This window comes from Prosthecobacter sp. SYSU 5D2 (genome assembly GCF_039655865.1).
GTDB lineage: Bacteria > Verrucomicrobiota > Verrucomicrobiia > Verrucomicrobiales > Verrucomicrobiaceae > Prosthecobacter.
Window position 1 is genome coordinate 1 of the sequence record NZ_JBBYXL010000003.1, and the last position, 113626, is coordinate 113626.

A 113626-nucleotide genomic window follows, 5' to 3' on the forward strand; every position below is an offset into this window, starting at 1 on the left:
CACTGCCTGCTCTCTGAAATCATTGCTGTATCGTTTGCGGATCACGGTTCTCATAGTGCTTGTCCCTTATTTTGTGGTCCAGGATTTTAGCGCACCTCAGATGGAGAGAAGGCGGGCCCAGGGTTGCCCTCGATTGACTCGCGCTAACCCTTCGCTGTGATACGATAGCCCGTTGGGCTTTGGGATGCGGCCGGGTGCTTGTCATTCGATCTGTGGACAAGCTGAGGCTCAGCGGGAGGCAGCGGCACTCCACTCGTCGAGCTTCTGCTTCAGCAGTTCCTTGGAGGGCAGGTAGAGCTGATACTCTTTGGCGTGGATGTTGGTGTCTTTCGGCAGGGTAAGCTCGACGACGGTCTTTTTGGCGGATTTGCAGAGCAGGAGGCCGATGGTGGGGTTTTCGTCGGGGAGCTTCACCTCGCGGTCGTAGTAGTTCACATACATTTGCATCTGGCCGAGGTCCTGATGCGAGAGCTTGTCCAGCTTGAGATCAATGATGACGTAGCAGCGGAGAAGACGGTTGTAGAAGACGAGGTCCACAAAGTAGTGGTCCTCATCAAAGGTGAAGCGCTTCTGGCGGGCCTCAAAGAGGAAGCCTTTGCCGAGTTCGAGGAGGAAGTGCTCCAGACGATTGATGATGGCCTGCTCGAGGTCGCTCTCGGAGTAGCTGGCTTTTTCATCCAGTCCGAGGAACTCGAGTACGAGCGGCTCCTTCAGCAAATCCTCCGGCCTGACAATGACCTGGCCTTCTTTGGCGAGCTTGCGGATGCCTGCCTTGTCCCGGCTGAGGGCGAGGCGCTCGTAGAGGCAGGAGGCTTTTTGGCGTTTGAGTTCGCGAACATCCCAGTCCGCCTGCCGGGATTCAATTTCGTAAAAGCTGCGTTCGTCCGGATCTTTGATGGTCATGAGCACGACGTAGTGCGACCAACTGAGGGTGAATGGAGATTTCCCAGACCGTGTCTGGCAAATTGGAGCGGGTAGTAATTTCCCAGACACTGTCTGGGAAATCTCGGACGGTTCGGATTTTTCAGACAGTGTCTGAAGAATCTCGGGACTGCCCAATTTTTCAGACACTGTCTGAAAAATCTGAGTACGGTCCTGCCAAGTGAGAAAGAACCGCCTCATGTGAGACAGATTCACGGCTGAGAACCCTCTCCCGAACTCCTCCGTGAGCCTAGCGGACAGCTCCTTCAGCAACTCAGTGCCATACGCCGCGCTTCGCTCCTTTTTGCTCGTGCTCGACAATGCGGCGGCCGATTTCGAAGTTGGTCATCACCTGGAAGGTGTCCACGACGGTGGACACACCGCGCCGTGCACTCTGGATGAGCTGCCGGACCTCGGTGAGAAGGGGAGTGAGGCCGTCCGGTTTGGTTTTAACCGGGGTGGTCGCTTTTTTGGAGCCGGACGGCTTTTTCATGGATCACGCAGGCTGATAGACCTCGGCACCGGATTCCACAAACTCCTTGGATTTTTCGGCCATGCCTTTGGCCAGCGCTTCGTCTTCGGAGATTTGGAGTTCGGCGGCGTATTTGCGGACGTCCTCCGTAATTTTCATGGAGCAGAAGTGGGGGCCGCACATGGAGCAGAAGTGGGCGGATTTGGCTCCGTCCTGGGGGAGGGTTTCGTCGTGGTATTCTCTGGCGGTGACGGGGTCGAGGGACAGGTTGAACTGGTCTTCCCAGCGGAACTCGAATCTTGCTTTGGAGAGGGCGTTGTCGCGGTATTGGGCGCCGGGGTGGCCTTTGGCGAGGTCGGCGGCGTGGGCGGCGAGTTTGTAGGTGATGACGCCGGTTTTGACGTCTTCTTTGTTAGGCAGGCCGAGGTGCTCCTTGGGCGTGACGTAGCAGAGCATGGCGCAGCCGTACCAGCCGATCATGGCGGCACCGATGCCGCTGGTGATGTGGTCGTAACCGGGGGCGATGTCGGTGGTGAGAGGCCCGAGGGTGTAGAAGGGGGCTTCGTGGCACCACTCGAGCTGCTTGGCCATGTTTTCCTCGATCATATGCATGGGGACGTGGCCGGGGCCTTCGTTCATGACCTGGACGCCTTTGGCCCAGGCGCGCTTGGTGAGCTCGCCCTGGACTTCGAGTTCGCCGAACTGGGCTTTGTCGTTGGCATCGGCGATGGAGCCGGGGCGGAGGCCGTCGCCAATGGAGAAGGAGACGTCGTAGGCGGCCATGATGTCGCAGATGTCATCCCAATGGGTGTAGAGGAAGCTTTCCTTGTGGTGGGCGAGGCACCACTTGGCCATGATGGAGCCGCCGCGGCTGACGATGCCGGTCATGCGGGAGGCGGTCATGGGGACGAAACGGAGGAGGACGCCGGCGTGGATGGTGAAGTAATCCACGCCCTGCTCGGCCTGCTCGATGAGGGTATCACGGAAGAGCTCCCAGGTGAGGTCTTCGGCCTTGCCGTTCACTTTTTCCAGGGCCTGGTAAATGGGCACAGTGCCGATGGGCACGGGAGAGTTCCGCAGGATCCACTCGCGGGTGGCGTGAATGTTTTTGCCGGTGGAGAGGTCCATGACGGTATCGCCGCCCCACTTGGTGGCCCAGCGCATTTTTTCGACCTCTTCCTCGATGGAGGAAGCGACGGCGCTGTTGCCGATGTTGGCATTGATTTTGACGAGGAAGTTGCGCCCGATGATCATGGGCTCAAGCTCGGGGTGATTGATGTTGGCCGGGATGATGGCGCGGCCTGCGGCGACTTCGCTGCGGACGAACTCTGGAGTGATCTCGTCTGGAATACGCTGGGGGAAGCGCTTGAAGATGCCGGGGGTGTATTCGTTCTGGATCTGGGTGGAGCCGGCGTGCTGCTTGTCCAGATCGGCGCGGAGGATGTCCTGGCTGTGGTCGGCAATGTTGGCCCGGCGCATGTTCTCCCGGATGGCGATGAACTCCATCTCCGGGGTGATGATGCCCTGCTTGGCATACCAGAGCTGGGTGACTGGGTGGCCCTTGCTGGCCTTCAGCGGCTGGCGCTGGGCATTGATGGGGGCCTTCAGGGGACTAAGGAGGCCTTCGCGCTTGGCAGCGGCGTATTCGGCGTGGTTTTCGGTAAGGTAGCCGTTGTCGCGGGGCTCGACGGCGCGGCCTTCATAGGGGGCGACGTCGCCGCGGCCTTCGATCCAGGATTTGCGAAGGGCGGGGAGGCCGGTCTCGACGGTGCCCTGGTAGTCCGGGTCGCCCCAGGGGCCGGAGGTGTCATAGACACGGACGGGGGCGTTTTCCTCGATCTTGCCGTTGAAGCTCTTGGTGGGGCTCAATTTGATCTCGCGCATGGGGACTTTTACATCCGGGTGCAGGCTGCCCTGGACATAGACGCGGGAGGAGGCGGGGAGCTGCTCGCTGGAGTGGGCTTCGAAAGAGTCTTTGGTGGCGATCATGAGAGGAGGGGGAGGGTCAAGGGCAGTTTGGGCTTGCTGCGCAAGCGTTGGCCGTGGTTGGCGATTGTTGGCAGTTGTTGAAGAAGGAGAAAAGGGGGACGTGGGCTTCCTGGCCAAGCACTGAGATTCCTCCGAGCGACTCCCTTCGGCGGCATGACCCGCAATCAGGTTCGGAGGGTTTCTCGCGCTGGCGAGATCTCAGCCCCTGCGGTGGGACGCCCCTGTCGTAACAGAAGAGGATATACGGGACCGGGCGCGGTTTCGTCAAAGCGTATTTCAGAAAGGATCGGTTAAGTTTATGAAAATTATAGTTTGCTCTTGAAATAAAGTGGTTATGAAGGCAAAATTATACACCTTTATGAACAAGCTGCTGACACGATTCCTCCGCCGGGGCTCACTGGTGGCGATGGGAATGCTGTGTCTTAGCTCCGGGGCGAGGGCGGATTTGATCGGTGACTGGAACAGCCAGGTGCTGGGTGCGATCCAGGCTGAGTCCGATCTGGGGCCGGAGGCGGCGCGCAGTCTGGCGATGCTGCATACGGCAATTTACAATGCCGTGGAGGGCATCGCGGGAGATCACCATGTTTTCACCAGTGGCACTTACACGGGGCCGTCTTCATCGGCAGCCGCGGGGGCGTCACTGGATGCGGCGGCGGCATCGGCTGCTTTTACGCTTTTGCAGGGGCTTTACCCCAGCCTGACGGGAGACTTTGCGACGCTCTATTCGGCGCAGCTCTCAGGCATCGCCGACAGCCAGTCGAAGCTGGACGGCATTAACTTTGGGACGGTCGTGGCGAATGACATCCTCAACTGGCGCTCCAATGACGGGGCCAGCAATGCGGCGGATCCGGGACTTTATACGGAAGTAGGATCGGTGGGCTACTGGCAGCCGCCAGGCCCGGGAGAGCCTGCGGTGCCGGGCTGGCGCAATGTGACGACTTTTGGCATCAGCGGCCTGGCTGGATATACGGGCAGCCTGCCGGCGACGATTGAGACCTACATCCAGTCGGCACAGTATGCGGCGGACTACAACCAGGTGAAGGAGCTAGGCTCCGGGACGAGCGGGACACGCACGCCAGACCAGCTCAGCGCGGCCTACTTTTGGTCCGGCACCGCAGGGTCCAATGGCACGGCGGGGATGTGGAACCAGATCGCCCAGACGGTGGCGGCCAGTGAAGGGCTGGGCCTGCAGGATACCGCGCGGCTGTATGCAGCCCTGAATGTGGCCATGGCGGATGCGGCGATTGTAGCCTGGGAGACGAAGTATGATGTGGACTTCTGGAGCCCGCTGCTGGCCATCGTGAATGGCGAGGCGGACGGAAACGGGCTGACGCTCGGAGATGAAACCTGGACGGCGCTTCTGGAGCAGTTGAACTCCCCGGCGTATTTCTCTGAGCAAAGCGCGCTAAGTGCGGCCGCTGCGGAAGTTCTGGCGTCGTTCTTTGGTGATGAGGTGGCCTTCAGCCTGATGGTGAATGTGGATGGCAATGACATCACGCGGTTCTTTGATTCCTTCAGCGAAGCGGCAGAGGAGGCAGGCCAGAGCCAAATCTGGGGTGGCGTGAGCTATGGCACCGGCCATACCGATGCGGCAGCGTCTGGAGCAGCGGTGGGCAATGCGATTCTCGACAGCCACTTTGCGCCGGTGCCGGAGCCTTCCGGTATGATGCTGGTGCTGCTGGGAGCGGGCTTTTTCATCGGGAGACGCCGGAGGTAGGCAGCTCCAGCGGGCCGTCGAAACCTTGAGGCCGCGCTGCTTCTTTAACCCCTCGTTCCCGCGCTGGGACATGGCGGGCCGCTATGGCGTCACCCCGTATTCGCGACTTGTCGAATACGGGGTGAGTCTCCGGGAGGTTTGTGTCAGATTATCCGCCAATCAGGCGAGGTCGTAGCGGTCCAGGTTCATGACTTTGTTCCAGGCGGCGACGAAGTCGTGGATGAACTTGGACTGGGAATCGGAGGTGGCATAAACTTCGGCGAGAGCGCGAAGCACGGCATTGGAGCCAAAGACGAGGTCCACGCGGGTGGCGGTCCATTTGAGGGCTCCGGTTTTGCGGTCGCGGCCTTCAAAGGCATCGTCGTCTTTGGAGAGTGGTTTCCACTCGGTGGCCATGTCGAGCAGGTTGACGAAGAAGTCGTTGGTCAGCACTTCAGGCTTGTCCGTGAAGACGCCTGACTGACCAGAACCGACGTTGGTTTTCAAGACGCGCATACCGCCGATGAGGACGGTCATTTCCGGGGCGGTGAGGGTGAGGAGCTGGGCTTTATCAATAAGCAGCTCCTCGGCGGAGACACTGTATTTGGTGCGCTGGTAGTTGCGGAAGCCATCGGCGAGAGGCTCGAGGTGTCCGAAGGATTCGACATCGGTCTGGTCCTGGGTGGCATCCATGCGGCCGGGGGTGAAGGGCACGGTGACTTCATGACCCGCGTTCCTGGCGGCCTGCTCGACCCCGGCGCAGCCGCCGAGGACGATAAGGTCAGCCAGGGAGACTTTTTTGCCACCGGTCTGGGCGCGGTTGAACAAGGTCTGGATGCTTTCCAGCTTTTCAAGCACCTTGGTGAGCTGGGCAGGCTGGTTGGCCTCCCAATCTTTCTGCGGGGCGAGGCGGATGCGGGCACCATTGGCACCACCGCGTTTGTCGGAACCGCGGAAAGTGGATGCGGAGGCCCAGGCGGTGCTGACCAGTTCAGAAACGGTGAGACCAGAGGCAAGGATCTGGCCTTTGAGGGAGGCGACATCCTGGGCATTGATCAGCGGATGATCCACAGCGGGGATGGGGTCCTGCCAGAGGAGGATTTCCTCTGGCACTTCAGGGCCGAGGTAGCGGTCACGCGGACCCATGTCGCGATGGGTGAGCTTAAACCAGGCGCGGGCGAAGGCATCGGCGAACTGGTCCGGATTCTCCAGGAAGCGGCGGGAGATTTTTTCATACTCGGGATCCACGCGGAGGGCGATGTCGGTGGTGAGCATGTTCGGTGCGATGCGCTTGGAGGCATCGTGGGCGTGAGGGACGGTGCCCTCCCCTGCCCCGTCTTTAGGCCGCCACTGCTGGGCACCGGCGGGGCTTTTGGTGAGCTCCCACTCGTAGCCAAAAAGGTTCTCAAAGTAATTGTTGCTCCACTTGGTGGGAGTCGTGGTCCAGGTGACTTCCAGACCGCTGGTGATGGTATCGGCACCTTTACCGGTGCCGAAGCTGTTTTTCCAGCCAAAGCCCTGCTCGGCGAGGCCTGCGGCTTCCGGCTCATCGCCGACATGAGAAGCGGGGGCGGCACCGTGAGTCTTGCCGAAGGTGTGACCGCCTGCGATGAGCGCGACGGTTTCTTCATCGTTCATGGCCATGCGGCCGAAGGTATCGCGGATGTCGAAGGCGGACTTGAGCGGATCAGGATTACCGTCCGGGCCTTCGGGGTTCACGTAGATGAGGCCCATCTGCACGGCGGCGAGAGGGTTTTCCAGATTGCGGGAGTGAACGTCGCCGTCCGCGTTGTCATCGGACACGACGACGCCGCCGTCCTTGGGGACACCTTCGGAACCATGGGCATAACGTTTGTCACCGCCCAGCCAGGTGGTCTCACGGCCCCAATAGACATCATGATCTGGCTCCCAGGTGTCCTCGCGACCACCGGCGAAGCCGAAGGTTTTGAATCCCATGGTTTCCAGCGCAACATTGCCGGTGAGGATCATCAAATCGGCCCAGGAAATTTTGCGGCCATACTTCTGCTTGATGGGCCAGAGAAGGCGGCGCGCCTTGTCCAGGCTGACGTTGTCCGGCCAGCTATTGAGCGGGGCGAAACGCTGCTGACCACGACCACCGCCGCCACGGCCATCGCCTGTCCGGTAGGTGCCCGCACTGTGCCAGGCCATGCGGATGAACAAAGGGCCGTAATGGCCGAAGTCAGCGGGCCACCAGTCCTGCGAATCAGTCATGAGCGCGGCCAGGTCCTGCTTCAGGGCGGCGAGATCGAGGCTCTTGAATTCCTCAGCGTAGTTGAAGTCACCGTCCATGGGATTGGACTTGGAGGAATGCTGGTTCAGAAGGTCAATCTTGAGCAGCTTCGGCCACCAGTCTCGGTTGGAAGTGCCGGTGCTAGGAGCATGATGAAAGGGGCACTTGGATGGCGCGGCTACAGCGGAGTGGTCAACAGGGCAGGATTTGGCTTCGTCTGACATAAGGGGAGTCGAGTAATGGATGGACAGAAGGCGATGAGCCGTGGCTTCACCAATACGCGCCAGGGCACGTATCAATGACAATTAATACCTGGAAAATTTCGTTTCGTCCATAAGTGCGTAACGGAAGAACCTGGTGAACTGCCAGGAGAAGCCGGGATCTCTGCCTGTTATTTGAGATCGTCCAGTCCAGCACCCGCGTCCCTGTCTCCCGGCAGATTTCCTTTCGCATCGCAGGGCCGAACGCTGACGACCACCCCTCTGCTTGCGCGGATCCAACCGGCGAATTCGCCTCCGATGGCGGAGTCAAACCGGACTTCAAAGGCATTGCCGGGCGTGCACTGATCTGTAGGCGTGAAAAAAAGCTCAAAGAGAATATTCGTTCCGCAGACTCTCTCGCACGCTTCCAATCCGCTGAGGTCTGCTTCAAGAACGCCGAAAAACCGGAAGGTGACGCGATGATTCCGGTCACATTTGAAATACCCTTGTTCATCAACCTCTCGAGTCATGTTCCAGCCGTGGATCTCACATTCAAACACCCCGTTGGTCAGCGCAAATGAGAGCAGATAAGCATCATGGAACATTGGCCAGCGGCCGAAGGCCTGAAGGACAAGTTCATGGTTGGCCAGGTAAGCTGGAACAGGAAGCGACACTGCTCATACCTGAGAGTGAGACATGGCTTGAGTCAAGTCATGGAAACATGCACCTGACCAAGATCGGCAATGGCAATGAAAAAGTCCTGGCTCTCCCCCCTCTTTTCTGGACATACTCAGGAGCATCAGTCTCCGCCCTTTCACTCCATGAAGTCTCTTTCCCTTTTCTTGTCTTCCGCTCTCTTGCTTTGCACCTCAGGCTGCCAGACGGCTCCTGAGAAAGAGGCCGCTACCAAGCCCCTCCCGCAGCCAGCGGAACGTGTGGCGGATGTGGCGGCTGAGAGCACCAAACCGATGGTGTCTGCCTCTGGCGTGGTGACGACGGCGAGCGGGCTGCAATACCGGGTGCTGAAGTCTGGACCTGCTGGGGGGCGCTCACCCACTTTCTTTGACTCCGTGATGGTTCACTACCACGGCACGCTCACGAATGGCACGGTGTTCGACAGTTCCATGGAACGGGGGCAACCTGCGACGTTTGGAGTGGGCCAGGTGATCGCCGGCTGGACGGAGGCGCTCAAGCTCATGAAGCCGGGTGATAAGTGGCAGCTTTACATCCCTTCTCAGCTGGCCTACGGCAGTCAGGCGGTGGGCGGCAAGATTCCTGCAAACAGCGATTTGATCTTCCAGGTGGAGCTACTGCAGATTGTGGGAGGAATGTAAGTTTTTGGCTGCTGGAAAAGGAGCGTTGGATTCGTTTACATGTCAGTGACTGTCATGAAAACCATCCTGCCCCTGCTTCTCGCCTCTCTCATTTTCAGCGCCAATGCGGCGGATGAGGGTTTTGTTTCCTTGTTCAACGGGAAGGACCTGACGCACTGGACGGTGCCGGAGGGTGACAATGGTCACTGGAAGGTGTTGGACGGTGTGATTGACTATGATGCTTGCAGCGAAGCACCGGCGAAGGACAAGAACCTCTGGACGGTGAAGGAGTATGGGGACTTCACGCTGAAGATTGACTGGCGGCTGAAGGAGACGACGGGGCTTTATCCGATGCCGGTGGTGCTGCCGGATGGGACGCACAAGCTGGATGATGAGGGCAAGGAGATCAAAATCCCGACGCCAAATGCGGACTCCGGCATCTACCTGCGCGGGGTGGGCAAATCGCAGATTAACATCTGGTGCTGGCCGATCGGTTCAGGGGAAGTGTATGGCTACCGGATGGACAAGACGATGCCACCAGAAGTGCGTGCGGGGGTGACGCCGAAGGTGAGGGCGGACAAGCCGGTCGGTGAGTGGAACACCTTTGAGATCACGATGAAGGGCGACCGGCTGACGGTCGTGCTGAACGGACAGACGGTGATTGACCAGGCGCAGTTGCCCGGTGTTCCTGCCCAAGGGAAGCTGGGCTTGCAGCATCACGGTGGCAAGAACGCGACGACCGGGGAGCTTTCACCAGCATCGAGTTTGATCCAGTTTCGGAATATTTCGATTCGGGAATATTGATTAGGCGGCTGCACCGCGATGAAATGAAGGCGTGCCGGAGTGCTTGCGGTCCTTTAAAATGATGCGGGCACTCCTGCCTGCAGAGCTAGGGCCTGTTAAGCTACGGGAGCAGATGGAAGCGCCCTCTTTGGCCTGACAGGAACACGGGGGCAGGTAACCTTCGAAGAATCGCGGGCAGGAGTGCCCGCAGTACTTTTAGTCAGGCTTCGTCGAGGCCAACTTCGTGGCAGGCGAGGATGAATTCGGCGGCGGACCAGGCCTGGTAGGCTTTGCCCATGGGGTTGCCGGTGCGGGCGTGGGCCCATTCGTTGAATTCCCACTCGGCCTGGACACCGCGCTGGTTGATGCGGGCGAGCTTGAGAAGCTCCTGGAGGGCCAGGGGGCGCATGCCGAGACGGGTGATGTATTGCACCCACTTTGCACCGATGAAGGGCCAGATGCCGCCGTTGTGGTAATGGTGGGGGAGGTTGAGCAAATTGACGGCGTAGTAGGGCTTCCAGTCGGGATCGCCGGGGGCCACCACAGGGTAGAGATTGGTGACGGGGAAAGGTTCATTAACCCCGACACCCCACATGAAACGGAAGGAATGGCGTGCGCGCTCGACATCCAAAACGTTGAAGAGGAAGGCGAGGAGGTTGCCATAGACATCGCAGCGCCAGTTGAAGTCAAAGGGGGTGACCTGGGCGAGGAGGTAAGCGGTATCGCCAAGGCTGAACTGCATGTCCGCAAAGGTCCGGGTGCTGTTGGGACTGAGGGCGGTGGTGGGCCAGAAACGCTGGAGGATGGCCATCTTGATACTCTGCGACCAGCGGAGGTATTCACCGGCGCGTTTGCCCTGGCCAAGCGCTTCAAGCAGGCGGCCAAAGGCGATGTTGGCGCGGTACCATATGACCTGGTCAACGAGGACGTTATACGAGCGCCCAAAGAGATCCGTCCAGTCGCCCGCTTCGGGAATTTCAATCAGGGCATCGTAATTGGAATCATGCGCAGTGAGCCAGTCCATGGCCTTCTGGAGGGCGGGGAGATGCTCGCGAATGAAGGAGGTCTCTTTGGTGACGCGGAAGTATTCATACGCGGCGATGATGACCCAGAGGCCGCCATCAATGGAGCAGATGCCGCCGACGCCGGAGTAATCTGGTACGCCGTCTTCAATGCGTACATTGGCCGGGATCTGACCATGAGGGGAGGCGTGACTGAGAAGAGTGCGGAGGGTCTCGCGCTGACAGTCGCGGATGGCAACGTCATCCAGGCTGAGGGAGGCAATGACGGTGATCGCACCGTCGCGGGCCCAGACGCTGCGGTAGTTGGCATCGGTGCCGCGGGTCTCGTTGTCTTCCAGCGAACAGGCGGAGAAACCCAGAGGGGTGATGTTCTTTTTGAGAGCCTCCACGGCTTTGCGCTGGGCGAGCTGGAGATAGGCGCGGTCCTCCGGGGTAAGGGCCTCAGGTGAGGCCTCATTGAGGATCTGACGCATCTCCGGCTCGAAGTGTTTTTCCCGGGGATCTTCGGCGGCTTCAAGACTGCAAACGGAAGGAACGATGCCGTAGTGAAGGAGACCCTCCAGGACACCATCTGCGCAGATACTTTGGGCACGGTAGCAGGGAAGTCCGAGCGTGGCCTCCACCAGCTCAGGCTGCGAGTTTTCCACCACGATGCCCCGGACGCCGGGGATCTGGAACATGGCGCTATCATTACCCGAGTCTCCAGCAACGAGGGCTTCGTAGCTGGGGATCTGGAGGTGCTTGAGTAGCCATTCCAGCGCATTGCCTTTGTTAGCGTATTTGGGAAGGACGTCGAGATCGCGGCTGCTGGAATACACGACCATGGTTTCGAGTCCGGCCTCGGAAAGTGCGCTTTCGAGGGCGGTGATCTGCTCAGGCGTGGCCTGATGGAGATACCAGCTTGATTTGAAGGCATTTTGATACTGGCTGGGCTGTTTGACGGCACTGGTCATGCTGAGGACGACTTGCTCAGCCCGGGCACGGTCCCAGTTTTCGCTCATGATCTCGGCGAACTCGCGCATGACGGCGCGGCGGTGCATGTCATAGATCATGGTGCCGACACCGCAGATAAGGTACTGAGGGGTGGGGAGATCCGAACGTTGGATGGTGCGGAGGGCGTCCTGGAGGAGGCGTCCGGTGTTATAAACGAGGGTGGGGCGTCGGTCTTCAGGCATGGTTTCCCAGACCTGCTTGAAAAGCATGGTGGAGTCCGGTTTGCCGAGGAGGGTGCCATCAAGGTCGGAGCAGAGGAGCTTGAGATTGGGGCTCATGGAGGAATGAGGGAACGAAAACTAATGACGAATTTCGAATGACTGGAATTTGATCAAATATCCACGCTTTGGCGCCAGATAGAACTCACGTCGGGGGTTTCGGCGGCATCCACGCCGGTGTGGAGACGGTCTTCGACGGCACGGAGGAGTTGCTGCGCGATGCCGCTCCAGGCAAAGAGGGCACGCACGCGAAGACTGCCCTGCTGGCTGATGCGGTTGCGAAGACGCTGATATTTGAGAGCCTGGAGAAGGCAGATGCCGAATTCCTCAATATCTTCGGTATCGGTGTAGAGAGCATGGACACCGAAATCCAGAGCACGATACAGGCCACCGCGAGTAGTGACGACAGTGGGGGTACCGGAGGCGAGGGCCTCAATGGCGGTCATGCCAAAAGGCTCATAGCGGCTGGACAGGGCAAAGACATCGGCGGCGCGATAATAATCGGCCATCTGTTCATCCGGGAGGGAATCGGTGATGAGGACTTTATTCTGGAGGTTGTGCTCCACAACAAGCTCTTGCAGCTCTTCGAGCATGCGGGAATCCCCAGGATCTGAGGACTGCATGCTGACGGCGAGGCGGAGCTTGGCCTCCGGGATGCGGGTGGCGACGATGGCGAAGGCGCGGATGAGGAGGTCGAACCCTTTGTTACGGGCGAGGCGGCCGATGGAGGCGATGACAGGCCCATGATAATTCATTTCAGTTCGTATGCCCTGACGGCTGGCCTCACTGACCGGGAAGAAGCGGTTGTCATCGTAGCCGGGGGGGATCATGCGGATCTTGGCCGGGGCGACTCCGTAGTCTGAAGCGATGAGGTCCGACTGCGGCGGGGTGGTGGCGATGACCATGTCACACTCCTGGAAGAGGCGCTGCTCATGACGGACACGAGCGGTGAAATTAAACTGATCTTCGAGCTTTTCCGTATCCTCCGGGGCGGCGTCTTCCATCTGGCTCTTTTTCCAGGAGCCGAGGGAGTGCGGGGTGTGCAGGTGAGGGATGTTAAGCGCATTGGAAAGGGACTGTCCGGCGAGGCCGGCATCCCAGTAATGACTGTTGATGAAGTAATAAGAGAGGTTCTGTTTTTTGATCAACCGGAGGGCATTTTCGACCCACTCGGGGATGTTTTTATAAAGCTGCTCCTTCGGGATGAACTCGTTGCTGCCGCAGGGGACACGGAGGATGGTGACGTTTTCATCCACCATCTCAGTCTCAGGCTGGTTGTCAAAACGGCGGGTCCAGATGTCCACTTTGTAGCCTAAGCGGGCTAGCTGCTTGGAGAGCTCGATGACAAAGACGACCTGGCCGCCGGTATCGGGTGCGCCGAGCGGAGGCTGGGCGGCGACGTAACCGTGGGTGGAGATCATGGCGATGCGGCGACGCATGCGCCTGCGGGCGGTGGGGGGAAGTTTCGCTGGAGGGGTGCTCATATTTTGGATTCTGAGTTCACACCGCGCGGAGCCAGAAGACGGGCCTCCTCAGAGAACCCTGGCATATCGCAAATGCGGATACCTTTTTGCTACGGGCGGCATTTCACATGGCCAACCGAAAAGACCCGCCAGGGATGTCGCTTAGCCACATCTTTACATCGGCACGGACCATCGCTTTAGCCGTACAAACAGGCATTCTTTTAATCAAGCCCCGAGATGGGTCCAGATGCAACGTCACAAACCAAATCAGGGAGCGGCTGTGGCAGGCTGAATGAGGGCAGCTTTGTTTTTAGCCCAGTCTGGATTTGGCTGTGCTTGCCAAACCTGGAGATTCCGTACGCTGCCTTCGGTGGCCATGACGAACATGAGGCTGTGCTTGTCCGTGGCGATAAGAGGATGACTGCCGGTGAGGCTTTGGCCATTGACGGTGCCGACCATCTCATCTCCAAGGATTTCAAAAACGACGGTATGCCATTCGTCAAGCTTGAGGGGCGTTTTGAGAGCGCCTAGCGGGACGGATTTATCAGGCCCGCCGTGGTCGTTGTCATCCTTGCTGATACGGAAACCGGTTTCATTGAGATGGATGCTGCAGACGTAGTCTTTGGCATCCACGGTGCGGATGCTGATGCTGCGGCTTTTGCGGCCATTCATCGGCACGTTGTTCATGCGCACCTGGCATTGGATGATGACGTCTTTGAAAAGGAATCCGTAAGAGGCCGTGGCAGGATGCTGGACCTCCGGAGTTTCGCGACCGGTGAATACACCGTCCTCGACCGCCCACTTGCCGCCACGGGGGACAGCATTCCAGCGCCAACCGGAGAAGCCGCTGGCGAAGCCTTTGGAGATGCCATCAAAAGGCTTTAAGGGGGCGGAAAAGTCCTGGGTGACGAGGAGCTTTCCACGCTTTGTCATGAGGGTGGGCTCCTCTGCGGCAGACAGAGAGAGAACACCCAGGATGGTGAGGGAAAGGAGCAGCCAGACTTTCATGACACAAGATTACTTCAGCAGGTTCAGGGAAGACAGGAAAGCATCGCTACGGGCGAGGGTTTCATCGAAGAGTTTCTGGTCGCTCATAAGGTAGCCGTGGACGCCGCCTTCGTGGATGACGAGCTCACTTTTGTTACCGGCTTTGAGCATGGCCTCGTGGAAGTTTTTGGCGCCGATGAAAGGGGTCACGGTATCGCCGGTGCCGTGGAAGGTGATGGTGGGCGGCAGGCCGGAGCGGACGTGATGGACCGGAGACAGTTCCTGCCAGGTGTCGCCAATTTTGGCCTGGCCATAGCCTTCCTTGGAAGTGTCAATCACAGGAAACAGAAGCACAAGGGCATTGGGTGTGGTGGAGATGCTGAGGTCTTCTCCGTCTTCGTTGACCTTGTCAAACAGGGCGGTGGCAGCGGCGAGGTGGCCCCCGGCGGAGCCGCCGCTGACGATGATCTTTTCCGGATCAATGCCCATCTCCTTGGCATGAGCGCGGACATAACGAACGGCACTGCGGGCATCCTTGACACAGTCATAGACGCTGACACCTGCCTTTGCGTTATTCAGACGGTACTGAACACTGATGCCGACGAGGCCCTGCTGGGTGTAATGATCTGCGAAAGGGAACATGCGCTGCGGATTCCCGCCGGTCCAGCCGCCGCCGTGGATCGTGATGAAGCAGGCGCGGGAGTCGGTAGCTTTGTGACCGGCAGGCTCGAAGATATGCATGGCAAGCTCCTTATCCCCTGCCCTTTTATAAACCACAGTGCGAGTGGGGGTGAGCTTGGCCGCCATCTGGTCAACGGCGTCCGGCTTTTTGACTTTAGTCTGGGCGCTGAGGGTGGATGTGGCCAGGGCAGCCAGAAGGAGGAGGCGTGGAAAAAGGGTCATGGCGAGTGGATGAAACGTGGGTAGTGAGGGTAAGTTTGCGACAAGATGCTACCGCGATCACGCACGGGGGTGGGCAGAGTTATACACCTCCTTCATGCGCTGGGTGGAAACATGAGTGTAAATCTGGGTGGTGCTGAGGCTGGCGTGACCGAGCAGTTCCTGCACGCTGCGAAGATCCGCCCCGTTATTCAAGAGGTGTGTGGCGAAGCTGTGGCGGAGCTTGTGCGGGGTGACGTGGATGGGCAGGCCGGACTTTTTCCAGTATTTGTCCACGACATCGGCAATGGCCTGGTTGGTGATGCGTTTGCGCAGCTTGCTGAGGAAGAGGGGGCCGCTGTGGACACCTGCTTTGACGCGATAACGCTGGATGGCCTCCATGGCGGGAGTGCCGATGGGGAGCAGGCGCTCTTTGCGGCCCTTGCCAATGACACGGACGGTATCGCTGTAAGAATCTACGTCCTCGACATTGATGCTGGCGAGCTCACTGAGGCGCATGCCGGTGGAGTAGAAAAGCTCCAGGATGGCTGAATCACGCTCACGGGCCCAAAGCGGTGCAGCGCGCTCTTTTTCCAGCTTCATGGGCAGATCCAGCATGTCGGTGATCTGCGTGAGGGTTAGTACGACAGGCAGTTTTTTTTCCTGCTTGGGAAGCTGGACATCCAGGAGGGGATTTTGTTGCAGCCCTTGGCGGCGGGTGAGCCATTTGAAAAAGGAACGCAGGGCGGAGAAGTGCAGGCGGATGGTGGCGCGGGCCATCTCGCGCTTCATCTGGCCAAAGAGATACTTCCGGAAATCGTCGGCGGTGAGGGCTTCCCAGGTGGTGAATTTTTTCTGCGCAGCGCGGAAGGTGTTTAGAGCGTGCGCATAGTTTTCCAGGGTGCGCGGGGACGAGCGCCGCTCCACCTCCATGAACTGGAGGAAGGCCTCGCCAAGGGAATCGGGCGGCAGCGGGGTGGACATGATTTCCCCGCTAGATAGCGCTACTGGCCACGGATGCAATAGACGGCCTGCTCACTGCGCAGAATGAGCCTGTCACCGACCACAGCGGGTGTGGCGTGGAACTGGGTATCATCTCCGGCGATGACATTGTGGGCGAGTTTTTCAAAGGTGGGTTTGGCGGCAATGACATAAGTACCGCCACGACGGGAGACGCAGTAGAGGCGGTCGCCAATGAGGACGGGGGAGGCATAGAAGGGCTTGCCACGGCCACGGCCTCCGCCGGATTCGATGGCGCGCTCACGATAGACATCCTTACCAGTGGCAGCTTCCATGCAAAGGGCAAATCCCTGGTCATTGATGACATACAGGTGCCCATTGTGAAGGATGGGGGTGGGGACATAGGAACTGCTTTTGCTGGTCCAGAGAATGTGGCTGGAAGTAACGTCACCCTGGCCACCGAGCTTGATGGCGGCACTGCCCTGCGTGGGGTAACCGCCATAGAGATAAAAGCGGTCTTTGTCCTGAATGAGGCAGGGGGAGATGTTACCGGGGAGATTATGCGTGGCGAACCAGCGCATCTTGCCCGTGTCCGGGTTCAGGCCCCAGACTTCCTCCGCGATGGCGAAGACAAGGTCGGTGCGGCCGCCGGATTCCATGAGTGAGGGGGTGCCATAGGCGAGATCAATTTTGTCACCACCGGCTTTCCAGAGCTGCTTACCGGTCTTTTTATCCAGGGCAAAGAGGGCTTTGCTTTCATCGGTGGCATTGAAGATGACGGTATCCTTGTAAAGGATAGGGCTTCCGCCGGATCCCCAACGGCGACTGCCGGAGCCGGTGCCGAGGGACGTCCGCCAAATCTGCTTACCCTCCATATCGAAGGCATAGGCACCGCTTTTGCCAAAAAAGGCATAGATGCGCTCTCCATCACTGACAGGGGTGTGGGTGGCATAACCGTGCTCGGTGATAAAACCCTCAAACGGGTCCTCACTAGCGGCTGAGGGAACGACGGTCTCCCAGAGCTTTTTGCCATCGGCGAGGTTCAGACAAATCAAGTGACGTTGAAGCTTCGTGGGGTCTTTGGCAGATTCTTTATCCCCATAGCCGGACCAGCAGGTGAAGATGACCTTTGCTCCGATGACGATGGGGCTGGACGAGCCGGGTCCGGGAGCCTGGAATTTCCAGGCGAGGTTCTCTTTTTCTGACCAGGTGAGCGGAATGTAGGCTTCCTTCACCACCGCTGCGCCGGTGGGGCCGAGAAAGCCGGGCCAGTCGGCAGCAAGGATGGGAGCGGACAACGTGAGGGCGGTGGCCAAAAAAAGCGGGAGTTTCATGGAGCGGAGTGAAACAGGTAACGCGAAGGGAAGTTGCGCAGGACGCAAGAAACTCCAAGATACCGCTTCGCTCATTGCCCTTCCCACAGCTTGATGTGATCAATCTGGCAGGTGCCTAAATCCACGGCTTTGAAGTCAATCTGCTGCTGACCGGCCATGTCTATGTGGGGGCTGGTGAAGAGGTGCTTTTTGCCGTTGATACTGAGAAGGAGGGTGCCTTTTTTCAGTTCGATGGCGATGTCCACCCATTCGTTCAGCGGCAGCAACGGCTCTTCGATCTCGACGGTTTCGACATTTTTCTTGATCGTCAGCGTGGTCTTCTTTTCGCCGAAGACCAGGGTGTGGACGTGGTGGCCGAGATCGAGGAGAGGAAACTTGGGGTGGTAGGCTTCGGCGTTGTAACGCATGCGCAGGGTGCAGACGAAGTTTTCCGGGACCTTATGGAGCCAGATGACGGGCTTGAACCCGGCGTGGGCTTTGTCGCCTTTGGCGATCATTTTTTCCTGGAACTCCTTCGAGGACTGGCTGCCGGTGAGGATGCCGTCCTTGACCTCCCAGGTGCTGCTTTGGCGGACTTCCCAGAAGTCAGTATTGAGGGGGCCGTCGAAGGTGTCTTCATAGACCAGCTTGGTGCTTTTGAAGAGCTCCGGCTGATAGTCCGGGGTGGCGGCGGGGAGATTGGAGGTCAGAAAGCCGAGGGACAGGGACAGCAGGAGGCAGGGCAGTTTCATGGATAGGCCCGATAACGCGGCAGGCGACACGGTCTTGCAGCCCCCGTCCCCTGCCCTTTGCCCACCCGGGTCAGCCTGCCTTCAGGATTTCATCAAAGAAGGCGATGGTCCTGTCCCAGGCAAGTTTGGCGGCGGCCTCGTCATAGCGGGGTGTGGTGTCGTTATGAAACCCGTGGTTGGCACCGGGATACATGTGGGCGGTATAGCGCACGCCGGCCTTTTTGAGGGCGGCTTCATAGGCGGGCCAGCCTTCGTTGACTTTGGCATCGTGCTCGGCGTTGTGGATGAGAAGGGAGGCCTTGATCTTTGGCACATCTTCAGCGGCAGGCTGGCGACCGTAGAAGGGCACGGCAGCGCGGATGACATCGGGCAGCCTAACGGCAAGTGTGTTAGCCATGCCGCCGCCGTAGCAGAAACCGACGACGCCCACCTGGCCGTTGCAATCGGTGTGAGTGGCCAGCCATTTGGCAGCAGCGACGAAATCCTCGGTCATCTGGGCGGGATCGCGCTTGGCCTGCATCTCGCGGCCTTTGTCGTCATTGCCTGGATAACCACCCAGCGGGAAAAGGGCATCAGGACCAAAGGCGAGGTATCCTGCGAGGGCGACGCGGCGGGTGACGTCTTCAATGTAGGGATTGAGACCGCGATTTTCATGAATGACGAGCACACCGGGGAGCTTGTCTGTGGCTTTGGCAGGTTTGGCCAGAAGCCCGCGCATTTTTCCGGCTCCCTGGGGAGAGTCATAATCTGCAAAGGCGGACTGCACGCGGGGATCGTCCTTTTTCACCTGCTCGGCCAGTGCATAGTTGGGGCTGAGCAGATCCAGCAGAGCTGCCGCCGTGAGGCCGCCTGCGGCGAAGCGTGAGGCGCGCTCCAGGAAGCCGCGCCGGTCCACGCGCCCATGGGCATAATCATCATACAGATTGAGGAGGTCTTGGGGGAAATCGGCGGCGGTCTGGCGTTTCATAGGTTGGAGAATAAGGAAATGCGGCTGGCAAAGGAAGCCTGAAGTGAATCGGGGTGATTGGAATGAATGCGCTTGTGAAGAAAGATCCTGCCAAAGCATTCCGCTGGCATTTGGCCCGATCCTGACGGATGGCAGGGCATGTTAAAACCCTTTAGAGAGCTTGGTGTGCGTGAGGATCTGATCCGTGGACTGGAAGAACTGGGGATTGTCGCGCCCACGCAGGTTCAGCAGCGGGTGATTCCTTTTTTGTTAAAAGAGGGTGCGGATCTGGTGGCGCAGGCGCAGACGGGGACAGGCAAGACGGCGGCTTTTGGCCTACCGCTGCTGATGAAGATGGACCCGAAGAAACCGCAGGTGCAGGGCCTGGTGATTGCGCCGACGCGGGAGCTGGCGAAGCAGATCGGCAAGCAGCTTTTTAAATTTACCAAGCAGGTGCAGGACCGGATCTTTGTGGAGGTGATCACGGGCGGGGACAACATTGACCGGCAGGTGGAAGCGCTGAAACGGCCGACACACATCGTGGTAGGGACACCCGGGCGGATCATGGACATGATCGAGAGGCGGGCGCTGTCGCTGGACACGGTGAAGCAGGTGGTGCTGGACGAGGCCGACGAGATGCTGAGCATGGGCTTCAAAAAGGAGCTGCAGGCGATCCTAAAACTGACGACGCAGCGGCAGAGCACGTGGCTTTTTTCAGCGACTTTTCCTGAGGCTATCCACACGCTAATCAAGGGCTGCATGGCGCCGAATCCACACACGATTCAAATTGACCAGGGGCATGTGGTGAACCGGGACATTGACCACCGGTTTGTGATCATCAAGCCAGAGGAAAAGACGGAGTACATCAGCGACTTCCTCAAGCGCCAGAAAGAGGGCCGGGGACTGATCTTCTGCCGGACAAAGGCGGACGCCAACACTCTATGCCGGGAGCTGACGGCGCTGGGCCTGCCGGTGGATGTGCTGCAGGGAGACCTGATGCAGAAGGAGCGGGACAAGGTGATGCGGGCGTTTAAAAAGGAGCGGGTGCAGTTTCTGGTGGCCACGGATGTCGCGGCGCGCGGAATTGATGTGGCGGACCTGGCGTTTGTGATTCATCACCAGCTTCCGGACCAGTTGGAATACTACACGCACCGCAGCGGCCGGACGGCACGGGCAGGCAAAAAAGGGATGTCGCTGTGCCTGATCCACCCAAAGGAGAAGTGGAAACTGCCTCAGTTGGAAAAGGCGCTGCATGTGACCTTTCGCGAGCTGAGGTAGGTGGCAGCGGTGGGCGCGCCATTCCGCCACACGCAGGCCAATTGGCTGGAGCGATGCATGGTTATAGGAAGCCTGCCCCAGCCATGAGCCGCGCATTCGTCAAAGAGGACATTGATATCCCGGAACGCATCACGCGCCGGAGATCTGTTTCCGGACTGCCGCCGGGGGCGCTCAATCTGATCACGGCGAGGGGTGCGAAGCAGTTGAAAGCGCGCTTTGCGGCGCTCAGCAAGGCGGACCAGGATCCTGAGGCCCATGCTCACTTGAGGGAAACTTTGGAATCCATGACGGTCGTGGAGCCACAGGTTTCCTCTGGGGCCATCGTCTTCGGCAGTCGTGTGACGCTGCGCAATGCTGCTGGCCAGGTGGTTCAGTACCGCATTGCAGGCGTGGACGAGGTGGATCTGGAGCCGGAAAATGTGAGCTGGGTCTCCCCGCTGGGGAAGACTCTGCTGGCCGCCAATGTGGGGCAAGGCCTCCGCCTAACCAAAGATGACAAAACACTTTGGACCGTGGTCCAGGCAGACTGAGCGATGATACCGAGACACTACTTTTTGCCCAGCCACTCGACACTGAGGATCTGGGACACTTCCGTCTTGCCGCCTGCCTCGGGGATGGTTTCCATGGATTTTTTCCACGTGACCCGGCACTTTTTGCCCGCAAAGGCTTGTGGATTTTCGAGAACCTTTTCGACCGATGCATCGGGCGTCAAGATAAAGAAAGACAGGTCTGCCCCGGATGACGTGCGCATGTTCCAGTGGAAGTAATCACCCTGTTCAATGCCCGTAAAAACTCCTTCTGCCACCTGGGCGGCTTTTGCCTTCCCCTTCCCTGCACCTTTGTTTTTGAGAGCCTTCAGGAAGGCGGCAGCATTGGATGTCAGGCGTTCTCCTTCGGAGACATAATCCTCGGCATGGAGGATCCCGCCATCTTTATCATTGGTCAGCCATTTGAAGATGGCACCGTCTTTAAAATAGAGGCGGTTTTCGATGATTTTCGGAGACTTGCTGAGGTGGTCCTTTTTATAAGTGCTGAACACGAAGAGCGGCTTTCCATCTTCTAGATAATATTCCTCCACACCGTCGCCGTCTTCGTTGGAGACCGCGATGATCTTGAGGACCTCACCTCCCTGCATCCAGCCAGTCAGCGAGAAGACCAGCGGGTCGTCTTTATAGGTGGCTGACACCTTCTGGAAGGACTTCTCACTGTCATTGATGCGGGAATACACTGCGCGGTGGTGCGCGGTGTCATTTTGGGCATGCGCAGCGGGTGACAAAGCCAGGATGGCAATAACGTGAAGAAGTGAGAAGGTTTTCATCGGCTAGGTCTGTTGCAGGAATGTGGTGAGAAATGACTGAAAGCGTTTGAACCTTTTTTATGGATAAGAATTTGGAGCCCGGAATCAGTCCTCCCCGCTCACTTTCCCTCGGTTCTTTTTTACGCCAGAGCGATTTTTTTTGGTTTTGAGTATGCGGTTCTTTAAGCCGCGCGGGCGGGGGCGGTTTTGACGGCGGGTTTTCTCGCGCTCGTTTTGCAGGGCCATCCTGGCTTCTTCCCGTGCGGATTCCAGGCGGTCGCAGAGTTCCATGCGGGCCCAGTAGCGGTTCATGACCTGGGATCGCTCGCGCTGGCAGCGGACTTCCAGACCGCTGGGGACATGGCGAAGAACAACGGTGGAGGAGGTTTTGTTGATCTTCTGCCCACCGGGGCCGCTGCCGCGCACAAACTCCTCCTGCAAGTCTTCCTCGCGAACGCGGAGCTTGGTCAGGCGTTTTTGAAGAACTTCTTCATTTGGCAGCGACATGAGGTCAGTTTGCCTCCGGTGTTCTAAAAAGAAAGGGCCTGAATCGGTTACTTTCGGGGTCAACCCTCCCCTCGCATCCCAAAAGAGCCTGAAGACAGGATAATGACACCGTTTCGCAATATAAGATGTAACGAAAATTTGATGTGCGGCTTGCACGAATGGCTCGTATTGCCAAAGTGAAATCACACCACCCATGAGCGCCGTTTTTGACACATTATCCCGATTTTACAGCTCCTCCATTGGCAAGAAGATCCTTGTCGCCCTGACCGGGCTCGTTCTTGTCGCCTTTATTCTGGGGCACATGATCGGGAACCTGCTCGTTTTTGCCGGACCGGAGGCTATCAATGAATATGGCCACATGCTCCAGTCCTCCCTGCACGGCGCAGGGGTGTGGATCGCCCGTATCGGACTGCTGTTGGCCGTAGGGGTACACATTCTGGCCACCGTCCAGCTCACGATCGCCAACCGCGCTGCTCGTCGGGAAGCTTATGGACAGCAAAAATTCCAGGTTTCCAGCACCGCTTCCCGCACGATGATCTGGAGCGGGCTGACCATTCTGGCTTTCATTGTCTATCACCTGATGCACTTCACCGTCCGCGTGGGGAATGAATACAACAACCCCGCGCTCTACAGCTATGACCTGCATGGTGTGGAAGTGCACAATGTTTACAAGATGGTCATTGATGGATTCTCCTGGTGGCCGGCATCGGTCTTTTACATCATCGCCATGGTGCTGCTGTGCAGCCACCTGAGCCACGGTGTGGCCAGCATTTTCCAGACGCTGGGCCTGACCACCCACCGCACCTGGCCGCTGATCCAGAAGGCTGGCTGGGCCTTCGCCCTCCTCGTCCTCGTTGGGAACTGCTCCATCCCCATCGCCATCCTCGTCTTCGGATACGGCAGATAACCTCTCTGGCATCACTCACTCGCGCACCCGTCCAATTTACCTTCCCCGCCATGCCTCTCGACTCCAAGATCCCCTCCGGCCCGATGGCTGAAAAATGGTCCAAGCACAAGCAGGACTCCAAGCTCATCAACCCGAAGAACAAGCGGAAGTACACCGTGCTCGTCGTGGGCAGCGGCCTGGCCGGGGCCTCCGCCGCCGCGACGCTTTCTGAGCTGGGCTATCAGGTGAAGTGCTTCTGCTTCCAGGACAGCCCGCGCCGTGCGCACTCCATCGCAGCGCAGGGCGGGATCAATGCAGCCAAGAACTACCAGAACGACGGCGACAGTGTGCACCGTCTGTTTTACGACACTGTCAAAGGCGGTGACTTCCGCGCCCGTGAGGCCAACGTGCATCGCCTGGCCGAAGAGAGCGTCAACATCATTGACCAGTGCGCGGCTCAGGGTGTGCCCTTCGCCCGTGAATACGGTGGCGGCCTAGCCAACCGCTCCTTTGGCGGTGCTCAGGTGAGCCGTACGTTTTATGCCCGAGGCCAAACCGGGCAGCAGCTCCTGCTGGGTGCTTATTCCGCCTTGAACAAAGAGATCGCCCGTGGCGGTGTGAAGATGTACTCCCGCATGGAGATGCTGGAGCTGGTGGTCGTGGACGGCCACGCCAAGGGCATCATCACCCGTGACCTGGTGACTGGAAAAATCGAGGCGTTTTCCGGAGACACCGTGCTTCTTTGCACCGGGGGTTATGGCAATGTCTTTTATCTGTCCACGAATGCGATGGGCTGCAATGTCACGTCCACCTGGCGTGCGCACAAGAAGGGGGCTTACTTCGCCAACCCTTGTTATACCCAGATCCACCCGACCTGCATTCCGGTCAGTGGCGATTATCAGAGCAAGCTGACCCTGATGTCGGAATCCCTCCGCAACGACGGCCGTGTGTGGGTGCCTAAGAATGTGGCAGACATTGGCAAGCCTGCAGACAAAATCCCCGAGGCGGACCGCGATTATTATCTGGAGCGCAAGTATCCCAGCTTCGGCAACCTGGCCCCGCGTGACATCTCCAGCCGCGCGGCCAAGGAAGCCTGTGATGAAGGTCGCGGCGTCGGCCCGGGCGGTCGTGGTGTGTATTTGGATTTTGCCGAGGCCATCGGCCAGTTCGGCCAGAAGACGATTGCTGAGCGTTATGGCAACCTTTTTGAAATGTACCAGCGCATCACCGGTGAAAGCGCCTACACCCAGCCGATGCGCATCTACCCCGCTGTGCACTACACCATGGGCGGCCTGTGGGTGGACTATAACCTGATGAGCAACCTGCCCGGTCTGCATGTGCTGGGCGAGGCGAACTTCTCCGACCACGGTGCCAACCGCCTGGGCGCCAGCGCCCTCATGCAGGGCCTCGCCGACGGTTACTTCGTCATCCCCACGACCATTGCTCCGTATCTGGTGACGCAGAGCCCCGGCTCCGTCACCACCAGCCATCCGGAATTCAAGAAGGCTCTCGAAAACTGCCAGAACACAACGAACAAGTTCCTTAACAGCAAAGGCAAGCGCAGCGTGGACAGCTTCCACCGCGAGCTGGGCCTGCTGGTCTGGGACAAGTGCGGCATGGCGCGCGACAAGGCCGGGCTGGCCGAGGCCCTGAAAAAAATCCCCGAACTTCGCGAAGAATTCTGGGCCAACGTCACAGTCCCCGGGTCCGGCGCTGCCGCCAACCCCGAGTTGGAAAAAGCCGGACGTGTGGCCGACTTCATGGAATTCGCCGAGCTCCTCTGCCTGGACGCCAGCCACCGCGAAGAAAGCTGCGGCGGCCACTTCCGCACCGAATACCAATACCCGGATGGCGAGGCCAAGCGCGATGACGAAAACTTCTGCTACGCAGCCGCCTGGGAATACACTGGCGACTTCGCCAAACCCATCCTGAACAAGGAGCCGCTCACCTTCGAAGAAGTTCATCTTTCTGTGCGCAGCTATAAGTAAGTTTTATTCACATCACACTGTCATGTCCCTCCTCAATCTTCACCTCAAAGTCTGGCGTCAGAACCAGGGCAAGCCTGGACACTTCCAGGACATCGAAGCCCATGAAATCCCGGATCATGCCTCCTTCCTGGAGATGCTGGACATCGTCAATGAGCGCCTCATTGCCAAGGGGGAAGAGCCGGTCGCCTTTGACCATGACTGCCGCGAAGGCATCTGCGGCTCCTGCTCCATGACTATTAATGGCATGCCTCATGGCCCGGAAAAGGCCACCACGACCTGCCAGCTGCACATGCGCAAATTCCGCACCGAGGACACCATTTGGATCGAACCCTTCCGTGCCCACGCCTTCCCGGTCATCAAGGATCTCATTGTGGACCGCACGCCATTCGACCGGATCCAGCAGGCGGGCGGCTACATCAGCGTGCGCACTGGTGCCGCCCCGGATGCCAACAGCATCCTCATCGGCAAGGAAGTGGCCGATGCGGCCATGGATGCTGCGGAGTGCATCGGCTGCGGTGCCTGTGTGGCAGCCTGTAAAAACGCCAGTGCTATGCTCTTCGTTTCCGCCAAGGCCGGACAGCTCAATTCCCTGCCCCAGGGCCAGCCGGAAAAAAACCGCCGCACCCTGGCCATGGTCCGCCAGATGGACAAAGAAGGTTTCGGCGCCTGCACCAACCAATATGAGTGCGAGGCCGCCTGCCCAAAGGAAATCAGCGTGCGCTGGATCACCAAACTGAACCGGGACTATGCTCTGGCAGCCACCAAGGAAGCCTTTGGCGGCAGCATCGAGCGTGCAGGTGGCGGGGATTGATTCCTCCGTCCGCTGACGTCCTGTTGAAACCCCGTTCATTGCCAAGAAGAATCAATGCCCCGCGCATTGTGGTTTAGATTCCCAGTGCTGGCAGCACTGGTCTTCTGCCAGTCATCCGCGCCAGGGGCTTCGGCCCCATGGCTTCTGTCGGATGCCATGGGTCTGCCCTTCTGGTTCAGCCTCAAGGGTGAAATTCGTGCCCGTTATGAAACCCTGGATGAGCAATTTCGGGCTCGACTTGAAGGCAGCGACCAGGTGCTCGCCCTCCGCTCCAGTCTTCTCATGGAGGCAGATCTGGCCCCGGTTCAGGTCACGGCGGAAATCCTCGACGCACGCCAGCTCCTTGCAGATTCCGGCTCCGCGCTGGACACCACCACGGTCAATACCCTGGAGTTGCTGCAAGCACACCTGGAATGGGACCTTGGGACACTGGGCAAAGGCCGGCAGCACCTGCGGCTGGGCCGGGAAACCGTCAACCTCGGCAGCCGCCGCCTCATGGCGCGCAATGCCTTTCGGAATACCATCAATGCCTACACCGGAGCTGACTGGCGGTGGGAAACGAAAGCCGGCCACTCAGTGCGTGCGATGTGGCTTCTTCCAAACCAGCGACAGCCCGATGACCTGACCTCCCTTCAGGACAACGACAGCGCTTTTGATGATCAGGATTTTGATCTCCAGTTTTGGGCGCTATACGCCACCCTTCCCCTCCCCCCGGTCCGGGCAGAGCTGGAACTGTACGCCTTCGGGCTTCATGAAAGCGGATCCGGCACCCGCCATCGGCAGCTATATACCCCTGGGTTCCGTCTCGTCCGCAAACCCGAAACGGGCCAGGTGGACTTTGAAGCAGAATCCGCCCTTCAGCTTGGCACTTCCAGCAGTTCCGTGAATGGCTCCGCAATAAGCCACCAAGCCCTTTTTCTGCACCTGTCGGTTGGTTACAGCGCCAACCTGCCCTGGCGGCCCCGGCTCGGCCTGGCCTATGATTATGCAAGCGGTGACAGAAAGCCAGATGATGGAGATAACAACCGGTTCGACACTCTCTATGGAGCCCGGCGCTTCGAATACGGACCCACGGGCAGCTATGGCGCAATCGCCCGCAGCAATCTCAGTTCCCCAGAACTGCGCCTTGATTTCACACCGGCAGTGAACACAGAGTTCATGATCGCCCATCGTGGTGTTTGGCTGGCCTCAGGCAAGGATGCCTGGACTGCTGCCGGAGTGCGTGATGCCAGCGGCAGGTCAGGAAAATTCGTCGGCCAGCAACTGGAAGCCCGCCTCCGCTGGGACGCTATCCCTGGAAACCTCCGCGTGGAAACAGGCATCGCCCAAATTTTCCCCGGACGCTTCCAGGAGTCTGCCCCAAATGGCAAACCATCTGATACCACCTACGCCTATTTTGAAATGACCTGGTGGTTTTGAGCCAGAATGTCAGGCGGGCACGGAACTGGGCGACGAACGCGTTGGCAAAATGGCCGATTTTGATCTAGCATAAAAATCTCATGCTCCGCGCCAGCCGATACTTTTTTTTTCTGCAGACCCTTTGCTGGGCCTGGGCTCTGCCTTTGCGGGGTGAAGAACTTCAGGAAAATGGGGACTTCAGACTCGCGCGCCAGGCTCTCATTGAAGGCCTGCCAGGAGTGGCCGCGGTTAAAGCCGGCCGGCTGCTGCAAGAAAACCGTTGGAATACAAAAGACCGTCAGACTTTGACCGCATTGACAGTAGAAGCATGGGTCAGGGCGAAAAACGGTGGCGCTGCACTGGCTCTTTTGGGTGAAGTTTCCATTCCCGATGAATCTTTCTGGAAAGCACAGTCACTGGTGCTGAATAGCGAGCTGGATGCTGCCCGCCAGTTGCTGGAGGACAGGTTCCTCGCCGGTGAGTCTTCACAGCAGGAGCAGATGTTGCTGGCCCAGGTCTGGCTGTCCACCCGGCAAACTTCCCAGGCCCGGAATTTGCTGGCTTCATTGCGCGAATCTTCCCCGCCAGCCATGGCAAGACAGGCGCGCGTGATGCTTGATGAACTGGACATTGACAGCGGCAGGACACAGGCCGCCCTTGAGGACCTTAACCATCTTCCCAAGCTTCTGGAAGACCCGGTCGCGCGGCTGATCCGGGCAAGGGCCTTGCTGGCGCTGGCGCGGTACCCGCAGGCGGAGAAAGCCTTTCGCAACATCCTGTCTGCTACTGGTGGTGGTGAACGTGTTCATCACCACGCCGCCGTGCTGCTGGCTGAAACATTTCTACGCCAGGACAAAATCGCCGAGTGCCTGGAAGCTTTGGTCCAGTTTCTGGACAACACTCCGGAAAGCGACCTCTGGACGGAAGCATTCGGTTTACTGTACGAGGCATTGCAAAAGGAGCCATCCACCACGCTGCCTCCCAATGCCGCCCTGCGCTGGATTACTGAGGGGAATTCAACACAACGTCAGGCAATCCAGGTAAAACCCTCCATGCAGGAATTTCAAGGTCATGCCATGCTGTTGCTTTCCCGCTGGTTGCTGAGCCAGAAACGTATCATGGAAGGAGTGGGGTTGCTGGAGGCCATGATCCAGGTCTATCCAGATCATTCCCAAGGGGCGGAAGCCATGCGGCTGGCTCTTGAAACCTATGGCAGCCTCAAGGTGGACGGCCGCGTGACCACGCTTGCCAACCAATGGCGTCTCCGTTATGGCGGAGGCCAGTCGGCGATGGTGGACTTCGTCACCGGCGGAACAGCCTACACCCGCCGCGAATTTAACCAGGCGGCGACACTTTTCCAAGCTGCGGCCAATGTCGCAGCCACTCTTGCTGAACGCCGCTCATCTCTTTACAATGCCGGCGTAGCCGCCCTTCGTGCCGGAGAAACGGCCTTGTACCAAAGCATCCTGGGGCAGCTTGAAATTGTCAGCGCAGGCGCTCCGGACGCCGTTACCACGGAAGATGCCGCAGCAGATCTGGAACTGGATGACGCTCTGGACAAAGCCTCACGCAACGAAGCCAGCGCCAGCGCTGAACTACGCTCCTTTATCCAGAAACATGCAGGTCACCGCCGGCTAGCCGAAGCTCATCTGGCTTTGGCTGAAACCTTGCTGGCGCAGATTCCAACTGAGTTTGTGGCCATTGAAACCGCCCTCCGTACAGCTTCCGCCCTGCCGGGGCTTACCGAACCCCAACGCCAGCAGATCGCCATTGTCCGCCTGTGGGCTTTGGACAAGCAGGGACAGCTCAAGGCGGTGACTGCTGCCGGCAGCGAATTTCTCAAAACCTGGCCGGAGGCTGTCCAGGCACCGGGCGTCCGCATGAAGATCGCGGATGCCTACTACCGTCTGGAAAATTTCGCCAGCGCCCGGACGGAGTTTGAACTGGTGGCCCAGGAAAATGCCGACTCTCCTTTTGCCGAGACCGCGCTCTACTTCGCCGGAATGGCCGCCATTTCCACCATGAGTGATGAAGGACGTGAAGCCGCCATCAACCGTTGGCAGGAACTGGCCGAGCGTGGCGGACCCTTGAGCATCCCTGCCCGCCAGCAGCAGGCCCTGGCCAAACGCCGTGCAGGCCAGGAATCCGAAGCCTTGAATCTGCTGGACAGCCTCCTCACAGAAAAAAACCTACCCGAAGACATGCGCCGCTCCCTCATTTGCGAACGTGCGGAGATTCTGATGCTCATTGGCAAAACGGATACCTCCCAACTGGACAAGGCCGTCACTGCCCTTCGCGACCTGATCCGGGAAAGCAATCTCAACTATCTGTGGAGCGCCCGCGCTGGCTACACCCTGGCCGCCGTGCTGAATGCTGCCGGACGTAACGTGGAAGCCCTGGAGGCCTGCTACGACGTGGTCCAGGCCAGTGGCTTCACGGGCCCGGCCAACCCGGCAGAATACCGCTGGTTTTACCGCGCCGGATTCTTCGGCATTGAGCTTCTGGAAGCCAGCAAGCAGTGGGATGCAGCGGCCCTTCTGGCTGAAAAAATTTCCCTGTCCACAGGAGAACGCGCCAATGAGGCCAAGGAACTCGCCACCCGCATCCGGCTGGAGCATTTTTTGTGGGACGCCGGGCAGTAGGTTTGCCCGCCTCCTGACATCCGGTTAAAAAAAACTTTCCGGAAAACTGGCTTGCCTATAATCACATCACCACACATCATTTTGCAATGGCACTCACAACAAAAGACCAGGCATGCATTACCGTGGACAAGAAGCTGATGAAGGAGGGCAAAAAGCTCGCCAAGCTGGACCGCCGGTCTTTCTCCTCCTATGTGGAGCATCTCATCGCCAAGGATATTCAGCGCCATGAACGCGCCCAGGCCAAAAAAACCTCGGAGTAGCTTCGCGATACCAGTCCAAGAGGGGATGCTTCCGCCGATTTTTTCATTGGATGACTTCACGGGACACCGTTCCCATGACAGTTCGACAATCAGGCAATGATAAAATCTGCCCATAGTTCTAATGGGCAAACGCTCATTTTGCTGTTGAGAGCCGTATTTGATGGCGGCTTTCCATTTCTATGTTTGAAAATTCCCTCAACGCATTCAGGGCCATTACCACGCTCGATGTGCTCGCCTTTCTGGTGCCATTTGTCGTGGCGGTGGCCATTGACCTGCTGACCCACAAGAAGGGCCAAAAGATCACCATGGGCAATGCACTCAAGTGGTCCCTGATCTGGGTCGCCTGTGCAGCCGTCTTCTCGGGTTATGTCTGGTGGACTTTTGAAAACAACCCTCGCCAGGAACAGTTTGGAGGCATGGTCCGCATGCTTGACGGCTCCGGGGCCATCAGCCTCTACGCCACCGGCTATGTCCTGGAAAAGGCGCTTGCTCTGGACAACCTATTCGCTTTCTACCTCATCTTCAAGTCCTTCGGTCTCACCCTGGATAAGAACCAGCACTACCAGCATCGCATTCTGTATTGGGGTATTCTTGGGGCCATCGTGTTCCGGGTTTTCTTCCTGGGCCTGGGAGCTTTCATGGCCAATGCCAGTCCGTATGTCCTGATTGCGTTTGCTCTCATTGTGCTCTGGACGGTCTGGAAAATGTGGAAAAGCTCAGGCCACGCAGTGGAGGTTAACTATACCAACCATTGGTCCGTCAACCTCATGCGCAGGGTTATGAAGACCAATCCCTCCATTGAAAGCGGACGCTTTTTTTCCCATGGCGTCACCCCGCTGTTCCTATGCCTTTTCTGCATTGAGGTTTGCGATGTCGTCTTCGCCTTTGATTCCATGCCCGTTATTGTGGCAGTGGTGAGGGACCCTTATTTGATGATCACTTCCAGCCTGTGGGCCACAGCAGGACTGCGCAGCCTCTACTTCCTGCTTGTCGCTGCCCAAAGCCGCCTTTGGGCGCTGGACAAGGCCATCATGATTCTGCTCATTTTCGTTTCCTTCAAGCTTATCGCCAGCGCTTTTGGATACCATCTGGACCCCGGCGTCAGCGTTTCGATTGTCGCCTTTATCCTGACCGCTGGCGTCATCATGTCCATGGCCGTACCTGACCCAAAAATCCTCAAGGAGGATTAATCTGACAGGGGAGTGCTTTGGCGGTTAACCCGCCTCCTACCCCACCTGGCCCGTAGCATTGACCAGGGTGCCCATTGGCTCACCCACGAGTGCGCGGCGGATATTATCATCTTCATTCATGCTGAAGACGATGATGGGCATGTTGTTTTCCATGCACAGGGAAAAGGCCGTCGCATCCATGACCTTGAGCTGCTGGGTCAGGCAGTCATGGAAGCTGATGTTGTCATACCTGACGGCGTCAGGATTTTTGTTCGGGTCGGAGCAGTAGATGCCGTCCACCTTTGTAGCCTTGAACACACAATCTGCACCGATCTCGCTGGCACGCAGCGCAGCCGTGGTATCTGTGGAAAAGAAAGGGTTGCCGGTGCCCGCTGCGAAAATGACCACTCGTCCCAGCTCCAGGTGGCGCATGGCCACCCGGCGGATGAAGGGCTCGGCGACGTTTTTCATTTCAATGGCGCTCTGAACGCGGGTGGGCACGTCCATGGCTTCAAGCATGGACTGTAGCGCCAGGGAGTTCATCACCGTGGCCAGCATGCCCATGTAGTCGGCCGTGGCACGCTCCATGCCTTTGTTGCTGGCGCTCACGCCCCGCCAAAAGTTGCCCCCGCCGACGACCACGGCAATCTCCAGCCCGGTCTGGTGCGCGGCTTTGATCTGGGCCGCAATGTCCTCCACAATCGGAGGTGAAATATTGTCAGTGCTGCCGGGCTCCCGCAGAGCCTCACCACTGAGTTTGAGAAGAACGCGCCTGAATTTCCGAGTGCCTGTATGATCGCCCATGTACGTTTAGATTTCACACGTCATACATGAACCGCCGGATGATGCAAAGGAGGAAGTTGGCATTTGTTTCGCTGGCAGGGACCAAATACGATACTTCCCTGATAGTCAGACCTCGATGGCTTCGCACTTCTCCCGCCAGCCGGGGAAGTTCCACACATTGGGAAAGCCCGCACACTGGACGGGCTTCACCTTTTGGATGCGGCAGGAGTTCACCCCCTCCAGGAACAGGCACTCGCCGTTGGGCTTGTCGATGATGGACAGCCCCGTGCGGTTTGCATTCAGACGGGTGCAGTCGCGGATGAAGTCCTCCTCAGGCATCCCGACATACGCAGCGATGGTGGTCACCTCCTCAGCGGTCACATTCACATCTCCTGGCCAGCGGCAGCAGTTTCCGCAGCGCTGGCACTGATAGTAGGGCTTCGTTTTGTCAAGGGATGGGTGGGCATTCATGAAAACTTTAACACTCGCACGGTTCGTGCGGCGTTATACATAGTTCATCGAATGATACGTCTCTTGCAACGCATGGATGACACCCAGCCCCGGCACGCCGAGGGCGGGGCGACTGGCGCAGGCCCCACCCTGCGGCCTGTGACTTTGCTTGCAGATGCCGGTGAAACGGCTGAAACGGCCCTGGAAGACTGGTCAAGGGGTCTGGACTGGGTGCACTGGCTGTTTTCCAGCATCCGCCAGCGGCAGGCTGGCATCCACTTTCACGCGGCCGACTTGCCGCAGCCTGGCCTGTATCCTCGCTCACCCGTCACCCGCCAGGCGCTGGCCGCGCGGTGGGAAAACTTTGCCCAAAAAGACCTGCGCGGTCCGCTGGGGCTCGCCCTCGTCCAGGCCTGGCAGGTGGCCCGCGATCTGGATCTGGTCCGTTTGCAGGAACTGGATGCGGAACTGGATGCTGCGCTCACCGGGCGTGCCCGTGCGGACAGCCGCGAGGCGGGTGCGAGACTGCTCCAGGGAACGCGCGGTGCCCGTTATCAAGGGCTTCTCGGACGCTACCGGACACTCCAGGAGGAAAGCCGCACACCGGGGCACTTTTTCATCGTCTGGCCCGCTGCGGCGCACTTTTTCCAGCTCAGCCTGGCCAGCACCATTGCGGAATACATCCGGCTGGAGTGGGATCTGGCCACCCGCCACCTGCCTGCCCCGGCCGCTCCGTTGAGCCTGCAGAGCATTACCACCCTGACCGGTCATCTCATGCATGCCCGGGTCAGCGGCCTCACCTTGCTGGGGCAGAGTGAAGACGAGGAGTCCTCCCAGCCGCAGAAAACGGGCAGTTTATAGCCTCTCTTTGACAAGCCCGCCAACCCGCGCTCCTTGCTCCACCCTCCTCTTCTGTGGACGCACCCACCAGCCGCCGCAAACTCGCCCTTCTTTTTTTCTGCACCGCCATGCCCATGGGCATGTGGAACGTGCCGCTGGCCAATATTTACGCGGCCTATGGAAGGGAGCACCTGGTCCCCTGGGTGCTGGCCACCACGGCTGTCGCTGCCTTCATCTCCCCTTTGTTCGTCGGCGCACTGGCAGACCAGAAAATGTCCCCCACCCTGCTGCTACGCTGGCTGGCGCTGGCCACAGGACTGGCCTTGACGCTCAGTTGCACCGCCCTGGCCTACGGCTGGAATGACGGGCTGGTGCTGGTTTGCGCCCAAATTCAGGCCCTGGTGGCCACACCTGTCTGGAGCATCACCAGCAGCATTGTCTTTTCCCAGCTGCAGACGCCCACCAAGCAGTTTGGCCCCCTTCGCGCCTGCGCCACTTTTGGCTGGATGGCAGGCTGCTGGATTGTCAGTTTTGTGCTTCATGCCGATGCATCCCTCGTCGCCGGATACACGGCGGCAGGACTCTGGATGCTGGTCATGGGCCTGTCCTGGATGCTGCCCATGATCCAGCCGGGGGACATTCAGGGCAAACGCAGTTTCCGGCAAATCCTGGGGCTGGATGCGCTAGACCTCCTGAAAAACCGCGATCACCGCGTGGTCTTCATCACGGCCGCCCTTTACAGCATCCCGCTGGCCGCTTTTTATCCCTATACGGCCCGGCATTTGAAGGACCTCGGGGTGGAAAACGTCTCTGCCGTCATCTCCCTGGCGCAGACGACGGAGGTCTTGACCATGCTGCTGCTGGCAGGAGTACTGGCCCGTTTCAGGCTGAAGTGGGTCTTCATGTCCGGCATCGCCATCTGCGTACTGCGTTATGCCTTCAATGCCCAGGACACCCGGACCTGGATCATGATCGGCACGACCCTGCACGGCTTTGCCTTCACTCTCTATTTCATCACTACCCAGATTTATCTGGAGGAGCGCATTGACCGCAAATGGCGTGTCCGCGCCCAGGCCCTGCTTTACCTGCTGATGAGCGGCGTGGGAAACCTCATCGGCTACCTGGGCGGCGGCTGGTGGCATGCGTCCTGCACCCAGGCTGGCATTACTGACTGGACACGATTTTGGCTGGGAGAATCCGCGCTCACGGCCTGCGTATGTCTGTTTTTCGTCTTTGCCTACCGGGGCATCCGGGCGGCGAAATGAACCCGCCTGACACTTTCCTGCCGCTTGCCTCGGTGCCCGCCACCGTGTAAGTCCCTGTCCTCCATGAAATTCAACCACCTCGCCTCACTTGCCTTTATCCTGGCCCTGACTGCTTGCAACCCGGCCGAAGTCAAATCCAATGATGCGGCTCCTGCTTCAGCAGCCACCGCCCCAACCGAAACGGATGGCTGGGTATCCATGTTCAATGGCAAGGACCTCTCCGGCTGGAAGTCCAACGAAGAAACGCCCGGCAGTTTCTCCATTGAAGACGGCGCTCTGAAGGTCAGCAATGGCCGCGCCCACCTATTTTATGTCGGCCCCAATGGCGACGCCAAGTTCACGGACTTTGAATTCAAAGGCAAGGTGAAGCACATGCCCGGCTCCAACTCCGGCCTCTACATCCATACGGAATACCAGGACAAAGGCTGGCCGGAAAAAGGCTACGAATGCCAGGTGAACAGCACCTCCCACAAGGACCCCAAAAAGACCGGCGGCCTCTATGCGGTCAAAGACGTGCTCGATACCGCCCCAGTGGGTGATGACGAGTGGTTCGACTACAGCATCAAGGTGGAAGGCAAGCGCATCATCATCAGCATCAATGGCAAGGTCACCTCTGACTTCACCGAGCCTGATGGCTGGGATCCGGCCACGGCTTTGAAAAACATGGCAGGCCGCAAGCTCAGCTCCGGCACCATGGCCATCCAGGCCCATGATCCGAAGAGCGTTGTGTATTTTAAAGACCTTTACATCAAGGCTCTGTAAAGCCTCCGCCAGAAGGCAGACGTATCATATGGGCAGGGGATACCCGTCCCCTGCCCTTTTCCTCTTCAAGCTCATGAGCCAGATGCTCAATCCAGATCTCTCCGCCACCGAAATCCGCTGCTACTTTGTCCGCAAGCGCAACTGCCTGCTTGTACGCGGACGGTTCGGCCCGGTGTACATGGATTATTACCTGCACCTCATGCAGCACAGCATCAAGCATCCCGACCGCCTGGATGAAATGCTCAAAGACGCCATTGCGGGAGTGACTTTGCATTTGTCCTCCAGACCGCATGATGAAGGATGCGCCTGGACCATTAATCTCAACGACCCGCTGCTGAACCTTTTCGTCACAGGAGCGACGATCCCCGGCCGGGTGACAGGTCGGCTCTTCACGGAAGATGTGAAAGACACGGGCAAGTCCATCTTCATCGCCCAGACCACTCGCAATCACATGCAGCCGCGCCAGAGTATGATCGAGTTCACCGGAACCGACATTCTTTCTGCCGTGGAGCAATTTTACACGCAGAGCGAACAGCGGCTCACGCGCATCTTCCGCCTGGAGGATGAAGACTTTGTCCAAATTTCCGCCGAGCCCGATGCGGATGAAGAATGGCTGGCCGGGCTCACGGATGCGGACATCCCCAAGCTGGACGAGACGGAGCATCTGACGCTGCTGGAAACGCGCACCTACGTCTTCGACTGCGGCTGCACCCCGGACCGCATGTTCCCCATGCTCAGCCGCCTGAACAACGAAGATCTGGACTTCATCTTCGAAGACGGCTCCGCCACCATCACCTGCCCGCGATGTGCTGCTGTTTTCCGCACCCCGAAAGCCGATTTCGACGAATGGAAAGCACGCCAGACTGCGTGATCCGCATCTCTTTTTTGAACCATGACCGCAACCGCCCCTCACGCAGCACCTAACTACAAGCTCGGCAATGAGAAGCTCATCAAAGTGCTTCCCAATGCCGCACGCAAGCTGAACGGCCTGCTGACCAAACAGGGCCGCTCAGAAAACGGCGCCCTGCGCATTGCTGTCGTCGGTGGCGGCTGCTCCGGCCTGCAATACAAAATGGATCTTGTGGACGGTCCGGCCAACCGCGACATCATGGTCGTCTCAGGTGATGTGCGGGTGCTCATTGATCCGAAAAGCGCCCTCTTCGTCAGCGGTTCTGAACTCGATTTTAGCGATGATCTTCAACAAGGCGGCTTCAAAGTCACCAACCCCAATGCGGTCGTCACCTGTTCCTGTGGCGAAAGCTTTGCCGCCTGACCTGCCGCCATGTCAGCCGATGCCTTCAGCCTCCTGGGCCTGCCTCCGCGCGCAGCTCTGGATGAGGAAACCCTGCAAGCCGCCTATCTCCAGGCGACCCGCCTGGTGCATCCCGACCAAACAGGTGGCGACACCTTGCAGAGTGCTGAATTAAATGCCGCGAAGGAGATCCTCAAATCTCCTGTCACGCGGCTGAAGCACCTGATTGAAAACCACTCAGACACGCCCTGGCGTGCTGTGCCGCTAGATGCCGCTTTGATGGGCCTGTTTGAAAAGCTCGGCCCGCTGCTGCAAGCCAGTGCCAGCTTCCTCAAAAAGAAGCAGTCCGCGAGCACTGCGCTGGCCAAGGCGCTACTCGCCAATGAGGAGATGCGCCTGCGCGAATCGCTGGAAGATCTCGGCCTGCGCATTGAGGAACTCTGGCAGCAGATCGAGGCCCAGCTTGACGTTTATGATTCCCGCATTGCCGAATCGGATGCCAGTGTCTGGCCTGAGCTGCAAGGCATCCAGGCCCGCCTCGCCTACCTGTCCAAATGGCGCTCACAGATCCGTGAGGTCCTGCTTGGTCTTATGCTTTAAGAGCAAAAACCCGTCCTTTCTAACCATGCCTGCACACGCCGAAAGTTTCCGCCTCAGCACCCGTGGCAAAGGCACGTATGAGATCACTGAGCAATGCCAGCGGATCATTGCCAGCAGCGGCATCCGCACTGGTACTGCAACTATTTTTGTCCAGCACACAAGCTGTTCCCTGGTCATCTATGAAAACGCCGATCCCTCCGCGCGGACCGATCTGCACAGCTTCTTTGACCACCTCGTGCCGGAAGACACGCCTTACTTCGTTCACACTCATGAAGGCCCGGATGACATGCCCAGCCACCTGCGCATGGCGCTCACGCGCACCAGTGAGGTCATCCCCGTGATGAACGCCCGCCTGGCACTTGGCACCTGGCAGGGCATCTTTCTCTTTGAGCACCGTCGAGCATCCCACACCCGCAGCATCGTCGTCAGCGTTGTTGGGGAGGCGTGAAGGCAACAGTCATACCCGCACCAGTCCCCGGCGAATGGCCTCTGCCGTCGCCTGCGCCCGGTCATTGACCTTGAGCTTCATCAAGATGCGGCTGACGTGCTGTTTCACGGTGTCCTCGCCAATGCCAAGTGTCGCGGCGATTTCTTTGTTGGCATTGCCCTGAGTGACGAGGGTCAGGATCTCACGCTCACGGGGGGTGATTTCGGGCTCTGCCGTGCGCTCCCGAAGACGGGCTTCCAGATCCGCAGGCAGCCATCGCTCCCCGCGTGCGACTGTGCGGATGGCGCTCAAAAGATCTTCACGTGAGGATGACTTCTGCAAGTAACCCAGCGCACCGGCTTTAAGTGCGGCCTGCACTTCTTCATCCCGGGCAAAGGTGGAAAACATCAGCACGCGCGCCTCTGAATGAGCAGCGATGAGACGAGCAGTTGCCTCGATTCCGGAGATGCCGGGCAACTGTAAGTCCATCAATACGACCTGCGGTTTCAGTTTTCCAAAAGCCTCAAGGGCCAGCTCACCCCGGTCCACCTCGCCGATGACTCGCAGGTCATCTTCAAGTTCAAGAGATGCCGCCAGGCCGCTGCGCACCACGAAGTGGTCATCCACGAGAAGAAGAGTGAGAATCGTATCCGCCATGATGAGTTCGAATTTAAAGGGGCAGGGTGACGCGCACTTCAGTGCCATGTGGGGTGACATTCAACCATTCTGCCTCAGCGCCGATGCGCAGGCAGCGTTCACGAATGCCCATGCAGCCAAAGTGACCCGACTGCCCATGGGTGGCCGAAGTGTCCAGGCCCTGACCATCGTCACTTATGATTAGGCTTAGCTGTCCAGCCTCCACCCTCAGAGCCAGGCTGACGGAGGAAGCCTGCGCATGCTTGAGCACGTTCGTCACTGCCTCCTGCGCAATCATGCGCAAATGATGAGCCACATGCACCAGCAGCGTTGGCAGGGGCGGTTCTACATGGACTGTCACAGACAGCTCTTCACTCCGGGTCCGGTCAGCCAGCTCTTGCAGTGCTGCGGGGAGGTCAGTTACGCTGTCGGGGTCCGCACGCAGATCGGCCACCAGGTTGCGCGCCTCCGTCTGGATGCGAGAGACAAGATGGCGAGAGGTGTCCATGAGCTGTTTTGCTTTCGGCTCCAACGGGCGTGTCACCGCTGCATCCAGGCGCAGAGACAGGCCGGCCAGCTCCTGCTCCAGCGTGTCATGAAACTCACGGGCAATGCGCTGCCGCTCCTCCAGCGCTGCTTCATGCGAGATCCTGTGCCGCAGGGCCTCCCCTTGTTTAGAAACCTGCCGCCTAAGCAGAGTGATCCATAACAGGCCGCCGGCCACGACTGCCAGCAGCAGCCCGATCACCCCCAGTAGCCGCTCAGCCGTCCACCACGATGGCGCACGTAAAACTTTCAGATCATCCGCGTTGCGCAAAAGCAGCACCGCGCTCTCCGGCCGCGAGCGAAACCCCTTGTCGGTGGAGGAGTCCACCCGACAGATGCCCGTCAGCCGTAGCAGCGAGCCCTGCCTGGGCACATCCATCTCGCCCACATCCGGCACCAATGCCCGCAGCGGCATGTCTGCGGAAGCGAGCCGCAATTCCCAGCCTGATCCGGTGCGGAAAACATCCACCAGTTCCGTCTCCAGCCTCACCAGATCCGCATCCAGAGCGCCCTCGCGAATGTCGGCCAGAGAGACTTCCACGGGCGATGCATCGTGTGCTTCATCCACTGGATTACCCACAACCACGGCATCCGTGAGGCTGGCGCTAAAACCCTCCATGTTGGGAAATCCGGCCACATCCAGCCGCTGGCCGGATCTTAGCGGCAGGGGCCGCACCAGCCGCACCGCCAAAGCCGCAGGCCGTGTATTCACCGCCGTTTCCGGCTCAGGCGATGAAGGCACCATGGCTTCAGCCGCCAGATCCCGGATAAAAACCTGCCCGTCAGGAAACGATGCCAGGACGATGCCCTCCGTCCTCACCCGATGGCCGAAATCCTGAATGCGCCCCGGATCAAAGCGCAGCAGCCGGGCCGCCGGAATCGTCGCCAGAGCCTCCACTGCAGGTGCATCCTTCAGTATCTTCACGTCACTCCAGTCGCTGACGCGGAGATAAGGAAACACGAGCTGCCTGCGGTCATTGATGCCGCCCGCCGCCAGCCCGGTGACTTGCAGCCGTGCATCCACCCAGGGCTCCAGATTGTCCGGTAAGGGAGCATCCACCCGCACCTCCACCACCCGGCTGCCTAACGAAAGATGCAGTACGGACCGGTTCTCCTCCGGCACAGAAAGCCGCCGGCCTATGCCCTCCACCTGCACCCTTTGATAATGAAAGCGCCCGGTGGCCAGATCCTCGTAGCCTGCCACCGCAGGCACAGGCGGTTCCCCTGCCCCCAGCACCTCATAGGAGTCCGCCACAATCCCGGCCAGATACAGCCCCGGCAGACTTTGTCCTTTTACATGCACCCGGTCGCCAACTCTCAGCGGGATGGTGCGTGGACTGGCCCTGAAAAACGTTCCCCCGGTCTCGTCCTGGATGAATATCGTTCCGCTGACCGGAGCCTCAATAAAACCCACTACCGCCTGGAGATCCACCGGCACCCCGGTGAGTGCCCGGTCAGGTGACAAGGCCCGCACCTCCGCCGCACGCGTCAGCACCTCCTGGGCCTGGCCGCCAAGCGCCAGCCCCAAAAAAAGAAATGCCAGAAATCCCCCTACCCTCATAACCTCAATGGACTCCTGCCAGCCACGAAATGCAACCCGCGCCGCACCTCCCTTTCGTGGGGTTTACTCCCGCCTCTTCCCCAGCAGCTTCATTGCTACCAGGATCGTCACCAGCAGGACTCCGAGCGATATCACGCCGGATATAAGCGCATTTTTTCCAGGAGACGCGACTTCCTCTACCACGGGTTCGGTCATCACCGTCACTGGGGCGGCTTCTTCGGCCAGATGGGCCAGGCTGGGCAGCTCGCGCTCCAACAAAGGGGATGCTTTGGCCATGGCGGTCCAGTTGGCTGTCAGCAGCAGGTCAGTGCCGGGGTTTTGATCCTTCACCTGGCAGGAGCATTTGCCGATCAGGAATGTCGCGGCCTGCTCGATGGTCTCCGCCCGGATGCCCTGGCCGACCAGGGCATACAGCGCCCGGCCACGCCCAAAGATGGGAAACACCATCGGCTCGTCCACTTCATCCAGGCCGGGTTCTGTCGCCAGCAGCATCTGGACGAAGACCTTCTCTTTCACGTCTTCACGCGACACCCGGACGACGGAAAACTCCAACCTCAAATCATCCTGCCCCACGGACACCAGCCCGTTGGCGATGTCCTGCGCCTCCAGTTCGGGCAGCGTCAATACGCCCGTCAGATATTCCAAGCGTTCCTCCAGCACTTTGGCGGCAGCTTCATCCGCCGCCTCATCACCGGATTCCACCATGACCCACACGGCGCTCTGCCCTTGGGCAAAACGTTCGGCCACTTCCTGCCTCGCAGGGGAATCGGCCACATGCGCCAGCTCATCCAGCCGAGCCGTCAGAAAAGGCTCGGTCAGTCCGGTGCTGCAGGGAAAACGCAGCGCCACCTGCGGCATCGGTGCGTCCTTTGGCAGCTGGTTCCAGAGTTCTTTAAATTCGGCTCCAGGCTCCTGATCCACATTCACGGCGACCACATTCAGGTTGGCCCGCCGGCCATCGGCTCCATCCGGAACCAGCGCCTCCATCCGCACTTTTTGTTCGGCAGTCAGTTCCCCCTGATGAAAGACGACGGCCTGAAACGGATCCGCCTCCCAGTGCTCCAGCGCATACCGGAAGACCGGCACGGAGCAGGCCCAGACCGTCACCGCCATCATCCCGAATATGACAAGGAAAGAGCAGACTGGGGAAAGGGAAAAAGGGGGGAATCTCATGAGAAAGGATAGTGGCGGACAGATGGTTACGTATGGACTGCGCGCCTCTTTGCATCGCAAGCATTTTGGCCACCTTCCCAACCAGTCATGAAAGCGCTCCCCTGCCTCCTGTTATCTGTCTCCTTGCTGACCGCCGCCAGGGCAGACTGGCCCACTTATCAGCATGATAACAGCCGCGTCGGCCACACGGATGAAGCCCTCAAGGCCCCACTGACCCCGCGTTGGGAATACGCTTCCCCTGCCCCGCCGCAGATGGCCTGGGCCGGTGAAGATGGACGCGTGATTGAAGGCCTGGAACTGCGCAACCGCGTACGTTTTGACGATGCCTTCCAGGTCGCCATTGCCGACGGCCGCGTTTACTTCGGCTCCACGGTGGATGGCCGCCTGACCTGCCAGGATCTGGCGACAGGCAAAGAACTTTGGTCCCATTTTACTGATGGTCCCGTGCGCCTCGCCCCGGCAGTTCACGATGGCAAAATCTACTTTGGCTCCGATGACGGCCATGCCCGCTGCCTGGATGCTAAAACCGGCACCGTCATTTGGGATCTGCGAGCCGGGCCCAATGACGAGCGCATCCTGGCCCGTGGCCGAATGATCTCCCGCTGGCCCGTCCGCACCGGCATTCTGGTGGATAATGGCATCGCCTACTTCGGCGCGGGTGTCTTCCCCCACGAAAATATTTACCTCTACGCTGTTGAGGCCGCCACGGGCAAAGTCGTCTGGGTGAATGACACCCTAAGCCAGGAAGACGCCGGCCGTAACGACCTCTCTCCCCAGGGCTATCTCCTGGCCACCAAAGACCTCCTTTTTGTGCCCTCCGGCCGCGCCCTTTCTGTCGCCTTTGACCGCAAGACCGGCCAGCAGGTGAACAAACCCACCCCCGGCTGGCGCGGCGATGCCGGTGGCCAGATCGGCGGTTCCCAGGCCATGTTGGTGGACGACCAGATCCTTGCCGTCGGTGAGCATCAGATCCTGGCGCTCGACCAAAAAACCGGCAAGACTGGCTACGCGTGGTTCCACGGCCGCCAGATCACCATGACCGGCAAAACAGGCTTCATGTCCACAGGCAAGGCCATCATCGCCATTGACCGCGAAGCCCACGCCCAGGGCACCCGCGAGCGTCACGAACATGAAATGGCCGTGAGCAAAATCACCAAGGACCTGCGCGGCCACCCAGCCCTGGCCGACTTGAAAAAGGTGGACAAGATCACCGCCGAACTCAAAGCCGCCGAGAAGGCAGACAAGCAGACCGAAGTGGACAAACTCAAAGCCGAACTGGCTGTGGCAGCCAAGGCGTATGAGCCCAAACGCATTGATTACACGACCAAGAAGGACAAGCTGGCCATGCACAAGGAGGCCCTGGCCGATATGAAGGACAGCGGTGTTCTCTGGACCTACCCCACCACGCTGGAATCCTCGCTCATCCATGCCGGAGGCACCGTCATTGCAGGCGGGCTAAATGAAGTCGTCTGCCTGGATGCAACCAGCGGCAAAGTTCTCTGGCAGACCGCAGTCGAAGGAGATGCACGCGGCCTCGCCGTCGCCGATGGCCACCTCGTCGTCAGCACCACCAGCGGCCACGTTTATACCTTTGCCGATGCCACCCGCACCAGTCTTCCGGCGCTGGCGAAAACACCCGCCGTCGAAACCAACCCTTTCCCCAAGGACGATCTCACTGCACTCTATGAACAGGCCGCTGAATCCATCCTCAAGGAAACCGGCATTCAGGATGGCTTCTGCCTCGTCCTGGGCAGCGGTGAGGGCCGTCTGGCTTATGAACTGGCCAAGCGCAGCCGCCTTTCCATCTTTGGTGTCGAGGCAGATAAAACCAAGGTCAACAGCGCACGTGAAACGCTGCTGCGCACCGGCCTCTACGGCTCACGAATAGTCATTGACCACCTGGACCTGTCCATGGTCCCCTACTCCAGCTACTTCGCCAACCTCATCGTGTCTGATGAGCTCCTGCTGACCGGCAAAATGCCAGGTCTCCCGGTCGAAGTGGCCCGCACCCTCAAACCCATTGGCGGCATGCTTTGCCTCGGCGTACCGGCTACCGCCACAGATGCTGTCAAACAGGCAGCCGCCAAAAGCGTTACCGAATGGCTTACAGCCACCAAGCTGGCGGAAGAGAAGGCCACCCAAAAGACTTCCGGCACCTGGTCCATGCTCACCCGTGCCGCTCTGCCCGGCGCAGACTCCTGGTCCCATCAGTATGGCAATGCTGCTAACACCAGCAGCAACAACGACCAGCGCGTGAAAGATGGTCTCAGCATCCTCTGGTATGGCGATCCCGGCCCGGGCGAAGCCGTCAACCGACACGACGGTGCCGTCGGCCCGCTTTCCGTCAATGGCCGCCTGTTCATCCAGGGGCATGAGAGCATCAAAGCTCACGATGCCTTCAATGGTCAGTTCCTTTGGGAAGTGAAGAATCCAGGAGCCATGCGCACTGGCGTTTATAAAGCCCGCGAGCCTGGCAATATGGCCGCCAGCGATGACCATCTTTATACCATCATCGCCGACCGCTGCCTGCAGTTTGATGCCGCCACCGGCAAGCTCGTCCGCGAGTTCACCATCCCTAATGCAGGCAGCCAGCCGGACTTAGAATGGGGTTACATCGCTTATCACGAAGGTCTGCTCTATGGGACCTCCACGTTACGCATTGCAAATGCCGCCGAGCAGGCCCGCCGGGGCAAAGATGTTTCCATTTCCACCGACACCCTCTTCGCCTTTGATGTGAAAACCGGCGACCTCGCTTGGAAGCACACTGGCAAGCACATCGCCCACACCACCGTCGCCATTGGCGATGGCCACCTCTTTTTCATTGATGCCTCCCTCACTCCTGCCCAGCGCGAGGAAATGCTGCGCCAGGACAAGACGGAGTTGTCCAAGCTGAGCGGTAAAGAACGTGAACTCGCCGAAGAACGCCTCAAGGAAGCCGACCTCCGCATGGCCGTCTCTCTCGATGCCAAAACCGGTGCCCAGCTTTGGGCGCAGCCTGTGGACGTGACGGATTGCAGCGAGATCGGCATCGGCGGCGGCGGGCTCACTCTCATGTATCACAACGGCCACATTGTGCTCGGTGGAGCCAATGCCAACGGCCATTATTGGGAGCAGTTCCTCGCTGGCGAATTCGCCCGCAGGCGCATCGTTGTGCTGGATGCGGTCAAAGGCGGGAAAGTCTGGGCGAAGGATGCCAACTACCGACACCGCCCGGTCGTCATCGGCAATGAAGTCGTCGCCGAACCCTGGTCCTATGACCTCTACACGGGCGACCAAAAGATGCGCAAGCATCCGCTTACCGGTGAGGAATCCCCGTGGATGTTCGCCCGCCCCGGTCATCATTGTGGTGGCATCTCTGCAACGGCCAGCATGATGTTCTTCCGCTCCAAATCCACTGCCTATTACAACATGGAAGAGGATGAAGGCACCGGTCACTTCGCCGGTCAGCGCCTCGGCTGCTGGATCAATACCATCCCTGCCAACGGCCTCGTCATGATCCCCGAGGCCAGCGCCGGTTGCGTCTGCCTCTTTTCCATCGCCGCCACCGTCGTTTTTGAGCCTCGTGATGACCGTATGCGCTGGGGAGTTTACAGCGCCAGCGGCTCTTCCACCCCAGTGCAGCACATGGCGCTGAACCTGGGCGCCCCCGGCGACCGCCGCGATGCCCATGGCAAGCTCTGGCTCGGCTATCCCCGCCCCTCCTCCCGCGCCGGCATTGACCTGCCTTTGAATCTGAAGCCGGATTTCCTCAAGGAAGGCAGCTTTTTTGCCCTCAATGAAGACAAGGTACAGACCGCCGGGGCCGACACTCCCTGGCTCCACGCCTCCGGTGCCCGCGGACTCCAGGCCATCACCGTCCCGCTCATTGGCAAAGGCCAGCCTGAGCAGACCTACACCGTGCGCCTCCACTTCTCCGCCCCCGAAGGTGACCAGCCCGGCCAGCGTGTCTTTGATGTCTCGCTCCAGGGTAAGACCGTTCTCAAAGGCTTCGACATCGCCTCCAAAGCCGGTGGGCCAAACCGCGCTCTTGTTGAGATCCTCGAAAACATCTCCGTGACTGACACGCTGCATCTTGAACTGAAGCCAACCACGGAGCAGCCGCCCCTCCTACACGCCATCGAGATCCTCCGCACCGATGCCGAAGAAATCAAAGCTGGCGTCGCCGGGCGGCTTTAACACCGAACTGCGGTCCAATTGGCAGACGCCAAATCCACATAAGGCATTGCCCCACAAGCTAAAATCTCGAGTTATTCGAATTGGCAGAATTAGCTTCTTAGCCGATTGAAAAGGACAAAAAGAGATCCATTAAGGCTCCCTTTTTACTGTTTTCAGTCTGCGGAATCCGACCTGCATGGATAAAAAACCATCCATCCTGCCATTCGAGCCAGGAACGGCATCCAAGCCGCCCGGAGTTTTTGACCGTCTGCTTGCTGACCACTCGGCCTCCATCCGCCTATATGTCAGGTCCCTGATGCCTGGTTATGAAGGGGCGGATGACCTGGCCCAGGAAACTCTCCTGAAGCTCTGGGAAAAGCGCGACCAGTATGCAGAAGGCACCTATTTCAAGGCCTGGGCTTTTCAATTCGCCAAGTTCCTGGTGATGAACCAGCGGCGCAAGCTGGCCCGCTCTCCCGTGGTGCTGCTGGATGACGAAATGGTGGAGCAGATTGACCGGCGGTGGATGGAAATGGAGGAGCCGCCGATGGATGATCAGCATTCGGCGCTGAACCAGTGCCTGGAACTGCTGAAAACGGAAGACCGGCAGCTTTTGCATGCCAGATATGCAACCGGCATGTCCCTGGAAACATATGCTGTGCAAGAAGGGACCCGGCCAGGAACTTTGAAAGCCCGTTTGTTCCGTCTTCGGGACGCCCTTCGTGATTGTATTGACAGACGCCTTGGAAATTCATGACCCCCACTCCTCCAGAAGATCCTTTTCAACTGAATCGCAGGCTTGATCGGCTGATCGAAGGCAGTTTGACGGCGGAAGAAGCAGAGGAGGTCCAGGCCTGGATGAAGGCAGATCCGAAGATTCTCAGCCTGTATCTGGACAAGATGCGCACGGAATCCCTGCTGCGGGACCATGCTTGGCCGGAGAATCAAAAGGCTGTCCGGTGGCACCTGTTGTCCAGCCGTCCTCTAGCCTGGGCGGCTGCGGCTGTTATTCTTGTTTCAGCCATCGGCCTCCTGCTGCGTTTCCAACTTGGCCAGGGGACGTCTTCCGTCTCCAATGCCTCCAGCCTGCCGGCCATTGAATTTTCTGCCGCATCCGTTTTCGAGACCACATTGGCTCAGTTGCCGGAAGATGGCAGGCTGCAGTTTGGGGACGGCGTCATCATGAATGACGGAGCCGTCTCCATCCGCCTGCCCAGCGGTGTGGAGGCGGCACTCAAAAGTCCCTCCCGCTTCGCCATTACCGGGCCTAACCGGCTGAAACTGGATGAAGGAGCGGGCTGGTTTCGTGTGCCTCCTGCGGCGAAGGGCTTTGCCGTGGATCTCCCGGAAATGGAGGTGGTGGATCTGGGCACGGTTTTCACGGTCAGTGTGGATAAAAACGAACATCAGGTCCAGGTGGAGCAAGGTCTGGTGGAGGTCCGGCAGCGACAGAGGGAAATTCCCACTCAACAATTGAAGGCGGGGGAAAAACTGGTGCGGCGTGCGAATCAGCAGACGGTGCAGGTGATTACGGGAACTTCGTTGATGGACCCTCCCTCCATGACGGAAAAGCCGGAGATCGTTTTCCAGGAATCACTGACTTCGGTGCCTGACCAGCCGTTCACAGAAAGGCAGCCTTTGAAGGGAACCTGGAAAGTGCTGGAAGGTGATCCGCAGGTGAGCAATGGACGCTTTGCGGCGAAGTCGAGCTTCACTCATCTGATGGGCCGCTTTACCCGTCCGGTGGAGCCATCGGAAAATGCAGTCATCATGGTCAGCTTCAAGTCGGCCTCGCCCATGTCTTTATTCCACTCCAGAGGCTTTGCCGGAGTCAGTCTGTTTGATGGAGATGGTGAGATGTTCTTCCTTGGGGATAAATACACCGACTCCTATTCATGGGAGCTGGTGGCCTATGGCAGGAACTTTTGGAAGCCTGGCGAGGGCCAGAAAAAGCCGGCTTACAATCTGGCCATCCAGGGCAGTGAGGAGACTTTCACGCTGCGTTACCGGCAGCGCACTGGTGCCTTTGAGGTTTACCGCGGGTGGGGCGTGCAGGGGCTGCCGGTCGTCCGTGGAATGACAGATCCGGGGCTGCGATTTGATGGAGTGCGCGTGGCCAATGGTCAAGGTGGTGACTTCTCATTCGAGGACCTTCAGGTCTCCGTGGTTAAAGATAAGACGGAGTAACTGGACGGAGGATTTGGGGTCGTCCGCTGCCGTCACCCTGTTTTTTTGGAAACAGTGCAACCGGACGGAGGGTCAGGACATTTGCAGGCAGCCCAATCCGTTATGAGATCCCTTTGCACCGCCATCTTTGGCCTCCTCTTCCTTTCGCCCGCCATTGCTGCCCCATCGGGACAGGAGCTCACGGCCCGTCAGGACCGGCGGCGCATTCTTTATTTGGCAGACAATGCACTAAAAATGGAGCCGGTGAGCATTGTTCAGAATCAGTCCCCTTTGAGCGAGGGCAGGCCTAACGAGTTCTTCTCCATGAGCGACTACTACTGGCCTGATCCCGCGAAACCGGATGGCAAGCCCTACATCATGCGGGATGGCCAGTCGAATCCTGGCAATTTCAACAAACATCGCGAAACACTAATGGCGATGCGGGATGCCGTCTCTGCCCTGGCCGCAGCTTTTATCCTCACTCAGGATGAGCGTTATGTCGAAAAGGCGGTCGCGATGCTGAAGGTCTTTTTCCTGGATGAAGAAACGCGCATGCATCCCAGTCTGGACCATGCCCAGGCCATCGTTGGCAAGCCGACACCGGACCGTGGCACGGGGCTCATTGATACGTTGCACCTGGTGGAAATCCCCCTGGCTGTGATGAGCTTGAAAAAATCAAAAGCGATGACGCCAGAACTGTACAAAGGCCTGAGTCAATGGTTTTCAGATTACACCCGGTGGTTCATCACCAGCGGCAAGGGAAAGAACGAGGCCAAGGCGCGGAACAACCATGCTGTCGCCTACTGGCTTCAGGTGGCCGCCTTTGCCACCCTTACAGAAGACACCGGCCTGCTGGAAGAATGCCGGCGACAATTTAAAGAGGTCTTTGTCACTGTGCAGATGGCTGCTGACGGCAGCTTCCCTTTGGAACTGGGCCGCACCAAACCTTATGCCTATTCCATTTTCCAGCTCGATAACATGACGGCGCTCTGCCAGTTGCTGTCCACGGAAGAGGATAACCTGTGGGCCTTCACCACAGCGGACGGCAAGTGCATGGCCAAAGCGGTGGCTTATCTTTACCCTTATCTGGCTGACAAATCATCCTGGCCGCTGCCTCCGGACATCCACGCCTGGGAAGGCTGGCCCGTCCGTCAGCCCGCCCTGCTTTTTGGCGGTATCGCATTTCACGAGGACAAGTATCTGCGCCTGTGGCGTCAGTTGCCGCCTGATTCCGCCGATTTTGAAATCCGACGTAACAATGCCATCACCCAGCCCTTGTTATGGACGTCCCTTTTTGACCACTCGACTGCTGCCCGCCGCCCCTGACCGTTCACCATCTCAATCAGCCCCTGATATATCCATGAACACAACCGCCACCTATCTCAACACTCGCCGTCAATTTCTCCAAAAAGCCAGTGCCAGCCTCTTTGCGGCCCCTTTCATCACCAGCGGACTTCGCGCCGCATCACCTAACAGCAAGCTTCGTCACGCTGCCTTTGGCGCAGGCGGCATGTCGTGGCGGGACATCGTCTCCCTGGCGGACCACCCCATGCTGGAGCTGGCCGCCGTCTGTGATGTGGATACGCGCCAGTTTGCGAAAGTCAAAAAGCAGTTCCCCAAGGCCAGGCTGTATCAGGACTGGCGGGAGATGTTGGAGAAAGAAGGCGACCGCATTGATTCTGTGAACGTCTCCACACCCGACCACATGCATGCCCCGATGGGGCTTCAGGCCATGGAAATGGGCAAGCATGTTTATGGACAGAAGCCCCTGGCCCAGACCCTGCATGAATGCCGCAAACTAATGCTCAAAGCCCGCGAGAAAGGGGTGATGACCCAGATGGGCATCCAGGCATCCTCAGACTTTACCGAGCGTTACGCCGTGGAGCTGGTTCACCTCGGCCTCATCGGCAGGGTGAAGGAAGTCCATACCTTCTCCCACAAAAAATGGGGTGACATGCAGCCTGTGCCCGCGATCTCCAGTCCCGTTCCTGCGGAATTGAACTGGGATCTCTGGCTGGGATCCGTCACGGACCGCCCTTTCATTGACGGCTATTATCATCCCAAGGAATGGCGCAAGCGCCGTGACTTCGGCACTGGCACTCTGGGAGACATGGGCTGCCACATGTTCAGCGGCTGGTTTCGCGCATTGGATCTCGCCGCTCCCATTGCCGTCAAATCCATCGGCACGGCGCCCGTCAATGCGGTAAGCTGGTCCACCGACTGCATTGTGGAATACACCTTTAAAGGCACCTCCCGCACCGAAGGCGACAGCATCAAAGTCACCTGGTATGATGGCGATGCACGGCCGCCTGCAGAAATCATGGCCCACGTTCCTGCTGGCAAATTTCCTGAGCAGGGCAGCATCTACATCGGCACAGATGGCGTGCTCCTCCACCAGCACACCAGCACCCCCATGCTGTACCCCCGCGAAAAATTCACCGGCATCCGTTATCCCAAGCTGGAGCCACGCAACCACTGGTTCGATTACATTGACTGCTGTCTGAAAGGAGGCAGCACAAGGCCCACCGCCAATTTTGATTATGCGGCACCTCTCACCGAGGCCGTTTTGCTAGGCTGCATCGCCACTGTTTTTCCCCAGGAAAAGCTGACCTGGGATGCTGCGGCCCTGCAGATCGGCGGCAATGAAACCGCCGCAAAAATGGTTACCCGCGAGTATCGTGCTGGTTGGGAGATCTGATTTCTGATTTCATCGCTTCCATGCCTTGCCTTTTTTAGACTTCACTCATGACCGCCTCCCGTTTTATCCGCCACTGCACTGTCGCCACCCTGGGGTGTCTGCTTGCCGTCCATCCACACGCCGTGGCAAAGGAGACACCCGCTCATCCGAATGTCCTCTTCATTGCTGTGGATGATCTCAATGACTGGATCGGCTGCATGAAAGGACATCCGCAGGCCAGGACACCTAATATGGACCGGCTGGCTCAGCGAGGGGTGCTCTTTACCAATGCCCACTGCGCAGCACCGGTATGCCTCGCGTCCCGCACCGCCTTGTTCAGCGGCCGTTATCCGGACCAGACAGGCGTATTCAGCAACTGGGGCGAGACCAAAGGCAAGCCGCCTGCCGAGTCGCTTCAAATGCCGCTGCATTTCTCAGCCTCAGGCTATGAAACTCTGGGTGCCGGCAAGCTCTATCACTCGGCATCTCCTCAGTTCTTCGATGATTATTACGATACAGAAAACCGCTGGAGCCCCTTCACACGCGAGCAGGCCAAATACACAGATGCGGAGTTGCCCAGCAAAGGCAGCCCAAAACCGGAACACCGGATTCAAAACGGACCCGGCGGGCGCGATTGGATACTGCCTCTCAACGGCCTGCCGAGCGAGCGCAATCCGGACAGCAAAGAAGGCGAATCCTTTGACTGGGGACCTGTGGATGTATCTGACGACGAAATGGGCGACACACGGGTGACCAACTGGGCCATCCAAAAACTCGGTGAACCGCGCGCCAAACCGTTTTTCCTCGGCACAGGTTTCTACCGTCCTCACATCCCCCTCTTTGCACCCCAGCAGGACTTTGATGCATTACCACCAGCAGAAGCCATTGAGCTTCCTGCCAGCATTCCGGATGACCTGGATGACCTCGGGGAGGCCGGAAAAAGGTTTGCCCTAGATCCCATCACCGCTGGCACTCACAAGCTGGTAACAAACTACGATCAATGGAAACCCGCCGTCCGCGCCTATCTGGCCTGTATCACCTATGTGGACCGCCAGATTGGAAGACTGATGGAGGAGTTGGAAAAGAGCCCCCACACCGGCAATACCTGGATCATCCTCTTTAGCGACCACGGCTGGCAGTTAGGCGAAAAGCAGCACTGGGGGAAATGGACTGGCTGGAGAACCTCCACACGCGTTCCGTTGATCATCGTTCCGCCCACCGGCTTTGGAGACGCCGCACGCGGAAAGGCTTGTACTGAACCGGTGAGCCTCATGGACCTGTATCCCACCTTGATCGAAGTCTGTCATCTTGCCAAAAAAGAAGGCATCTCCGGCCAGTCATTGGTCCCGCTGTTAAAGAACCCGTCGCTAGAAACCGGACGCGCTGTCGTCACCGCCTTTGATCCTGGAAACCATTCACTCTCCACGCGAGAGTGGCGTTACATGCGGTATGCCAATGGTGAGGAAGAACTGTACGACATCCAAGCGGATCCCCATGAATGGCATAACCTGGCCCATTTCCCCGCCCATCAAGCCAGGCTTGCCGGACTCCGCCAAAAGTTGGATGAAGAACTGAAAATCATTCGTTAAAATATGATGCCCCGACTCCTGATCCTATTGTTGTGTGTCCTTCCGCATCTGGCCGGGCAGGCCGCGCCGCCAGCCCGCCAGCCAAACATCCTCTGGCTAATCGGAGAGAACCTTTCCCATGATCTGGGCTGCTACGGAGCCAAAGATGTCCATACGCCCAACCTGGACCGTCTTGCAGAGGAGGGAGTCCGGTACACACGCGTGTTCGCCACCAATCCAGCCTGTGCCCCCAGCCGCTCAGCCTTCTTTGCAGGCATGTACCAGACCACCACGGATACCCACCCCATGCGGTCCCACCGTGACGATGCCTTCAAGCTGCCCGAAGGCGTACGCCCCGTGACTCACCGGCTCAAGGATGCCGGTTACTACACGGCCAACATCAAAACGGTAGGAAAGGAAACCGTCGGCACCGGGAAGCTGGACCTGAACTATGTCAACGAGGGTCCCATTTATCATGAACAGTCCGGCGAATGGGAGGCCGTCAAATCCCGCCAGCCTTTTTTCGCCGTCGTCAATGCAGAAGAAAACGAGTACGATATCTATGACCGCAAAAGTGCGGAGAAAGACCGCGTCGAGTGGGTGGGTGAGCGCATCCATGTCCAGCATGCCAAGCCTGATACCGTCACCCCGCCGCCATATTATCCGGATCATCCCGTGGTGCGACAGGAGTGGGCGCGATATTTGAACTCAGTCTCAGGCATGGACCTCCGCTTTGGCAAAGTGCTGGCCCAATTGCGCGCCGACGGGCTGGAGGATGACACCATCATCATCTTCTTCGGTGATAACGGCCAGCTGGAGCCTCGGGGCATTCACTGGTGTTATGACAACGGTTTGCGAGTGCCTATGATCATCAAATGGCCCAAAAACTTCCCCGTCCCGGCCCAGATCAAACCGGGGACGGTGGATGACCGCATCCTCAGTCTGATTGATGTGACCGCAACAACCCTGGCCCTGGCCGGGCAGCCCAAACCTCCGCTCATGCAGGGCCGCGTCTTCCTGGGAGATAAGGCTGAACCTCCGCGCACCTTTGCCTTCGCCGCCCGTGACCGCATTGACGAGACCCAGCAGCGGATCCGTTCCGTTCATGATCAACGCTATCATTACATCCGCACCATCTCCAGCGGACCCACATTTGCATCGCTGAACCGCTACAAGGAAAAATGCTTCGCCATTATGCCCGTCATGCGTGAGCTGCATGCCCAGGGGAAGCTCATCGGTCCGGCCCTGGATCTCATGAAGCGCACCGGCCCCTGTGAGGAGCTTTACGATACCCAGGCAGACCCTCACGAGATCAAAAATCTCGCCACCTCCCAGGATCCCTCTCATCGCGAAACCCTCCTTCGCCTACGCGCCGCCCTCGATACCTGGATGGTCGAAACTGGTGACCGTGGAGCCATCCCCGAGCCCCCTGAAGTCGTCTCCCCCTTTACGGGAGAGATGCACCAGTGGTTCGGAACCCCCGCTTGGGCACTGCCCAACAAGAAATAAACAAACCATTAAAAACAGCCCCCGGTGTACCTTCAGCGGAGTGCTCTTTTAGAAGCATTGACGACGACAGGGGATCCAAAACCATCCAGGTCACCTTTGTCCCAGGTGACACCATGGGTCAGGCAAAACAGGGTTGGCACCGTTTTCGCGTTGGCCTCTCAAATCCGGCAGATGAGCAGCTCGCGCTCATAGATCAGCTCTTTGGGCAGGTGATTCTTCAGATCAATGAACAGTTCTTCGTGGGAGAGAATCTCCTGCCTCCACGCCGCGCGATCAAACCGTTGCAATTCGTTGAATCTCTCTTCGGAGAAATCCAGCCCTGTCCAGTCAATATCCTCGTAGCTAGGGACCCAGCCAATAGGGCTTTCTTTCGCCATGCCGTGACCGTTGGCGCGCGCCGTGATCCATTGCAGCACGCGCATGTTTTCGCTGAAGCCAGGCCAGAGGAACTTGCCCTCGGCATCTTTGCGGAACCAGTTCACATGGAACACGCGCGGCGTAGCGCTGAGGCTGCGCTGCATGGATATCCAGTGGCGGAAGTAATCGCCCATATTATAACCACAGAAGGGCAGCATCGCCATAGGGTCACGGCGCACCTTGCCGATGGTACCTGCGGCGGCAGCGGTCATCTCGCTGCCCATCGTCGCTCCTATGTAAACGCCGCTGCTCCAGTTGAAGGACTGATACACAAGGGGCATCGTGGTGGCGCGGCGTCCGCCAAAGATGATGGCGCTGATGGGCACACCCTCCGGTTTTTCCCAATCGGGATCAATGGTCGGGCACTGTGCGGCCGGGGCGGTGAAGCGTGAGTTCGGGTGGGCGGCTTTGATGCCCTTTTCCTTCGCGATCTCCGGAGTCCAGGGATTGCCCTGCCAGTCAATGCACTGTGCAGGCGGCTCATCCGTCATGCCTTCCCACCACACACCGCCATCGGGTGTTAGCGCTACATTGGTAAAGATCGTTTTTTCCCTCAGCGAAGCCATGGCGTTGGGATTCGTCTGTGCGCCGGTGCCGGGGGCGACTCCGAAGAAACCCGCTTCGGGATTGATCGCATGCAGCCGGCCATCCGGGCCGGGCTTGATCCACGCAATGTCATCGCCCACCGTCCACACCTTCCAGCCTTGCTTCTGAAAATGCGCCGGTGGGATGAGCATCGCAAAGTTCGTCTTGCCGCAGGCACTGGGGAAGGCTGCGGCGACATACGTTTTCTTACCTTGAGGATCTTCCACCCCCAGAATGAGCATGTGCTCGGCCATCCAGCCTTCATCGCGTGCCATGGCGGAGGCGATGCGTAGGGCAAAGCATTTTTTGCCTAACAAAGCATTGCCACCGTAGCCGCTGCCGTAGCTCCAGATCTCGCGCGTCTCAGGAAAGTGAACGATGTATTTCTCCTGGTTGCAGGGCCAGGGCACATCCTTCTCGCCATGTTGCAAGGGCGCGCCGACAGTATGCATGCACGGCACCACGCGTTTTTCTGATTTGTCGATCAACTCAAATACCGGCTTCCCGATGCGGGCCATGATGCGCATGTTCACGACGGCATACGGCGAATCCGTGAGCTGCACACCGATCTGGGACATCGGCGAATCCAGCGGCCCCATGCTGAAGGCCAGCACATACATCGTGCGGCCCTTCATGCAGCCATTGAACAGCTCGCGCAGTTTTTTCTTCATCTCGAAGGGATTGACCCAGTTGTTCGTCTCTCCCGCTCCATCTTTTGAAGCACTGCAAATGAACGTGCGATCCTCAACACGCGCCACGTCACTGGAGTCCGAGCGGGCCAGGAAACAGCCAGGCCACTTTTCTTCATTCAGCCGGATGAGGGTGCCACCGGCGACCATCTCATCGGTCAGGCGGTCATATTCCTCCTGTGATCCATCCACCCAGTGGATGCAGTCAGGCTTGCAGAGCGTGACCATCTTTTTCACCCAGCGCAGCAGGTGGACGTTATTGCTTAGGGGGGTGGAGCTGTTGGATTGAATCATGACAGGCGGTTTGTGGAAGTTCTCAATAGATCGCCCAGGCCTCATTGACAACCTTAAGCCTTGCCTCATCCCGCCTTGGGGACAAGGCGGCGAAGTTGGCCGGTTTGATGCCTTTTGACCTGTTCAGCCGTGATTGGCACACAAGGTGGAACAAGCACGGGTTTGCGCTGCTCATCCACGGCAACCATCGTGAAGATGCAACTGTTGACGTGTCGCTTCACCTGTGTCCGCAGGTTCTCCGCCACGACCTTAATACCGATCTCCATCGAGGTGTTGCCTGTGCTGTTCACGCTGGCGAGAAAGGTCACCAACTCACCTACATGAATCGGCTGGCGGAACATGACTTGATCCACCGAAACAGTCACCGCATAGCGTCGCAGTAGCGGCTTGCGCAGGCATAGGCCACCTGATCCAGGAGTTTTGCGCGGATTGCAGGCGCCCCCCCCCCCTTGGCACCTCCATATGGCAGGCCGGTGAGCGCGCACTTCCAGCTTATCCACATCGCCAGCTCGGCGACTTCGCCAAGGGCCACGTCTTGATGAAATCGCATCCCGCCTTCGGTCGGCCCAAGTGAAAGATGATGCTGCACCCGGTAGCCAGGGAAGACTTTCACTTCACCGCTATCCATGCGCACAGGCACGGCGACGGTGAGTGAGCGCTTCGGATACTTGACGCGTTCACGTTCAGATTGCGGCATCTGCAAAAGATCGGCCACGAGGTCGAACTGCTCGCAGGCCATGTCGAAGGTAGGATGCTTGCAGACGTCCATGAGTTGGCGTGATGAGTTTCAACCACGGCGGGCCGTCGCTGGGTCGGGTAATTGGCCGTAACGGTGACGCGTCTCGCTCACGGCTTGCTCGCGCAACCAGCGTGTCAGCTCGATTCGTCCTGATGCGAGCAATGGGGCGTTGATCCAGTTCAGTCCGGCCTCATAGGCGGCACTCAAAACTTCGCCGCTAGGGGTAGAGATCGTGCGGATGAATTCAGCATCTTTTGCCAGTGTGGGCAGTCGTGCGATGAATTGAGAGTCATTCTCTTCCTCACGCAGGCTCAGAGTCAAAGGGGTGCCAGTAATTTGTGCGGCGAGTTTGGCACGTTGGATAGTTTTTTCATCGCGCCCATCCAGCCGCAAGATTACACCCCGGCTCGGACGGTAGCGAAACACATTCGACTCGCAGCGCAGCGCGGAAGGATCATGCTCGATAGTGAAGTGCGTGCTCCACGCGGCACGGTAGTCGTCATCCCGTACGTCTGCATCGCTCAGGTGGCAAAAGCTCAGAACATAATTCGGCCCGCCCGCTTTAGCACCAGGGCCGATGCATGACTTTTTCCATCCGCCAAAGGGCTGCCGCTGCACGATGGCCCCGGTGATGGGGCGATTGATATACAAATTTCCTGCCTGGGCCCGGTCTCGCCACCATGCAACTTCTTCGGGGTCAAGAGAGTGAATTCCGGCAGTGAGGCCAAAGTCGGTGGCGTTCTGCCATTCGGTAGCCTCAGCAAGGGAAGCGGCCCGCATGAGGCCGAGCACGGGTCCAAAACACTCGGTAAGATGGAACCAAGAACGAGGCTTCACACCAAGCTTGATGCCAGGCGTCCATGCGCAGGGATCGTCGCCGAATTGGCGTGGTTCGAGCAACCATTCTTCACCTTCATCAAGAGTGGTTAGTGCACGTTGCAAGTCATCACCAGGTTTGACCACAAGCGGCGTGACAATGCTGCTTGGATCAGTCGCGGGGCCAGCGTGGAGGCTGGCGGCAGCATCACGGAGCTGGCGGCGAAAGGCGGGGTCATCATACACTTCAGCCTCAAGAATAGCGAGGCTCGCGGCACTGCACTTTTGGCCGGAGTGCCCAAAGGCAGAGCGCACTAGGTCCTTGATGGCAAGTTCGCGGTCGGCTTGAGCCGTGATGATGAGAGAGTTTTTACCGCTCGTCTCAGCATAGAGCGGTAACGACGGACGCCAGCTTTGAAACATACGTGCGGTTTCATATCCTCCAGTGAGGATGACGCCTGCGATGCGTGAGTCTGTAAGCATGGTTCTGCCCGTCTTGCCATCGCAGGGGAAGAAATGCAGCACCCCGCGTGGCACGCCAGCGGCCCAGAGCTGTTTCACCATCAGCCATGCGATTTGGGAGGTGGCACGTGCGGGTTTGAATACCACGCTGTTGCCCGCCATCAGCGCCGCGAGCACGCCCCCCGCAGGAATCGCATACGGAAAATTCCACGGTGATACCACTGCGACGATGCCCAACGCCTCGGCTTTGACTCCAGCAGGCGCTTCAGCGGTGCGGGCGTAATAGCGCGCAAAGTCAATGGCCTCGGACACCTCTCCATCGGCATCATTGATGGCTTTCTTGCCGTCCACACGAAGACAGGCGAGGCTTTCAAATCGCTGCGCCGACATCAGGTCAGCGACACGGTTGAGGATACCGGCGCGACCTGATATCCCGAGCCCCTCCCAACCTTGTTGAGCCTCGGCTGCTGACTGGAGCATCACTTCGAGATCTGGCAGCGAGGGCAGCGCCTCTGGCGTCCAGGCGCGAATGGCCGTATCCAAGGCGGTGCGAGTCGCAGGCTGCGTCCAGTCAGAGTCTGGCTCGTTTTCGAACGTTTGCGTCGTGCCGGGATCAACCGCCGGCCGGTCGCGACGCGACTCGGCAGAGACCGTCATCCGTTCGTTCCAGCCCTGGATGAAGCGCTGCTTCTGGGCCTCCCACTCCACCGAGCCTGGGCGCATGGCAAACATGTCTCGCAAGAAATTCTCAGGGGCAGTATTCTCATCAAGCCGACGCACGAGATAAGCCATTGCACTCAAGAAGTCGTGGGTCTGCACCGCAGGCGCGTAGAGCAGCAGCCCACCTGCCGCATCCCGCACGGCACGGGCTTGGTGGTTTGCCATACCCTCCAGCATCTCAATTTCCACCTGCTGCGTGACTCCATTCCGTTTGCGAAGCGTGAGCGCGAGAGCGACATCGAAAAGGTTGTGGCTCGCCACACCGAGTCGCACAGCTTTGGCATTCAGCGGATCACAACCGAACTCAAGCAACCGACGGAAGTTTGCATCCGTTTCAGCTTTGGTCTGATATGGGGCTCGATGCCAGCCATGCATCTCCGCCTCGACATTTTCCATGGCAAGGTTGGCACCTTTCACGATACGGATCTTGATGGGAGAGCCTCCCTCCGCGACACGACGTCCAGCCCAGGCAGAGAGAGACTGCATCGCAGAAAAAGAATCAGGAAGGTAAGCCTGCAAAACAATGCCTGCGGAGAGCTGATGAAACTCCCCTTCATCCAGCACCTCTTGAAAAGCCGCCATTGTCAGTGCGAGGTCGCGGTATTCTTCCATGTCGAGATTTACAAATTTCCCACCCTGCTTCGCGGCGCGAAACAGCAAGCGCAGGCGGTCCTTAATCGCCGTCAGCGTCTGGTCCCAGGCAACCAGATTGATCTGGCTGAAGATGGCCGAGATCTTTACTGAAATGTAATTCACCGCCGGGTCTGCGAGATGACCCAGAACGGCCTCGAGACGATGCTTTGCCTCTTCCTCGCCGAGCACGGCCTCACCGAGATGATTCAAGTTGATGCGGAAGCCTTCACTTGAGCGGGAAATCAGGTAGCGATGCAGCGGCTCCTTCTCACCGGGCAGGATCACCCGTGCACTGTCCATTCTCATGCGCGCCGCCACAGCCTTCATAACCGCCTTCGGCAAAAACAGGCTGCCTAGAGCACCAAGCTTTATCAACAGGCGATCCAGCAAGGGAAGGAAATGGGGAATGCCAAACACTCTGATGAGCCCACGCCACCGGCGCGCGGACGTAGCGGCATCGTGGCTGCGGAAGACTTCATCCACCATCGCAAAGGTGAACGCCTTGCCTCGAGGGTCATTCATAAGCCTGCCGAGCTTGGCAGCTTCGGAATGTTCGGAGGACGTTTGCTGCCGCAACGCAGATGTCAGCAATACCTCCGCACACTGGACCACAGTATGGCATAATTCATCATTAACAGAGATCTCGTTCGTCGGCAGGAGGCTACTGGGCGGCGTGGAAGCGAGTGATGAAATGGTCATGGCTTGCATGATACCATCGTGCCGCAATGGGATAACCTGGTCGTGGAAGTATTCCCTTCCCGGCTAGACGAAAAAATACAAATTCAACCACAAAGATTGCATATAGTTGGCCAGCCCCCCATCTTCCCACCATGGCCTCCAAAGCATCAGCATCACGTTCGCCAACTCAGCGCGACGTAATCTTCTTGAAAGCCCCAGGCTTGGAGGCTTCCGAGGTGCTTTTCGACTCCATCAGCGACGTGCTTTTCTGTGTGAAGGATCGCAACCGTCGCTACGTCGCGGCCAACGAAGCCTTCATCCGCCGTGCAGGCCTTCAGAACAGGAACGAACTGCTCGGTCGCACCGCACGCGAAGTCTTTCCGACCATCCTGGCAGCCGGCTACGAGCAGCAGGATGAAGAGGTTTTCACAAAGGGGGTGACCGTGCGTGACCGGCTGGAGATGATCACTCAAGGAGGCGGCTCCGTCGGCTGGTTTGTTTCACAGAAGGTGGCCGTAAAATCAGCAGGTGGTGAAATCATCGCACTGGCAGGCATCTCCCGGGATCTTGACACGCCAGCAAAGCATGGCCGCGAGCTGGGTGTGCTGGCCGAGGTCCTGGACATTCTCCATCGGGACTGTGCGAAACCCTTGCGTATCGAGAAACTGGCGAAGAAATCGGGTCTTTCCTGGAGCCAGTTCCAACGTCGCGTCCGTGGCATCACCGGACTGACCCCGCGCCAGTTGTTGACGAAATCCCGGATTGAACTTGCCGCCGAGGCGTTGCGCAACGGCAGCGACGCGCTGAGCATGGTCGCCTTCGACTGCGGCTTCTATGATCAGGCCGCCTTCAGCCGCCAGTTCCGTTCCGCCACCGGCCTGACTCCAGGTGAATATCGGCGGGCTTTCAAGGAATGAACTTCATTCCAATTTTCAAATAGATAAGCCTTATCGTTCATTTCATTCAGGACGATTATCTGAAGACACCCATCCCTTTTCGATTCCTCACCATAATCCGGCTCCAGTTTCAAAGCTCGTCATCCGAGCATAGTTTGATTCTTGGTATCCCCCGTTATCAAGAGGTTCCATGCCGGAAATGCGATTCTCCCCAAGATTCTGTTCTGGGCCGTCTTGTGGTTCAGTGCCGGAATGTCCATACCCCGAAGATATCCTCGGAGTGCCTTGTGTTTTCCCCTCCGGTCAGCCACCACCTTAATTCGTTGAAAATCAAGGTGGTGGAGGCGAGGGGAATCGAATCCTTACTGGAGAGTGTTGCCGAATTTCCAATACCGTTGATATCCAACGTTTTACGCATCATTTACCGTTAGGGCCATTTAATGAAATACCGGGAAAAATAGGCTTTTACCCTGTATTCCCGTGTGTAAAAGTGTGTCATGGCAGAGACTCAGGAGATTACTTTCGGCAATGTATCCGTGTATATCCGGCCCCGTGCAGATAGCCGATGGGTCATCTACTGGCGCGAGGCTGGGAGCGGCAAACAGACCACCGCAAAGAATGAAACGCGGGCCAAAGCCAAGGCCATGAAGGAAGCCCGGCGTATCTCTTCCACTCAGGGAGGCCGGATCCTGACCATTGAGGATGCGCAGATTGTCGAGCTGGTGAAGAAGCTGGCAGGCGAGAGGCCTGCCTTTTCCTGGCTCCGAGAGATTGAGGACTGCCAGGCCCAATTGAAAGGTGCCACCATCCCGGATGCCGTCAGACATTACCTCGCCTCTGGCACCCTCGCCATTGAGCGCGTGGTTTTCAGCGCAGCCAAGACGCGCTTCCTTCTCCAGCACAATGCCGGCAAGTCCCGCTACACGCTGGCCGGACTGCGCAAAGAGCTGGACGGCTTCGATAAGGCTTTTCCAGGGGTGATGTTGACCGAAATCAGCCAGGCTGAAATCCTGAGCTGGATTGGACGCGGCTCCCCTGCCCCGCGGTTCCGCAACAACCGGCTCCACACGTGGAAGAACTTCTTCAACCGGTGCAAAGAATGGAATTTCTGGCCCAAAGGCAATCCTCATCCTGCAGATGGAATCAAACCTCTGCAGGAGCCGCGGTATGCAGTGCCCATCTGGGAACCCGCCACCGCTCATGCCATCCTGGAAATCCTTCCGGACGAACGACGGCCGTATCTCATCATTGGCTGCTGGCTGGGTCTGAGGCCTTTCGAGCTCACACGCCTGGAGTGGAAGCATTTCGAATGGGACCGGGGCTATTTGAACGTCACTGCTGCGGTTGCACAGAAGACGATGGAGGAAAGGTTTGTGCCGCTGAACCCGAAAGCCAAGGCCCTTCTGGCTCCGTGGAGAAATGCCACTGGTAAATGCTGCTTCACCCATGATCGGGAGGAAATCAGTAAGGCCGCCCGCAACGCCAAGCTCATCGAGACCTGGCCCCAGGATGTCATGCGGCACAGCTACATCTCCTACCGCATCGCCAGCGGGGTTTCAAAGCACCAGGTGGCAGAGGAGGCCGGTAACTCGGAGACGGTCATCAGGAGGCGCTACCGCAGGCCGCTGAGGAAAGAGGACGGGGCAGAGTGGTTCCAAGTAAAATAAGCGGGCCGAATATTGGATCAAACGTCACTTGCCATTGACTTGAACACCTGACCGCATGAATACATGCTGCATCAGCCAAAACATTTTCTCTCAAAATACCGTCTGAAAGCGTCAATTCTTGCGTATATAGTCCATACCCAGCAACCATGACCTATTCGCAAACACACCCTTGGATCAAGTTTGACACTTCCAGCGTCAAGATGAATGATCCACGTCTCTGCCTTCAGTTGGGAGAAATTGCTTCAAAATGTGAGCATCTTGCAGGCGCTCCGCTTAAGCCGACAATTGCCGACCAACTCCACAAAGTCTTTCTCGCAAAGGGTGCCCTGGCAACTACCGCGATTGAAGGGAACACTTTGAGTGAGGAGCAGGCTATTCAACAGGTTGAAGGCACGCTTAATCTTCCACCTTCGCAACAATATCTACAGCAAGAAATTCAGAATATCATTGATGTCTGCAATGAGGAAGTAGCAGCGCAAACGAGCCTATACGGAGAAAAAATGTCCCTCTGCACCAGCCTGATAAAGAACTATAACAGGCGTGTTCTGGAGAAACTTACCTGTGAGGATGGTGTTGTTCCTGGCGAATTTCGGTCTCACTCCGTGACAGTAGGAAATGTCTACCGCGGGGCACCGGCTCAAGACTGCGAGTATTTGGTGGAACGAATGTGCGAATGGCTCAATAAGGAGTTTATTCCCACCGAAGATGATTTTCGGGTTCCTTACGCCCTAGTTAAAGCGGTGCTTGCCCATGTGTATCTTGCGTGGATTCACCCCTTCGGCGACGGGAACGGGCGAACAGCAAGACTCGTCGAGTTTCACATTTTATTCACAAGTGGGGTGCCCCTGCCAGCTGCCCACCTGCTGAGTGACCACTACAATAAAACGAGGAGCCAATATTACCGTGAGTTGGACAAGGCCAGCAAGAGCGGAGGAGACCTGATGCCATTCATCAAATACGCAACGCAGGGTTTTTTAGATGGCCTTCGGGAGCAGCTAAAGCTTGTCCGAAGCCAACACATGATTGTTGCATGGGAAAACTACGTCCATGAAATGTTTCTCCCGAACAAGAACTCACCCACTCAAAAGAGGCGGAGAGATCTCGTTTTGGAGCTTCCCACTGAGCTAATCCACCTTTCAGAGCTTGAAAGCAAGTATCCCCGTATTGCCTTGATGTATGCAAAGGAGGGCGAACGAACACTCCAACGAGACCTCAATGCCATTCAGACCATGGGGCTTGTTGACCGATACTATGGTTCGGTTCGTGCCAAACGAGAAATCATCAATGCATTCCTACCGCGGCAGGTCCGCCCAAAGCGAAAGCCCAGAGAAAGAAAGGCATAATTTCGCCCACACACCCCCGGCAGCCGCAAGGCTCCGGGGTTTATTTTTGATTGACGAGGATGGTGGGGGAAATGATAGGGGTGGCGAATGCGCCTAATTCTTATCCTTGCCGCCGCTATTCTTTGTTCTTGTGTTACCGTAAATACAAACGTCACCAGGTTTCATACATTGCCCCCGAAAGGAAATGGAGAGACATTTTATGTTGAGGCTCCTCCTCATGTGGGACCGCTGGAGTCTGCCTCACATGCGGCGCAAATTTCCGCAGGGTTTCAGCAATACGGTTGGAGGCCATCGGGCACCGAATCAGATTACAAAGTGATGTTCGATTATTCCATTGGGGAAGGCCAGACCACATCGGGAGTGGTGCCTATCATTGGGCAAACCGGAGGCGGAACAACATTTCACACAGGAACATTCAATTCATATGGGTCGGGGGGATCAAGTTTCGGTTCAGTTTCGGGCACTTCATATTCTGCCCCCACATACGGGACGGTTGGGGCAATCCCATACACGACAACCACCTACACCCGAAATCTGGCGATGGTTGTGATTAATAAATCGGGCCAAAACGTTCTCGAGGCCAAGGCTAAAAGCGTGGGCACAATCGGTGATATCAACGGAGTCTTGCCCATCATGATTAAATCTGTCTTTTCAGAATTTCCTGGTGTTTCTGGAAAGACTAAAATGTATTCAAAACCCCTTCGTTAAAGCGCCCTTTCTACATGCGATGAAGCTGCCCACCCCTTGACACGTCGGGTATGATGCGGGCATGAGCAAAACACCTCAATTGCCAACGCAGCGAAATGGAAAATCCACTCTCTTTCGAGATGGAGAGCCATTTATGGTAGGAAAATTCCATTTTGAAATTGAGAAGATGTATGGCGACTTTGCAACGGGAGAGATTCCCATGCCTCCCCTGCCAGATGGCGAATTTGCTATGGAGTTTGAAGGGTTTGAGGGCCGTCATGGATTGAATCGCATCTACATATGTTCCGCACCCCCGCATGGTCACTATCACTTTGGAGTGCAGCCCTCTTGACACGTCGGGTATGATGCGGGCATGAAATTATTAGTTGTCATGGCCGGGTGTTTCCTCGGAGGTATCGTTGCATTTGCGGCGGTTGACCTCCTGGGTATCCGCATGGACCCAACATTAAATTCTCATGGGGATGTGATTGCGGGAGACCGTTATTATCTAGTTCCTTTGGCGGGGCTTGTTGGCGCAGTCATCGCCGCCGCTCTCTGGTCACAACGCCAGTCCCGCCTGGATGCCAAACTGCCCTGGAACCAGAAACGCCAAGGAGGGCCGATCCTCCCCGGCGCTTCGCCTGAGTTCATGGAGCAGGTCAATGAGCGGACCGGCAGCCAGTAGGCCTCACTTCCTATCCTTTCCCTGGAGGTTGTCCGCAGTGTCGAAGAGCTGATCCAGGATATTGCCCGCAGATCCAAGCCAACTGAATGCCTGGCCCGCCGGGTGGAATGCAGAAGCGGCAGCGGCAAGGTTCAGTGCGGCCTTCGCAGCGGTAACACCCTTTTCAACAGGCTCCTGTTCGCCATCCTTGAAAGCTCCACGGCTGGCGCTGATCGTCTTCGAGAACAGTTCACCGACCGGATTCGTTGGATCGCTGTCCCAAGATGGCTGGCCAGTAGCAGCAGACAGGACGCTATTCACTGCACCGGACAAAAGAGGCACGCCAGACAGCGGCCCCATCAGCATGGCCTTCACGTAACGCAGTGGTGACCAGCTCTCCATGTCGAAGATTTCATCATCGTCATCGTTCCGCCAGTCAGCCAGCATGTTCGTAATCGTCTGAAGCATGAGGGGAGCGACCACATGGGAAATGACCATCACCCGGAAGTCTCCTGCATTCCCCTGCCCGGTGAGTATCCTGCCAAGCGACATGCCGTAGATGGCGGCCTTCTGCCGCGCCTCACTGGCGAACATGAACAGCCAGCGCTGGTTGGGATTTGCCGCCGCCTTTGCTTCATACAGGCTGCGGTCCATGAGTTCCACCGGCTGAGCCGTGCGGGCAACCATGGCCTCAGTCCTGCGCAACGCTTCCGCCTTTGCCTGAACATCCGGCATCCCTGCTGACTTCGCCTCTCCCAGTGCATAGTCATAATAAATGGCGGCACTTGCGGCCGTAAAGAATGCGTCGGCTTCCCCGAGGAGCTCCATTCCCTGCATGACGAACTGGCGTGGTGCGCGTGTCCACTTTCCGGGGTGCGCCCCCATCATGCCGGCCATCACCTGCCGCAGCTCTGGTGAAGCTCCGGCCTCCACGCGCCGGCGGATGGTGTCGCTGGTGAGCATGGCCCCGAACTCCAACTCGCCGGAGACGAGGCGCTTGAACCCTCGGGCATAGGCCATCGCGGGCATTTCATAAGCAGCTCCCAGCGTGGCCAGACTCTGCTTTGCCAGCGTGCCCACATTCCACGCCAGGACGGACATGGAGAACACATTTTGCAGGCGCGAGCTGAACTGCTCATCCTTGCCCAGCGCGGCGGCCCGGCGGAGACCGTCATTCTCGAAAATCTTGATCCAGGTTTCCACTGAATCCAGGGCCGTCTTGCCGCCCTTTTCCTGAATGCTGGCCCGAACCTCTGGACGCAACATGACGCCCCGCGCTTCACGCACGACTTCAGCAAATGCCTTGAAGTGCTCCATCTGCCCCGTGTGCTGCCAGTAGGTCACCAGGGCATCGGCCAGACGCGGCGCGGCGCGGTGAACCCGGCGCGTTTTAAGCGGACCCGGGGAGATGCCGCCCATCCCCATGACTCCGCCTTCTGGCGTCATGTCCTTTCCAGGCATCAGGCTTTCCCATGTGCCGGGCGAATAGTTCTCAATGGAGGGCAAGGGCGCGCCAAACATGCGTTGGAATACCTCATTGATGGAGGCGTAACCCTGCCGGTATTGAGTGGTCAGCCAGTCCCGAATAGCCTTGGATTCGGGCGTGAGCTTGCCTTCCATCTCCGCTATGACATCGGGCGTCCACCCGTGGTAAGTGAGGGTGTCCTGATAGTCGCGCTGGCGGGCCAGCATCGTCAGATTCACCGCCTGCAGTTGTGAGAGCGGGGTTGCGGTCGAGGTGCCAGGAGACAGCCGGGTGATTTCCAGATTTTCCTGCTGTTCATTGCCGGGCTTGGTGTCGTTTTCCTCGATGAGAGTTTCCAGAACGTTCACCTCCGCCGCCTTGAATCCAAGGGACTTGGCCTGGGAGGGATCCGCCACGGCCCGCAGTGCGATTTCCATCGGCACCTGAACCTTACTTTCCTTCCGGCCTGCCATGCGGCCCACGGACATTGCCAGCGAGGAATCAACCTGTGAATGCTCCCAAAGAGCCTCCTGCACTTCCCCCCAAGTCTTGCCCTTCCAGATGTCGGACATGGCCACCTGCCAAGCCTGACGCTTCGCCCTGATAGCATCGGTGCGCTGATAGGTTGCCGCCCTCGCCATGGTAACCAGTCGCTGGCCTACCGCAGAGTCTGCGCCAAAGAGGGCGGTGATGGTCTGTTCGTAGCTGATGAGCCCATATCCCCAGCCGGACGCCTCGCGTTTGATGGTCTTTTCATCGGCAATGCCCTTTTGCAGATCAGCAATATCACCGGCCTTTCCTGTGTCTTTGGCCAGCGTTTCTGCCAATGCCTTTTGGTCCAGCAGCCGCATTTCTTGAAGCAGTCTCCACATGTTTTTCCCGGTTTTCACGATACCGGAAAGCCATTTTGCAGCCGCCTCAAGAGATGCGGCATTGGCTTTGTCCATGCCCCCAAAGAGTTCCAGGACCTGCATGCGCTCCGAGATCTCCGCGAAGTCGGCATCCGGCTCAAGCAAGGCATCTTCCAACTTTTTCCGCTCCCCGTTCATGTCCGCCTCCGGCACCTTCGAGAAAGTTTCTGCCATGGCTGCCAGCCGGTGAGCCTCTGCCGTCATGTTGCCTTTTGGCTTCTTGCCTGCCTTGGTGTCAGGCCGTGCTTTGTCGAGGAGTTTGCCGATATGATCCCGCAGTTCTTTCTGAAGGTGCTTCTCCAAAAGGATATCAAGCCGTTCAATGCGCCGCTGAATCTCTTCCAGCCTGCTCTTCTCGCTGCCGAGCTGGGCAAGACGCACAAAGCCGCCGACCTTGCCACGGACTTCCGCAGGCATGGCTGAAAGCATGGCATCAAGGGTCTGCATATCACGCACCAAAGAAGCGCGGGGAGACCAGTCCTTTGCCTGCATGGCGTCTTGTTCATCCCGCCATGTCTGGGTTTCCTTCCGGGCCTGCTCGGTGGCCTGGCGCTCGACATCGCGGACGGCAGCAGCAGCCTTTTCAAACTCCGCCCGTGCTGTCCGGTGAGATTTGATAACCTCCCCCAGGGCATTCCAAAGTGCATCCGTTGAGGGATCATTGATAAGCCCCTGCTCAAAGAGGTTCTGCGCCATCACGTCCGGCATGAGGCCAGCCCCCCGGCCATACCACGCAGGAGGAATCCACACAGCGCCGTCGTAGTCACCGCCAATATCCTTGCCCTGGCTGAGAGCCGTTGTTTTGGACATGAGCCGGCCGTTATGGTGCAGCATGGCAAACACAAGAGGCTGCTGCTCCAGAGCACCGACGCCCACATGATAGGCGTGGATGGTCTCAGGTGTCAGCGCCGCCATGCCAGCATCCATCAGCTCAGCTTCACGGACCGCCTGCCGGAAAGCCTGCTCATGATCCAGGATGCGGGCCGTCGTCTTGTCCACCAGCGGACGGATGCGGTCCCCCTTCCAGGTCCAGCGCTCAGTCTCCCAGCGTTCTTTGAGCGCCTGAAGACGCTGCTTCGCATCCAGAGCCATCTTCCTCCGGGCTTCCGGGTCTTTCGCCAGACGGGCGTCAATCTGCGCCTGGACCTCGGCAATGCGAGCGCCTGGGGAAATGGAGAACCTTAGTTCTACTTCGCCAGACGCTTGCGGCGAGCTTCCTGTGCTTCGGCCCGAATCCGCCTGGCTTCCGCTCGCAGGAATTCGACTTCTGAGCCATTCGATTCCACGACCTCTGTCGAGGTTGGCGAGCCGGTAGGCTTCGGAGCCGGTGAAGGCTTGGATGGAGTAACCGAATTCACGAAGAAAGGATGCTTCATCCAGCCCCACCTTGTCAAGAAGCTTCGCTACATCCTCGGGCCGGGTTTTCAGGTAGTTTTGACTTTGGCTGTGCGCAAGTGCTGTTGCCGCAATGACCTCTCCGCCGCCAGCTTGGATGTGATCAATCAGAGAAGCCAACGTATCGCCGCTGGTGTGGTTGTCATCCACCACCACATAAAATGCTCCACGATCCACAGGCCCGGAAAAACTTTGTTCATTCGCAAAACGATCTTGAACGGCTGCCCCTGTATTGGCAGCGCCGGATGCTTTTACAATGTCTTCAGAAACCTCACCCCCGAGTCGGTAAGACAGCTCCTCAGCATACACCATTGGCAAAGCGTTAGCCCGCCTGCCGGTGTCGCGGTGCATAACAGGCACCCAGGTGACAGCCCGCCCCGCGATCAGCGAGCGCAGTTCTTCAACCTTGGCAGGCTTTAGCGTGTCATTCACAACAGCATCGGCTGCCGCCCCATCGCCGCCCTTTTTTGCGTCCTGATAACGGGGATGTTTTGTCAGTGCTCCGACGCTGGTGGAGGTGATCGTCTTGGCCAGGCTTTCTGGATAGTCACCAGGAAGGAACTTGCGGGATGAAAGACTGAACGACGTCTGCCCCTGCTGAAACTCGGCAGGAGGAACGCGTGCAGCTCGTGTGAGACGGCTCTCTGAATCGAAGTAAGCTCCATGGCCCTGCTCGAAATCAAACCAGAACCCACGCCCTCGCGGCTGTTTGGCCGTAATAACCCCCAACCCGGCGAGTGCATCCCCCACCTTCACGGACGCGGCCTTTACTCCTGGCCGGCGTTTCCTCCCGTATGTTATTCCGCCTTCTTCGGCTGTCTTGGGCTGGAGGAGATAATCTCGCGGGACGCTTGCTTGACGCGGTAGTTCATCCGGAGCGGTTTCAGCCGGTTCTTGATAACGGAGGCCTTCAAGGGCTTCCCTTTCACGATGTATGGAGCCTGATCTTCCATCGCCTTCATGATACCTAGCCGCCCGCCGGGGGTCAACAGGCTTCGGAAGCTCTGAAAAGTAGGAGAACTTCTTGGCGAATCCGTCTTTGAAAACCACCCATAGTCCACCTGGGACATGGTCCACTGAGTGAATTTCGGCAACCGGATGGCTGGTTGCATTTGGTATCATAACCACATCGCCGGGCTTTATTTGCAAACTGAACGCCATACCCGCATCCAAGTCGGCTTCTGTCGGTTGCCATGCCGTCGCAGTGTCCTGACCAGCAATCGCCTCCAGCTCTGCGGCAAGTTCCCTGTCATATCGAACTTGCTCATCAATGCCGAGCATCTTGTCCACGAAGGTTTCCCAATCTTCGCCCAGATTTCCAGCATCCTTGGCTTTCTTCAAAGTCCGGACTGTGCCCATGACTCCGGCCAGCCAGGCACGCACAGAGCGGAAGAACGCCCTGATTTTGGCGAACGCCTTCGCGTCCCCTGAATTTGTGGCCCCGACAATGGCCGCATCCAGGGCACGGGTAATGCTTCCGGCCCGCATGCCGGTGCGACGGCCAGACCGGTCACGTTCCAGCACGTCGCGCACGGCCAGCTCCACCATCGTTTCCCGCATCTCGGTTTCTGTGGCCAGTCCTTCGGCGATTTTTGCAACGCGCTCATACAGCGCCTTTTCCTCGGCGCTCCGTGCCTTTCGAGGGTTCAGCACCGGCACAACTACCCGTGCGGCCCGCTGGGTCATCTCCAGGCTGAATACGCCCGTCTGCATACCGGTGCGCCATGTGGATTCCAGGCCTTCATGCAGGAAGGTCATCACCTGCGGAACGCTGGACTGGTTCATATCCATCCGCTGGACGATGCCCTTCACGGTATCGCCTACCCGTTCGACGAATACGGAGTTGCTGCCGTTGACCAAAACAGACACGTCTTCATTGCCACCGGCCTGCGCTTCCATCGCCGCTTCCTGGCGCAAAGTCTCCAGCGTGCGCCCGTCTGTGATTTCCCGTGTGATACGGCCGTCACGCTGCCAGATGATGCTTTGCCCGTCACTGGTCACGGTTTCACCGGTGAGAGTCGTGGAACTGTCCACTCCTGCCCCCCTGGATTCGTGCCAGTCATCCATTGCCTGAACCAGAGCCTCCGCTTCTTCCTGGGTGGCCACCTGCTTCAGATCCTCGCGGATACGCCGGGCAGCTTCCGGGCTGTCCACCTTGACCACAGTGCCGTCTCCAGCCTTCACCTGCCAGCCCTGATCGTTGCGTGTGACGTTTACGGTGTATGCGGCTGCCTCAGCAGCAGATGCGCCCTCATGGCTCGCCTGGAGAGATTGCAGTTCACTCTGGAGTTTCAAGCGTGCCAGCCTGTCTTCCTTGCTCTGGCTGTCCCAGGTTTCACGGATGAGCGAAACACGGCGCTCCCCGTCTGGTTCAGCCGCGATCCGAACCGCTTCCGTATCCCCAAACACTCGTGCCAGTTCTGCCGTATCCCTGGTAAGAGCATCCACCTTTGCCCGGCCAATCTCCTGGCGGGAGGAAATACCAGCCCCCAAAGCGGCCAAAGGCAGGGCGATCAAGATCACATCCGGCAGGGAATGGGTTTTCCATTCCTCCCACTCTTCTGCGAAACTCTTGTCTCTCTTTGCCACCACGTCGAATGCTGACAGCACCGACTGCACTGCCGGGGCGGCCATGTCCTGGAATGCTTCTTCCGTGATTTCCACCGGTGCCCGGCCCATCGTTTGCAGCACAAATTGTGAAGCCCACCGGCTGCCAGGTTTCGCTCCCACTGCGGCCAGACCCTGCGCTACGCCGGGGATTTTTCCAAGCAGTTCAGAAGCGTATTCCACCGCCGTGGAGAACACACCCACGCTCAAGGCGGCTGCTTCCGCGCCCGGGCCCGTCCAACCGTTATCAGCGAAGTTGCCGGATGCCTCAGCGCCATAACTGCCTGCTAGCAGGAGCCTTCCTGCGGGATGCATGGCGCCAACCATCGTTGGTCCGCTTTCGAGAATACCGAACACTCCGCGATCAATTATGTCCCTGCGCTCAATTGGATCTACTGCGCCGTGAGCAATGTTGCGCAGATCCCGAGCCACAGTAACGCCTGCCCGAATGATTTTTGCATCTTGCTCGTTTCCGAGTGCACTACTCAGAACCGATCCGCCGATCTGTGTTCCCTCCAAAGCTCCATCCGCTATGTTCTCAATGCCCCTCCCAAAGCTTTCCCCCGCTCTCTGCAGCCAGCCAAAAAGGCCGTTTTTGTCATCCTTCGGGCCGCGCTTGGCCAGCTCAATGATGAGCTGCTTGGCATGGCGGTAGGCCTTAGGGTCGTTCGCAGCCAGGTCGCTCAAATACCTTTCAGGGCGCATCCAATATGCAACATCAGACGTGAAGGATGGATCTTCTACGCCCATGTTCACGGCCATGTTTTTTACAGCCGCCCTGATGATAGCCCCATTGCCGCCCATCTCCTCATCCACCTTTGTGCGGGTCTGGTTCCAGGCGTTAAGGTAATCCCCCTCCTTGCTGGCATCATAGCCGGGATGTTTTCGCGCTGATTCCAGCCAGGTTTGAAAGCCTGCCTTGTCCGCAGTGAGCGCGGAGACATAAGCCGCTCCAATCAGCCCTTCGTCGCCTTCATCCTGAGCGGCACCATACACCAGCTCATGTGATGCCTTCTCCTTGAGGACTTCCACTTTCGCACGCTCGAAGAACTGCTTTGGCTCCAGGACTTTAGGCTCCTTCCAGTTATCTGCGCCGTAGTCCACGGCAAACAGATCCGGTTGTTTGCGAACCTCTTCAATCGGGCGGCCATACTTCTTGGCCAGGAATTTGATTTGAAGTTCCTTATACCTCAGCTTCTCACCCAGGCCGGGAGAAAGGCGGTCAGCCTCCATGTAGGTTCCTTCAACCTCGTCAAGCAGGCGCGGATTCTCAAACTCAGCCCAGAACCGGCTTTGCTGCTCGCGCTGGCGTTTCAGTCCCTCCGGCCACAGCGGTTTGCCGGCGTTATCCTGCTGGGTGCGGTAGTCCGCCAGCAGCTTGGCAGCACGCGGCTTCATTTCCTCCGGCATGGTATCCATGGCGTGGAAAATTTCGAGAGCGTCAGGTTCGTTAATAACCATATTTTTCGATCTTTGATTCTATACTTTTGATGGAAGGCAGGAGCGGGCTGGGGGGCATGGCCCCTCCATTGCCGGGCGGTAGCTCGCCTGTTGTTTGCGGTGCTGGTGCTCCATCATCTAGCTGTGCCTGGGGTGGCACAGTTCCACCGGCTTCTTTGAACAGGACAATACCTCGGGCGGCGATATCTTCCTGAGTCTTCAACTTCGAATCAGGAGCCTTGATTTCAGCCACAAGCTTCTTTCGGATAGCCTCCTGTTTGGCGGCAATCTTGGCAGACTCCACCTTGTCTATTTCTTCCATTGCCACCGGCTGCCCATCGTTCTCCATCACGTCAACCGTGCCGGTGACAGTCTCTCCGGTTGGTTCCTGATCGCCCATTAGGAAGCCCCACGGCACAGCATCCAAAAGCACGCGGTCCCATCCGTAAACAGGACGGACATCCTCGGTAAATCCTACCTTCTTCGCATCTCTCTTGACGGCTTGTCCGTCTTTGGTCACAGGCTTTTTATAGCTCCCCAAAGCGCCGCCTTGAACCCACTCCTCAATCAGTGCCATGGTTGGCCCTTCGGACAGTTCAGAGTCTGCGCCAGGCTTGGTGCGCGTGTCCAAACGCTTAGTGAGCTCCTCCAGATAAGCCCCATTAAAGTTCATGCCCAGGACGGTTTTCATTTGGGCCATCTGGAAGCCGTTCGGATCTTTGGAGGCGTCATACATGGAGACGGCGGCAAAGGCAGTTTCATAATCTTTTGGATCGTTTGACGGACCCTTCACAGCATATTCCGCCAGGGCTGCTTTATGCCTCTGGGACAAGCGGCGAGCTGCATTCAACTCCTCCACGGATGGCGGGTCTTTATCGTCAATACGCGCTTTGAATCCCGTGAACTCCTCTGTGGTGAGCTGACTTGCCCGCCTTTCTCCGAACTGGATAATGGCCACCATGTCCGGGCCGTCGATCTTACCTTGCTCCGCCTTCGCCCGAGCGAGTTCCATGGCGCGTTCAGGCTCATCTATGCCCAGAGACAGAAGGTTGTCACGTTCCTGCTGCTTCTCGAACTTATGTGTGATTTTGCCGATCCGAACCTTTTTTTCATCCTCCTTAAAGAATTGAGATTGCTCGATGAATACCTTGGCCTCGTCGAGCTTCCCTTCATCAATAGCGGCATCGCTTAGATTCAATGCCTCTTCCCTACCTCGCTGCTCCTGCGTGTTCTTCAAATCAATCTCCATGTTCGCTCCCACATCCGCGCCCACATAGCCGCCCTGAGTCAGCGCGTTTACAGCTTCAGCGGCTGCAACATAGTTCCCTGAGTCTTTGGCGCGGTAGTAAGCCGCCTTCAAAGTCTGCGCAGTAAGCTGGAACTGCTGCCTGGCGCTGGAAATCTTCACCTCTCCCTGCGTGCGCGTGGACCACTTCAAATGCCGGATGGCGATGGCGTCCCTGGCATCGGGTGACAGATCATCCGTCATCACGATCTTCTCCATGGCCGCCGTGCGTTTGGCGGTGATCTCCCCCCACTTGGCAGGATCCGGCTCTGCTGCCAGCTCAGCCGCAATGTCCGACTGCGCGGCATCCATAGCCATCTCTGCCTCAGCAATCCGCCGGGTGTTGATGGCCTCGGCCATTTTCGAGGAGATGGCATCCAAGGCCCCGCCCAAATGCTGCGCGCCCTGGCCGATGTCGCCGATGCTCGCAGCCTCAGCCACAAAGCCACGGGAGTTGATCTGCACAGGCCGCTGGGCATCCATCATGCTGCCGAGGTCTGCACGGAAGCCTCTGGCGTTCTCCATCACTGGAGCGCCTCCAGGGGATATCTTGATCGTTGGGCGGTCGAGGATGGTAGTCATGCGATTGCGAAGGCTGAGCCGCGGGGTGTGCGGCGATACATGTCATAGGCCTGGCCAGTGAGCCCACCGACCGAAGAGAACAGGCCGCCGATGGCTTGGTTACGCATGCCGTTGGATGCGGCGTTGGCGCTCATGAGGTCCAGACGGGACTGGGCAAGGGCGGTGGATGCCGCCTGCCTTGCCGCTCCAGCCTGGATCTGGTAGCCGGTAATCTGCATCTTGGCCATGTCGCCAGCAATGCGCTGGTTATCGGCCTCTCGGAATAGGCTCCTGCGCTGGCCTTCGTCCTGGAAACGGATCTCATCGGCGGCCCGCTGCTCTTCCTCGGCAGTGGCAGACAGCAGGGAAAGCGGAGAGCCGGTGGCGTCTGAAACTCCAGACGCCCCAATCTGCGCCCGTTGCGTGGCCAGGAAGCGTTGGTAATCCTGCCGCGTTCGCCTGGTATTCTCCCGGTTGGCTGCACTGACGGCTTCGGCCTGATCTTCCAACGCAACGGCATTCCGCTCCAGCGCGGCCCGCTCATTGGCGGCCATCTGCTGGTTGATCCGGGACTGCATCCCGGCCGTCTCCCGCTGCTGGTTGATGGCCAGCACCTGGTTGGCTGCATTGACACCCGCGATCTTGTCTTGCGTCTTGGCCGCCGAGACGCTGGACGCATAGGACAGCCCGGTGCCAACGGCCCCGATAAGGAGAGAAGCGATGCCGAGGATAGAGGCCATAAGTCAGTCGCGCCGGAGCGCCATGTGAACCTGTTTGGTTGTGCCCGCCCGGGTGAAGCCGCACCGCTCCATGACATAGGCCAGCGGCCCGTTATCGGGATAGGCACGGAAAAGGCTGTAATCGCCGTGGGACTTTGCGCCCCTGACCAGCGCTTCCACAGCCAGCATCATGATGGCCGCCGAATCTAACAAGCTTGTCTTTGGCCGGGTGATGGGGAACTCGAAGAACGCCACACCCACGCCAAAGCACTCATAGCACCAGAGAGCGCCCACTGGTTCACCAGCATTCTCTACGATGACACCGAGGGGCGGCAGGATCGTTTCGGCCAGGTCGGAGTGATGACGGGCAGACCACCAGGCATTGACGGTCTGATAGTCTCCCAGCTTCTCGCCGTAGATCCTCACAGAGAGTTCGTCCATGTCGTTAAGCTCCATAGATACCGACGCTGGGAATCAAACTTTGGACATTCAAGGACAAAGGAGAGTCCGTCGAAATGATGATGTCCACGGTCTCTTTATGGTCCGCCATCGCGTCCAGCTTCTTGATGCCGGTGAAAGGCGGGGGCGCGGCATCCTGATCATCAGTGACGGCCCGGAAGGCGATGGGATAGACTTTCCCGTTTTCTCCCACCTGATAGGATGCGGCCTGGGTGCGGTAGAACCCTGCAGATAGCCCTTTGACGTGGTGCATCCTGCCCTGGGCCGTCCCGTCCTGCAAAGGCGTCTCGAAGTGCATTGGCATCATCCGACAGGGAGCGGCCAGACCAACAACCGCATGTGCAGTGCCGGCCGGAACCGCCACCACGCCGTCATGCACCACAGCGTCTGGCCGGGCTGCCCCATCCGCAACGACTGAGACCTCACGGCCTTCGAGATGCGTTAGGCCGGTGACAGAAGACATGTCGCCAGTGGCCACCACGGCGGCGTCCAGGTGCACGATTGGGCTGGATCCTGATTCCAGGTTCTGCCAGTGCTCGGCATCCATACGCTCGATGCGACGGGTGCCAAAGCGGTTGACCACCATCCACACCTCATCCCCGCTGGCATCATCCCCAAACACGCAGGATATGGCCTCCACAGTCCCATTGGTCGGATGCTGAGCCCAGGCGATGACCTTCTCTTCACGCTTATAGGTGCAGCTCAGAAGCCGGCCGTCATTGGTCACCACCCACAGCACGCGGTCAGGAGCCTTGGCAAAAGAAAAGTCGCGGATACCGGTGGCCGTCATGTGATTGACGAGCTGAGTCACATAGGGCGAAATGTAGTTCTGGGTCTCCCAGGAAAAGACGTATTCCCGCAGGTGCAGCCCGCCCTTCTGGACAAACAACACCACCGATCCGACCAGTTTGGCCTGGATGGATGCAGACCCTTCGGAACTCTGGATCTTGGCGCGGACGTTGGAAGGCGTGATAGGCTTCCCGTCGCCGTCCATGAGCCATTCGTCACCCTCCGTGCCGATGATCAGCCCGTCCTGCGATGCAAGCCAAACGATGGGGTGACTCTCCTTGGCCACGATCTGATAGGAGAAGGAGCTGTCATCCAGCCCGCTCTGCTCAAAATTGCGGAAGTCGCCCGTCACGCTGCCCCAGATCGTCTGCGGCTGCTTGCGGGTGGCGGCGAAAATCAGCCGCTGCTCATGCAGTGCCACGGCCCGCGGATAGCCTCTTACTGCTGACCATGCTCCTTCGGACCAATACGGCGTTTCCGCCGTGCTCCACAAGGGGCGGATGACCTCAGCCGTTACCTGGGTGGCGGAGACATAGCCGGTGATCTTGACCAGGCCATAAACGGCGGAATTCGATGATTCGAGGACAAATCGCGGCTTGGCTGCATCACTTGCCGCCGCCCCGGTCATCTGAAGGCAGCGCACTCGCATGGACACCTCTCCGTCCACGGTGCCTGATGCGGAGATGTTGCGGTCGAAGTCGCCCTTCCACTGGCGGACGATATCCCATCCGGTTGCGCCTTTTCTTTCCAGCCTCACGTCTCCGGCCCAGCGTCCATAAGTGTAAAACTCCCACCCTCCATTTATCCTCAGCCCTCCACCTGGAGTATAGTGACTGGTTTTCAGTGGCGCAGTGATATCGAAATAAGGAGTGATGCCAGACCCAGCTGCAGAGTCAATGAGCCTGAAATTAGGGCCGGGATAAACTGTCAAATTCGCTACCCTGAACCTTCCATGCTGCCCGGCTGGAGAAGTGGTCCGCTTAAAACTCACTGATGTGTGGACCTGATTGCCAAGGGTATTTTCCCATTGGTCAACGATGTCGTAATCATCATCGGCTGTATTGAACTTCTCGAAGAAGAGCGTGCCAGTCCATAGCCCCTCCGTCTTGAAATACACCGTCACGGGAGTTCCGTTGCTTGTAATCTGCCGGCTGATGGCGTTCTGCTTCTCGGGAGGAGGCACGCTTGTTTCATGGACTGATTCATCTCGATAATGCCCGATCTGCCAGTAAGACCCCACGTGCCCAGGCTGGAACAACGGAGCGCTGGCCGTGAGTGTGATGTAGGTATTAATCCCCGATGGAGTGATACGGATCAGTGACAGATTCTCATCCATCATCGGCGGGTAAAGACCCTGAGATTCAAGGGTGCTGGCCAGGCTGAAAGAGCCGAACGGCATTGCCTCCAGGGTCCAATCATCCTCCGCCCGCCTGATCATCTCATGGATCGGCACATCGGGATGCGTCATCCACATCACATCATTGACCTGGACGAACTGCACAACGTCAAGCTGGGCGGCAGTCCACGGGGATGCGGCGGGACCGAACACGACCGATTTCGTTTCCACGTTGAAGACACGGAAATAGGAATCTCCCAGCTCGATCATGTAGCGCGCAGAGGATGAGACGCCGAATGGAATCAGCCGCACATGCGTGGCCGGTGCGTGCGTCATCGCCACGTGCAGCAGCGACGGCCGGCGGAATGCGCCGCCAAACACGCGAGGAATGAAGTTGCGCAAATACCGGCACGCCCGGCGGAGATCCTCGATATCCACCCGGCCCCAAAGAAGCGGCGTAATTTCTCCGGCGTTGAAACTGTTGATCAGCGTCTTCACCAGTTATTGGCCCCCTCTCTTGCTGCCAGCCAGGCGCTCCCCGTCTGAGCCAGGACAGCGCGGGGCCGGGATTCCAAGTTGTCTGGACCAAAGGCGCGCAGCATGAACTGCTCGCCGCGTGAGAGCAGCGTATCCGCCACACCTTGAGCCGATGTCATGGCCGGGGCAATACGTGCAGCCAGGAAGTAGCCGAATGCCTCGCAGAACGACGCATCCCACCCGCTGACATCCTCATGGCGACGGATGTATTTCAGCTCCGCTGTGACCTCGTTGGTCAGAAGGTGAGAGCCTTCGATTTCATGCAGGGCTTCACCGGTGCCCGCCTGTCTGCCGTTGAACTCGATGGCCAGGATGTAATCAGCCGGGAGCTGGTAAGCCTTCGTCCAGCCGAACAATGGCGCATCGTCCAGTTCGGAGAGGTCCGCCCGCTTGATGGCAAAGTTCCAATGCCGTTGCCGGAGCAGAGCGTCACGAGTGATGTCCCAGAACCTGCGGCAATGCTCAGCAGCAGCAGAGTTCTCGGTAATGGCCATGATGACCGATGAGCCGAGATGCCCAAGAGCCACGTTTGCCAGATCAGTCTGAGTCATAAGCTTCAAAGAAAAGCCCGGTGCAGAGATTTGACCTCCACACCGGGCAGCGCAACCATCACAACATGAGAGCCACCCAGCTCCCAAAGGGTTATTCGACGTCGTAAACGACTTCGACGATCACAGAAGCCGTGGTCGGGACCACTGCATCAGAGCCCGCGCCATCGGTGACGTAGAGCCGCAGCATGTCATCGGTGGCCAGCTCGACGGTATCGAGAGTGCCAGACGGCTTGGCCAGGCTCACAGCAGCCGTAAGAGCCGCGATGGTGGAGGTCGCGGCGGACAGGTCAACAACGGCATCGCCGTCCGCATTCACCTTTTTCAGGGTGAACTTGGCGTCAATGGTGCCCGTGCCGGTGAAGCGCAGGCGGCATTCTTCGGGAACCACACGGCAGCCGGGGATGGCCAGCGAGCCAAGGTCGAAGTAATGCTCAAGCAGGCCACCGATGCCAACGCACTCAAAGCGAGCGCGGCGGCGGGTGGCATGAAGAACGCCTTTGTTAGGCGAGAAGGTGCGGCCAGCGGCAGCAGCCAGGAGGGAAGTTTGATAAGTGGAAGCAGGCATGTCAGTAGAATTTAAAGATTGAATTTCTGTTCAGGATTCAGCGGGGGTTATGGAGTCGGATCGCAGGGGATTTGCAGAACCATCTCGTCAAACACCCGGAAGCAACCCCAGTCAGCGTATGCCGCCACCTGGATGGTGTGCCTGTCGGTGGGCAGGATGTCGATCTTGGTTTCGACGCCAGACATCGGCGCAGAACAGAATGCCTTTTTCGTGTAGGCCACACAGGTGCGGACACCCGTGGTTTCATCCTCATTCAGGCGGTTGCTGGTGATGACCTTGAAGCCCATGAGCTTGGCCTCACGGTTTCCACCTTCATACACTTCAAACCACTTAAGGACGATCTTGGCCCACGCGCTGTTTGAAGCAGCCTCTGCATCCAGAAGGAGCTGAGTCTTTTCGTCTGGCGAGATGCCAAGGATCAGCTCTTCGCGGTCCAGGTCAATCTCCTGTTGCTCGAAGTGTGTCTTAGCCTTCATGAGCTTCCAAACGGTGAGACCGGAATTGGCACCGAGGCCGACGCCAGGCTTCACGTAGTTCACCGGAATGATGTTCTCAGTCGGGAACGGCGAAGGCGTGACGTAGGGGTCTGCGCCGCCCAGGGATGGAGCCACGGCAGCAGCCAGGAACATGTCGTCGCGCATCCGGTTAAGGCCGCTCATCATGTCCTGGATGACGGAACCGGTCGGCACCGGGATGGTATCCAGCAGCTTCTGATCGGCGCGGTCGAACTTGATGGCCTCAGCCTCCAGCAGCTGCCAGAAACCAGAGCGGAAACCCGCCTCGAATTCACGGGCGTTGGTTTTGCCGAAACGGGCATTGTTGATGCGCCATTGGATCGTGTCGCGCATGCGCTTCACATACTGTTTGGCGGTCCATTGAGACTCCACGTTAGTGGTGTTGGCGAACTTGGCTTCATTCTGCTGAATGGCAGCCATGAACGTATCTTGAAACTGAATCCGGGTATGAGCCGGGATCTTGAAATTAGGGTCGAATGACATGAGAATCGGGATTGCCCGAGAGGGCGGTTCTGGATTCGCCGTGACATTCGGTAAGCCGATTGGGCCGAGCGTCTGCTGCGGTGCTTTGGCGGGGTAGGCTGCTTGGCAGGCCCCTGGCACGCAAAAAGGGAGAGGAATTACCCTCTCCCTTTGCAAGCGGATTTTCGGATTATTTTACACTGTCAGGAAAGCAGCACGTCAGCCAAAGCTTCACACGCCTTCCGTCGCAGCTCTGGATTTAGCATCCGCTCCCGATCCCCTGCGTGATCAATGAAACCCAGTTCGATCAGGAAGCAGGGTTGAAACTCCATGATGGCCAGCCGCGTATGCTGGCTAGAAGCCTCCGTCTTTATTCCACGGTCCCGGGTGCCCAGGGCGGTCACAACGGCATCGTTCAGCATCCTGGCCACCGGGGCTTGTGCTATGCCCCGGTAAAACGTTTCCGTCCCGTTCGCCACTCCGTTGGCAGCATTGCAATGCAGACTGATCATGATGTCTCCGCCGTATTGGCGGGCGATGGCTGCCCTCCGCCCCACTGGAGCCGGGTCTTTCGCATCCACCCGCGTGCGGATGACACGCTGACCAGCCGCCAGCAGCAGCCCGCGCAGCTCATTGCCCCAGTCCATCACAATCCCCGCCTCAGTCACGCCCGCTGCACAGGCCCCCGGATCATACACCCCGGATCGCCGGTTCCCCATCCCATGGCCACAGTCAACAATGATCGTTTTCATAATTAGTCAGGTTCCCCGGCTCCCGTCATTAGTGCCCATTCGCTGGGCATTAGTGGTTTCAAAACTTCCCCCTCACAGTCCCAGCAGCGACATCCCCCACCCCAGCCAGCCCGTTCCCTGGGCCTTCACCGGCTCAGGCTCCACCACCAGCACCCCCTTCGCATTCGTCACCAGCACCGGGCGGCGATACTCATCCAGCCAGGCCGATCCCGTCTCCACCCCCACCCCCTTCCACTGCCGCGCATCCAGTCCGCCGAACGTCTTCGTCCCGTCCGGCCGCGTCGCGCAGCACGGCATCAGCAGCAGGCACAGCCCGGCCAGCAGCAGCAGTGGCACATGCTTCGGGATCTTGTAGCTCCCGTTCACCACCCCGTCATCCCACCAGTCCAGAAACACATAGATCGCATTCTTCAGCGCCAGCACCACGATCAGTCCCAGCGGCACATACTTCAGCCAGCTCTCCGGCAGCACCCCGATGTCCGGCATCGTCAGCACCCCCCCCAGCCCCGTCAGGCACAGCAGGATCAATGTCAGGATCTCAACAAGTCGATTTTTCATAATATCAGTTTCTAACGTTTTTCTTTGTTTTCCGATGCGCCCGTGCGCGAAAGTCATTTTCCTGCCCGGTGCGCTGCCGCCGCATCCCGCCTCAGCTCGTCAATCGAGTTCCCCAGCCGGCTCAGCGTCAGCGTCATCTCCGCATCCACACGGGCGCGAGCTTCCAGGATGCTCATCAGCTGCCGTGTCTGCATCGCATGGTCATCATACACCCGCATCAGCGCCCACGAGCACGCCGCCGCCAGCAGGATTCCAGAGCCAAACCGGCCCACCGCCCAGATCAGCAGCCCGCGCCATTCCTTCGGCACCTCCACACTGGCAGGGGTGTCTTGCTTGGCAATGTTGTGGATTTGAGTCGTGCTCATTCTTCTGCACCTCCTTCGTTAGGCTTCACCCAGGAGCCGTCTAGCTTGCGCACCCACAGCTCCCCGGTCAGGATGTTGATCCAGAGCCGTGCACCAAGGCACTGACAGTCTGGTGTAGGGGCAGCCTCAGCAATCACTGAGCGGATATGTTGGACGTTAGGATCGTTCATAATATTTTAAAGCAGGCTGTTATCCACATAGGGTATCTCATTGATGATCGCCAAACGGACCGTGATGTCTCCAACAGCCACAGCCGTGATGGGTGGCACATCCACTCCACGGGCCAAAAGCACCGTCCCGTCTTCATTCACATCGGCCCCTCCCTCAATGCTGTTCACGACTTGGAAAGGACCGATCAACTCCACCGATCCAGCGCTACCGTAGGCTTCAGTCGCTGTGTCATACCCGCCTGTGAACTGGACCGAGGCCACCGTAAGTCCGGCACCACCCTTGATGATCACCTGTCCACCATTAGGGTTGCCATCAATCCCTGACACGATGACATGACCGATCTCCATAGCACCCTCGGCGGTGATGTGGAGATTCCGACCATAGTTGGTCAGCGTGCCCACCGTTGAATGATGGCCCCGGATGTAAATGGAAGCATTCGCATCGAAGTTCACGTTGCCAAATGATCCCACGCCCAGATCAAACCGCGTAAATCCCTCATTCACCGCCTTCTGCAACGTCAGAAACGGAGCCCCCGGACTCCCGTCCCCCGTCGTGTCATTCCCATCCGTGCGGACATAGGCCACATTCGGGTCCGTGATAGGGTCGCCCCCCCCACCACCACCGCCGCCACCGGAGCCGAATCCTGCAAATTTGGGATTGATCACAGTTCGACCTCCACGCTGCTAAGGGTTACCGGGGTGGCGCTTTCGTCAGCCCTCTTTACCAGGAGTTGATTGGCGTTGTTCAGTCCCCGAAATGTCCAAGCCGTATTGGCGGGCAACACAAAGGTGCCTTCATCCGTCGAATATTTGAAGGCCAGATCTTCGCCAGTGTTGTTCAGCACGTGGACGAAATGCGCCTGTGCGGAAGGCAATGCAGTGAAGCTCGTGCCATCTACGGCCGTGGTTACAGTGATGAATTTGGATGAGATCATATCAAGGGCAAAGGCGGGTTTTGAAGACGGCTGTGTTGTCCCGAATTTCGACCAGCTCACAAAGCGGAAGCAGAAGCCGCTGATAGTTCAGCCGGCAGAAGTCATGCAGGAGGATGACTCCTCCAGGAGAGAGAACGTGCAGGGCGGCCATCACACATTCCACGCGGCGACGGCCATCCACAAAGACGAGATCAAAAGGGCCTTCATCCAGCGCGAAGGTGGCATAGCTGGAATTTGCAATGTCCGCCCGCAGATGAACGAGCCTCACGCGCTCTCCAAGGCTCTGATTCGCTTTGGCGTAATAGCCTTCGTGGTGCTCAATGGAGAGCACCTGAGCGCCGGGCGCATGATCGAGCATGATCTCTGTGGAGAGTCCAGGGCCCCATTCCAGGATCCGCTTGGGCTTCACTTTTAGCAGCCAGTCTTCCAGCACCTTTTTGAAGCCGTGCATCAGATGTGCCCTCCTTTCTTCAAAGCGGTGAGCATGGCGTGCATGGATTGCTCCATGCTGCATGCGCGCTGTGCATCATGCTGAGCCTGTTCAGTCATGGCTTCCATGCTCTCAGCCTGGCAGGCGCGGAGCTGGGCAACCATGTCGCCGATGTCTGGCTCTGCCCACTGTCCGCCCTGGGGATAGCGGTATTCTTGCACTGACGTCTCAACGAGATGATATCCCACCCGCAACGAGTTCTCATTCGTCAGCCAGTCCATGGGGCCGCTGTAGGCTGTCGCTATGACAGGCACCCGGCGTAGCATCGCCTCCATGACATGGCGGCCGTAGCCTTCCGCCCGGTGGCAGTGCATCAGGCAATGCACTCCATCAAAGATGTCATCCACCTCAGGAGCAAAGGAGTCATCCAGGATGATGCGGCCGTCACACGCAATGGCTTCCTTCACCGCCGCTGTATTCTCCTGGCTGAGGTCGCGTGTTTTAAGCTTCATCCTGACATCCAGATCCTTCGGCCATGCCAGCTTGAAAGCCTGGATGCTTTTCAGGACATTCTTCCGGCTCATGTTGCTTTTGCCATCCCATGACAGCAGCACCGTAAACGGATCGTGAGGCGATGGCGGACGGCATGGCCGGGCAGGCGCGGGCAGGTAATAAGGCACCACATGCACCTTTTCAGGGGGCATCCCATTGGCCACGCACACGTCGCGGCAGAAGGATGTCGGCACCCAAACCTGATCTGCATTTGCGGCAGCCTCCAGCGAGCGATCAGGCAACACGGTGGACTCCAAAACCAGGCACCACACATTGAAGCCCGGCATCGGCGTGAAGGCGTCCAGACTCCCATGTGATAGAGGCCGTGCTGCCCAGACATTCAGCTTGCAGTCACGGCGTGCAGACTCCTCAACCGTGGAGTCCATGAGATCTGGATAAATGCGCCTGAGGACATCGGCGTAGGCATGGCGGGATAGAGTGATGCCGCTCAGCCGGTTCTTGATGAGTCCAATGATTTGGGCTTCCCCACTGACCTTTGTCGGAGGGGCAGGAGATTCGGACTGGAGGGTTCCGCGTCGCATATTATAATTTCGTGAGAGACACCCCAAGGCCCTGCCAGTGCGTGTCATATTCGCCAAGCGCCTGGACAGTCAGAATGATCTTCACCTCGGCATACAATGGCAGCGCCCCATCAATCCATTCCGAGGCCCAGGTGGCCTTAGGGGCAAGGAATACCCGGCCCGCTGAGCTTTTTTGCGGATCAAAAAGATTCACACCGTCTATGGTCACTTGGATGCCGAGCGGCAGCGTGCCTGGAGTCGGGGAATCAAAAACAATATGGTCCCATGTGACCTCCAAAGGGAGGCTGAAAACATAGCGGGTGGATGAGGTCAGGACCTCAGTCGGTCCCCAGACCTCCTGGCGAAAGATGAAGGCGGAACCTCCCGCCGGGCCTGTATTGCCCTTGTCGCCTTTGTCGCCCTTATCTCCTTTGTCCCCTTTGGGTCCTGGATTCGTTGCCACCCAGTCACCGACAGTAGCCGATCCTGAGCGCCAGATGGAAGAGTCGTTGAGCTGGATACCGATCTGGCCGGCACGTCGCGCTTTGATGGTGGCCCTCTCCGTGGCGTCTGCCCATGCGTAGGTGTCGCGGAAACTGCCGTCCCCGTCGCCAGCGAAAAAGATGCCGTTGCCGTCAATGGCCCGTGCAACCTGCTGCAATCCCATGGCCAGCAGGTCAAGGGCCGCTTCGTGCTGATCAGGCCGGAATGTGCCGCCGAGAGGGTAAACAAACGGCTGCGCGAGGGGCACATGACGATACACCACCACCTGCACATCTGCAGTATATGCCTCATCCGTGGTGATGTAGTCAGCCCAGACGGTGTATTCCCCCTCCTCCAGATCTGTCAGAGTGTTATCATCAAGTAGGCCAACCCGGATATGTGCCTTGTCCAGAAACGGGAACGGGATGGGGTAGCCGGTGGATGTAGATCCGTTCCCGCTGTAAACCACCATCGAAAGCTCGTTATCAACCGCCATGGAGAAGGTAGAGGAATCACTTTGGGCAGTGTCAAGGCACAAAAAAGCCCTCTCCGTTTCCAGAGAGGGCTGATTGTTTGCGGTTAGGCTGACGCCTGCTTGTAGGCGGCATTCACGCGGTCAACCGTCTCTTTATCACCTGCCCAATACTTGGCATTCAGAGGGTTGTCCTTGTTCGTCATGATGTCCTTGGCTGCCGCCAGGTCCATCGCGACAACAGTGCCGCCAGGGCCGCCGCCGCCCTTGTCTTCTCCCGTGGCCTTTGCCGCCCATGCGAAGGCTTCCAGGGCATCCACGCCCCAGAAGTTGGGGGACTGCGGATCAAAGGCGCCTTCTTTGATCTGGGCCTTGAGAGTGTCAGGCACGCCCTTTGCCGTCTCCAGTGACTTGGCCGCTGCCACCGTCTTGTCAATGTCAGCACCGAACCGCTTCGACATCTCCGCCTTTTCAGCTTCCATGACCTTGGCGGCATTGGCCCGCATCTCCGCAACGCTGCCGCCGGTGAGCTCCATCTGGAACTCTGCGAGCTTTGCGGCCTGAGTCTTGGTAAGACCCAGCTCTTTCGCCTTCGCGGCAAACGCAGCCCCGGCCTTGTCATCCCAGGCAACGCCATCAGGCAGCTTCTCAGGAGCCTTGATGCCGTATTCGGTCGGATCATCAGGCACACCGATGGCCTTGTGATAAGCCTGCCAGTCTTCCGGCGTGGCGTTCTCGCCCGGCAGCTTGACCATGCCTTCCGTCTTCTGGCGGGCGGCTGTCATGGAGTCCGTGAGCATTTTGTTCACGTCGCCAAAAGTCTTGGCACTGGCCAGCGGGCCGTTGTAGTCAGCGCCGAAAGCCTTCTGATGCCAGCCTTCAGCAAAGGAACCATCGGGTTGGAGAGCGCCTTCAAATGACGGCGTGAATGTGGGAGCGCCACCGCCCCCGCCACCGGCTCCAGCTTCTTCAAAGAGTGTGATAAATGGTTTCATGGTGATGTGATGATGCGTTGCAGGTGCGGGTGGTTACTTCTGGCGGTTCTTCCACGCGAGCCAGGCAGGATCCTTGCGGCCCATGGAAGGGTGCTGCTTGGGCTCTGGATCGGTGACAGGGTTGGCGGGCGCAGGAGGCGGAGTTGCCGCCGGTGCGGTTGAGGGAGTCTTGGCGGCGGGCACTTCTGCCTGTGGATTCTCCGGCAGGATGTCGAACGTCAGCTCACGTCCAGCGGCCTCCTTGATGATCTTGAATGCCTTGGGGCCGGGGTGCTTACCGAGGATGCACACGTCGCCTTTGATGGTGCCGATTTCTTCGCCGTCTTTGATGACGACGCCTTCAGGATTGATGGTGATGTTCATGGTGATGTTATCGTGGGTTCTCTGTTTGCGAGAGTGGTTTGGTCCTTTGCGGCATAGCGCCACATCAGCGCCACGACCTCCGCACGGCCGTGTTGATGGTCTGTCATCCCTGGGACATGGGCGAGAGGATGGGCAACGGTGCAGAGCGTGGCCAGCAGCCGAGCGCCTGCGATGGAGCCAAAGCATTCCTGGCAGTCGGCAGCGAATGCCTTCCTCGCCTCTTCATTCGGGCAGATGATGGATTCCAGAGGGATCATGCAGCGCGTTTGATTACCTCCTCAACCAGAGGCTTAGACTTCATGGACTCCATCATCATTTCCTTCTGCTCTGCGGCCTGTGCAGCCTGAGCGCGGGCTTCCTGGATGGCTTGGACGGATTCCTCAGAGCGCAGGTAATCAGCCGGCAGTCCCTCGCCCCTGGTGAGGTCACGGAAGGCGCGGACGGAGTCGAAGTGATCGAATGTTGCGCTCCCGGTCTGCTCCGCCTGTGCCACCATGGAGAACAGTTCAAAGATTCGGGCCGTGCCGCTCATCTTCGCCTGCTGCATGGCCAGGCTCATGCGGTTATTCTGGACGGCACGCGGGAAAAGGAGAGTCGGCTGTCCAAGGGAGTTCATCACGAAAGCCTCACGCGGCGGACGCGGCAGACGGCCAGAGCGATAGAGCAGCATGAACACGCGCTCCAGAATGGGATTGATGAACTCGGTAGTCAGGGAGGTGAACGCCGGAGAGAACCGGGCCAGCTTCTCAGCCTCCAGTGCCCGGACATGCGGAATGTTGATGTCCTTGATGTTGTTCGAGAAGATTTCAAACAGGGTCCGATGGAAGGCTTCATTGATGGCCTTCTCTTTGCGCTCGATCAGGTTCACGCCGATGTCGAAGCGCCCGCCGGTCATCCACTCCTTGGGGAAGCTTGACTGGTCAAGGCCGCCCATCGTGATCCCGCCTGCCCGCAGGTCTGGCACGCCCTGGTATCCCTGGGGAAGGATGAGCCGCGGATTCACCGTGACCTCTGCGAGCGTGGCCATGAGCATTTCCAGGTAGTTCACGCCTCGGATCTCTGCCAGGGCCTGCATGGCCGGGCTGACACCATAGGCGCTGGCCTCAGACCACCGGAGATAACGCGTCGTGAACGATGGCAGTTCCTCGTAGCCGGATTCCTTCACCTTCAATTTGCTGTCAATGTGCACCCACACGGAAGCCCAGGGCATGCCCATAGGACCGCCATCCGGGGACTGATCTTTGACCGGGCGCGGATAGATGACGTGCAGAAAGCGGAACTTCTCGTTTGGCCTGTTCGCCGCCATGGCATTGGTCACAGCCGGAGGCACCTGGGGGAACTCCTCAACGGCCTGTGATGCCGTGCGCTCGATCTCGCGGAAGACGGTATCAACGTAGCCCTCTGCATTCTCACCGATGACGAACGTCCCCACATCCCAGGCCCGGAAGTTCAGGGGATTGCGAATTCCAGTCTCAGCCCACAGGGAAGCCGTGCCGAATGTGGAGCGGTCCAGAAGCACCTCATGAGCGCGGGTGTAGAAGTTGCTCGAAAAGAGCATCGTGAGCGCAATCTCCGTGCAGCTCTGCAGCCAGTTTTCCAGCGCATCATTGCCCTCTTGCTCGGGAGCTGGTTTCCACACGAACCACCGGCCCTCGCTTGGCATGATCCACGTCATGCAGCCAGCAGCCAGGACATTGTTCGCCTCGACCGCCACGGAGTTCAGCAGCCGCGTCTCAGGCTGATACCCTGTGTCATGCGTGGTGGACTGCGATGTCGAGTTCAGCAGGCCGGTCAGCTTGCGCGTGAGGCACATCTTGCCGCACTCCCGCCAAAGGTTTTGAAAGCCGCTCGCGTCTGCGCGGTAGCGTTCATTCAGAGAGATGAGGCCTTGGGGAGTGGTGTCCATAGAGGATCAGCCGAGAGTTGCAATGCCGCCGAGTGCGGGGCGGACCGCCTGTGACTGGGCGATCTGAGTCGCAGCCGTGCCGAAGCGCATCTTCTGCCGCTTCCGCTGATCCCGGCCAGCTTCCACGGTGTCAATGTTGGTGGACTGTGGAGCCGATGCCGGGGTGTAGTCGGCACTCTTGATGTTCGCCGCCTGCCGCATCTGCTCGCGTGCCAGGGTCATGTTCTCGCGATGCGCCTGGATGGAGGCGAGCCGGGCTTTCTTTGCCTCAGCAGCAGCGGCATCGCCACCGCCACCGCCGAAGTTCAGCGGAGGCTTCCGGTTATAGACATCGCCGAACGTCGCGGGCGATTGAGGAGCGAAATCGGTCATAACTCCAGAACCGGGGGGAATTACGCCTTGCGAATGCAACCCATTTTTTTGCAGGCAGCAGAGGGAAGTAGGATTCAGCCTTTTGCAGGTCACCGGCCAGGCACCAGATGAAGAGTGTGTCCCCGGCAGGATCCGCGTCAGTCGGATCACAGCGGCGGGATTCAGGCCAGTGGTGATGGATGACCCGGGCGAGAAAGAAAAAGTCTTGCGTATTGACCACGTAGCCGGAGAGCATGTGAGCGCAGACTGCAAAGTCCAGGTCCTGGCCTTGACCGGCGGCGAGGCGTTCAGCTTGGGCGTAAGGTGTCATCCTCTCATTCCCATGATTGCCCTGATCTGCTGGCCTTGCTGCCCGTGAATGGAGCTGCTGACAGCCATTGCGCCCGCTGATGAAGCAGCTGTGATCATCCCCAGCTTATCAGCCTCGGCGTAAGTTCGCATGGCATCCGCAGTGTGAGAGCAGATGTCACCATGGGGCTGGTTCTTCAACACGCCCGTGCTCGATGCCTTGGCTATCCTGTAGCCTTCCAGCCGTGCCACTCCTGACGGTTGCTCAATCTCTCCGACCTTCACCGGCACATCGCAGCGTGAGTGCATCCAGAAGCGGTTGATGCGCTTCCTCACCTCGCTGATGCCCACCCACACGTCAGGGATGCGCGGCACCACGTGGACAGCGTGGGCAGGAATGCCGGCCGAGATGATCTGTGTGCGGAAGCTCAGGCCTGAGCCCTTGTCGCGGATGTCGGCGTCATGGGGGATGAACATGCCGGAAATGGGGCCGAACCGCAGCGCCCACTCCCGTTGGATGGTGGCCAAGTAGTCAGCGCCAAGGCCTTCCCCTGCCGTCCAGTCCAGGATGTTGATGTCCCTGGCCGTAGGCTGAATGAGCCAGCCAGCCGTGTTCGGTCCGCAGCCCAGGTCCCAAAAGCTGAAGATCGGCAGCCCGGCCTCTGGTTCAAAGTCTCTCACCCGGCCCTGCATGCGCAGCTTGGCCATCTCAGGATAGATGGCACCCTGAACCATGGCCTTGTCACACTCGCCTATCCATGACGGGTATTCCGCGAGCATGCTGTCTCCCTGCTCTCGCTGCTTGAGCTGATACCATGCCTGCTGTGCCGGAGTCGCCTTGATGCCGTGATCCCGTTCCAGCTCTTGGAAATACTGGATGACATCGCCATCCGTGGGCACCTGGCCAGGGAGGCTGTAATCTGGATGCCCGAGCCAGGAAAAGAACTGGAGTCTCCAGCTTGCGACGGTAAGAGGCTTCCCTGCCCCTTCTTTGGCCAGCTTGAACAGCCTGGCACATGCGCCGGTCTGGCCAGCTCGCATGGTGGTCTCTACGTCCAGGATGTCCTGGGGCAGCACAGAGTTGATACTGCCCTGCATGATCTCGTTGCCCTTGGCTTCGCTGGCATCACAGATGGGGCCAAGCTCGGAGATGTGGAGCCGTTGAGGCGTGCGGCCTGTGAAGGATGTCCCGGCCTGAAAGTTGCTGCCGTTGCTCCATTCAAGCTCGCCGTCGTTGTTGCGCACCAGGGGATTGGCGGCGTGGATGAGCTTCCAGAGCGCGGCGATGTCTGGATCTGGATGCTCTGGCCCCTTCTCCCAGGCAAGGCGAAAGATGGCCAGCTTTTCCTCAGCGTCAGCTGCCGATCGGTCAATGATGGCGGCCTTGAAGTTCGGCGTGAACACGCACTCATCCCCGTTTTCCAAGACAATCTCCGTGGAGAGCCCCAGCTTTCGCGCCTTGGGAACAAAGTTGCGATTATGCCGGTTCTCCCGAAAGGAAAGCTGCTCAGGCCGGGCGATGAATGGCTTCACCTGGCCCTCTGCCAGGATCTGATACAGATTCTCCAAACGCCAGGCGCGGTCTGCCAGTTTGGCGATGAGGTCAGGATTCGGTGCGTCCATGGGTCACGTGTTGGATGCGGGCGAGAGCAGCGGCCAGTTCGCCCATCTTTTCAGCCTGCTTGTCTGCCGCCCGGTCCTGTGCCAGCTCACCGGCGAGCTTGGCGTCCAGCTCAATGCATGCGCGTTTGTCTGGCAGCGTCAGCATTCTCCGGCCGTGCTTGTCGTATTTCACGCCGTTGATGAGGTCGGCATCCTTTGTTTCGTCTATCGCTGCACCCTTCATCCTCACGACCCGAGCCAGGAACATGCGCTTCTCCAGCATGGTGAGCACTGCATCATTGGCAATCTCCTTGGCTTTCACTGTCACCTGAGAGTGAAGCCATGCAATCCTGATAGATACCTGAGAATCACGAGCAAGCTTCGGCCCTGTGGTTTCTGCGGTGGACTGAGAGCATTTGGAGCTGATTGCCTGCTTGTAAGCCTCTGCGGCAGATGTCTCTCCCTGTGATACCAGCAGAGCAAACCGCTCATGCTTGGGATTGCTGAGCGGCTGACTTCCCGGCGCGTTGCTATCAGGTGGACTATCAGGCACACCTCAACCCGGCGGATTAACAGGGAGAATGTCAAGGGGCACATCTTTGGCATGCCGGCGGCTGCATCAGTTTGTTTGCCTGGTATTTGCCAAATGAGGTGAACTGGCAATGATGGCCTCCCCATTGTTCATAATCTTGGCGAACATCTTTTGATATTCCCAGGTTGCGGAAATGACAAGAATCTGGAAAGCGCAAAAATGGAATTCTCTCTCATCCTGATCCGTCACGTGCACATACTGACGGAGGTAGTCGGAAATGGCTGAATCGGCTTCCTGTAGCAAATGTAACTCTGCTTTAAAAGCTGGAAAATGCAGGCCTAACAGTATCTCGGGGACGGCTAGAGCTGTTGATCGAGATACAACATATGAGTTGTTCCAGCTGATTTCAATTTGCTCATCGCCCACAGCGGCTTCGCTCAAGCATATCTCAATATACCTTCGTAGACCAATCATGACGGTCTCCAATTTTTCTCGCAGCATACCCCTGACCTCGTGAATCTTCTGCTGTTCGGCCAACAGCCTCTGGGCGTTCAATTGCTCTGATTGACTGTGCAAAGTCCAGATCGCAAATCCCATGGTTACCATGCTGGCAATTGAATTAAAAAATCCAAACATGTCGCCGAACTGTCCAGCGAGCGCCAACGACTCAGGTTTGACTACAATGGTGACCAGTCCGATGCCCAGGATTACCAGCCAAACAATGAAGGCAATCATAACGACACCTTTGATTTTTTCTAAAGTCCAGGATCTCATAGTTGCAAATAGGCCGTGTGGCAATGCCACCGAGCGGCCAGTTAGCACCGATCATTCCCAAAGCAATTATTTTGCTCCCCGGTTCATGCACACCTTGCAGGGCTTCGTGAATTCATTCGGCATCCACATTCCACCGAGGGGGACCTTCGCACCACATAGCGCAATTCCTGATGGAGGCACCAGATGGGCAGAGTCATGGTTTAGAGACCGCATCCACAGAGGCTTGGACGTCTCTGGCGTGACAGGAGGTGTGACAGTTCGAGCGATTTTCCAGCGACCTCTTTCAGCCCATTTACGCACGGTGGCAGGCTTGATCCCGTGGCGCTGTGCTGCCTCTGATGCTGTCACACCAGATGTCACAAGACGGCGGCATTTTTCGCGTGTGGTCATAATTCTGAGTCCTTTGATTGTCCGATAACTGCACATTCCTGGATCATGGCGGGCATGTCATCTATCCAGATGTCCACCTTGTATCCCGCCTTTAGCGCGGCCTTTTCCTTCATAGCCCCGCCGGTATAGATGATTGGCATGGTGTGCGGCAGTTGGTAGCGCTCCATGTCTTCGCTTCTGCCACTTCTGCCGGTCACCATGATAAGCCTGTGTCCGCTATGCGTGCACGCAGCAGCAAACAGCCTCCACAGGCCAGGGTCAGCCGTCCATGTCCCGTCAAAGTCGATTGCGATGGTCATTCGGACTCCTTTCCCTTGATCATCCAGCCCCAGGAATAGCGGAGCGATGTCCACTCATAGCCCAGTCGCTTGGCCATTGTGGCACCGGCCAGCCCTGCGCCCTGCTGGGTCCTGAATCGTCTGCCAGGCCAGATGATGTCTGCAAGGCTGGCACCGTAGTAGGGGCCGGGTCCATTGGCTGCGGCGTATGCCTCCAGCCGTTGCTTTGCCTCAGCTAGGGTGACTGGCGGATAGGTAGGATCATAGGTATCTGGTCGTCTCATATGCGTATTGTCAAAATTCACCCCCAGAAGTCCGGCACATCGGCAGGGATCTCGATGCACGTTGATCCGTCACGCTTGAGCCTGGAGGCAATGCGGCCGTCCATAGCGGTTTCAATCTCCCCCCGGTAAAGGTTGGCGCAGAGCATCGTCCATTTGCCGGAGCGGAGCTGGAGCAGTTCCTTGATGCGGCTGGTGATGACGCCGCCTGCGCCTTTGTCCATGAGCGCACCGGAGCCGATGTCCTCGATGTAGATGACATCATAGCGGGCGTAGTCCTTCGGGGCCTTCCAGTCGCTCAGATCCTCAGCCGGTATGATGTGGGCCATTTGTGGGCCGCGCCAGCCGGTGGATGTCTTGATGCTCCATGCTCCCCGGCTGTGGGCTGCACGAAGGGCTGACATGGCCTGCTTGAGGATGTGGGTCTTACCGACTCCAGAGGGGCCAAGCAGTGACAGCCAGCGAGGCGGTTCCTTGCGGATGATGGCAGAGACGAATTCCTGCACGCGGGGCAAAATGGGGCGGAGTGCGTTGTGGTAGGGATCGTAGTTCCAGTTCAGCCGGGCAATCTCTGGATGGATGTCAGGAGTAGCGTCCGGGTTTATTGGCCGTGTCGCTTCTGCCAGGTGGGCGGTTATGTGGGTAGGATGCATGTCGTGTTGTGGGTGATGTGTGTTTTCCGTCCTGGACCCAGCGCCCGTGGCAGGTGCGAAGGGCGGCTTTCCAGTCCTTCATGGGCTGGTTGCCGACCTTCCAGCCCTTGGAGGCGTAGAAGTTCCAGGCGTTCTCGGATTCCAGCGCGGGGAGCGGTGGGGCGAGGGTGCTTCCGTAGGCCTTCCAGTCCTCGATTGGCGGCGGGGTGAAACGCTTTGCTGGCTTCTCTGGCTCGGTCTGGAGGCTGAAATCTGGCTCCTTACGCGCAGGTGCGGGAGAGAGCGTGGGTGGGGGCGTAGGGGGGAGAGGTGTGGAGAGGGGGGAAGAGGGGGAGGGTTCAGCGTCACATGTGACGTTTTGTGACGTTTTGTGATGGTCTGTGACGCTTTGCGATGCTTTGCGCTGCCTATAGGAAGCTGTGCGCCTGGCTCCAGGGGACCTCGTATCTTCTCCGGCTCGGGCCTCAATGCTGCCATCAGGCAACAGGCGGACGACCAGCCCTTGAGAGGCGAGCAGCGCGATGTTGGCAACGGTTTCTGGAGACAGGTTGATCATGGTCTAAAGTCCAGGTCATTTTGAAGTTCGTCATGCCGCCCAATACCGCCCATTATGCAGACAGGACTGGCGGGCAGGGCGGTCATGTCTTAGTTAAAATTTGGCTGCGCTGGCCTTGTGGCCGTCGTTGAGGGTGGCGATGTTGCGCATCTTCCGGCGCAGTCCGGCCACCATCCTTTCAGAGATGGACCCGGCGACGTGCGGGATGTATTGGCGGCTGAGTGACTTGCCGCCTACCCGGTCCACGCGGCCTGTGGCCTGCTCGAACTTCACAACGTGGTCGGTCGGAAAAATGTAGGAGACACGGGGCCGCTCCCCGTGGATGTCGTGAAGTGAAACGGACGCTCCCCCGGCGGCGATGTTGCTCACCAGCACATGCTGCCGGTTGGCCTGGAATTCCTTTTCCCAATACTGCCGGCGTGCCAGCGGTTGCCCGCCGTAGAAGCCCGCTGAGGTGTTGAGCATCCTGGCCAGCGTTATGCGCGTCTCATTGAAGTTCATGAACACTGCCACGCTGTTCCCGTCCTGGACGTCTGCGCGGATGCGCTCCCCGATGTGTGGCACCAACACCCTTTCGGATTCCTTCCAGATCTTCATGCGCAGGTTGCGCTCCTTCACCTTTATTTGCGCAGCGGCCATGCCTTGGGCTGCCAGCCGGTCCAGCATTTCATTGGCCTCTTTCCACTGCTCTTCGATGCGCAGAGCCTCAGGGATGCGGAAGGGCAGCGTCTCGATGATGGTTTCCGGGCATTCCTCTCCCAGGTCCTGCTTGCGCACCCGTGCGCCCCGGCTTGGGAAAAGCCGCGAGTGGATCCGCGCCAGATGATGCGCCTTGCCGTCCCACTTCCAGGACTGCCGGGCTTTGATGCATCCATGATTGGCCAGGAACCTCTCCCAATCCTCGCTGCCGGCATGCAGGCCAGTCACCCGGCCTACGAACCGCATTTCCAGCACGGACACGGCCACCGTAGCGCTGGCCATGATGATAGGGATGCCTTGGCGGATGGCAGCAGAGCAGCAGCGAACAGTTAGAGTGTCCTCATGCCGGAGAGCCTGGGCCTCATCGAAGATGATGATGATCTTGTCAGGGTGCTTCCAGGTGAACTTGCCCTCTATCTCCTGGGCAATGTGTGGACGAAAGCCGCCGCGCACCGCCTCATACGTCGAGATGAAAAGAGGAGTGATGCCGAAATGGTCACAGGCACGTTGCCAGCCAGCGATGCCCACCGTAGGGCAGAGAATGACAACCTCCCGCCCGGTGGCGATGGCGGCGGCAAGGTCCATGTATGTCTTGCCGGTGCCCATGTCGGAGGCATCAAAGGCCCCTGGGTATCCCCACTCCTGCCGGCCGTGGGTCAATGCCCGGTAAAGCTGGCGGGCTGGGTCAATCTGGTAACCGCGCAGTTTGTCAGCCAGGCCGAAAGGCAGCTCTGGCAAAATGTAGGTAGGGACGGAAGCGGCGAGCTGAAGCTCTGCCTGTGGCGACACCAGCTCATCAAGGCGTTCCTGACCGAGCTTTGTCAGAGTCAATGACTTGTCGGGCTGAAAGAGCAGCCATTGGGAAAGCATCCACGCGCCGTTGAGCTGGCGGATGGAATACCCGCGCTCCAACCATTTCCTGCGGGACTGCCGCCAGGACGCCCGGAAGGCATGGTCTGCATGGAGCGGAATCTTGACCTCACGGAACATGCACGTGCCGTCCCGGGTCAGCTTCTGATAAAGCTGAGGGAGAGGCATGCCCCGGATGGGGACAGGCAAGCCTGGGTCTGTGACTCGAAGGAGTGAGCTCATGGCGGGGATCAATCCCGCCGCATCACGGTAATGCGGCGGGAGATGACGGTTCAGGCGTTTTCCTGGGTTTCGGTGTCCATCGGCAGGGCCATCTGCCGCTCTTCGTTTGTGATCTCGCGGATCTCGACGACCTCGCCGGTGTCATCGCGAACCAGCGACTTCTTCTCTGGATGGAAGATCATTTCTCCGGTGGCCTGGTCACGGCCGGCAGTCTCATAGATCCATGAGCACTGCACGTCCTTCTCCTGCCAGCCGGAGGTGATGTAATTGCCGATGCGGCGGGCGCGTGCCCCCTTCTCTTCGATGCGGGCTTTGTAGTTGGAAGCGCTGGACTTCTTCTCTTCCTCCAGGCTGTCAATTTCCTGGTGGAGTTCCGCCTGCTCTTTCCCGTAAATCTGCGTCTCCTTTTCGGAGAGGTCACAGCGGAGAATGCGGTGTTCCTGAGACTCTGGCCAAGAAGGCTTTGGGGCTTCCTGAGTGTTTTCTTCCTCCAAAAGGAGGGGGGTGGATTTGGCTTTAGGCATGGTGATGTTATTGTGTTTGTTGCAGGCTGAGGATGTGCACGCGGACCCCGGCAGCCTGACCCGGCGAGGCGTAAATTTTTGTGATGGTGCCTGATGCGGCGAGTGCGTCGTCTTTGAGCACTTGCATGTCTTTCAGTGCGTCCATGAGAGCCTTGTCCAGGTTGTCCCGGTCCGGCTTGGAGCTGTGATATACCGGGGCATCCAAACGCAAGGTCTGCGCCTTTCCCCGGTAGTGGGCATTGGGCCGAGGAAAGATGAAGGTCGCATCCACACGGACAGGACCCGCAAAAATAGGGAACACTGGGTTTATCAGAGCATCCTTGGCCGCGCTCTTGATGGATGTTTTCCAATCGTTGGCCGTGCCCGGATCATAGACCCCTGCATGGTTGCCGCGACGAACGGCTTTGACGCGGGGCTGGCCTTTCGGCAGGCCTTGGGCGAAGAATTCTAAAGTGTTCATACTCCACACATCCCTTCACATTCATTGCCCCAGAGAACGCCCTGGCCGTTGTCCACGTCCGTTGAGAGATCTACTTGATCGAGAGGCACCCGCTGAGGGTGCAGATAGACGCCAAACATCTTTTTCCAGACTGTGGCCCCCTTTGCCTGCTGATAGTCTCTTTCGAATTGGACCGCCCGTTGAAACTCATCAGGTTCATGGTCACGAAGTCTCCGCCACTCTCCATTTGAGTGATAGGGGCAGAAGACACATGCGGAGCGGGGAGGAACGGGAAATCCGTTCTTTTCCATCCAGCGCAAGCAGTCGTGCCGCTTCATCCCCCGATCAATAAGGGGCCACAGATTTGTAGCATACTTCACTCTCGACGGCTTCATTCGGTGCGCCTCGTCCAGGGAAATGCCGATCCATTGATTTATGTGCTTCTCTCCCGCTTCCTTCATCAGTTGACGCGCCTTGCGCATGATGGGGGCAATCTTAAAATCAGCCGTGCATTGACGGGGTCCATGGCCATGCGAGCCATCACTGTTGATGGAATAGTGGGGGACACCGCTGGGCACCCAGTGGCCCGTCTTGTCTTTGCGTTCACGGATGCGAAGAGCATCTTCAATCAAGCCATTCCCCTGGGTGACTCGGATTACGGGAAACGGCAGCTGAGTTTCCAGCCAATCGAGCCATTGATATACACTCGCCGGTTCAGCCAGAGTATCGGCAAAGATCGCCGCAGCGGGCATGGGTGTGATCTCGCCGCGCGCAGCCATAAGGGCCAATGTTGACGATTGAACGCCAGCTCCGAGGGACAGTAGAGTTAATTTGTTCATGTGCGTAAATGGTGGTTGGTGTCAATCTGCGAGGACATACCGCCCTCCTTTTTCCCCGGCCTCTTGCTCGAAAGCCGGGAAGCATCGGCGGATGCTGGCGAAGTCCGTTGGCTTGCCCGCCTCGATGTATTCCCGTGCGCAAGACACGAACATGTCCACGCGGCTGAGGCCCTGAGGGATGCCCAGGTATTGCCGGGCCTTGTCCACTCCGTTGTGGATGCCTGGCACCAGCGGCAGGTCTGCCACCCGGACCATGGGCGGACGCGGCTGCTTTTTGTCATCCGCCTTTGACATGATGACGAAGGAAAACTTCGTTACCTCCACCTGCATGCGGTGGCGGGCCAAAAGCGTCTCATGGCAGTGGGCATACCAGACCGCCTGAATGAAGTAGCCGTATTGCCAGCAATCGCGGCTGAATTCCATGGGATGGCGGCTGCTCGTCTTCACGTCACCGAGGCGACGGCCACCACGCGGGAGGATGTCCAGGCGCCATTTGATCCAGCACCCCCATTCCTCATGCCAAAGGATGCCGGACACTTCGAACTGAGCCCCTTCCAGTTCCTGCATGGCATCAGGATTGGCCAGCAGAGCGTCCCGCAGGTCCCGGCATTCCTCCATGTGACTGCGCAGAGAATCCTCGGTCACAATGATTTTCCCAGGGTTCTCTTTCTTCGCCAGCTCCCAGGCTGCAGCAGCCTTCTTTGTGTCCGTGCCATAAGGCGCACCGGTCTTTTTATTGATGGGAATGTCAGCCAGGGCGAACCGGTCCGACCATGACACCTCAGGCTCCAAGGTCACCATGTGCACCAGGGTTCCCAAGGTCAAAGCATCGGTATCCTTGTGAGGCGCGGTGAGCTGGGCAAACATCTCTGCCGGCGTGCGTCTCTTGAGCAGGGAGGCGTTCACTGCCGGAAAGGCATGGTATTCCTCCGCACTCATGCGGCGGTATCCCCACAGGCCAGGAATAGGCGTTCCTGGAATGGCCAGGGTGGAATCTGTGAATCCTTCCCAGTTCATTTCTTGGCAGGCTTGAGGGTTTGACTCAGGTTGCGGAGCTGGTCCCCGGTGAGCTCATCGGCTGTGGCTGGCAGCAGCTGCGGATGCGGATACGAGTTCCGCACCTGCTCATAGGTGGTAAGGTGGCGCTCCATTGCGAAGCCTGACACCCGTTCAGCCAGCCAGGCTTTCAGGCCGATGTGCTCAGAATCCTGGAAGCACATCTTTCCAAGGCTGACCTCGGAATGATCGCCAAGCATCTGCGAGCCGTCGCCGTTTGGATCAGCGAGATTGCTCCATGTCCCCTGGGTTTCCTCATGGCCAATGCCAAGGGCAGGCGCATAACAGAAGTCACCGAACTGCGCGCCGGACTTCGGCTGCATGGCAGGTGAGGTTTCAGCGCCACTCATCCCCAGGCGCTGTGCATCGTCATCATCGCCCGTGATGATGTGGAAGAATGACACCAGCGCATACCGGCGTGCATAGGTCTGTGCCATGCCCTGCCGCTGGGAAAGGTTGACTCCCCGATTGCCCTCTGGAAAACAGAACTCGAAGGCGAATGACCGCAGCTCATCAGCCGTGGAAATCTCCATCGTGAGAGTCTGGACCCAGGCGGCCTCTTCCCGGCGGCAGGAACCGATCAGGAACCCCACTGATAGGCATTGTTCATCAAGAGCAGGCCGAAGAATGGCCCACACGTCAGCATAGGAAGCGTAATCGCTGTTGATGCCCGTGTTACGGGCCGTCTTGACAGCGACCAAGCCCTTGGCTCGGACGGCTGCGATGGCAGAAAGGAGGGTGATTTTTGACATAAATGGTTACTTTGAAGCTGGCTTTTCGTAGATGAACATGCCGTCTTTGAAGAGGCGGCAGAGGATGTGCCCGCTAAGATTAATCATGAAGGCGGCAGGCCTTGGCTTTGGGGAGAAGCGGGCATCGGGACAGTGGACGCTCCGCTTGTTTTGGGCGGCTTCCGCGAGCTGCTCCAGGGTGGTGATGCGAGGACTCATCTGGTTAGGCCTCCCGCATTTCGGGCGCGTCTTCGATCAGCTCGCGAAGAGTGATCTTGTGAGCCTTCATAAAGGCCTCCGCGATCTCAGCGGCGATGGGCGACTCCTGGCCCATGATCGTGTATTTGAGAGCGTCGTAGTTGTCGCAATCCTCGTCGTGGCTGTAATGGACCTCCAGCGGGCCATAGGCAGCGATCCTGCGCAGGTGGCGCGGATACTCTGGCTCACGGACGGCGGAAACGATGCGCGGGGCAGGCATGAAGTAGCTCATATTTGAGAATGGTTTGTGATGCTTTACGATGCGCCGAAGATCATAAAGATCAGGGCGATGGCGCAGGCGGCGAGGAGGAAGCCCGCGAAAATGTCCTGCGGGTCAAGGCCGGGCGGCTTCTTTGGCCAGCGATAGGCTCGGTAGTTCTGGAACCATTGGAGGCGGTTGTCGGTGGTGTGGGCGCGTTTCATGGAGTAAATGCGGTTGCTCATTTGGACTTGGCTTTCTTCTTGGCGTCTTTAGTGGAGAGATGCTTCTGGCAGCGGGCAATTTCCTGCTCCAGATCCTCGGCAGTCATGGCCTCATTGATGGCCCGGCCATTGATCCATCGCAGGAGGGGCGCGAAGAACACTTTCCTGACCGGCTTCCTGGCGGTGTTGATGGGCACCACGGGCAGGCCGTCTTCTTCGATCAGAGCAGGGATGGCCGATTCATCTTTGCCCAGGAGAGCAGCGACAACGCGGAGGGGAATAGGGCCAGCGATCATGGGTTCAGGCGTTGGAGTTTCACTTGCAGCGCGGTGACTGCTTCAATGCGGTCCTGCTGGTATTTCCGCCCGCGCTCATTGCTGATGTTCGGCAGCAGTTCGCGCATGTCAGCGAGGTGCTTGGAGAGAGCGACGCCGATTTCCTGCTTCTCTTGAAAGGTGAGTTCCATATCGTTTTATGATGGTTATGGATGCGGGTTTACTTTGAATTGACCAATGCCGCGCACCGGGTAGAGTCCGCAGAATGAAGGCCTTGGAATACCCTGCGCGGCTGCGCCAGATGAATGACGCCGAATTGGATGCCGAGTTGATGTCTCATGAGATTAATGATGCTGGCCGGATGATGGTGATGGGTGAAATAAACAGGCGGGCCTTAGCTCGCCAGATACAGGAAGGCTTCACGCCCCGCTGGGTGGGCTGGGCTGTTCTGTGGCTCAGCCTCGGCGCGTTCCTGGTCGGCCTGGTGCAGCTTCTCCGCTAAGGTCTGCGCCTGCTGGAAGCTGCACAGGATCACCTTGCCGGATTTCAGCGTCACCTCGTTGCCGTCTGTCCCACGGTCTGGATGCACACGCACCACCGCCACCTCGGACAGGCAGATAAAAAGACCGGCACTCATTTGCATACGACGGCTCCTTTCTTTTTGCGGGTTGGGGTGGGGGTGATGCCAGCAGCGGCAAGACCAGCGAGAGCAAGAGCACGGAGTTGTTGCCCTTTGCTCCGGCCCTCAGTTTTAGCCAACGAGGCGATGGCATCATGCTCATCTTTGGCAAAAGGGGTGTTGATGTATATCGTGCTCATTTGGGTGACTAGACACCTGCATATTGACGGGTGACTAGACACCCCGCAACAGGAAAATTTAAAAAGTTGAAAAGTTTTTTCGGGGTGTATAGTCACCCCATGGCTAACCAGAGACGCAAAGACAAACGGATGGTCGGTTTTTACGCCACCGAAGAAGAGGCTGCCGCCATGATGGAAGCAGCAAGGGCCGAGGGTAAAACCTTGGCAGATTGGCTGAGGGCACTAATCCCTCCATCTGATGCTAAGCATAGCCCCACGTTAAAGAAGCGCGGGGCAAAACCAGAGTGACCCCATGCGCCATCCCCTGCACCGCTACAGCCGCAAGCCTCCGCCGCCCTGGCGCGAGATGCTTCTTGCCTGGGGTGTTGTCGCCGCCTGGTTGGCGATAGCAGTCCGCCTCTGCTGGGCTCTCTGGGAATGGCTGACGAATTAAGGTGTTCATGTGAACTATCTTGGCAGTTTTAGGATTGCAGTCAAATAGCTGCCGGTTTAACCGATTATCAGCACTTCTTAATTGACTTATGGCCTCCACCTTCAAAGCCCTCAAAATGCCGCCCGATTTGGCGGAAATAGCAGAAATCCGCGCTGAGGCTCTCGGATATCCATCATGGGCCGCCTACGTCAAAGGCCTTATTCGACACGATGCAGGCTGCTTAGCACGCCACGGTATCACGGTTCCCTGGTCAAAGATGGCGCTGACTATTCAGGACAAGCTGGACGCGCTTCTCCTCTGGCGCGTGAAGAAGGGGAAGGGTATGAAGTCTGCGGAAATGACATCCTGGGATTGGGAAAGCGAATACGAGGCAATGATGAAGCCTGCTCAATGAAAGATCGAGTCCATCAGTCCACAATCGCGGCAGAAGGTTACCTTGAGCTTGGACTTGTGGATGAAGCCTGGGGTGCGCTGGATGACCTGCCATCGGAGAGCCAAGTCCATTTCCCGGTGCTGGCGCTGCGTGTGCAGATCCTGATTGCTGCCAAGTCATGGCTAAAAGCCGAGATCCTGGCAGAGAGCCTCACTCAGGTAATGCCGACGAACGGACCGGCCTGGTATGCGCTGGCCAAGGCACTCGCGCAGCAGGAGAAAATCTCAGAAGCGCAGGCCGCCGCAAAACGTGCCTGTGAACTGGAGCCGGATCTAAAACTTCAGATCCTCAATGATGATGCGTTGAAGGGTCTGTTTTAATCACGAAAGCGAAGGGTGCAGAAGCGTCCACCTGCGGTTTACCAACCGAACTATTTGACCGGCGAATGAACGGCGGCAGAAAGCATCCTTTATGTGCGGCAGATACGGATTCTCAAACAGGTCAGTGAAGGTGCTGGCATCGCATCTGCGCATTGAATATGCGCTGGATCTTGAGGCGCGAATTAATCACGCGCCCACCATGATGGGGCCGGTGGCCGTAGGGCATCATGACGGAGCTCCTGAAATCAAGAGAATGCGTTGGGGTCTCTCCGCCCCCTGGACGAAAGCCCCGCTGATCAATGCCAAGTCGGAAACCGTGCTGACCAAAAGGACATTCCGGGATGCGGTAGAAACACGGCGCTGCCTAGTGGTGGCAGATTACTTTTACGAATGGCAGGCCGGGACAAAGCTAAAGCAGCCCTGGGAATTTCGGCTTGCCGGTGGCGAGCCTATGATAATGGCAGGCATCTGGCAGCCGGGGCGGGTTGAAGGTGAGCTGGTGGAGTGTTATTCCATCCTGACGACGGAGGCGAACGAGACGCTAAAGCGGTGCCATGACCGTATGCCGGTGATCCTGGAAGCTGACGAATGGGGCCACTGGCTAGATCCTGCTGCTGACATTGAGGAGCTTCAAACGCTGTGGGTTCCGTGGGCAGGACCGATGGAGGCCCGGCCTGTCACCACGGCCCTGAACAAGGTGAGCTATCAGGGGGAGGAGATAGAAGCCACGCCGACAAACACGGACGAAAGGCCGCAAGTGGAACAATCAGAGCTGAAGTTGTAGAGCGCGGTTTACTGCCGCGCCATCGGCTTGTATCCCACGCGCCCGCCGTTCGTCACCCACAGCTCGCACGTCTTTGACTGCAAGCCGTTGCTCACCGCGCCGAATGCCGCCCGGTCTGCATCAAGGGTATTGCAGTGGTAGAGAATGCCACAGCGCTTCCAATACCCGCCGCGTTGCGGTGGCCGGGGGCGCTCTCCGTGGATCTGAGCCATTGGAAGCGGGTATTCCTGCCCTTCCAGGTCCAGGCACCACATCCACCCATCCTGTTCATCCTGCGCCTCTACGACACCCACCTGAGCCAAGCCCCAATGGCGCGGCATGCCAGGCATCATGATATGCCAGACCCGATCATGCAATGCGAGCCAGGCTTGCCCACGCGTGAAGGCGGTGGACTCGTAATAATCCGTTTGTTGAAGGACATGCCCGTCGAAAATGAATTTCATATGATGTTCAATTGAACTGCATATACCAACGGAATTCAAACGGGAATAATCCGGTATCACCAGGTTTTACCGGGCAATGCCGGAATGCAGGAAAAGGAGCCGATTTAGTGTGTAAACCGTGTGTCGCGGTTTCCTTGGCTTCCTAAACCCTTGATTTTCAAGGGGCAAAATGGTGGAGGCGAGGGGAATCGAACCCCTGTCCGAATGGCCATAAGCCGAAGTTTCTACATGCTTATCCGGTTTTTTAATCTCGGCGATCGGTCTTCAACTGGCAGAATACCTTTCACCCAGCGTCCTGTTGAATCTCGCTTTCGACCCGGTCGCCCGGTCAGCCAGCCAGTCTGGTGGTGTCATTTTCGAGGCTACCAGACATTGCCTCGAAAACGTCGCGGTGCTTAGGCCGCGAGAGCGAGCTCAGAAGAGTTTGCTTTTATTTGTTTGATCCGATTTTTAACGGGGCCAACGAATCATCCCCGGCATGCCACCCCGACCGCAGACTACCCGTCGAAACCAGGACGCCCCCATGTCGTGTTGACAGTGTTCATTTAACCGCTAATCCCCAAAATGTCAAGATGTTTGCGAAACAGTTGGCGCAGGCAGGGTTTGTCAAAGCGGAGTCGGTCATGCATACTGGCCGTGTGAACCCGAAGCAGCCGCGCATTGAAGTCTCCGTCGCCACCCAGCGACTGGTCCTGTGGGATGGCATCCACCAGGTAAAAAGCTGGCCATGCAGCACCTCCAAATTTGGCCTGGGTTATACGGAAGGCAGCAACAAGACCCCTCTCGGCGGCTTCGTGATCCGTGAAAAGCATGGCGACTCAGCCCCCAGCGGCACCATTTTTAAAAGCCGCCAGCCAGTGGGCCAATGGACCCCTGAAATGGTGACGCCGGATGACCTGGTGCTGACCCGTATCCTTTGGCTGGACGGGGTGGAGAAGCGCAACGCGAATACCTTTCAGCGCTACATCTACATCCACGGCACCAATGATGAAAGGAGCATCGGGCGACCCGCCAGCCATGGCTGCGTGAGGCTGAAAAACGCGGATGTCATGGAGCTTTATGACCTGGTTCCCCTGGGTACGGCTGTATGGATCAGCGAATGAGGCGCGTATTTTGACGACTCGCATCTGGGGAGGCATTGCAAGTTTGTTGAAACCACTGCAATGATGCCCCAAAAGCTGCTGTTACATCCCTGTTCACGCCCCTTATCTTAGGCTCCGCTGGCATTCAAAAATGCCGCCCGTCCCATTCATCCCATGACCTCCTTCCAGACCCTCTTCACCCGCCTCAAGACGGAACTGCAAAAATCCATTGTGGGTTATGACGTGCTGCTGGGGGATGTCCTGGTGGCCATCTTTTCAGGCGGGCATGTGCTGCTGGAGGGCGTGCCGGGGCTTGGCAAAACCTTTCTGGTGCGCACGCTTTCCCAGGTCATCGGCCTGGAGCCGGGCCGGGTGCAATGTACCCCGGACCTGATGCCGGCGGACATTCTGGGCACCCACATCGTGAATGAAAACGAGCAGGGCCGGCGGATGATGTTTTTTGAAAAGGGGCCGGTTTTTAAAAACCTGCTGCTGGTGGACGAGATCAACCGCGCAACACCAAAAACCCAGGCCGCCCTGCTGGAAGTGATGCAGGAACGCTGCGTGACGACCGGCGGCGAGCGCCACATGCTGCCCGAGCCCTTCTTTGTCCTGGCCACACAAAACCCCATGGAAATGGAAGGCACCTATCCCCTGCCCGAGGCGCAGCTGGACCGTTTCATGTTCAAGATCAAGGTCCCCTTCCCGGACCTGGATTCCCTGGTGGAAATCTCCCGCCGCACGACAGGCTTTCAGGAACCCACCCTGGAATCCATCCTGACCGGTCCCGACCTGATGAAGCTCCAGCGTGAGCTGGCCGAAACGCCCGTGGCGGAGCCCGTCGCCCGTTACGCCTCCCAGCTCATCCTCGGCACCCATCCGGAGACTCCCGGCGTGCTGCCGGAGATCCAGCGTTTCGTCTCTTACGGAGCCAGTCCGCGCGGCCTACAGAGCCTCATCCGCGGTGCCCGCGTCTGGGCCGCCGTGCAGGGCAGCACCGCCGTCTCCACCGATGACATCCGCGCCATCGCCCATGTGTCGCTGAGGCACCGCATCATCCTGAATTTCGAAGGCGAGGCCCAGCAGATCCGGGTGGACGACCTCATTACCAAGGTGCTGGACCAGGTGAAAACACCCGCCCAGCAGGCTGCGTAAGTAGGACAGTTGGGCCCCAACTGACTTCATTAAAAATACACTCCATCACCAGGCTGCGCCCAAAGGTTTCAGTTTCCACCCTTCAGATTCCAGTGTTGATTGCTTGCCCTGTCTTCTCCTGAAAACGGAAGACTGAAAACTGTTTCCTGATCAACTCCCCTCTATGCCCCGCAGTGAATCTCACGGGTGATCGTCATGGAAGCATTCAGCTTAAGGACGGCGAACGTTAGAGTGATGGCAACCCCACTAGCGAGAGCCATCGTTGATCGCGGGGTGAAGGTCGATATTACGTGGAAACATCGAAAACAGAAGGGCTAGTGGGGGTTGCCATCCACGGCTTGTTCGCTTCATGTTGGTATGAAGGTCACAATGAGACGCCGACATTCAGGAAATCGCCGGATACTCAAATATCCTACGAAACCAGAAAACAGGTCGGTGATCTGATCGTCGCTAAAAAAGTGCTTAATCACCCTGAACATTGACCCATCAGGTAGCGTCCTCTTCTGAATATGATTTCCTTCTGTGTCGAATTCTCTTGTTAGCGAGTGTTCACCCGGAAGCTGATCAACAAACACAATTGGCGAGCCGAAACCAACTCGACCGATCGCTCCAGAAAGAAATTCCGTTATCTTGGAAAGGGGGACATGCGCCAACCAGTCAACGGAAAGAATGCCGTCAAAAACTCCCGGGATAAGGTCTAGATGGTATGCGTCCGCCTGCATAAAGGATACACGGTCAAAGGGAAATCTCTTCTTCAAAGCCTCATCGAGCGTCGATTGGTTGTAGTCAGTTGCGACGACTGAGGCCGCTGTCTCAGATGCGAATTGAGTCCAGAAACCTGGTCCGCAAGCGATCTCCAAGACGTGTCTTCCGCGCAAGGCTTCGCGGACGTGCTCTATGATCGGAAGGAGAATGCGAACCTTCCCCTCATCGTCGTATCCCATCGACGAATCATACACGGACGCTCTTTGTCCGTAGTAGTTCTGCATCTCTTCGATGATCATATTTTCTTAGCAAACATCTAACCTGCAGCGACGGCGAGTGCAAGACTTCGCTGACACGACAGCCGGTTACGAGCCGTTGCCACCAGCGCCTTGTTAGCCTTCGCTCGTTTCTGGTTCATTTTGGTTTTGTGGCTTCTGCGGCGCTGCGCTTCTTGAACGTGACCTGCCCAGAGCTGATAAGAATATCCGTTTCCGACTGGCGGGCAATTTCGGCGACGACTTCAAAGAAGGTCGGATCCTTTAAATCCAAGGAAATGTGACGCGTCGTATCGTCAAGTGCATCGTCAACACGGTAAGTCACGTTGTAGCTCGTCGGAATGTAAGTGCTCAGAAACTCGGCTGCTTCCCAAATCGTAGCGTTCTGAAAGTTCGCTGCCGCCATGCGGCCCGATCCCAGAAATCTACAAGTCCACTCCATGGTCTTTTGGGGCGGCGGTCCTTCTGGGTCAAATGCCGACACAGAAGACACCTCGACTGTCAGGAGGGCAATTACCACGAACGTGATCACTCGGGACCATAGGAATCTACCGGTGTCGATCATGGGCAGAGGACTCGGTTCATTAGGCATAACAATCTAGATCATTCACAAAAACGTTGCTTTGTCATCCCTTATCTCCCACATATTTATTGCTTAATGACAGACCATCAAATACATGGTGTTCCTTCATCCCCCCATTGAGCGTAAAGCGACAAAAACCGCGGGAAGGCATTGATGTTACGAGAGCGCGGGAAAAGAGGCACCTGCCAGGGGTACGCTATGCCACATTCTGCTTATTCTGTGGCCGGAGGCACAGTCAATGAGCCGCCGATTCAACTATTCGGTTTTCAGCCTCCTGTTTTCAGTGTTCAGTGCTACAGACTGAACTGTATCCCTCGAATCCTGTTTAACTGACCCCAAAAATGCCCCGCACCGCCAACCAGCACCGCAAAACCGCCGAAACGGACATCCAGATTGAGCTCAATGTGGACGGCTCCGGCCTTTCCACCATTGATACCGGCGTGCCGTTCTTTGACCACATGCTGACGCTGTTCACCAAGCACGGCCTTTTTGACCTGAAGGTGAAAGTCGTTGGCGATGTGGATGTGGACTACCACCACACGGTGGAGGATACGGGCATCGTGCTTGGCCAGTGCTTCCGCGAAGCGCTGGGAAACAAGGCTGGCATTGTGCGCTACGGTTTCTTTCTCCTGCCCATGGATGAGACCCTGGCAGAGGTGGCCATGGATCTCAGCAGTCGCCCTTTCCTGAGCTATCACGCGCCGGAAAAGATGGAGGCCATCGGTGGTCGTGCCGGGGTATTCAGCTACCAGCTGGTGGAGGAGTTCCTACGCGCCTTTTCCAGCGCCCTGATGTGTACACTGCATGTTGAAATCAAACGCGGTCGGGATTCCCATCACATGGCGGAGGCCATCTTCAAGGGCCTGGCCCGTGCGCTCGACGCCGCCACTCAAAAAGACCCAAGAGTGGTCGGCATTCCCAGCACCAAGGACGTATTGTAATCATTCATGAATCTAGGCGTGCTCGACTACGGCGCTGGCAATCTGCGCAGCGTCCTCAATGCTTTTACAGCCATCGGCAAGGAAGCCAAACTGGTCACCGAACCACAGGGCTTCGATGGCCTGGACGTGCTCGTCTTCCCAGGCCAGGGGGCCTTTGGTGACAGCGTCCGCATCCTCAAAGAGCGCCAGCTTTGGGATCCGCTGAAGCAATGGCTGAAGGATGAAAAGCCTTACTTGGGGTTCTGCCTCGGCTACCAGCTTCTCTTTGAATCCAGCGAGGAATCCCCCGGCGTGGAAGGCCTGGGAGTGGCCCCTGGGATCGTGCGCAAGTTCCTGCCAGAGCATGGACTGAAAATCCCGCACATGGGCTGGAACCAGGTGCACTGGGAGGAACGCGGAGCCCAATGGTGGCAGGGCCTGCCCAACCCCTCTCACCTCTATTACGTGCACAGTTACTACCCTGATGTGGCCGACGAATCACTCGCCCTCTGCCGGACTACATACGGGGGTGAATTTATCGCGGGCATATGCAAAGACAACCTCATGGCTGTGCAGTTCCACCCGGAAAAGAGCCAGGACATCGGCCTGAATCTGCTGCGCAATGCAGTGGACGTTTTCGCCTAAACCAGGCTGGCCACACGGTGCCTTTTACGGCTCTGAGGTCAGCCAGTTGAGATCAAAACGGGCAAGCGTCAGCGTTTCCCGGAAGGTCTTTTCTCCGCATTCATAGAGGCAAAAAACGGTGCCATCCGGCAAACGGGCCAGGCTGGAGTAAGCAGCAGGTCCCTCGTGCAGCAGTCTTGCCACGGGCCAGGAGGCCCCTTCATCACGGCTGAGGCGGACGGTGAGATTGATGCGCGGGCCTTTTTCTTTGCCTGCCAATGACGCGCCAGGATCGGGATTGCTGAAAATCAGAGTGCCCACACCGGCATCCAGCAAGCTGCCCTGGCAGCGCGGACAAGGAAGCTGCGGCTCCTGCCGGATGTCCGTCCAGGTTAACCCGCCATCCTGACTGGTGGCAATGCCGCGATGACCTTTAAAGTCCCCCTGCATCCGGGTATTGACCAGCAGCGAGCCGTCCGCCCGCTCAATGACCTGGCATTCATTGCCACCGGCCTGGATGGGGCTGCTGATCTGCCATGTCTGGCCTCCATCATCGCTAAACATCATGTGAGAATTCATCTCCGCCTCGCCAGATGGTGTCTGCCTTTTGTGGTCCGAAGGGATAACCAGCCTGCCTATGTGCGGACCGTTTTTCAACTGGATGCCGATGCCCGGCCCCGTGGCCACCCAGGTCCAGTCCGGCTTCATGGTGCTGGCACTGATATCAAGCGGAGTGCTCCAGGTCAGACCGTCATCGCTGCTGGAGGTGATGAAGACAGCTTTGTTATCCCGGTTGAATGGCAGCCAGATCGTGCCCGTTTCTGCATCCACCACGGGGCATGGATTACCGATGGTAATCTTCGCTTCCCGACCTTCTTCATGAACGATGAAGTGTGGTGACCAGGTGCGGCCGCCATCAGTGCTGCGTTTCATGATCAGGTCCACATCCCCATGGTCACCGGAGCCGGTTTTACGTCCTTCACAAAAGGCCAGCACACTCCCCTTCCCTGTCACCAACAGCGAAGGAATACGGTAGGTATGATAACCGTCCTGACCCGAAGTCCAAAGCGCCGTTTTTTCCAACACCGGCACCTCCCCCAGCAGAGATGCGGTGAAACAAACAAGGGCTATAATTGGCCCGCAATTCATGGCTTATGATCTGTTGGATTAAAAACACGTCCGCTGGCCTTCTCGGTCCAAGAATGGCTGACGGGGTCAAACACAAAGGCTTTCTTTCCAGGCGCAGCGGCCGCCCAGCTCTGCGGCAGCCATTTGAGCAGACCGGCTTTGATGGCGGCCATCTCCGGGTCATCAGCGCGGTTATGCCATTCGTGAGGATCCGTCTGGTGGTCGTAAAGTTCCTCACTGCCATCATGATAACGGATATAGCGATACCGTTCGTCCCGCACCGCCGCATTGCCTTCCAAAAATTCAGTCACACTTGGACGCTCCCGTACAGATTCAGGATTGCGCAGCAAGGGTGCCAGGCTGATGCCATCCAGGCCGTCCACCACAGGAAGCTGGCAGAGCTCACTCAAAGTAGGATAGAGATCAATCAGGTTCACGGGTCTGGCGCAGCGACCTGGGGAAAACCCGGGCGCGGAAATGATGAGGGGCACACGCGTGGCGCGCTCCCATAAGGTGGATTTGTGCCAGTGCTGCTTCTCCCCCAGATGCCAGCCGTGATCCGACCATAGCACAATAATTGTATCCGCCGCATGCGGCCCCTCATCCAGGGCATTCAGCAAGCGTCCGATCTGCGCATCGGCAAAACTGATGCAGGCCAGATAGGCACGCACGGCTTCGCGCCATTTGCCGGCCTTTTTGATCTGCTCAAAATCCTGGCGGCGGTCCGCAGCGAGCTTGCTCGCCGGTTTGGGGAGGTCATCAAGATCTGCTGTAAAGACTGCCGGCAGGACGATCTCATCCAGCTTGTACATGTCGAAATAAGCCTGCGGAACATACCAGGGCAGATGCGGACGGAAGAGACCGCAGGCAATGAAAAACGGTTTGTCACTTTCCGCTTTCAAATGAGCCAGAGCGGCATCCACCGTGCGGACATCATCGAGAGCCTCCTCGGCCAAAGGCAGAGAGCCCCAGTCGTTTTCATGCCCCAGCTTTTTGACGCCGCCAAAGGGAAAGTCCGGAGGATTCGGCCCGCTTTCAGACCAAGGGTAATTGCGCTTGTCAGTGCGGAACCAGGGGTCATCGCGAAACACCAGCGGCTGAAATTCATCCCACTGATGAGGCGGATTGGACCCGGCTGTATGATGATGGATTTTCCCCGCTCCGACAGTCTTGTATCCTTGATTGCGGAAATGCATGGGCAGGGTCACCGCCTCAGGCATATTGGGATACCACCAGTGGCCATTGTCATAAAGGCCGGTGGAGGAGGGCATTAGTCCAGTCATCAGCGCCGTGCGGGAGGGGGCGCACTTGGGCGATGCACAGTGCGCATTCGTAAACAGCGTACCGCGTGCAGCCAGACGGTCCAGATTGGGCGTATGGACCTTTCCCGCATATCCGCCCAGGCAGTTGATCCAGTCATTCATGTCATCCACAGAGATGAATAGTACGTTAGGCCGCACCGCAGGCAAAGTCTGCCAGGCAGCGGATGCAAAAAGCAGGAGTAACAGGAAATGGCGCATGGTTTTACCTGGGTTCCTTTTTGTCAGGCGCGGCGGCGGCATTGGTCTTTGGCAGCCACTTTTTCAGATCTTCAATGACCGGCTGATGAACTGCATCACCGGCCACGTTCCGCCATTCATGGGGATCCTCCGCATGATCGTAGAGCTCCTCCGTGCCATCTGCATACCGGATGTAGCGCCAGCGCTCCGAGCGCACGGCATGGTTGCCACACATAAAGGTCATCACCGCCGGGCGCTCCCAGGCGACAGTGGGATCTTTCAACAATGGCAGCAGGCTCACGCCTTCAAGCCCGGCAGGTGCAGGCAGGCCGCAGATGTCCACCAGCGTGGGGTAGAGATCCAGCAGAGTCACAGGCCGGTCGCAGACCCTTCCTGCTCTGGCCAGCTTCGGAGCGACGATGATGAAGGGCACCCGTGTGGCCTTCTCCCAGAGGGTAAACTTTTCCCAGCATTCCTTCTCCCCAAGCTGATAGCCATGATCAGACCACAGTACGATGACGGTGTCCTTGCTGGCTTCGGTTGCATCCAAAGCATCCAGCAAACGTCCGATCTGGGCATCGGCAAAACGGGCGCTGGCCTGATAGCAGCGCACCGCTTCCCGCCAACTGCCGGGAACCACTTTTTCGCCATCCATCAGGCCTTTGTAAAACCGCTCTGCATTGGCCATCAGCTTGCGCCCTCCGGCAGGGATGTCATCCAGATCATCGGCCTTTACTTCCGGCATTCTGACCTGGTCACCCGCAGGATGCCTTTCCAGCCAGGCTGGCGGTACGAAAAAAGGCATGTGTGGGCGGAACAGTCCGCAGGCCAGGAAAAGGGGGCCTTTGCGGGATTGTTGCAGCCTGGAGATGCACCAGTCCACGCTGCGCACATCCAGCGCATCCGACCCGTTTTTGGGCCACGAGCCCCAGTCGGTATTGGCTGTGCCGTAGTCTGGCAGGCCGTTCAGCTTGGCTGGTGGCATGGGATCATCCGGCGGCCAGGGCATGTCCAAAAAATGGTGAAACGATGCCGCATCATGATAGGCCCCTGCCAGATGATGATGAAAAATTTTTCCCGCCCCCTCCACGCGATAGCCGTGATTCATGAAATGGCGCGGAAGAGTGACTGCATCCGGCAGTGCCAGGCGCCAGTCCGTTTTGTTTCCATACACTCCTGAAGTGGCCGGGGAGATGCCGGTCAGGGCA

At 58.2% G+C, this 113626-nt stretch carries 106 protein-coding genes, 1 other RNA gene, 3 pseudogenes and 1 riboswitch (1 of these 111 cut by a window edge); of the genes and pseudogenes, 40 read left to right on the plus strand and 70 right to left on the minus strand.

From position 1 onward, the window contains the following. Nucleotides 1-228 precede the first annotated feature (228 nt). A pseudogene (locus WJU23_RS04925) lies at nucleotides 229-1414 on the minus strand (PDDEXK nuclease domain-containing protein). 3 nt (nucleotides 1415-1417) lie between these two features. Beyond that, complete coding sequence (gene thiC, locus WJU23_RS04930; protein WP_346331431.1) at nucleotides 1418-3382, minus strand: phosphomethylpyrimidine synthase ThiC; 1965 nt, start codon at nucleotides 3380-3382, stop codon at nucleotides 1418-1420. Between the two features lie 123 nt (nucleotides 3383-3505). After that, nucleotides 3506-3615, minus strand: a riboswitch (TPP riboswitch). Nucleotides 3616-3716: 101 nt separating this feature from the next. On the opposite strand from thiC, the gene WJU23_RS04935 reads away from it, so the two are divergent. After that, the gene (locus WJU23_RS04935; RefSeq protein WP_346331432.1) at nucleotides 3717-5099 is read left to right on the plus strand and encodes a PEP-CTERM sorting domain-containing protein; all 1383 of its coding nucleotides are present in this window, start codon (nucleotides 3717-3719) and stop codon (nucleotides 5097-5099) included. A gap of 159 nt (nucleotides 5100-5258) precedes the next feature. Here the strand turns inward: WJU23_RS04935 and katG are convergent, their stop codons facing one another. Then, entirely contained in the window at nucleotides 5259-7553 is a 2295-nt protein-coding gene (gene katG / locus WJU23_RS04940) for a catalase/peroxidase HPI (RefSeq protein ID WP_346331433.1), read from the minus strand. A 167-nt stretch (nucleotides 7554-7720) separates the two neighbouring features. Beyond that, nucleotides 7721-8203, minus strand: coding sequence for a hypothetical protein (locus WJU23_RS04945; protein WP_346331434.1), 483 nt, complete (start codon nucleotides 8201-8203; stop codon nucleotides 7721-7723). Nucleotides 8204-8350: 147 nt separating this feature from the next. On the opposite strand from WJU23_RS04945, the gene WJU23_RS04950 reads away from it, so the two are divergent. Continuing rightward, nucleotides 8351-8863: an FKBP-type peptidyl-prolyl cis-trans isomerase gene (locus WJU23_RS04950; protein ID WP_346331435.1), complete on the plus strand. Its 513-nt coding sequence runs from the start codon at nucleotides 8351-8353 to the stop codon at nucleotides 8861-8863. Nucleotides 8864-8917: 54 nt separating this feature from the next. Next, the gene (locus WJU23_RS04955; protein WP_346331436.1) at nucleotides 8918-9646 is read left to right on the plus strand and encodes a DUF1080 domain-containing protein; all 729 of its coding nucleotides are present in this window, start codon (nucleotides 8918-8920) and stop codon (nucleotides 9644-9646) included. 199 nt (nucleotides 9647-9845) lie between these two features. Here the strand turns inward: WJU23_RS04955 and WJU23_RS04960 are convergent, their stop codons facing one another. The 8 genes from WJU23_RS04960 to WJU23_RS04995 all read right to left on the minus strand — a co-directional run bounded on the left by WJU23_RS04960 (nucleotide 9846) and on the right by WJU23_RS04995 (nucleotide 19179). Continuing rightward, nucleotides 9846-11918 carry an HAD-IIB family hydrolase gene (locus WJU23_RS04960; RefSeq protein ID WP_346331437.1) on the minus strand — a complete coding sequence of 691 codons (2073 nt, stop codon included), beginning with the start codon at nucleotides 11916-11918 and terminating at the stop codon, nucleotides 9846-9848. 53 nt (nucleotides 11919-11971) lie between these two features. Beyond that, complete coding sequence (locus tag WJU23_RS04965) at nucleotides 11972-13297, minus strand: glycosyltransferase (protein WP_346331438.1); 1326 nt, start codon at nucleotides 13295-13297, stop codon at nucleotides 11972-11974. Nucleotides 13298-13588: 291 nt separating this feature from the next. Further along, a complete protein-coding gene (locus WJU23_RS04970; RefSeq protein ID WP_346331439.1) occupies nucleotides 13589-14329 on the minus strand; it encodes a hypothetical protein in 741 nt (246 codons plus the stop codon). Nucleotides 14330-14338: 9 nt separating this feature from the next. Beyond that, complete coding sequence (locus WJU23_RS04975) at nucleotides 14339-15211, minus strand: alpha/beta hydrolase (protein WP_346331440.1); 873 nt, start codon at nucleotides 15209-15211, stop codon at nucleotides 14339-14341. Between the two features lie 57 nt (nucleotides 15212-15268). Then, nucleotides 15269-16171 (minus strand): site-specific tyrosine recombinase/integron integrase, encoded by a 903-nt coding sequence (gene xerA, locus WJU23_RS04980; protein WP_346331441.1) that lies wholly within the window; start codon nucleotides 16169-16171, stop codon nucleotides 15269-15271. A 20-nt stretch (nucleotides 16172-16191) separates the two neighbouring features. Continuing rightward, nucleotides 16192-17481 (minus strand): PQQ-binding-like beta-propeller repeat protein, encoded by a 1290-nt coding sequence (locus tag WJU23_RS04985; protein WP_346331442.1) that lies wholly within the window; start codon nucleotides 17479-17481, stop codon nucleotides 16192-16194. Between the two features lie 71 nt (nucleotides 17482-17552). After that, nucleotides 17553-18212: a hypothetical protein gene (locus tag WJU23_RS04990; RefSeq protein ID WP_346331443.1), complete on the minus strand. Its 660-nt coding sequence runs from the start codon at nucleotides 18210-18212 to the stop codon at nucleotides 17553-17555. 70 nt (nucleotides 18213-18282) lie between these two features. Further along, nucleotides 18283-19179: a dienelactone hydrolase family protein gene (locus tag WJU23_RS04995; RefSeq protein WP_346331444.1), complete on the minus strand. Its 897-nt coding sequence runs from the start codon at nucleotides 19177-19179 to the stop codon at nucleotides 18283-18285. Nucleotides 19180-19317: 138 nt separating this feature from the next. Between WJU23_RS04995 and WJU23_RS05000 the strand changes: the two genes are divergently transcribed. Together WJU23_RS05000 and WJU23_RS05005 are read left to right on the plus strand one after the other, a co-directional pair. Continuing rightward, nucleotides 19318-20436, plus strand: a complete 1119-nt coding sequence (locus tag WJU23_RS05000) for a DEAD/DEAH box helicase (RefSeq protein WP_346331445.1) — start codon at nucleotides 19318-19320, stop codon at nucleotides 20434-20436. Between the two features lie 83 nt (nucleotides 20437-20519). Beyond that, on the plus strand, nucleotides 20520-20966 hold the full coding sequence (locus WJU23_RS05005; protein WP_346331446.1) for a GreA/GreB family elongation factor: 447 nt from the start codon (nucleotides 20520-20522) through the stop codon (nucleotides 20964-20966). Between the two features lie 17 nt (nucleotides 20967-20983). Here WJU23_RS05005 and WJU23_RS05010 read toward each other — a convergent pair whose 3' ends face one another. Then, nucleotides 20984-21754, minus strand: a complete 771-nt coding sequence (locus WJU23_RS05010) for a hypothetical protein (protein WP_346331447.1) — start codon at nucleotides 21752-21754, stop codon at nucleotides 20984-20986. An 84-nt stretch (nucleotides 21755-21838) separates the two neighbouring features. Beyond that, nucleotides 21839-22240: a peptide chain release factor-like protein gene (locus tag WJU23_RS05015; protein WP_346331448.1), complete on the minus strand. Its 402-nt coding sequence runs from the start codon at nucleotides 22238-22240 to the stop codon at nucleotides 21839-21841. 193 nt (nucleotides 22241-22433) lie between these two features. On the opposite strand from WJU23_RS05015, the gene WJU23_RS05020 reads away from it, so the two are divergent. The 7 genes from WJU23_RS05020 (at nucleotide 22434) to WJU23_RS05050 (ending at nucleotide 31415) form a co-directional block, all read left to right on the plus strand. Continuing rightward, nucleotides 22434-23147, plus strand: coding sequence for a succinate dehydrogenase cytochrome b subunit (locus tag WJU23_RS05020; RefSeq protein WP_346331449.1), 714 nt, complete (start codon nucleotides 22434-22436; stop codon nucleotides 23145-23147). A 50-nt stretch (nucleotides 23148-23197) separates the two neighbouring features. After that, nucleotides 23198-25114 (plus strand): fumarate reductase/succinate dehydrogenase flavoprotein subunit, encoded by a 1917-nt coding sequence (locus WJU23_RS05025; protein ID WP_346331450.1) that lies wholly within the window; start codon nucleotides 23198-23200, stop codon nucleotides 25112-25114. Between the two features lie 22 nt (nucleotides 25115-25136). Then, a complete protein-coding gene (locus WJU23_RS05030) occupies nucleotides 25137-25925 on the plus strand; it encodes a succinate dehydrogenase/fumarate reductase iron-sulfur subunit (protein WP_346331451.1) in 789 nt (262 codons plus the stop codon). Nucleotides 25926-26081: 156 nt separating this feature from the next. Beyond that, a complete protein-coding gene (locus WJU23_RS05035) occupies nucleotides 26082-27344 on the plus strand; it encodes an alginate export family protein (protein WP_346331452.1) in 1263 nt (420 codons plus the stop codon). A gap of 347 nt (nucleotides 27345-27691) precedes the next feature. Then, entirely contained in the window at nucleotides 27692-29965 is a 2274-nt protein-coding gene (locus WJU23_RS05040) for a hypothetical protein (protein ID WP_346331453.1), read from the plus strand. Between the two features lie 86 nt (nucleotides 29966-30051). Further along, a complete protein-coding gene (locus WJU23_RS05045; protein WP_346331454.1) occupies nucleotides 30052-30225 on the plus strand; it encodes a hypothetical protein in 174 nt (57 codons plus the stop codon). 179 nt (nucleotides 30226-30404) lie between these two features. Next, nucleotides 30405-31415, plus strand: coding sequence for a TerC/Alx family metal homeostasis membrane protein (locus WJU23_RS05050; RefSeq protein ID WP_346331455.1), 1011 nt, complete (start codon nucleotides 30405-30407; stop codon nucleotides 31413-31415). A 36-nt stretch (nucleotides 31416-31451) separates the two neighbouring features. Here WJU23_RS05050 and pyrH read toward each other — a convergent pair whose 3' ends face one another. Both pyrH and WJU23_RS05060 read right to left on the minus strand, forming a co-directional pair. After that, the gene (gene pyrH / locus WJU23_RS05055; protein ID WP_346331456.1) at nucleotides 31452-32198 is read right to left on the minus strand and encodes a UMP kinase; all 747 of its coding nucleotides are present in this window, start codon (nucleotides 32196-32198) and stop codon (nucleotides 31452-31454) included. A 105-nt stretch (nucleotides 32199-32303) separates the two neighbouring features. After that, nucleotides 32304-32648 carry a YkgJ family cysteine cluster protein gene (locus WJU23_RS05060; protein WP_346331457.1) on the minus strand — a complete coding sequence of 115 codons (345 nt, stop codon included), beginning with the start codon at nucleotides 32646-32648 and terminating at the stop codon, nucleotides 32304-32306. 51 nt (nucleotides 32649-32699) lie between these two features. On the opposite strand from WJU23_RS05060, the gene WJU23_RS05065 reads away from it, so the two are divergent. From WJU23_RS05065 to WJU23_RS05095, 7 genes are all read left to right on the plus strand, one after another. After that, on the plus strand, nucleotides 32700-33488 hold the full coding sequence (locus WJU23_RS05065; protein WP_346331458.1) for an urease accessory UreF family protein: 789 nt from the start codon (nucleotides 32700-32702) through the stop codon (nucleotides 33486-33488). 53 nt (nucleotides 33489-33541) lie between these two features. Further along, nucleotides 33542-34732, plus strand: coding sequence for an MFS transporter (locus WJU23_RS05070; protein WP_346331459.1), 1191 nt, complete (start codon nucleotides 33542-33544; stop codon nucleotides 34730-34732). Between the two features lie 63 nt (nucleotides 34733-34795). After that, on the plus strand, nucleotides 34796-35494 hold the full coding sequence (locus WJU23_RS05075; RefSeq protein ID WP_346331460.1) for a DUF1080 domain-containing protein: 699 nt from the start codon (nucleotides 34796-34798) through the stop codon (nucleotides 35492-35494). A gap of 73 nt (nucleotides 35495-35567) precedes the next feature. Continuing rightward, the gene (locus WJU23_RS05080; RefSeq protein ID WP_346331461.1) at nucleotides 35568-36365 is read left to right on the plus strand and encodes an Hsp33 family molecular chaperone HslO; all 798 of its coding nucleotides are present in this window, start codon (nucleotides 35568-35570) and stop codon (nucleotides 36363-36365) included. Between the two features lie 21 nt (nucleotides 36366-36386). Next, nucleotides 36387-36767 carry an iron-sulfur cluster assembly accessory protein gene (locus WJU23_RS05085; RefSeq protein ID WP_346331462.1) on the plus strand — a complete coding sequence of 127 codons (381 nt, stop codon included), beginning with the start codon at nucleotides 36387-36389 and terminating at the stop codon, nucleotides 36765-36767. Nucleotides 36768-36776: 9 nt separating this feature from the next. Next, a complete protein-coding gene (locus tag WJU23_RS05090) occupies nucleotides 36777-37346 on the plus strand; it encodes a J domain-containing protein (protein ID WP_346331463.1) in 570 nt (189 codons plus the stop codon). A 25-nt stretch (nucleotides 37347-37371) separates the two neighbouring features. Next, on the plus strand, nucleotides 37372-37794 hold the full coding sequence (locus WJU23_RS05095; RefSeq protein WP_346331464.1) for a secondary thiamine-phosphate synthase enzyme YjbQ: 423 nt from the start codon (nucleotides 37372-37374) through the stop codon (nucleotides 37792-37794). A gap of 9 nt (nucleotides 37795-37803) precedes the next feature. On the opposite strand, the gene WJU23_RS05100 is transcribed toward WJU23_RS05095, so the two are convergent. The 3 genes from WJU23_RS05100 to WJU23_RS05110 all read right to left on the minus strand — a co-directional run bounded on the left by WJU23_RS05100 (nucleotide 37804) and on the right by WJU23_RS05110 (nucleotide 41689). Next, nucleotides 37804-38430, minus strand: coding sequence for a response regulator transcription factor (locus tag WJU23_RS05100; protein ID WP_346331465.1), 627 nt, complete (start codon nucleotides 38428-38430; stop codon nucleotides 37804-37806). Between the two features lie 13 nt (nucleotides 38431-38443). Further along, nucleotides 38444-40483 carry a sensor histidine kinase gene (locus tag WJU23_RS05105; protein WP_346331466.1) on the minus strand — a complete coding sequence of 680 codons (2040 nt, stop codon included), beginning with the start codon at nucleotides 40481-40483 and terminating at the stop codon, nucleotides 38444-38446. 96 nt (nucleotides 40484-40579) lie between these two features. Beyond that, nucleotides 40580-41689: a hypothetical protein gene (locus WJU23_RS05110; RefSeq protein WP_346331467.1), complete on the minus strand. Its 1110-nt coding sequence runs from the start codon at nucleotides 41687-41689 to the stop codon at nucleotides 40580-40582. An 87-nt stretch (nucleotides 41690-41776) separates the two neighbouring features. Here WJU23_RS05110 and WJU23_RS05115 point away from each other — a divergent pair, with 87 nt between their 5' ends. The 7 genes from WJU23_RS05115 to WJU23_RS05145 all read left to right on the plus strand — a co-directional run bounded on the left by WJU23_RS05115 (nucleotide 41777) and on the right by WJU23_RS05145 (nucleotide 53764). Further along, nucleotides 41777-45865 (plus strand): PQQ-binding-like beta-propeller repeat protein, encoded by a 4089-nt coding sequence (locus tag WJU23_RS05115; RefSeq protein ID WP_346331468.1) that lies wholly within the window; start codon nucleotides 41777-41779, stop codon nucleotides 45863-45865. Nucleotides 45866-46040: 175 nt separating this feature from the next. Next, nucleotides 46041-46601, plus strand: coding sequence for a sigma-70 family RNA polymerase sigma factor (locus WJU23_RS05120; RefSeq protein ID WP_346331469.1), 561 nt, complete (start codon nucleotides 46041-46043; stop codon nucleotides 46599-46601). After that, nucleotides 46598-48031, plus strand: coding sequence for a FecR domain-containing protein (locus tag WJU23_RS05125; RefSeq protein ID WP_346331470.1), 1434 nt, complete (start codon nucleotides 46598-46600; stop codon nucleotides 48029-48031). Before WJU23_RS05120 ends, WJU23_RS05125 begins: the two co-directional genes overlap by 4 nt. A gap of 102 nt (nucleotides 48032-48133) precedes the next feature. Beyond that, nucleotides 48134-49336: an alginate lyase family protein gene (locus tag WJU23_RS05130; protein WP_346331471.1), complete on the plus strand. Its 1203-nt coding sequence runs from the start codon at nucleotides 48134-48136 to the stop codon at nucleotides 49334-49336. A 34-nt stretch (nucleotides 49337-49370) separates the two neighbouring features. Continuing rightward, nucleotides 49371-50708, plus strand: a complete 1338-nt coding sequence (locus WJU23_RS05135) for a Gfo/Idh/MocA family oxidoreductase (RefSeq protein ID WP_346331472.1) — start codon at nucleotides 49371-49373, stop codon at nucleotides 50706-50708. Between the two features lie 47 nt (nucleotides 50709-50755). Beyond that, nucleotides 50756-52276, plus strand: coding sequence for a sulfatase (locus WJU23_RS05140; protein WP_346331473.1), 1521 nt, complete (start codon nucleotides 50756-50758; stop codon nucleotides 52274-52276). A 3-nt stretch (nucleotides 52277-52279) separates the two neighbouring features. Beyond that, entirely contained in the window at nucleotides 52280-53764 is a 1485-nt protein-coding gene (locus WJU23_RS05145; protein ID WP_346331474.1) for a sulfatase, read from the plus strand. A gap of 158 nt (nucleotides 53765-53922) precedes the next feature. Here WJU23_RS05145 and WJU23_RS05150 read toward each other — a convergent pair whose 3' ends face one another. The 4 genes and pseudogenes from WJU23_RS05150 to WJU23_RS05165 form a co-directional block, all read right to left on the minus strand. Next, a complete protein-coding gene (locus WJU23_RS05150; RefSeq protein ID WP_346331475.1) occupies nucleotides 53923-55749 on the minus strand; it encodes a phosphoenolpyruvate carboxykinase (GTP) in 1827 nt (608 codons plus the stop codon). A gap of 65 nt (nucleotides 55750-55814) precedes the next feature. Next, nucleotides 55815-56218: pseudogene (locus tag WJU23_RS05155) on the minus strand (acyl-CoA thioesterase). After that, nucleotides 56201-56518: pseudogene (locus WJU23_RS05160) on the minus strand (Glu/Leu/Phe/Val dehydrogenase dimerization domain-containing protein); the annotation flags it as partial. The pseudogenes WJU23_RS05160 and WJU23_RS05155, both read right to left, overlap by 18 nt. A gap of 18 nt (nucleotides 56519-56536) precedes the next feature. Then, on the minus strand, nucleotides 56537-59818 hold the full coding sequence (locus WJU23_RS05165; RefSeq protein ID WP_346331476.1) for a bifunctional proline dehydrogenase/L-glutamate gamma-semialdehyde dehydrogenase: 3282 nt from the start codon (nucleotides 59816-59818) through the stop codon (nucleotides 56537-56539). A 131-nt stretch (nucleotides 59819-59949) separates the two neighbouring features. On the opposite strand from WJU23_RS05165, the gene WJU23_RS05170 reads away from it, so the two are divergent. The 6 genes from WJU23_RS05170 (at nucleotide 59950) to WJU23_RS05195 (ending at nucleotide 65075) form a co-directional block, all read left to right on the plus strand. Next, entirely contained in the window at nucleotides 59950-60714 is a 765-nt protein-coding gene (locus WJU23_RS05170) for an AraC family transcriptional regulator (RefSeq protein ID WP_346331477.1), read from the plus strand. A 476-nt stretch (nucleotides 60715-61190) separates the two neighbouring features. Continuing rightward, nucleotides 61191-62360, plus strand: a complete 1170-nt coding sequence (locus WJU23_RS05175; RefSeq protein WP_346331478.1) for a hypothetical protein — start codon at nucleotides 61191-61193, stop codon at nucleotides 62358-62360. Between the two features lie 146 nt (nucleotides 62361-62506). After that, a complete protein-coding gene (locus WJU23_RS05180; RefSeq protein ID WP_346331479.1) occupies nucleotides 62507-63703 on the plus strand; it encodes a Fic family protein in 1197 nt (398 codons plus the stop codon). An 87-nt stretch (nucleotides 63704-63790) separates the two neighbouring features. Beyond that, entirely contained in the window at nucleotides 63791-64411 is a 621-nt protein-coding gene (locus WJU23_RS05185) for a DUF4136 domain-containing protein (protein WP_346331480.1), read from the plus strand. Between the two features lie 61 nt (nucleotides 64412-64472). Next, complete coding sequence (locus WJU23_RS05190; protein WP_346331481.1) at nucleotides 64473-64742, plus strand: hypothetical protein; 270 nt, start codon at nucleotides 64473-64475, stop codon at nucleotides 64740-64742. 21 nt (nucleotides 64743-64763) lie between these two features. Then, nucleotides 64764-65075 carry a hypothetical protein gene (locus WJU23_RS05195; RefSeq protein ID WP_346331482.1) on the plus strand — a complete coding sequence of 104 codons (312 nt, stop codon included), beginning with the start codon at nucleotides 64764-64766 and terminating at the stop codon, nucleotides 65073-65075. Between the two features lie 3 nt (nucleotides 65076-65078). On the opposite strand, the gene WJU23_RS05200 is transcribed toward WJU23_RS05195, so the two are convergent. From WJU23_RS05200 to WJU23_RS05395, 40 genes are all read right to left on the minus strand, one after another. After that, on the minus strand, nucleotides 65079-72851 hold the full coding sequence (locus tag WJU23_RS05200) for a hypothetical protein (protein WP_346331483.1): 7773 nt from the start codon (nucleotides 72849-72851) through the stop codon (nucleotides 65079-65081). A gap of 31 nt (nucleotides 72852-72882) precedes the next feature. Next, complete coding sequence (locus WJU23_RS05205; RefSeq protein WP_346331484.1) at nucleotides 72883-74739, minus strand: hypothetical protein; 1857 nt, start codon at nucleotides 74737-74739, stop codon at nucleotides 72883-72885. Then, the gene (locus WJU23_RS05210; RefSeq protein WP_346331485.1) at nucleotides 74736-75458 is read right to left on the minus strand and encodes a hypothetical protein; all 723 of its coding nucleotides are present in this window, start codon (nucleotides 75456-75458) and stop codon (nucleotides 74736-74738) included. Before WJU23_RS05210 ends, WJU23_RS05205 begins: the two co-directional genes overlap by 4 nt. A gap of 3 nt (nucleotides 75459-75461) precedes the next feature. Further along, nucleotides 75462-75878 (minus strand): hypothetical protein, encoded by a 417-nt coding sequence (locus tag WJU23_RS05215; protein WP_346331486.1) that lies wholly within the window; start codon nucleotides 75876-75878, stop codon nucleotides 75462-75464. 4 nt (nucleotides 75879-75882) lie between these two features. Next, nucleotides 75883-78519: a hypothetical protein gene (locus WJU23_RS05220; protein WP_346331487.1), complete on the minus strand. Its 2637-nt coding sequence runs from the start codon at nucleotides 78517-78519 to the stop codon at nucleotides 75883-75885. Then, complete coding sequence (locus WJU23_RS05225; protein ID WP_346331488.1) at nucleotides 78516-79109, minus strand: hypothetical protein; 594 nt, start codon at nucleotides 79107-79109, stop codon at nucleotides 78516-78518. Before WJU23_RS05225 ends, WJU23_RS05220 begins: the two co-directional genes overlap by 4 nt. 91 nt (nucleotides 79110-79200) lie before the next feature. Next, nucleotides 79201-79674 (minus strand): hypothetical protein, encoded by a 474-nt coding sequence (locus WJU23_RS05230; RefSeq protein WP_346331489.1) that lies wholly within the window; start codon nucleotides 79672-79674, stop codon nucleotides 79201-79203. 47 nt (nucleotides 79675-79721) lie between these two features. Further along, complete coding sequence (locus WJU23_RS05235) at nucleotides 79722-80672, minus strand: phage capsid protein (RefSeq protein ID WP_346331490.1); 951 nt, start codon at nucleotides 80670-80672, stop codon at nucleotides 79722-79724. 182 nt (nucleotides 80673-80854) lie between these two features. Continuing rightward, complete coding sequence (locus WJU23_RS05240; RefSeq protein ID WP_346331491.1) at nucleotides 80855-81403, minus strand: N-acetylmuramoyl-L-alanine amidase; 549 nt, start codon at nucleotides 81401-81403, stop codon at nucleotides 80855-80857. Nucleotides 81404-81475: 72 nt separating this feature from the next. Further along, entirely contained in the window at nucleotides 81476-81961 is a 486-nt protein-coding gene (locus tag WJU23_RS05245) for a hypothetical protein (protein ID WP_346331492.1), read from the minus strand. 53 nt (nucleotides 81962-82014) lie between these two features. Beyond that, nucleotides 82015-82326, minus strand: a complete 312-nt coding sequence (locus WJU23_RS05250; protein WP_346331493.1) for a hypothetical protein — start codon at nucleotides 82324-82326, stop codon at nucleotides 82015-82017. Next, entirely contained in the window at nucleotides 82323-82496 is a 174-nt protein-coding gene (locus WJU23_RS05255; RefSeq protein WP_346331494.1) for a hypothetical protein, read from the minus strand. Before WJU23_RS05255 ends, WJU23_RS05250 begins: the two co-directional genes overlap by 4 nt. Before the next feature lie 6 nt (nucleotides 82497-82502). Then, nucleotides 82503-83162 (minus strand): hypothetical protein, encoded by a 660-nt coding sequence (locus WJU23_RS05260; protein WP_346331495.1) that lies wholly within the window; start codon nucleotides 83160-83162, stop codon nucleotides 82503-82505. Further along, a complete protein-coding gene (locus WJU23_RS05265; RefSeq protein WP_346331496.1) occupies nucleotides 83159-83431 on the minus strand; it encodes a hypothetical protein in 273 nt (90 codons plus the stop codon). The genes WJU23_RS05260 and WJU23_RS05265 overlap by 4 nt, the downstream gene beginning before the upstream one ends. A 1-nt stretch (nucleotide 83432) precedes the next feature. Further along, nucleotides 83433-83882, minus strand: coding sequence for a class I SAM-dependent methyltransferase (locus tag WJU23_RS05270; protein ID WP_346331497.1), 450 nt, complete (start codon nucleotides 83880-83882; stop codon nucleotides 83433-83435). Then, the gene (locus WJU23_RS05275; protein WP_346331498.1) at nucleotides 83882-84955 is read right to left on the minus strand and encodes a glycosyltransferase; all 1074 of its coding nucleotides are present in this window, start codon (nucleotides 84953-84955) and stop codon (nucleotides 83882-83884) included. Before WJU23_RS05275 ends, WJU23_RS05270 begins: the two co-directional genes overlap by 1 nt. 1 nt (nucleotide 84956) lies before the next feature. Then, nucleotides 84957-85913: a hypothetical protein gene (locus tag WJU23_RS05280; protein WP_346331499.1), complete on the minus strand. Its 957-nt coding sequence runs from the start codon at nucleotides 85911-85913 to the stop codon at nucleotides 84957-84959. A gap of 83 nt (nucleotides 85914-85996) precedes the next feature. Continuing rightward, the gene (locus tag WJU23_RS05285; protein ID WP_346331500.1) at nucleotides 85997-86884 is read right to left on the minus strand and encodes a hypothetical protein; all 888 of its coding nucleotides are present in this window, start codon (nucleotides 86882-86884) and stop codon (nucleotides 85997-85999) included. 33 nt (nucleotides 86885-86917) lie between these two features. Further along, the gene (locus tag WJU23_RS05290; protein WP_346331501.1) at nucleotides 86918-87247 is read right to left on the minus strand and encodes a hypothetical protein; all 330 of its coding nucleotides are present in this window, start codon (nucleotides 87245-87247) and stop codon (nucleotides 86918-86920) included. A gap of 253 nt (nucleotides 87248-87500) precedes the next feature. Further along, nucleotides 87501-89153 (minus strand): portal protein, encoded by a 1653-nt coding sequence (locus WJU23_RS05295; RefSeq protein ID WP_346331502.1) that lies wholly within the window; start codon nucleotides 89151-89153, stop codon nucleotides 87501-87503. 6 nt (nucleotides 89154-89159) lie between these two features. After that, nucleotides 89160-89525: a hypothetical protein gene (locus WJU23_RS05300; RefSeq protein WP_346331503.1), complete on the minus strand. Its 366-nt coding sequence runs from the start codon at nucleotides 89523-89525 to the stop codon at nucleotides 89160-89162. Between the two features lie 306 nt (nucleotides 89526-89831). Continuing rightward, nucleotides 89832-91436, minus strand: a complete 1605-nt coding sequence (locus tag WJU23_RS05305) for a hypothetical protein (protein WP_346331504.1) — start codon at nucleotides 91434-91436, stop codon at nucleotides 89832-89834. After that, entirely contained in the window at nucleotides 91417-91743 is a 327-nt protein-coding gene (locus WJU23_RS05310; RefSeq protein ID WP_346331505.1) for a hypothetical protein, read from the minus strand. Before WJU23_RS05310 ends, WJU23_RS05305 begins: the two co-directional genes overlap by 20 nt. Before the next feature lie 291 nt (nucleotides 91744-92034). After that, nucleotides 92035-92721: a hypothetical protein gene (locus tag WJU23_RS05315; RefSeq protein ID WP_346331506.1), complete on the minus strand. Its 687-nt coding sequence runs from the start codon at nucleotides 92719-92721 to the stop codon at nucleotides 92035-92037. Between the two features lie 386 nt (nucleotides 92722-93107). Further along, nucleotides 93108-93410 (minus strand): HAD family hydrolase, encoded by a 303-nt coding sequence (locus WJU23_RS05320; RefSeq protein WP_346331507.1) that lies wholly within the window; start codon nucleotides 93408-93410, stop codon nucleotides 93108-93110. Continuing rightward, on the minus strand, nucleotides 93407-93673 hold the full coding sequence (locus tag WJU23_RS05325; protein ID WP_346331508.1) for a hypothetical protein: 267 nt from the start codon (nucleotides 93671-93673) through the stop codon (nucleotides 93407-93409). Before WJU23_RS05325 ends, WJU23_RS05320 begins: the two co-directional genes overlap by 4 nt. Before the next feature lie 17 nt (nucleotides 93674-93690). Continuing rightward, complete coding sequence (locus WJU23_RS05330) at nucleotides 93691-94323, minus strand: hypothetical protein (protein ID WP_346331509.1); 633 nt, start codon at nucleotides 94321-94323, stop codon at nucleotides 93691-93693. Further along, nucleotides 94253-94879, minus strand: coding sequence for a hypothetical protein (locus tag WJU23_RS05335; RefSeq protein WP_346331510.1), 627 nt, complete (start codon nucleotides 94877-94879; stop codon nucleotides 94253-94255). The genes WJU23_RS05330 and WJU23_RS05335 overlap by 71 nt, the downstream gene beginning before the upstream one ends. A 93-nt stretch (nucleotides 94880-94972) precedes the next feature. After that, nucleotides 94973-96670 (minus strand): hypothetical protein, encoded by a 1698-nt coding sequence (locus tag WJU23_RS05340; RefSeq protein ID WP_346331511.1) that lies wholly within the window; start codon nucleotides 96668-96670, stop codon nucleotides 94973-94975. Between the two features lie 50 nt (nucleotides 96671-96720). Further along, the gene (locus WJU23_RS05345) at nucleotides 96721-97194 is read right to left on the minus strand and encodes a hypothetical protein (protein WP_346331512.1); all 474 of its coding nucleotides are present in this window, start codon (nucleotides 97192-97194) and stop codon (nucleotides 96721-96723) included. Nucleotides 97195-97201: 7 nt separating this feature from the next. After that, nucleotides 97202-97654, minus strand: a complete 453-nt coding sequence (locus tag WJU23_RS05350) for a RusA family crossover junction endodeoxyribonuclease (protein ID WP_346331513.1) — start codon at nucleotides 97652-97654, stop codon at nucleotides 97202-97204. Beyond that, a complete protein-coding gene (locus WJU23_RS05355) occupies nucleotides 97651-98472 on the minus strand; it encodes a hypothetical protein (protein ID WP_346331514.1) in 822 nt (273 codons plus the stop codon). The genes WJU23_RS05350 and WJU23_RS05355 overlap by 4 nt, the downstream gene beginning before the upstream one ends. A 21-nt stretch (nucleotides 98473-98493) precedes the next feature. Continuing rightward, the gene (locus tag WJU23_RS05360) at nucleotides 98494-99489 is read right to left on the minus strand and encodes a PD-(D/E)XK nuclease-like domain-containing protein (protein ID WP_346331515.1); all 996 of its coding nucleotides are present in this window, start codon (nucleotides 99487-99489) and stop codon (nucleotides 98494-98496) included. Beyond that, complete coding sequence (locus tag WJU23_RS05365) at nucleotides 99486-100280, minus strand: ERF family protein (protein WP_346331516.1); 795 nt, start codon at nucleotides 100278-100280, stop codon at nucleotides 99486-99488. The genes WJU23_RS05360 and WJU23_RS05365 overlap by 4 nt, the downstream gene beginning before the upstream one ends. A gap of 6 nt (nucleotides 100281-100286) precedes the next feature. Beyond that, the gene (locus WJU23_RS05370; RefSeq protein WP_346331517.1) at nucleotides 100287-100478 is read right to left on the minus strand and encodes a hypothetical protein; all 192 of its coding nucleotides are present in this window, start codon (nucleotides 100476-100478) and stop codon (nucleotides 100287-100289) included. A gap of 4 nt (nucleotides 100479-100482) precedes the next feature. Further along, on the minus strand, nucleotides 100483-100737 hold the full coding sequence (locus WJU23_RS05375) for a hypothetical protein (protein WP_346331518.1): 255 nt from the start codon (nucleotides 100735-100737) through the stop codon (nucleotides 100483-100485). 35 nt (nucleotides 100738-100772) lie between these two features. Next, nucleotides 100773-100961, minus strand: a complete 189-nt coding sequence (locus tag WJU23_RS05380; protein WP_346331519.1) for a hypothetical protein — start codon at nucleotides 100959-100961, stop codon at nucleotides 100773-100775. After that, nucleotides 100958-101236 (minus strand): hypothetical protein, encoded by a 279-nt coding sequence (locus WJU23_RS05385; RefSeq protein WP_346331520.1) that lies wholly within the window; start codon nucleotides 101234-101236, stop codon nucleotides 100958-100960. The genes WJU23_RS05380 and WJU23_RS05385 overlap by 4 nt, the downstream gene beginning before the upstream one ends. Continuing rightward, nucleotides 101233-101406 carry a hypothetical protein gene (locus tag WJU23_RS05390; RefSeq protein ID WP_346331521.1) on the minus strand — a complete coding sequence of 58 codons (174 nt, stop codon included), beginning with the start codon at nucleotides 101404-101406 and terminating at the stop codon, nucleotides 101233-101235. The genes WJU23_RS05385 and WJU23_RS05390 overlap by 4 nt, the downstream gene beginning before the upstream one ends. 203 nt (nucleotides 101407-101609) lie before the next feature. Further along, nucleotides 101610-101852: a hypothetical protein gene (locus WJU23_RS05395; protein ID WP_346331522.1), complete on the minus strand. Its 243-nt coding sequence runs from the start codon at nucleotides 101850-101852 to the stop codon at nucleotides 101610-101612. A gap of 474 nt (nucleotides 101853-102326) precedes the next feature. On the opposite strand from WJU23_RS05395, the gene WJU23_RS05400 reads away from it, so the two are divergent. The 4 genes from WJU23_RS05400 to WJU23_RS05415 all read left to right on the plus strand — a co-directional run bounded on the left by WJU23_RS05400 (nucleotide 102327) and on the right by WJU23_RS05415 (nucleotide 104004). Continuing rightward, on the plus strand, nucleotides 102327-102467 hold the full coding sequence (locus WJU23_RS05400) for a hypothetical protein (protein WP_346331523.1): 141 nt from the start codon (nucleotides 102327-102329) through the stop codon (nucleotides 102465-102467). 88 nt (nucleotides 102468-102555) lie between these two features. After that, on the plus strand, nucleotides 102556-102861 hold the full coding sequence (locus tag WJU23_RS05405) for a hypothetical protein (RefSeq protein ID WP_346331524.1): 306 nt from the start codon (nucleotides 102556-102558) through the stop codon (nucleotides 102859-102861). Nucleotides 102862-102917: 56 nt separating this feature from the next. Further along, complete coding sequence (locus WJU23_RS05410) at nucleotides 102918-103220, plus strand: hypothetical protein (RefSeq protein WP_346331525.1); 303 nt, start codon at nucleotides 102918-102920, stop codon at nucleotides 103218-103220. A 91-nt stretch (nucleotides 103221-103311) separates the two neighbouring features. Then, the gene (locus tag WJU23_RS05415; RefSeq protein ID WP_346331526.1) at nucleotides 103312-104004 is read left to right on the plus strand and encodes an SOS response-associated peptidase; all 693 of its coding nucleotides are present in this window, start codon (nucleotides 103312-103314) and stop codon (nucleotides 104002-104004) included. Between the two features lie 8 nt (nucleotides 104005-104012). Here the strand turns inward: WJU23_RS05415 and WJU23_RS05420 are convergent, their stop codons facing one another. Both WJU23_RS05420 and ssrA read right to left on the minus strand, forming a co-directional pair. Then, nucleotides 104013-104447, minus strand: coding sequence for a hypothetical protein (locus WJU23_RS05420; RefSeq protein WP_346331527.1), 435 nt, complete (start codon nucleotides 104445-104447; stop codon nucleotides 104013-104015). A 170-nt stretch (nucleotides 104448-104617) separates the two neighbouring features. Further along, nucleotides 104618-104970: a transfer-messenger RNA gene (gene ssrA / locus WJU23_RS05425) on the minus strand. Between the two features lie 49 nt (nucleotides 104971-105019). Here ssrA and WJU23_RS05430 point away from each other — a divergent pair. Next, entirely contained in the window at nucleotides 105020-105550 is a 531-nt protein-coding gene (locus WJU23_RS05430; RefSeq protein ID WP_346331528.1) for a L,D-transpeptidase, read from the plus strand. Between the two features lie 153 nt (nucleotides 105551-105703). Beyond that, complete coding sequence (locus tag WJU23_RS05435; protein WP_346331529.1) at nucleotides 105704-106684, plus strand: MoxR family ATPase; 981 nt, start codon at nucleotides 105704-105706, stop codon at nucleotides 106682-106684. A 347-nt stretch (nucleotides 106685-107031) separates the two neighbouring features. On the opposite strand, the gene WJU23_RS05440 is transcribed toward WJU23_RS05435, so the two are convergent. Together WJU23_RS05440 and WJU23_RS05445 are read right to left on the minus strand one after the other, a co-directional pair. Further along, nucleotides 107032-107688, minus strand: coding sequence for a class I SAM-dependent methyltransferase (locus WJU23_RS05440; RefSeq protein ID WP_346331530.1), 657 nt, complete (start codon nucleotides 107686-107688; stop codon nucleotides 107032-107034). A 115-nt stretch (nucleotides 107689-107803) separates the two neighbouring features. Continuing rightward, on the minus strand, nucleotides 107804-108229 hold the full coding sequence (locus WJU23_RS05445) for a hypothetical protein (protein ID WP_346331531.1): 426 nt from the start codon (nucleotides 108227-108229) through the stop codon (nucleotides 107804-107806). 359 nt (nucleotides 108230-108588) lie between these two features. Here WJU23_RS05445 and hisB point away from each other — a divergent pair, with 359 nt between their 5' ends. Then, on the plus strand, nucleotides 108589-109188 hold the full coding sequence (hisB, locus tag WJU23_RS05450; RefSeq protein ID WP_346331532.1) for an imidazoleglycerol-phosphate dehydratase HisB: 600 nt from the start codon (nucleotides 108589-108591) through the stop codon (nucleotides 109186-109188). Nucleotides 109189-109194: 6 nt separating this feature from the next. Continuing rightward, nucleotides 109195-109812, plus strand: coding sequence for an imidazole glycerol phosphate synthase subunit HisH (gene hisH / locus WJU23_RS05455; RefSeq protein ID WP_346331533.1), 618 nt, complete (start codon nucleotides 109195-109197; stop codon nucleotides 109810-109812). Between the two features lie 24 nt (nucleotides 109813-109836). Here hisH and WJU23_RS05460 read toward each other — a convergent pair whose 3' ends face one another. The 3 genes in view from WJU23_RS05460 to WJU23_RS05470 are tightly spaced (at most 4 nt apart) and all read right to left on the minus strand, a layout consistent with a single transcriptional unit that may run on beyond the window. Beyond that, on the minus strand, nucleotides 109837-110940 hold the full coding sequence (locus WJU23_RS05460; protein ID WP_346331534.1) for a sialidase family protein: 1104 nt from the start codon (nucleotides 110938-110940) through the stop codon (nucleotides 109837-109839). Continuing rightward, nucleotides 110937-112439, minus strand: coding sequence for a sulfatase (locus WJU23_RS05465; protein WP_346331535.1), 1503 nt, complete (start codon nucleotides 112437-112439; stop codon nucleotides 110937-110939). Before WJU23_RS05465 ends, WJU23_RS05460 begins: the two co-directional genes overlap by 4 nt. Before the next feature lie 4 nt (nucleotides 112440-112443). Continuing rightward, a protein-coding gene (locus WJU23_RS05470; RefSeq protein WP_346331536.1) for a sulfatase crosses the window boundary here: on the minus strand, nucleotides 112444-113626 show its 3' portion. The gene runs 239 nt beyond the window's last position; only the last 1183 of its 1422 coding nucleotides appear in the window; its start codon lies beyond the right edge, outside the window; the stop codon is at nucleotides 112444-112446.

Bases quoted from the DNA above. Each gene is read 5' to 3' on its own strand.
- WJU23_RS05295 (WP_346331502.1), bottom strand. From the start codon at position 89,153: ATGGACACCACTCCCCAAGGCCTCATCTCTCTGAATGAACGCTACCGC.
- WJU23_RS05465 (WP_346331535.1), bottom strand. From the start codon at position 112,439: ATGCGCCATTTCCTGTTACTCCTGCTTTTTGCATCCGCTGCCTGGCAG.
- WJU23_RS05235 (WP_346331490.1), bottom strand. From the start codon at position 80,672: ATGTCATTCGACCCTAATTTCAAGATCCCGGCTCATACCCGGATTCAG.
- WJU23_RS05085 (WP_346331462.1), top strand. From the start codon at position 36,387: ATGACCGCAACCGCCCCTCACGCAGCACCTAACTACAAGCTCGGCAAT.
- WJU23_RS05205 (WP_346331484.1), bottom strand. From the start codon at position 74,739: ATGACTACCATCCTCGACCGCCCAACGATCAAGATATCCCCTGGAGGC.
- hisB (WP_346331532.1), top strand. From the start codon at position 108,589: ATGCCCCGCACCGCCAACCAGCACCGCAAAACCGCCGAAACGGACATC.
- xerA (WP_346331441.1), bottom strand. From the start codon at position 16,171: ATGTCCACCCCGCTGCCGCCCGATTCCCTTGGCGAGGCCTTCCTCCAG.
- WJU23_RS05360 (WP_346331515.1), bottom strand. From the start codon at position 99,489: ATGAACTGGGAAGGATTCACAGATTCCACCCTGGCCATTCCAGGAACG.
- WJU23_RS05385 (WP_346331520.1), bottom strand. From the start codon at position 101,236: ATGATCGCTGGCCCTATTCCCCTCCGCGTTGTCGCTGCTCTCCTGGGC.
- WJU23_RS04985 (WP_346331442.1), bottom strand. From the start codon at position 17,481: ATGAAACTCCCGCTTTTTTTGGCCACCGCCCTCACGTTGTCCGCTCCC.
- WJU23_RS05025 (WP_346331450.1), top strand. From the start codon at position 23,198: ATGCCTCTCGACTCCAAGATCCCCTCCGGCCCGATGGCTGAAAAATGG.
- WJU23_RS05080 (WP_346331461.1), top strand. From the start codon at position 35,568: ATGAGCCAGATGCTCAATCCAGATCTCTCCGCCACCGAAATCCGCTGC.
- hisH (WP_346331533.1), top strand. From the start codon at position 109,195: ATGAATCTAGGCGTGCTCGACTACGGCGCTGGCAATCTGCGCAGCGTC.
- WJU23_RS05150 (WP_346331475.1), bottom strand. From the start codon at position 55,749: ATGATTCAATCCAACAGCTCCACCCCCCTAAGCAATAACGTCCACCTG.
- WJU23_RS05215 (WP_346331486.1), bottom strand. From the start codon at position 75,878: ATGGACGAACTCTCTGTGAGGATCTACGGCGAGAAGCTGGGAGACTAT.
- WJU23_RS04970 (WP_346331439.1), bottom strand. From the start codon at position 14,329: ATGAAAGTCTGGCTGCTCCTTTCCCTCACCATCCTGGGTGTTCTCTCT.
- WJU23_RS04975 (WP_346331440.1), bottom strand. From the start codon at position 15,211: ATGACCCTTTTTCCACGCCTCCTCCTTCTGGCTGCCCTGGCCACATCC.
- WJU23_RS05390 (WP_346331521.1), bottom strand. From the start codon at position 101,406: ATGGAACTCACCTTTCAAGAGAAGCAGGAAATCGGCGTCGCTCTCTCC.
- WJU23_RS05145 (WP_346331474.1), top strand. From the start codon at position 52,280: ATGATGCCCCGACTCCTGATCCTATTGTTGTGTGTCCTTCCGCATCTG.
- katG (WP_346331433.1), bottom strand. From the start codon at position 7,553: ATGTCAGACGAAGCCAAATCCTGCCCTGTTGACCACTCCGCTGTAGCC.
- WJU23_RS04995 (WP_346331444.1), bottom strand. From the start codon at position 19,179: ATGAAACGCCAGACCGCCGCCGATTTCCCCCAAGACCTCCTCAATCTG.
- WJU23_RS05350 (WP_346331513.1), bottom strand. From the start codon at position 97,654: ATGAACACTTTAGAATTCTTCGCCCAAGGCCTGCCGAAAGGCCAGCCC.
- WJU23_RS05135 (WP_346331472.1), top strand. From the start codon at position 49,371: ATGAACACAACCGCCACCTATCTCAACACTCGCCGTCAATTTCTCCAA.
- WJU23_RS05300 (WP_346331503.1), bottom strand. From the start codon at position 89,525: ATGACCGATTTCGCTCCTCAATCGCCCGCGACGTTCGGCGATGTCTAT.
- WJU23_RS05275 (WP_346331498.1), bottom strand. From the start codon at position 84,955: ATGCGACGCGGAACCCTCCAGTCCGAATCTCCTGCCCCTCCGACAAAG.
- WJU23_RS05245 (WP_346331492.1), bottom strand. From the start codon at position 81,961: ATGAAAAATCGACTTGTTGAGATCCTGACATTGATCCTGCTGTGCCTG.
- WJU23_RS05000 (WP_346331445.1), top strand. From the start codon at position 19,318: ATGTTAAAACCCTTTAGAGAGCTTGGTGTGCGTGAGGATCTGATCCGT.
- WJU23_RS05240 (WP_346331491.1), bottom strand. From the start codon at position 81,403: ATGAAAACGATCATTGTTGACTGTGGCCATGGGATGGGGAACCGGCGA.
- WJU23_RS05005 (WP_346331446.1), top strand. From the start codon at position 20,520: ATGAGCCGCGCATTCGTCAAAGAGGACATTGATATCCCGGAACGCATC.
- WJU23_RS05400 (WP_346331523.1), top strand. From the start codon at position 102,327: ATGCGCCATCCCCTGCACCGCTACAGCCGCAAGCCTCCGCCGCCCTGG.
- WJU23_RS05330 (WP_346331509.1), bottom strand. From the start codon at position 94,323: ATGCATCCTACCCACATAACCGCCCACCTGGCAGAAGCGACACGGCCA.
- WJU23_RS05125 (WP_346331470.1), top strand. From the start codon at position 46,598: ATGACCCCCACTCCTCCAGAAGATCCTTTTCAACTGAATCGCAGGCTT.
- WJU23_RS05365 (WP_346331516.1), bottom strand. From the start codon at position 100,280: ATGTCAAAAATCACCCTCCTTTCTGCCATCGCAGCCGTCCGAGCCAAG.
- WJU23_RS05280 (WP_346331499.1), bottom strand. From the start codon at position 85,913: ATGGCGGTTGATAACGAGCTTTCGATGGTGGTTTACAGCGGGAACGGA.
- WJU23_RS05305 (WP_346331504.1), bottom strand. From the start codon at position 91,436: ATGGACGCACCGAATCCTGACCTCATCGCCAAACTGGCAGACCGCGCC.
- WJU23_RS05315 (WP_346331506.1), bottom strand. From the start codon at position 92,721: ATGAGATCCTGGACTTTAGAAAAAATCAAAGGTGTCGTTATGATTGCC.
- WJU23_RS05015 (WP_346331448.1), bottom strand. From the start codon at position 22,240: ATGTCGCTGCCAAATGAAGAAGTTCTTCAAAAACGCCTGACCAAGCTC.
- WJU23_RS05445 (WP_346331531.1), bottom strand. From the start codon at position 108,229: ATGATCGACACCGGTAGATTCCTATGGTCCCGAGTGATCACGTTCGTG.
- WJU23_RS04935 (WP_346331432.1), top strand. From the start codon at position 3,717: ATGAAGGCAAAATTATACACCTTTATGAACAAGCTGCTGACACGATTC.
- WJU23_RS05200 (WP_346331483.1), bottom strand. From the start codon at position 72,851: ATGGATACCATGCCGGAGGAAATGAAGCCGCGTGCTGCCAAGCTGCTG.
- WJU23_RS05050 (WP_346331455.1), top strand. From the start codon at position 30,405: ATGTTTGAAAATTCCCTCAACGCATTCAGGGCCATTACCACGCTCGAT.
- WJU23_RS05115 (WP_346331468.1), top strand. From the start codon at position 41,777: ATGAAAGCGCTCCCCTGCCTCCTGTTATCTGTCTCCTTGCTGACCGCC.
- WJU23_RS05020 (WP_346331449.1), top strand. From the start codon at position 22,434: ATGAGCGCCGTTTTTGACACATTATCCCGATTTTACAGCTCCTCCATT.
- WJU23_RS05090 (WP_346331463.1), top strand. From the start codon at position 36,777: ATGTCAGCCGATGCCTTCAGCCTCCTGGGCCTGCCTCCGCGCGCAGCT.
- WJU23_RS05130 (WP_346331471.1), top strand. From the start codon at position 48,134: ATGAGATCCCTTTGCACCGCCATCTTTGGCCTCCTCTTCCTTTCGCCC.
- WJU23_RS05250 (WP_346331493.1), bottom strand. From the start codon at position 82,326: ATGAGCACGACTCAAATCCACAACATTGCCAAGCAAGACACCCCTGCC.
- WJU23_RS04960 (WP_346331437.1), bottom strand. From the start codon at position 11,918: ATGAGCCCCAATCTCAAGCTCCTCTGCTCCGACCTTGATGGCACCCTC.
- WJU23_RS05460 (WP_346331534.1), bottom strand. From the start codon at position 110,940: ATGAATTGCGGGCCAATTATAGCCCTTGTTTGTTTCACCGCATCTCTG.
- WJU23_RS05095 (WP_346331464.1), top strand. From the start codon at position 37,372: ATGCCTGCACACGCCGAAAGTTTCCGCCTCAGCACCCGTGGCAAAGGC.
- WJU23_RS05420 (WP_346331527.1), bottom strand. From the start codon at position 104,447: ATGAAATTCATTTTCGACGGGCATGTCCTTCAACAAACGGATTATTAC.
- thiC (WP_346331431.1), bottom strand. From the start codon at position 3,382: ATGATCGCCACCAAAGACTCTTTCGAAGCCCACTCCAGCGAGCAGCTC.
- WJU23_RS05345 (WP_346331512.1), bottom strand. From the start codon at position 97,194: ATGCCTAAAGCCAAATCCACCCCCCTCCTTTTGGAGGAAGAAAACACT.
- WJU23_RS05405 (WP_346331524.1), top strand. From the start codon at position 102,556: ATGGCCTCCACCTTCAAAGCCCTCAAAATGCCGCCCGATTTGGCGGAA.
- WJU23_RS05430 (WP_346331528.1), top strand. From the start codon at position 105,020: ATGTTTGCGAAACAGTTGGCGCAGGCAGGGTTTGTCAAAGCGGAGTCG.
- WJU23_RS05175 (WP_346331478.1), top strand. From the start codon at position 61,191: ATGGCAGAGACTCAGGAGATTACTTTCGGCAATGTATCCGTGTATATC.
- WJU23_RS05065 (WP_346331458.1), top strand. From the start codon at position 32,700: ATGATACGTCTCTTGCAACGCATGGATGACACCCAGCCCCGGCACGCC.
- WJU23_RS05075 (WP_346331460.1), top strand. From the start codon at position 34,796: ATGAAATTCAACCACCTCGCCTCACTTGCCTTTATCCTGGCCCTGACT.
- WJU23_RS05120 (WP_346331469.1), top strand. From the start codon at position 46,041: ATGGATAAAAAACCATCCATCCTGCCATTCGAGCCAGGAACGGCATCC.
- WJU23_RS05320 (WP_346331507.1), bottom strand. From the start codon at position 93,410: ATGACCATCGCAATCGACTTTGACGGGACATGGACGGCTGACCCTGGC.
- WJU23_RS05170 (WP_346331477.1), top strand. From the start codon at position 59,950: ATGGCCTCCAAAGCATCAGCATCACGTTCGCCAACTCAGCGCGACGTA.
- WJU23_RS05140 (WP_346331473.1), top strand. From the start codon at position 50,756: ATGACCGCCTCCCGTTTTATCCGCCACTGCACTGTCGCCACCCTGGGG.
- WJU23_RS04950 (WP_346331435.1), top strand. From the start codon at position 8,351: ATGAAGTCTCTTTCCCTTTTCTTGTCTTCCGCTCTCTTGCTTTGCACC.
- WJU23_RS05190 (WP_346331481.1), top strand. From the start codon at position 64,473: ATGAGCAAAACACCTCAATTGCCAACGCAGCGAAATGGAAAATCCACT.
- WJU23_RS05165 (WP_346331476.1), bottom strand. From the start codon at position 59,818: ATGACCATTTCATCACTCGCTTCCACGCCGCCCAGTAGCCTCCTGCCG.
- WJU23_RS05395 (WP_346331522.1), bottom strand. From the start codon at position 101,852: ATGAGTGCCGGTCTTTTTATCTGCCTGTCCGAGGTGGCGGTGGTGCGT.
- WJU23_RS05375 (WP_346331518.1), bottom strand. From the start codon at position 100,737: ATGCCTGCCCCGCGCATCGTTTCCGCCGTCCGTGAGCCAGAGTATCCG.
- WJU23_RS05225 (WP_346331488.1), bottom strand. From the start codon at position 79,109: ATGACTCAGACTGATCTGGCAAACGTGGCTCTTGGGCATCTCGGCTCA.
- WJU23_RS05440 (WP_346331530.1), bottom strand. From the start codon at position 107,688: ATGATCATCGAAGAGATGCAGAACTACTACGGACAAAGAGCGTCCGTG.
- WJU23_RS05030 (WP_346331451.1), top strand. From the start codon at position 25,137: ATGTCCCTCCTCAATCTTCACCTCAAAGTCTGGCGTCAGAACCAGGGC.
- WJU23_RS05045 (WP_346331454.1), top strand. From the start codon at position 30,052: ATGGCACTCACAACAAAAGACCAGGCATGCATTACCGTGGACAAGAAG.
- WJU23_RS05370 (WP_346331517.1), bottom strand. From the start codon at position 100,478: ATGAGTCCTCGCATCACCACCCTGGAGCAGCTCGCGGAAGCCGCCCAA.
- WJU23_RS05435 (WP_346331529.1), top strand. From the start codon at position 105,704: ATGACCTCCTTCCAGACCCTCTTCACCCGCCTCAAGACGGAACTGCAA.
- WJU23_RS05355 (WP_346331514.1), bottom strand. From the start codon at position 98,472: ATGAACAAATTAACTCTACTGTCCCTCGGAGCTGGCGTTCAATCGTCA.
- WJU23_RS05195 (WP_346331482.1), top strand. From the start codon at position 64,764: ATGAAATTATTAGTTGTCATGGCCGGGTGTTTCCTCGGAGGTATCGTT.
- WJU23_RS05340 (WP_346331511.1), bottom strand. From the start codon at position 96,670: ATGAGCTCACTCCTTCGAGTCACAGACCCAGGCTTGCCTGTCCCCATC.
- WJU23_RS05230 (WP_346331489.1), bottom strand. From the start codon at position 79,674: ATGCCTGCTTCCACTTATCAAACTTCCCTCCTGGCTGCTGCCGCTGGC.
- WJU23_RS05100 (WP_346331465.1), bottom strand. From the start codon at position 38,430: ATGGCGGATACGATTCTCACTCTTCTTCTCGTGGATGACCACTTCGTG.
- WJU23_RS05325 (WP_346331508.1), bottom strand. From the start codon at position 93,673: ATGAGACGACCAGATACCTATGATCCTACCTATCCGCCAGTCACCCTA.
- pyrH (WP_346331456.1), bottom strand. From the start codon at position 32,198: ATGGGCGATCATACAGGCACTCGGAAATTCAGGCGCGTTCTTCTCAAA.
- WJU23_RS05415 (WP_346331526.1), top strand. From the start codon at position 103,312: ATGTGCGGCAGATACGGATTCTCAAACAGGTCAGTGAAGGTGCTGGCA.
- WJU23_RS05290 (WP_346331501.1), bottom strand. From the start codon at position 87,247: ATGAACATCACCATCAATCCTGAAGGCGTCGTCATCAAAGACGGCGAA.
- WJU23_RS05180 (WP_346331479.1), top strand. From the start codon at position 62,507: ATGACCTATTCGCAAACACACCCTTGGATCAAGTTTGACACTTCCAGC.
- WJU23_RS05210 (WP_346331485.1), bottom strand. From the start codon at position 75,458: ATGGCCTCTATCCTCGGCATCGCTTCTCTCCTTATCGGGGCCGTTGGC.
- WJU23_RS05380 (WP_346331519.1), bottom strand. From the start codon at position 100,961: ATGAGCAACCGCATTTACTCCATGAAACGCGCCCACACCACCGACAAC.
- WJU23_RS05270 (WP_346331497.1), bottom strand. From the start codon at position 83,882: ATGCACGGCTTCAAAAAGGTGCTGGAAGACTGGCTGCTAAAAGTGAAG.
- WJU23_RS05035 (WP_346331452.1), top strand. From the start codon at position 26,082: ATGGGTCTGCCCTTCTGGTTCAGCCTCAAGGGTGAAATTCGTGCCCGT.
- WJU23_RS05255 (WP_346331494.1), bottom strand. From the start codon at position 82,496: ATGAACGATCCTAACGTCCAACATATCCGCTCAGTGATTGCTGAGGCT.
- WJU23_RS04965 (WP_346331438.1), bottom strand. From the start codon at position 13,297: ATGCGTCGCCGCATCGCCATGATCTCCACCCACGGTTACGTCGCCGCC.
- WJU23_RS05060 (WP_346331457.1), bottom strand. From the start codon at position 32,648: ATGAATGCCCACCCATCCCTTGACAAAACGAAGCCCTACTATCAGTGC.
- WJU23_RS05285 (WP_346331500.1), bottom strand. From the start codon at position 86,884: ATGAAACCATTTATCACACTCTTTGAAGAAGCTGGAGCCGGTGGCGGG.
- WJU23_RS04955 (WP_346331436.1), top strand. From the start codon at position 8,918: ATGAAAACCATCCTGCCCCTGCTTCTCGCCTCTCTCATTTTCAGCGCC.
- WJU23_RS05010 (WP_346331447.1), bottom strand. From the start codon at position 21,754: ATGAAAACCTTCTCACTTCTTCACGTTATTGCCATCCTGGCTTTGTCA.
- WJU23_RS05335 (WP_346331510.1), bottom strand. From the start codon at position 94,879: ATGATCAACCTGTCTCCAGAAACCGTTGCCAACATCGCGCTGCTCGCC.
- WJU23_RS05265 (WP_346331496.1), bottom strand. From the start codon at position 83,431: ATGATCTCATCCAAATTCATCACTGTAACCACGGCCGTAGATGGCACG.
- WJU23_RS05110 (WP_346331467.1), bottom strand. From the start codon at position 41,689: ATGAGATTCCCCCCTTTTTCCCTTTCCCCAGTCTGCTCTTTCCTTGTC.
- WJU23_RS05185 (WP_346331480.1), top strand. From the start codon at position 63,791: ATGCGCCTAATTCTTATCCTTGCCGCCGCTATTCTTTGTTCTTGTGTT.
- WJU23_RS04990 (WP_346331443.1), bottom strand. From the start codon at position 18,212: ATGAAACTGCCCTGCCTCCTGCTGTCCCTGTCCCTCGGCTTTCTGACC.